Annotated in this window: 101 protein-coding genes, 11 pseudogenes and 1 riboswitch (2 of these 113 running past the window's edge); of the genes and pseudogenes, 51 read left to right on the forward strand and 61 right to left on the reverse strand. The window is 67.9% G+C overall.

Annotated elements, in window-relative coordinates:
• Positions 1-2, reverse strand: a 2-nt sliver of a protein-coding gene (locus R0D99_RS16195; protein WP_416366009.1) for an O-acetyl-ADP-ribose deacetylase. Its footprint begins 538 nt before the window's first position; a 2-nt sliver of its 540-nt coding sequence is all that appears in the window; its start codon straddles the left edge of the window (only 2 of its three bases are visible, at positions 1-2); its stop codon lies off the left edge, out of view.
• Between the two features lie 123 nt (positions 3-125).
• Between R0D99_RS16195 and R0D99_RS16200 the strand changes: the two genes are divergently transcribed.
• From R0D99_RS16200 to lipA, 3 genes are all read left to right on the forward strand, one after another.
• Entirely contained in the window at positions 126-1,340 is a 1,215-nt protein-coding gene (locus R0D99_RS16200) for a Fic family protein (RefSeq protein WP_317749203.1), read from the forward strand.
• Between the two features lie 74 nt (positions 1,341-1,414).
• The gene (gene lipB, locus R0D99_RS16205; RefSeq protein WP_317749204.1) at positions 1,415-2,116 is read left to right on the forward strand and encodes a lipoyl(octanoyl) transferase LipB; all 702 of its coding nucleotides are present in this window, start codon (positions 1,415-1,417) and stop codon (positions 2,114-2,116) included.
• A gap of 117 nt (positions 2,117-2,233) precedes the next feature.
• Complete coding sequence (gene lipA, locus R0D99_RS16210) at positions 2,234-3,232, forward strand: lipoyl synthase (RefSeq protein ID WP_317749205.1); 999 nt, start codon at positions 2,234-2,236, stop codon at positions 3,230-3,232.
• An 82-nt stretch (positions 3,233-3,314) separates the two neighbouring features.
• Here lipA and R0D99_RS16215 read toward each other — a convergent pair whose 3' ends face one another.
• The gene (locus R0D99_RS16215) at positions 3,315-3,782 is read right to left on the reverse strand and encodes a MarR family transcriptional regulator (RefSeq protein ID WP_317749206.1); all 468 of its coding nucleotides are present in this window, start codon (positions 3,780-3,782) and stop codon (positions 3,315-3,317) included.
• 124 nt (positions 3,783-3,906) lie between these two features.
• On the opposite strand from R0D99_RS16215, the gene R0D99_RS16220 reads away from it, so the two are divergent.
• From R0D99_RS16220 to R0D99_RS16240, 5 genes and pseudogenes are all read left to right on the forward strand, one after another.
• Positions 3,907-4,995 carry an aromatic ring-hydroxylating dioxygenase subunit alpha gene (locus R0D99_RS16220; protein WP_317749207.1) on the forward strand — a complete coding sequence of 363 codons (1,089 nt, stop codon included), beginning with the start codon at positions 3,907-3,909 and terminating at the stop codon, positions 4,993-4,995.
• A gap of 118 nt (positions 4,996-5,113) precedes the next feature.
• A pseudogene (locus R0D99_RS16225) lies at positions 5,114-6,467 on the forward strand (MFS transporter).
• Complete coding sequence (locus R0D99_RS16230) at positions 6,464-7,441, forward strand: PDR/VanB family oxidoreductase (RefSeq protein ID WP_317749208.1); 978 nt, start codon at positions 6,464-6,466, stop codon at positions 7,439-7,441. Before R0D99_RS16225 ends, R0D99_RS16230 begins: the two are co-directional and overlap by 4 nt.
• Positions 7,442-7,472: 31 nt before the next feature.
• Positions 7,473-7,892 (forward strand): annotated as a pseudogene (locus R0D99_RS16235) (radical SAM protein); the annotation flags it as partial.
• A 513-nt stretch (positions 7,893-8,405) separates the two neighbouring features.
• Entirely contained in the window at positions 8,406-9,293 is an 888-nt protein-coding gene (locus R0D99_RS16240) for a DMT family transporter (RefSeq protein ID WP_317749209.1), read from the forward strand.
• Between the two features lie 74 nt (positions 9,294-9,367).
• Here R0D99_RS16240 and ptsP read toward each other — a convergent pair whose 3' ends face one another.
• The 5 genes and pseudogenes from ptsP to R0D99_RS16265 all read right to left on the reverse strand — a co-directional run bounded on the left by ptsP (position 9,368) and on the right by R0D99_RS16265 (position 13,959).
• The gene (gene ptsP / locus R0D99_RS16245; protein ID WP_317749210.1) at positions 9,368-11,116 is read right to left on the reverse strand and encodes a phosphoenolpyruvate--protein phosphotransferase; all 1,749 of its coding nucleotides are present in this window, start codon (positions 11,114-11,116) and stop codon (positions 9,368-9,370) included.
• A gap of 344 nt (positions 11,117-11,460) precedes the next feature.
• Entirely contained in the window at positions 11,461-11,730 is a 270-nt protein-coding gene (locus R0D99_RS16250; protein WP_317749211.1) for an HPr family phosphocarrier protein, read from the reverse strand.
• Positions 11,699-12,146 (reverse strand): annotated as a pseudogene (locus R0D99_RS16255) (PTS sugar transporter subunit IIA). Before R0D99_RS16255 ends, R0D99_RS16250 begins: the two are co-directional and overlap by 32 nt.
• Positions 12,147-12,172: 26 nt before the next feature.
• Positions 12,173-13,423: an MFS transporter gene (locus R0D99_RS16260; protein ID WP_317749212.1), complete on the reverse strand. Its 1,251-nt coding sequence runs from the start codon at positions 13,421-13,423 to the stop codon at positions 12,173-12,175.
• A complete protein-coding gene (locus R0D99_RS16265; RefSeq protein WP_317749213.1) occupies positions 13,420-13,959 on the reverse strand; it encodes a hypothetical protein in 540 nt (179 codons plus the stop codon). Before R0D99_RS16265 ends, R0D99_RS16260 begins: the two co-directional genes overlap by 4 nt.
• Positions 13,960-14,028: 69 nt before the next feature.
• On the opposite strand from R0D99_RS16265, the pseudogene R0D99_RS16270 reads away from it, so the two are divergent.
• The 3 genes and pseudogenes from R0D99_RS16270 (at position 14,029) to R0D99_RS16280 (ending at position 17,046) form a co-directional block, all read left to right on the forward strand.
• Positions 14,029-15,265: pseudogene (locus R0D99_RS16270) on the forward strand (CaiB/BaiF CoA transferase family protein).
• A 242-nt stretch (positions 15,266-15,507) separates the two neighbouring features.
• The gene (locus R0D99_RS16275; protein WP_317749214.1) at positions 15,508-16,248 is read left to right on the forward strand and encodes an alpha/beta hydrolase; all 741 of its coding nucleotides are present in this window, start codon (positions 15,508-15,510) and stop codon (positions 16,246-16,248) included.
• Between the two features lie 333 nt (positions 16,249-16,581).
• Positions 16,582-17,046: a TlpA disulfide reductase family protein gene (locus R0D99_RS16280; RefSeq protein WP_317751148.1), complete on the forward strand. Its 465-nt coding sequence runs from the start codon at positions 16,582-16,584 to the stop codon at positions 17,044-17,046.
• Between the two features lie 234 nt (positions 17,047-17,280).
• On the opposite strand, the gene R0D99_RS16285 is transcribed toward R0D99_RS16280, so the two are convergent.
• The gene (locus R0D99_RS16285; RefSeq protein WP_317749215.1) at positions 17,281-17,736 is read right to left on the reverse strand and encodes a cytochrome c; all 456 of its coding nucleotides are present in this window, start codon (positions 17,734-17,736) and stop codon (positions 17,281-17,283) included.
• Between the two features lie 152 nt (positions 17,737-17,888).
• On the opposite strand from R0D99_RS16285, the pseudogene R0D99_RS16290 reads away from it, so the two are divergent.
• Together R0D99_RS16290 and R0D99_RS16295 are read left to right on the forward strand one after the other, a co-directional pair.
• Positions 17,889-18,515, forward strand: a pseudogene (locus tag R0D99_RS16290) (cytochrome b/b6 domain-containing protein); the annotation flags it as partial.
• Positions 18,516-19,020: 505 nt separating this feature from the next.
• Positions 19,021-19,488 (forward strand): GNAT family N-acetyltransferase, encoded by a 468-nt coding sequence (locus tag R0D99_RS16295; RefSeq protein WP_317749216.1) that lies wholly within the window; start codon positions 19,021-19,023, stop codon positions 19,486-19,488.
• A 136-nt stretch (positions 19,489-19,624) separates the two neighbouring features.
• Here R0D99_RS16295 and R0D99_RS16300 read toward each other — a convergent pair whose 3' ends face one another.
• From R0D99_RS16300 to R0D99_RS16400, 21 genes and pseudogenes are all read right to left on the reverse strand, one after another.
• Positions 19,625-20,131 (reverse strand): peroxiredoxin, encoded by a 507-nt coding sequence (locus tag R0D99_RS16300; protein ID WP_317749217.1) that lies wholly within the window; start codon positions 20,129-20,131, stop codon positions 19,625-19,627.
• A 160-nt stretch (positions 20,132-20,291) separates the two neighbouring features.
• Positions 20,292-20,561, reverse strand: coding sequence for a 30S ribosomal protein S17 (rpsQ, locus tag R0D99_RS16305; RefSeq protein ID WP_317749218.1), 270 nt, complete (start codon positions 20,559-20,561; stop codon positions 20,292-20,294).
• A gap of 9 nt (positions 20,562-20,570) precedes the next feature.
• Positions 20,571-20,783 (reverse strand): 50S ribosomal protein L29, encoded by a 213-nt coding sequence (gene rpmC / locus R0D99_RS16310; RefSeq protein ID WP_317749219.1) that lies wholly within the window; start codon positions 20,781-20,783, stop codon positions 20,571-20,573.
• Positions 20,784-20,798: 15 nt separating this feature from the next.
• On the reverse strand, positions 20,799-21,215 hold the full coding sequence (gene rplP / locus R0D99_RS16315) for a 50S ribosomal protein L16 (protein ID WP_317749220.1): 417 nt from the start codon (positions 21,213-21,215) through the stop codon (positions 20,799-20,801).
• Between the two features lie 3 nt (positions 21,216-21,218).
• Positions 21,219-22,112, reverse strand: coding sequence for a 30S ribosomal protein S3 (gene rpsC / locus R0D99_RS16320; protein ID WP_317749221.1), 894 nt, complete (start codon positions 22,110-22,112; stop codon positions 21,219-21,221).
• A gap of 18 nt (positions 22,113-22,130) precedes the next feature.
• Entirely contained in the window at positions 22,131-22,466 is a 336-nt protein-coding gene (rplV, locus tag R0D99_RS16325; protein WP_317749222.1) for a 50S ribosomal protein L22, read from the reverse strand.
• 9 nt (positions 22,467-22,475) lie between these two features.
• Positions 22,476-22,751, reverse strand: a complete 276-nt coding sequence (gene rpsS, locus R0D99_RS16330; RefSeq protein WP_317749223.1) for a 30S ribosomal protein S19 — start codon at positions 22,749-22,751, stop codon at positions 22,476-22,478.
• Positions 22,752-22,763: 12 nt separating this feature from the next.
• Positions 22,764-23,588, reverse strand: a complete 825-nt coding sequence (gene rplB / locus R0D99_RS16335; RefSeq protein ID WP_317749224.1) for a 50S ribosomal protein L2 — start codon at positions 23,586-23,588, stop codon at positions 22,764-22,766.
• 3 nt (positions 23,589-23,591) lie between these two features.
• Entirely contained in the window at positions 23,592-23,927 is a 336-nt protein-coding gene (gene rplW / locus R0D99_RS16340) for a 50S ribosomal protein L23 (protein WP_317749225.1), read from the reverse strand.
• Positions 23,924-24,544: a 50S ribosomal protein L4 gene (gene rplD, locus R0D99_RS16345; RefSeq protein WP_317749226.1), complete on the reverse strand. Its 621-nt coding sequence runs from the start codon at positions 24,542-24,544 to the stop codon at positions 23,924-23,926. The genes rplW and rplD overlap by 4 nt, the downstream gene beginning before the upstream one ends.
• Positions 24,544-25,221, reverse strand: coding sequence for a 50S ribosomal protein L3 (gene rplC, locus R0D99_RS16350; protein WP_317749227.1), 678 nt, complete (start codon positions 25,219-25,221; stop codon positions 24,544-24,546). The genes rplD and rplC overlap by 1 nt, the downstream gene beginning before the upstream one ends.
• Before the next feature lie 185 nt (positions 25,222-25,406).
• Positions 25,407-25,721, reverse strand: coding sequence for a 30S ribosomal protein S10 (rpsJ, locus tag R0D99_RS16355; protein ID WP_208009003.1), 315 nt, complete (start codon positions 25,719-25,721; stop codon positions 25,407-25,409).
• 13 nt (positions 25,722-25,734) lie between these two features.
• Positions 25,735-26,926, reverse strand: a pseudogene (gene tuf / locus R0D99_RS16360) (elongation factor Tu).
• A 195-nt stretch (positions 26,927-27,121) separates the two neighbouring features.
• A complete protein-coding gene (fusA, locus tag R0D99_RS16365; RefSeq protein ID WP_317749228.1) occupies positions 27,122-29,224 on the reverse strand; it encodes an elongation factor G in 2,103 nt (700 codons plus the stop codon).
• Positions 29,225-29,342: 118 nt separating this feature from the next.
• On the reverse strand, positions 29,343-29,813 hold the full coding sequence (gene rpsG / locus R0D99_RS16370) for a 30S ribosomal protein S7 (protein ID WP_317749229.1): 471 nt from the start codon (positions 29,811-29,813) through the stop codon (positions 29,343-29,345).
• Positions 29,814-29,978: 165 nt separating this feature from the next.
• On the reverse strand, positions 29,979-30,356 hold the full coding sequence (gene rpsL / locus R0D99_RS16375; protein WP_317749230.1) for a 30S ribosomal protein S12: 378 nt from the start codon (positions 30,354-30,356) through the stop codon (positions 29,979-29,981).
• A 218-nt stretch (positions 30,357-30,574) separates the two neighbouring features.
• A complete protein-coding gene (locus R0D99_RS16380; protein ID WP_317749231.1) occupies positions 30,575-31,732 on the reverse strand; it encodes a D-alanyl-D-alanine carboxypeptidase family protein in 1,158 nt (385 codons plus the stop codon).
• Positions 31,733-31,804: 72 nt separating this feature from the next.
• The gene (locus R0D99_RS16385; RefSeq protein WP_317749232.1) at positions 31,805-32,443 is read right to left on the reverse strand and encodes an alpha/beta hydrolase; all 639 of its coding nucleotides are present in this window, start codon (positions 32,441-32,443) and stop codon (positions 31,805-31,807) included.
• Positions 32,444-32,520: 77 nt separating this feature from the next.
• Complete coding sequence (locus tag R0D99_RS16390) at positions 32,521-32,865, reverse strand: (2Fe-2S) ferredoxin domain-containing protein (protein ID WP_317749233.1); 345 nt, start codon at positions 32,863-32,865, stop codon at positions 32,521-32,523.
• Complete coding sequence (locus tag R0D99_RS16395; RefSeq protein WP_317749234.1) at positions 32,862-34,094, reverse strand: VanZ family protein; 1,233 nt, start codon at positions 34,092-34,094, stop codon at positions 32,862-32,864. Before R0D99_RS16395 ends, R0D99_RS16390 begins: the two co-directional genes overlap by 4 nt.
• Before the next feature lie 155 nt (positions 34,095-34,249).
• A complete protein-coding gene (locus R0D99_RS16400) occupies positions 34,250-34,678 on the reverse strand; it encodes a CopD family protein (RefSeq protein WP_317749235.1) in 429 nt (142 codons plus the stop codon).
• Positions 34,679-35,191: 513 nt separating this feature from the next.
• Between R0D99_RS16400 and hemB the strand changes: the two genes are divergently transcribed.
• Together hemB and R0D99_RS16410 are read left to right on the forward strand one after the other, a co-directional pair.
• Positions 35,192-36,199 carry a porphobilinogen synthase gene (gene hemB / locus R0D99_RS16405; RefSeq protein ID WP_317749236.1) on the forward strand — a complete coding sequence of 336 codons (1,008 nt, stop codon included), beginning with the start codon at positions 35,192-35,194 and terminating at the stop codon, positions 36,197-36,199.
• A 63-nt stretch (positions 36,200-36,262) separates the two neighbouring features.
• Entirely contained in the window at positions 36,263-37,390 is a 1,128-nt protein-coding gene (locus R0D99_RS16410) for a CorA family divalent cation transporter (RefSeq protein ID WP_317749237.1), read from the forward strand.
• A 136-nt stretch (positions 37,391-37,526) separates the two neighbouring features.
• Here R0D99_RS16410 and R0D99_RS16415 read toward each other — a convergent pair whose 3' ends face one another.
• On the reverse strand, positions 37,527-37,829 hold the full coding sequence (locus tag R0D99_RS16415) for a hypothetical protein (RefSeq protein WP_317749238.1): 303 nt from the start codon (positions 37,827-37,829) through the stop codon (positions 37,527-37,529).
• Positions 37,830-38,005: 176 nt separating this feature from the next.
• Between R0D99_RS16415 and R0D99_RS16420 the strand changes: the two genes are divergently transcribed.
• Positions 38,006-38,887: a LysR family transcriptional regulator gene (locus tag R0D99_RS16420; RefSeq protein WP_317749239.1), complete on the forward strand. Its 882-nt coding sequence runs from the start codon at positions 38,006-38,008 to the stop codon at positions 38,885-38,887.
• Positions 38,888-39,078: 191 nt separating this feature from the next.
• On the opposite strand, the gene R0D99_RS16425 is transcribed toward R0D99_RS16420, so the two are convergent.
• The 3 genes and pseudogenes from R0D99_RS16425 to R0D99_RS16435 all read right to left on the reverse strand — a co-directional run bounded on the left by R0D99_RS16425 (position 39,079) and on the right by R0D99_RS16435 (position 42,024).
• Positions 39,079-40,077, reverse strand: a complete 999-nt coding sequence (locus tag R0D99_RS16425; RefSeq protein ID WP_317749240.1) for a hypothetical protein — start codon at positions 40,075-40,077, stop codon at positions 39,079-39,081.
• Positions 40,078-40,668: 591 nt separating this feature from the next.
• A pseudogene (locus R0D99_RS16430) lies at positions 40,669-41,359 on the reverse strand (dienelactone hydrolase family protein).
• 65 nt (positions 41,360-41,424) lie between these two features.
• Positions 41,425-42,024, reverse strand: a complete 600-nt coding sequence (locus R0D99_RS16435; RefSeq protein WP_317749241.1) for a 2-hydroxychromene-2-carboxylate isomerase — start codon at positions 42,022-42,024, stop codon at positions 41,425-41,427.
• 49 nt (positions 42,025-42,073) lie between these two features.
• On the opposite strand from R0D99_RS16435, the gene R0D99_RS16440 reads away from it, so the two are divergent.
• Together R0D99_RS16440 and R0D99_RS16445 are read left to right on the forward strand one after the other, a co-directional pair.
• Positions 42,074-42,856, forward strand: coding sequence for an SDR family oxidoreductase (locus tag R0D99_RS16440; protein WP_317749242.1), 783 nt, complete (start codon positions 42,074-42,076; stop codon positions 42,854-42,856).
• Between the two features lie 151 nt (positions 42,857-43,007).
• Complete coding sequence (locus R0D99_RS16445; RefSeq protein ID WP_317749243.1) at positions 43,008-43,514, forward strand: MaoC family dehydratase; 507 nt, start codon at positions 43,008-43,010, stop codon at positions 43,512-43,514.
• Between the two features lie 16 nt (positions 43,515-43,530).
• On the opposite strand, the gene R0D99_RS16450 is transcribed toward R0D99_RS16445, so the two are convergent.
• From R0D99_RS16450 to R0D99_RS16470, 5 genes and pseudogenes are all read right to left on the reverse strand, one after another.
• Positions 43,531-44,253: an aldolase gene (locus R0D99_RS16450; RefSeq protein WP_317749244.1), complete on the reverse strand. Its 723-nt coding sequence runs from the start codon at positions 44,251-44,253 to the stop codon at positions 43,531-43,533.
• Between the two features lie 17 nt (positions 44,254-44,270).
• Entirely contained in the window at positions 44,271-44,849 is a 579-nt protein-coding gene (locus tag R0D99_RS16455; protein WP_317749245.1) for an ABC-type transport auxiliary lipoprotein family protein, read from the reverse strand.
• A gap of 74 nt (positions 44,850-44,923) precedes the next feature.
• Complete coding sequence (locus R0D99_RS16460) at positions 44,924-45,931, reverse strand: MlaD family protein (protein WP_317749246.1); 1,008 nt, start codon at positions 45,929-45,931, stop codon at positions 44,924-44,926.
• A 5-nt stretch (positions 45,932-45,936) separates the two neighbouring features.
• The gene (locus R0D99_RS16465; protein WP_317751149.1) at positions 45,937-46,743 is read right to left on the reverse strand and encodes an ABC transporter ATP-binding protein; all 807 of its coding nucleotides are present in this window, start codon (positions 46,741-46,743) and stop codon (positions 45,937-45,939) included.
• A gap of 98 nt (positions 46,744-46,841) precedes the next feature.
• Positions 46,842-47,961 (reverse strand): annotated as a pseudogene (locus R0D99_RS16470) (MlaE family ABC transporter permease).
• 276 nt (positions 47,962-48,237) lie between these two features.
• Here R0D99_RS16470 and R0D99_RS16475 point away from each other — a divergent pair.
• The 4 genes from R0D99_RS16475 to R0D99_RS16490 all read left to right on the forward strand — a co-directional run bounded on the left by R0D99_RS16475 (position 48,238) and on the right by R0D99_RS16490 (position 52,327).
• Positions 48,238-48,810 (forward strand): polymer-forming cytoskeletal protein, encoded by a 573-nt coding sequence (locus R0D99_RS16475; protein WP_317749247.1) that lies wholly within the window; start codon positions 48,238-48,240, stop codon positions 48,808-48,810.
• Between the two features lie 56 nt (positions 48,811-48,866).
• A complete protein-coding gene (locus R0D99_RS16480) occupies positions 48,867-49,592 on the forward strand; it encodes a hypothetical protein (protein WP_317749248.1) in 726 nt (241 codons plus the stop codon).
• A gap of 352 nt (positions 49,593-49,944) precedes the next feature.
• Positions 49,945-51,633 carry a GMC family oxidoreductase gene (locus R0D99_RS16485; RefSeq protein ID WP_317749249.1) on the forward strand — a complete coding sequence of 563 codons (1,689 nt, stop codon included), beginning with the start codon at positions 49,945-49,947 and terminating at the stop codon, positions 51,631-51,633.
• Positions 51,634-51,721: 88 nt separating this feature from the next.
• Entirely contained in the window at positions 51,722-52,327 is a 606-nt protein-coding gene (locus tag R0D99_RS16490) for a M23 family metallopeptidase (protein WP_317749250.1), read from the forward strand.
• 439 nt (positions 52,328-52,766) lie between these two features.
• Here R0D99_RS16490 and R0D99_RS16495 read toward each other — a convergent pair.
• Positions 52,767-53,865: pseudogene (locus tag R0D99_RS16495) on the reverse strand (NAD(P)-dependent alcohol dehydrogenase).
• 244 nt (positions 53,866-54,109) lie between these two features.
• On the opposite strand from R0D99_RS16495, the gene R0D99_RS16500 reads away from it, so the two are divergent.
• Positions 54,110-55,525, forward strand: coding sequence for an NAD-dependent succinate-semialdehyde dehydrogenase (locus tag R0D99_RS16500; protein ID WP_317751150.1), 1,416 nt, complete (start codon positions 54,110-54,112; stop codon positions 55,523-55,525).
• A 149-nt stretch (positions 55,526-55,674) separates the two neighbouring features.
• Here R0D99_RS16500 and R0D99_RS16505 read toward each other — a convergent pair whose 3' ends face one another.
• Positions 55,675-57,675: an IPTL-CTERM sorting domain-containing protein gene (locus R0D99_RS16505; protein ID WP_317749251.1), complete on the reverse strand. Its 2,001-nt coding sequence runs from the start codon at positions 57,673-57,675 to the stop codon at positions 55,675-55,677.
• A gap of 246 nt (positions 57,676-57,921) precedes the next feature.
• On the opposite strand from R0D99_RS16505, the gene argG reads away from it, so the two are divergent.
• Together argG and R0D99_RS16515 are read left to right on the forward strand one after the other, a co-directional pair.
• Positions 57,922-59,274 carry an argininosuccinate synthase gene (gene argG, locus R0D99_RS16510; RefSeq protein WP_317749252.1) on the forward strand — a complete coding sequence of 451 codons (1,353 nt, stop codon included), beginning with the start codon at positions 57,922-57,924 and terminating at the stop codon, positions 59,272-59,274.
• Between the two features lie 370 nt (positions 59,275-59,644).
• The gene (locus R0D99_RS16515) at positions 59,645-60,403 is read left to right on the forward strand and encodes a TSUP family transporter (RefSeq protein ID WP_317749253.1); all 759 of its coding nucleotides are present in this window, start codon (positions 59,645-59,647) and stop codon (positions 60,401-60,403) included.
• Between the two features lie 32 nt (positions 60,404-60,435).
• Here R0D99_RS16515 and R0D99_RS16520 read toward each other — a convergent pair whose 3' ends face one another.
• Positions 60,436-60,957 carry a MarR family transcriptional regulator gene (locus R0D99_RS16520; protein WP_317749254.1) on the reverse strand — a complete coding sequence of 174 codons (522 nt, stop codon included), beginning with the start codon at positions 60,955-60,957 and terminating at the stop codon, positions 60,436-60,438.
• Between the two features lie 217 nt (positions 60,958-61,174).
• Between R0D99_RS16520 and R0D99_RS16525 the strand changes: the two genes are divergently transcribed.
• From R0D99_RS16525 to R0D99_RS16555, 7 genes are all read left to right on the forward strand, one after another.
• Complete coding sequence (locus tag R0D99_RS16525) at positions 61,175-63,199, forward strand: FAD-dependent oxidoreductase (protein WP_317749255.1); 2,025 nt, start codon at positions 61,175-61,177, stop codon at positions 63,197-63,199.
• 36 nt (positions 63,200-63,235) lie between these two features.
• Positions 63,236-64,021 (forward strand): 2-hydroxycyclohexanecarboxyl-CoA dehydrogenase, encoded by a 786-nt coding sequence (badH, locus tag R0D99_RS16530; protein ID WP_317749256.1) that lies wholly within the window; start codon positions 63,236-63,238, stop codon positions 64,019-64,021.
• 162 nt (positions 64,022-64,183) lie between these two features.
• Entirely contained in the window at positions 64,184-64,966 is a 783-nt protein-coding gene (gene badI / locus R0D99_RS16535; RefSeq protein WP_317749257.1) for a 2-ketocyclohexanecarboxyl-CoA hydrolase, read from the forward strand.
• A gap of 41 nt (positions 64,967-65,007) precedes the next feature.
• Positions 65,008-66,204, forward strand: a complete 1,197-nt coding sequence (locus R0D99_RS16540) for an ABC transporter substrate-binding protein (protein WP_317749258.1) — start codon at positions 65,008-65,010, stop codon at positions 66,202-66,204.
• Positions 66,201-67,358 carry a cyclohexanecarboxyl-CoA dehydrogenase gene (gene aliB, locus R0D99_RS16545; protein ID WP_317749259.1) on the forward strand — a complete coding sequence of 386 codons (1,158 nt, stop codon included), beginning with the start codon at positions 66,201-66,203 and terminating at the stop codon, positions 67,356-67,358. The genes R0D99_RS16540 and aliB overlap by 4 nt, the downstream gene beginning before the upstream one ends.
• Positions 67,359-67,538: 180 nt before the next feature.
• Positions 67,539-69,170, forward strand: a complete 1,632-nt coding sequence (gene aliA / locus R0D99_RS16550; protein ID WP_317749260.1) for a cyclohexanecarboxylate-CoA ligase — start codon at positions 67,539-67,541, stop codon at positions 69,168-69,170.
• Positions 69,171-69,313: 143 nt separating this feature from the next.
• Positions 69,314-70,069, forward strand: coding sequence for an SDR family NAD(P)-dependent oxidoreductase (locus tag R0D99_RS16555; protein WP_317749261.1), 756 nt, complete (start codon positions 69,314-69,316; stop codon positions 70,067-70,069).
• Between the two features lie 57 nt (positions 70,070-70,126).
• Here R0D99_RS16555 and R0D99_RS16560 read toward each other — a convergent pair whose 3' ends face one another.
• The 3 genes from R0D99_RS16560 to alr form a co-directional block, all read right to left on the reverse strand.
• Positions 70,127-70,411, reverse strand: coding sequence for a hypothetical protein (locus tag R0D99_RS16560; RefSeq protein WP_317749262.1), 285 nt, complete (start codon positions 70,409-70,411; stop codon positions 70,127-70,129).
• Positions 70,408-71,031, reverse strand: coding sequence for a cytochrome c oxidase subunit 3 (locus tag R0D99_RS16565; protein ID WP_317749263.1), 624 nt, complete (start codon positions 71,029-71,031; stop codon positions 70,408-70,410). The genes R0D99_RS16560 and R0D99_RS16565 overlap by 4 nt, the downstream gene beginning before the upstream one ends.
• Positions 71,032-71,124: 93 nt before the next feature.
• Positions 71,125-72,222 (reverse strand): alanine racemase, encoded by a 1,098-nt coding sequence (gene alr / locus R0D99_RS16570; RefSeq protein WP_317749264.1) that lies wholly within the window; start codon positions 72,220-72,222, stop codon positions 71,125-71,127.
• Positions 72,223-72,540: 318 nt separating this feature from the next.
• Between alr and lplT the strand changes: the two genes are divergently transcribed.
• From lplT to R0D99_RS16585, 3 genes are all read left to right on the forward strand, one after another.
• Positions 72,541-73,821, forward strand: coding sequence for a lysophospholipid transporter LplT (gene lplT, locus R0D99_RS16575; protein ID WP_317749265.1), 1,281 nt, complete (start codon positions 72,541-72,543; stop codon positions 73,819-73,821).
• Positions 73,822-74,000: 179 nt separating this feature from the next.
• Entirely contained in the window at positions 74,001-74,906 is a 906-nt protein-coding gene (locus R0D99_RS16580; RefSeq protein ID WP_317749266.1) for a DMT family transporter, read from the forward strand.
• Between the two features lie 355 nt (positions 74,907-75,261).
• Positions 75,262-75,732: a glutathione peroxidase gene (locus R0D99_RS16585; protein WP_317751151.1), complete on the forward strand. Its 471-nt coding sequence runs from the start codon at positions 75,262-75,264 to the stop codon at positions 75,730-75,732.
• Positions 75,733-75,778: 46 nt separating this feature from the next.
• Here the strand turns inward: R0D99_RS16585 and glcF are convergent, their stop codons facing one another.
• From glcF to R0D99_RS16610, 5 genes are all read right to left on the reverse strand, one after another.
• Positions 75,779-77,035: a glycolate oxidase subunit GlcF gene (gene glcF, locus R0D99_RS16590; protein WP_317749267.1), complete on the reverse strand. Its 1,257-nt coding sequence runs from the start codon at positions 77,033-77,035 to the stop codon at positions 75,779-75,781.
• The gene (gene glcE / locus R0D99_RS16595; protein WP_317749268.1) at positions 77,035-78,147 is read right to left on the reverse strand and encodes a glycolate oxidase subunit GlcE; all 1,113 of its coding nucleotides are present in this window, start codon (positions 78,145-78,147) and stop codon (positions 77,035-77,037) included. Before glcE ends, glcF begins: the two co-directional genes overlap by 1 nt.
• A 259-nt stretch (positions 78,148-78,406) precedes the next feature.
• Complete coding sequence (gene amt / locus R0D99_RS16600) at positions 78,407-79,930, reverse strand: ammonium transporter (RefSeq protein WP_317749269.1); 1,524 nt, start codon at positions 79,928-79,930, stop codon at positions 78,407-78,409.
• Positions 79,931-79,971: 41 nt separating this feature from the next.
• Positions 79,972-80,310: a P-II family nitrogen regulator gene (glnK, locus tag R0D99_RS16605; protein ID WP_317749270.1), complete on the reverse strand. Its 339-nt coding sequence runs from the start codon at positions 80,308-80,310 to the stop codon at positions 79,972-79,974.
• Positions 80,311-80,376: 66 nt separating this feature from the next.
• Entirely contained in the window at positions 80,377-81,162 is a 786-nt protein-coding gene (locus R0D99_RS16610; RefSeq protein ID WP_317749271.1) for a TorF family putative porin, read from the reverse strand.
• A gap of 282 nt (positions 81,163-81,444) precedes the next feature.
• On the opposite strand from R0D99_RS16610, the gene R0D99_RS16615 reads away from it, so the two are divergent.
• The 4 genes from R0D99_RS16615 to R0D99_RS16630 all read left to right on the forward strand — a co-directional run bounded on the left by R0D99_RS16615 (position 81,445) and on the right by R0D99_RS16630 (position 87,097).
• Positions 81,445-82,986, forward strand: coding sequence for a YifB family Mg chelatase-like AAA ATPase (locus R0D99_RS16615; RefSeq protein ID WP_317749272.1), 1,542 nt, complete (start codon positions 81,445-81,447; stop codon positions 82,984-82,986).
• A gap of 133 nt (positions 82,987-83,119) precedes the next feature.
• Positions 83,120-84,109, forward strand: a complete 990-nt coding sequence (locus R0D99_RS16620) for a tripartite tricarboxylate transporter substrate binding protein (RefSeq protein WP_317749273.1) — start codon at positions 83,120-83,122, stop codon at positions 84,107-84,109.
• A complete protein-coding gene (locus R0D99_RS16625) occupies positions 84,106-86,265 on the forward strand; it encodes an acetate--CoA ligase family protein (RefSeq protein ID WP_317749274.1) in 2,160 nt (719 codons plus the stop codon). The genes R0D99_RS16620 and R0D99_RS16625 overlap by 4 nt, the downstream gene beginning before the upstream one ends.
• Before the next feature lie 94 nt (positions 86,266-86,359).
• Positions 86,360-87,097, forward strand: a complete 738-nt coding sequence (locus R0D99_RS16630; protein ID WP_317749275.1) for an enoyl-CoA hydratase/isomerase family protein — start codon at positions 86,360-86,362, stop codon at positions 87,095-87,097.
• Between the two features lie 742 nt (positions 87,098-87,839).
• Here the strand turns inward: R0D99_RS16630 and R0D99_RS17380 are convergent.
• Together R0D99_RS17380 and R0D99_RS16640 are read right to left on the reverse strand one after the other, a co-directional pair.
• Positions 87,840-88,775 (reverse strand): annotated as a pseudogene (locus R0D99_RS17380) (YihY/virulence factor BrkB family protein); the annotation flags it as partial.
• Between the two features lie 76 nt (positions 88,776-88,851).
• Positions 88,852-89,067: a hypothetical protein gene (locus R0D99_RS16640; RefSeq protein WP_317749277.1), complete on the reverse strand. Its 216-nt coding sequence runs from the start codon at positions 89,065-89,067 to the stop codon at positions 88,852-88,854.
• Positions 89,068-89,288: 221 nt separating this feature from the next.
• Here R0D99_RS16640 and R0D99_RS16645 point away from each other — a divergent pair, with 221 nt between their 5' ends.
• Genes R0D99_RS16645 through R0D99_RS16655 form a run of 3 tightly spaced genes read left to right on the forward strand, consistent with a single transcriptional unit; the run spans position 89,289 to position 91,949 of the window.
• Entirely contained in the window at positions 89,289-90,332 is a 1,044-nt protein-coding gene (locus R0D99_RS16645) for an ABC transporter substrate-binding protein (RefSeq protein WP_317749278.1), read from the forward strand.
• Positions 90,333-90,336: 4 nt separating this feature from the next.
• Positions 90,337-91,167: an ABC transporter ATP-binding protein gene (locus R0D99_RS16650; protein ID WP_317749279.1), complete on the forward strand. Its 831-nt coding sequence runs from the start codon at positions 90,337-90,339 to the stop codon at positions 91,165-91,167.
• Positions 91,164-91,949, forward strand: a complete 786-nt coding sequence (locus tag R0D99_RS16655; protein WP_317749280.1) for an ABC transporter permease — start codon at positions 91,164-91,166, stop codon at positions 91,947-91,949. Before R0D99_RS16650 ends, R0D99_RS16655 begins: the two co-directional genes overlap by 4 nt.
• Before the next feature lie 123 nt (positions 91,950-92,072).
• On the opposite strand, the gene R0D99_RS17385 is transcribed toward R0D99_RS16655, so the two are convergent.
• The gene (locus R0D99_RS17385) at positions 92,073-92,129 is read right to left on the reverse strand and encodes a hypothetical protein (RefSeq protein ID WP_416366010.1); all 57 of its coding nucleotides are present in this window, start codon (positions 92,127-92,129) and stop codon (positions 92,073-92,075) included.
• Positions 92,126-94,924: a methionine synthase gene (gene metH / locus R0D99_RS16660; RefSeq protein WP_317749281.1), complete on the reverse strand. Its 2,799-nt coding sequence runs from the start codon at positions 94,922-94,924 to the stop codon at positions 92,126-92,128. Before metH ends, R0D99_RS17385 begins: the two co-directional genes overlap by 4 nt.
• A gap of 18 nt (positions 94,925-94,942) precedes the next feature.
• Positions 94,943-95,061: riboswitch (S-adenosyl-L-homocysteine riboswitch) on the reverse strand.
• Positions 95,062-95,282: 221 nt separating this feature from the next.
• Here metH and R0D99_RS16665 point away from each other — a divergent pair.
• Positions 95,283-96,194: a bifunctional GNAT family N-acetyltransferase/nucleoside diphosphate kinase regulator gene (locus R0D99_RS16665; RefSeq protein ID WP_317749282.1), complete on the forward strand. Its 912-nt coding sequence runs from the start codon at positions 95,283-95,285 to the stop codon at positions 96,192-96,194.
• Positions 96,195-96,215: 21 nt separating this feature from the next.
• On the opposite strand, the gene R0D99_RS16670 is transcribed toward R0D99_RS16665, so the two are convergent.
• The 4 genes from R0D99_RS16670 to R0D99_RS16685 form a co-directional block, all read right to left on the reverse strand.
• Positions 96,216-97,133 carry a metal ABC transporter solute-binding protein, Zn/Mn family gene (locus tag R0D99_RS16670; protein ID WP_317749283.1) on the reverse strand — a complete coding sequence of 306 codons (918 nt, stop codon included), beginning with the start codon at positions 97,131-97,133 and terminating at the stop codon, positions 96,216-96,218.
• Between the two features lie 83 nt (positions 97,134-97,216).
• On the reverse strand, positions 97,217-98,110 hold the full coding sequence (locus R0D99_RS16675) for a metal ABC transporter permease (RefSeq protein WP_317749284.1): 894 nt from the start codon (positions 98,108-98,110) through the stop codon (positions 97,217-97,219).
• A complete protein-coding gene (locus R0D99_RS16680) occupies positions 98,107-98,973 on the reverse strand; it encodes an ABC transporter ATP-binding protein (protein ID WP_317749285.1) in 867 nt (288 codons plus the stop codon). Before R0D99_RS16680 ends, R0D99_RS16675 begins: the two co-directional genes overlap by 4 nt.
• A 1-nt stretch (position 98,974) precedes the next feature.
• The gene (locus R0D99_RS16685) at positions 98,975-99,097 is read right to left on the reverse strand and encodes a hypothetical protein (RefSeq protein ID WP_317749286.1); all 123 of its coding nucleotides are present in this window, start codon (positions 99,095-99,097) and stop codon (positions 98,975-98,977) included.
• A 279-nt stretch (positions 99,098-99,376) separates the two neighbouring features.
• On the opposite strand from R0D99_RS16685, the gene R0D99_RS16690 reads away from it, so the two are divergent.
• Positions 99,377-99,871, forward strand: coding sequence for a Fur family transcriptional regulator (locus tag R0D99_RS16690; protein WP_317749287.1), 495 nt, complete (start codon positions 99,377-99,379; stop codon positions 99,869-99,871).
• A gap of 200 nt (positions 99,872-100,071) precedes the next feature.
• Here R0D99_RS16690 and R0D99_RS16695 read toward each other — a convergent pair whose 3' ends face one another.
• Both R0D99_RS16695 and R0D99_RS16700 read right to left on the reverse strand, forming a co-directional pair.
• Positions 100,072-101,280 (reverse strand): threonine ammonia-lyase, encoded by a 1,209-nt coding sequence (locus R0D99_RS16695; RefSeq protein WP_317749288.1) that lies wholly within the window; start codon positions 101,278-101,280, stop codon positions 100,072-100,074.
• Between the two features lie 126 nt (positions 101,281-101,406).
• Positions 101,407-101,844, reverse strand: a complete 438-nt coding sequence (locus R0D99_RS16700; protein WP_317749289.1) for a PACE efflux transporter — start codon at positions 101,842-101,844, stop codon at positions 101,407-101,409.
• A gap of 163 nt (positions 101,845-102,007) precedes the next feature.
• Between R0D99_RS16700 and R0D99_RS16705 the strand changes: the two genes are divergently transcribed.
• A complete protein-coding gene (locus tag R0D99_RS16705) occupies positions 102,008-106,081 on the forward strand; it encodes a Pls/PosA family non-ribosomal peptide synthetase (protein ID WP_317749290.1) in 4,074 nt (1,357 codons plus the stop codon).
• Between the two features lie 112 nt (positions 106,082-106,193).
• Positions 106,194-106,835, forward strand: a complete 642-nt coding sequence (locus tag R0D99_RS16710; RefSeq protein WP_317749291.1) for a 4'-phosphopantetheinyl transferase superfamily protein — start codon at positions 106,194-106,196, stop codon at positions 106,833-106,835.
• Positions 106,836-106,966: 131 nt separating this feature from the next.
• Here R0D99_RS16710 and R0D99_RS16715 read toward each other — a convergent pair.
• A pseudogene (locus tag R0D99_RS16715) lies at positions 106,967-108,014 on the reverse strand (homocysteine S-methyltransferase family protein).
• A gap of 101 nt (positions 108,015-108,115) precedes the next feature.
• The gene (gene hutG / locus R0D99_RS16720) at positions 108,116-108,934 is read right to left on the reverse strand and encodes an N-formylglutamate deformylase (RefSeq protein ID WP_317749292.1); all 819 of its coding nucleotides are present in this window, start codon (positions 108,932-108,934) and stop codon (positions 108,116-108,118) included.
• Between the two features lie 82 nt (positions 108,935-109,016).
• On the opposite strand from hutG, the gene rhuM reads away from it, so the two are divergent.
• From rhuM to R0D99_RS16745, 5 genes are all read left to right on the forward strand, one after another.
• Positions 109,017-109,370 carry a RhuM family protein gene (gene rhuM / locus R0D99_RS16725; protein WP_317749293.1) on the forward strand — a complete coding sequence of 118 codons (354 nt, stop codon included), beginning with the start codon at positions 109,017-109,019 and terminating at the stop codon, positions 109,368-109,370.
• 432 nt (positions 109,371-109,802) lie between these two features.
• The gene (locus tag R0D99_RS16730; protein ID WP_317749294.1) at positions 109,803-111,758 is read left to right on the forward strand and encodes a RecQ family ATP-dependent DNA helicase; all 1,956 of its coding nucleotides are present in this window, start codon (positions 109,803-109,805) and stop codon (positions 111,756-111,758) included.
• Between the two features lie 28 nt (positions 111,759-111,786).
• Complete coding sequence (locus tag R0D99_RS16735) at positions 111,787-112,215, forward strand: multicopper oxidase domain-containing protein (RefSeq protein WP_317749295.1); 429 nt, start codon at positions 111,787-111,789, stop codon at positions 112,213-112,215.
• Positions 112,216-112,371: 156 nt separating this feature from the next.
• On the forward strand, positions 112,372-112,728 hold the full coding sequence (locus R0D99_RS16740; RefSeq protein ID WP_317749296.1) for a type II toxin-antitoxin system Phd/YefM family antitoxin: 357 nt from the start codon (positions 112,372-112,374) through the stop codon (positions 112,726-112,728).
• Positions 112,729-112,816: 88 nt separating this feature from the next.
• A protein-coding gene (locus R0D99_RS16745; protein ID WP_317749297.1) for an AAA family ATPase crosses the window boundary here: on the forward strand, positions 112,817-113,203 show its 5' portion. 249 nt of this gene lie beyond the right edge of the window; the window shows 387 of its 636 coding nt (coding positions 1-387); the start codon lies at positions 112,817-112,819; its stop codon lies off the right edge, out of view.

The raw sequence follows: 113,203 nt of genomic DNA on the forward strand, positions 1-113,203 counted from the left end.
ACAGACAACATGCTGTTCATAATGACAGTTCCTGTTGGCGATCGGTTTTCATAAGCCGTCTTGACGCCCAGGTTTAAGAAAATTCAAGCAGGTTTTTTTTATAAAATGCGCGCCTCGGCTTGCTTATGAAAACTTCGCCCATCCCATCCAGCCCACGTGCCGGGCGTTATGTGCAGCAGCCCAGCGGCTACCGCGCCTTTCTGCCCGAACCGCTGCCGCCCGCGCCGCCCATCGCCTACGACGGCGAATTGCTGACGCTGCTGTCCGACGCCGACCGCGACGTCGCCCGGCTGGACGCCCTGGCTGACCTGCTGCCCAACCCTGATTTGTTCGTGGGCATGTACGTGCGGCACGAAGCCGTGCTTTCGTCGCAGATCGAAGGCACACAGAGCACGCTCGAAGACGTCCTCGCCTTTGAGGCCGAACCCAGCCACAACGATACCCCGCGCGACGTGGAAGAGGTCGTCAACTATGTGCGCGCCATGAATCATGGCCTCGCGCGGCTGGCCGACGGCTTCCCGTTAAGCCTGCGCCTGATCCGCGAAATCCATGCCGAGCTGATGCACGGTGGCGCTGGCAAGGTGCGCGGCGGCGAAAAAACCCCCGGCGAATTCCGCCGCTCGCAAGACTGGATCGGCGGTGCCGGCAGCACGCTGGCCACCGCCGCTTTCGTGCCCCCGCCTCCGCACGCGCTGATGGACGCGCTCGGCGCGCTGGAACATTTTCTGCACCACGGCCGCGCCGACACGCCCTTGCTCATCCGCTGCGGGCTGGCGCACGCGCAGTTCGAGACCATTCACCCGTTTCTCGACGGCAACGGCCGCGTCGGCCGCCTGCTCATCACCCTGCTGCTGTGCGAAGCCGGCGCGCTGACGCGGCCGCTGCTGTATCTGTCGGTGTTTCTCAAGGCGCACCGCGCCGAGTATTACGACCGCCTCACCGCCATCCGCGCGCACGGCCATTGGGAGCCGTGGCTCAAGTTCTTTCTGCGCGGCGTGGGCAACACCGCGCGCGCCGCCACCCGCACCGCCAAGGACATCATCACCCTGCGCGACGCGCACCGCGCCGCCGTGGCCAACCAGGCGCGCGCGCTGGCCCTCATCGACCACCTGCTGCGCCAGCCCCTGACCAGCGCCAAGGCCACCGCCCGCGCCATCGGCTGCACCCCGCCGACCGCCGTGCGCCTGCTGCAAGACTTTGAAAAGCGCGGCTGGGTGCGCGAAATCACTGGCCAGGAGCGCAACCGACAATACCGCTACCAGCCTTACGTCGACCTGTTCCGCCGCGAATCGGTGGAAAGCGCCTTTGACCTTCCCGTCCACCTCGTGGCGGCCACGTGACCCATGCCCTCCATCCACAACGACCCCGACGCGACTGGCAAAAGCCTTGCGCAGCCACAGCATGCGGCGCTGACATGAGCATGGATGTTCACTCGCTCGGCCGCGTCGACTACGCCGCCACCTTCCACGCCATGAAGGATTTTTTGTCCCAGCGCTTGCCAGATGAGCGCGAGCAGCTATGGATTTGCGAGCATTCACCGGTCTTCACGCTGGGCCTGGCGGGGCGGCCTGAGCATGTGCTGGCGCCGGGTGACATCCCCGTGGTGCAGACGGATCGCGGCGGGCAGGTCACCTACCACGGCCCGGGGCAGGTGGTGGCCTATCCGTTGATCGACCTGCGCCCGCGCGGCATCTTCGTCAAGGAATACGTGTGGCGGCTGGAAGAAGCCGTGATCCGCACGCTGGGACACTTTGGCGTGACGGGCCACCGCGTGGGCGGGGCGCCGGGCATTTACGTGCGGCTGGATGACCCCTTCAGCCACGCCGTGCTGGCGCAGAAGCCGCAGCGGCGCGAACCCGGCTCGCCCGCGCCGCAGCCGGATTTCACGGGTCTCGGCAAGATCGCCGCCTTGGGCATCAAGGTCAGCAACCACCGCGCCTACCACGGCGTGGCGCTCAATGTGGCGATGGACCTGGAGCCCTTTGCCCGCATCAACCCTTGTGGCTATGCGGGCTTGAAAACGGTTGATCTTTCTACAATCGGTGTTTCGGCTTCATGGGATGAGGCCGCCCACGAACTGGCCGCGCAGCTGCAGCGGCTTCTGGCGATTTCCTGAACGCGAAGGGCGTCAAGGTGTCGCCAACGCCGCCAAGAGACATTCACCAGGGCTTGTTCTGCGCCCTTTGCGAGACCTTTGCGGCCTCAGCGTTCAAAAATTGAGAATCAAGACACCATGACCCAATCCATCGGCCCCCACGCCCCCACCGTGCGCGAGGCGCAGCCCGCCGAAACCTACGACGCGACCGCCAAGCAGAAAGCCGGCGCCAAGCTGAGCCGCATTCCGGTCAAGGTGCAGAACGACGGTCCGGCGCTGAAAAAGCCAGACTGGATTCGCGTCAAAGCCGGCTCCAGCAGCACGCGCTTCTACGAGATCAAGGACATCCTGCGCCAGAACAAGCTGGTGACGGTGTGCGAAGAGGCCAGCTGCCCCAACATCGGCGAATGCTTCGGCCACGGGACGGCCACTTTCATGATCATGGGCGACAAGTGCACGCGCCGTTGCCCGTTCTGCGACGTGGGCCACGGCCGGCCCGACCCGCTGGACGTGAATGAGCCGGTGAACCTGGCCAACACCATTGCGCAGCTGAAGCTGAAGTACGTTGTCATCACCAGCGTGGACCGCGACGACCTGCGCGACGGCGGCAGTCAGCACTTTGTCGATTGCATCCGCGAGACGCGCGCACGCTCGCCGCAGACGCAGATCGAAATCCTGACGCCCGATTTCCGCGGCCGCGACGACCGCGCGCTCGAAATTCTGAAAGCCGCGCCGCCCGACGTGATGAACCACAACCTGGAGACGGTGCCGCGCCTGTACAAGGAAGCGCGCCCGGGCAGCGACTATGCCTTCAGCCTCAACCTGCTGAAAAAGTTCAAGGCGCTGCACCCCGACGTGCCCACCAAGAGCGGCCTGATGGTCGGCCTGGGTGAGACCGACGAGGAGATTCTGGAAGTGATGCGCGACTTGCGCGCGCACGGCGTGGACATGCTCACCATCGGCCAGTACCTGGCGCCCAGCAACGCGCACCTGTCGGTCAAGCGCTACGTGCACCCCGACACCTTCAAGATGTTCGAGCGGGAGGCGTATGCCATGGGCTTTACCCACGCGGCCGTGGGCGCCATGGTGCGCTCCAGCTACCACGCAGACAAGCAGGCGCAGGCGGCGGGGGTCTGACCGCGCAGCAAGTGAGGCGCTTGATCGGCTACATCGGATTCGAACGTGAATCCTGCTGAGCCCGTGCCGGCCCGGGCAGCCTTCAGTCCTTTGCCGGCACGGTGCTCAGTTCCTCGTTGGCGTCGACGAGCAGTTGCATGATTCGCATGAGATGCTTGGCGTCCGCTGGGCTGAGCGTGGCCAACAACCGATCCTGAGATTTCACCACGCGCGGCAGAAGCTGGGCCAGCATCTCTCTGCCTTCCTCAGTCGGTTCAATCAGTCTTGAGCGTCGGTCGTTTGGCGCCACAGTCCGCACGACCAGTCCGCGCGCCTCCAGCCTATCCAGCACGCCCACGATCGTCGAAGTATCGATTCCGATCGTGGCAGCCAGCGTTTTCTGGTCGATGCCTGGCTTGTTGTTCAGAGCCTGCAAGGTCGAGTACTGGATCGGGGTCACTCGAAACTCCTGTATCTCTTGCGCGAACAAGGCAACCGCCAATTGATGCACGCGCCGCGCAAGATGGCCCGGCAGGCGCTGCAGGTCCAGTTTATTTTTCGCGACGCTCATCAACAACCTTTCTCCGGGAAAACCCGAATTCTAATCACCCAAATAATTTGTACGCTGATGATATCTATTGTCATTATTTGACAACATACGATTTGCTCATCCATCAGCCCCAAGGAAAAAACTCATGAACTGGCTCCAAAACGCCTGGTATGTCGCAGGCTTTTCTCACGAACTGAACGACGGCGCGGTTGTCGCCCGCCGTCTGTTGGACACGCCTGTGGTGCTCATGCGCCATTCTGACGGCCGCGTGGCTGCGCTGGAGGACTTGTGCCCCCATCGCTTGTTGCCGCTGTCGGCGGGTACGCGTGTGGGCGACGAACTGCAATGCGGCTACCACGGCATGCGCTTCTCGGTTGAAGGCGCGTGCACGCTGGCGCCCGGCCAGGAACTCATCCCCAAGCAGGCGTGTGTGCGCCGCTTTCCGCTGGTCGAGCGCCACGGCCTGCTGTGGCTCTGGCCCGGCAAAGCCGACGCCGACCCGGCGCTGATCCCCGACATCCGCTGGAATGACGACCCCGATTGGGCCTGCTCGCGCGGCTATCACCACATGAAAGCCGACTTTCGTCTATCGGTGGACAACCTCATGGACCTGGGGCACGAAAGCTGGGTGCACCTGCGCACGATCGGGCAGAACGAAGAGGAATGCATTCCAAGCTATCCAGCCAAGACCAGCGTTCTGGGCGAAGGCCTGCTACAAGCGCACCGCGAAATGCCCAACATCGACGCGCCGCCCTTTTTCGCCATGGTGCTCGACCATGAGGGCCGCATCAACCGCTGGCAAACCGCCGTCTATCTGGCGCCATCCACATGCATGACGGACTTTGGCGTCTACCCCGTCGACGCCTCTCCCGACGACGCCTATCGCAGCCACGTGCTTCACCTCTTGACGCCGGAAACCGAGACCAGCACACACTACTTCTGGTCCGTGGCGCGCAACCGCCGTCTGGACGACGAAGCACTTACCCAGTCGGTCTGCCAAGCGATCGCTCAGACCTTCGACGAAGACGCAGTGGTCTTGGAGCTCCAGCAGAAACAGTTGCAGACCTATGGCGGTGTCGTGCCCCGCGTGGCGCTCCGCGTCGACGAGGCACCCATTCGCGCGCGACGCATGCTCGCTGCGCTGATTCAGCACGAAGAGCAGGACGCCGGTTTTACCTACCGGCCGCAGCTGATGATCGAAGACACCACCCCTGAGCTCTCGATGGTGGCCTGAGGACTGTTCCCGCACCCCTCGACAGACCGCCCTTGACCACCCTGCCAGTGCGCGTGGACCTCCCACGGACTATGCACCGCGCGCGAGCGCCAACGCACTGCATTCCGGATCACTTTCGATGAACACCAACCTACAACGGTCGTTAGACAACGGCCCCATGAGTCGTTTCCAATGGATCGCGATCGCCATCTGCGTCATGCTCAACGCGCTCGATGGATTCGACGTCCTGGTCATGGCTTTTACCGCGGCCAGCGTCTCGGCCGAATGGAAGCTCAACGGTGCCCAACTGGGCATGCTTTTCAGTGCCGGGCTGTTTGGCATGGCTGCCGGCTCGGTCGCGCTGGCCCCGCTGGCGGATCGCTGGGGTCGTCAGCGGGTGACGCTGCTGAGTCTGGTGCTGATCAGCGTCGGCATGGTTCTCTCGGGTTTCGCCAGCAGTGTCAACCAGTTGGCCCTGATGCGCGCCGTCACAGGCCTGGGCATCGGCGGCATGCTCGCCAGCGTTACGGTAATCATCGGCGAATACTCGTCCGCGAAGTGGCGCAGCACCAACATCGCGCTCTACACCGCAGGTTACCCGCTGGGCGCCACGCTGGGCGGCTTGGGCGCCGCGTGGCTGCTGCAACACGATGGATGGCGCTCCGTCTTCATTGCTGGGGGCATCGCGACGGCAGCGATGATTCCGATTGTCTGGTTGCGCCTGCCCGAGTCGGTGGACTATCTTCTGACGCGCCGACCGCCCGATGCCCTGGCGCGCATCAATCGCCTCCTGCGCCAGATCGGGCACGCGCCGCTACCGCAATTGCCCACGCAGACGACCGCCTCCACGGTGGAACGGGGCAACGTCATCGTCGGGCTGTTTAGGCACGGCCTCGCACGCAATACGCTAATGGTCTGGGCGGCCTTCTTCCTGCTGATGTTCAGCTTCTACTTTGCCCTGAGTTGGACGCCCAAGCTGCTGGTCACGGCTGGGCTATCGACCACCCAGGGCATCACGGGCGGAGTGCTGCTCAATCTGGGGGGGCATCGTGGGCGGCGTTCTCTTCGGCGCGCTCGCGGTACGCGTTCGACTTGCGAAGCTCACCGCGTTCAGCCTGCTCATGTCGGCGCTGGCGATGGCGGCATTCGCGATCGGGTCGGGCGCACTGAGCACAGCGTTTGCGGCCGCGTTCGCGATCGGCGTGTTCCTCTTTGGCGCCATGGCAGGGCTCTATGGCGTGGCGCAGGCTGCCTATCCGGCCGCACTCCGGGGAACTGGCGTTGGCTATGCCATTGGCGTCGGGCGACTGGGCGCCATTCTCGCGCCCATGATGGCCGGCCTGCTGCTCGACGGCGGCTGGAAGCCTGCCGGCCTCTACTACACCTTCGCGCTACCGCTGATCCTGGGTGCGGTGGCGGTGATGCTGGCCGCGGCGGGGCGCGCAGCGACGGATAAGGCTGGCATCGACGAGATTGATGGGGTGACGTCGTGAGCAGCCCGGTCCAGGAGCTTCGCGTGCTGGTTGCGCGCAAGACTGTCGAAGCCGTGGACATCTGCGGCTTGGAACTCGTCGCAGCAGAGGGGCAATCGCTGCCGCCTTTCTCCGCCGGATCGCATGTCGACGTTCATCTGGGCGACGGCCTGGTGCGCCAATATTCGCTGTGCAACGACCCGTCGGAGCAGCACCGCTACCAACTGGCCGTGCTGCGCGACCCGGCTTCGCGTGGGGGCTCAAGCGCCGTGCATGCCCGCGTGAAAGAAGGCGACACGCTGCGCATTAGCGTGCCGCGCAACCACTTTGCCCTCGCGCATGAAGCGCGCCAGCATCTGCTGCTGGCTGGTGGCATCGGCGTCACGCCGATCCTGTGCATGGCCGAGCGCCTCGCCACCATGAACGCCGAGTTCCGCATGCACTACGCATCGCGCTCACCTGACCGCACCGCCTTCTTGGACCGCATCCGTCGCGCTTCGTTCGCCCATCGGGTCGACTTCCACTTCGACAACGGCGATGCCACTCAGAAACTGGACTTGCCCGTTGTGCTAGCCAAGCCAACACCCCACACTCACCTCTACGTTTGCGGACCGCAAGGCTTTATGAGCGCAGTGCTCGACACCGCACGGGCGCAGGGCTGGAGCGAGACACAGCTGCACTGGGAGTTCTTCGCCGCCGAAACCAACGCCGCACCCCGCAGTGGTGACGAGGCGTTCGAGGTGCAGCTGGCCAGTTCGGGTCGCGTGATTTGCGTCCCTGCTGACCAGACCGTGACGCAGGCGCTGGCCCTGGCCAGCGTGGCTGTTCCGGTGTCGTGCGAGCAGGGTGTGTGCGGCACCTGCCTCACGCGCGTGCTTTCGGGCACGCCCGACCACCGCGACATGTACCTCACCCCAGCCGAACAAGCGCTGAACGACCAGTTCACGCCCTGCTGCTCGCGTGCGAGGTGCAAGCGCCTAGTGCTCGATCTGTAACGGTTCACGGTCGCCAGACCGCGCGCTGTAGATTCTGAAAGCCGCGCCGCCCGACGTGATGAACCACAACCTGGAGACGGTGCCGCGCCTGTACAAGGAAGCGCGCCCGGGCAGCGACTATGCCTTCAGCCTCAACCTGCTGAAAAAGTTCAAGGCGCTGCACCCCGACGTGCCCACCAAGAGCGGCCTGATGGTCGGCCTGGGTGAGACCGACGAGGAGATTCTGGAAGTGATGCGCGACTTGCGCGCGCACGGCGTGGACATGCTCACCATCGGCCAGTACCTGGCGCCCAGCAACGCGCACCTGTCGGTCAAGCGCTACGTGCACCCCGACACCTTCAAGATGTTCGAGCGGGAGGCGTATGCCATGGGCTTTACCCACGCGGCCGTGGGCGCCATGGTGCGCTCCAGCTACCACGCAGACAAGCAGGCGCAGGCGGCGGGGGTGTAAACCGGCTTTACCCGTGCGTCAACTGCGGTAATTGCGTCCTACACGCGCTGCGTCATCGCACTGACATACGCGGGCCGCGAGCGGGCCTACAGTCGATACCAAGGTGATCGAGAAACCTTCCAGACAAGTCGCAAGACCCGTCAGCCAGGAATCAAAGCCACCTTCCTTCAGCAACCCGAAGACCAGCATCCAGCGGTTCCGAATCTCAAACGGCGTCAAAGCCCGATGACGGACGAACCAAGGAAGTACGGACGAGGCGAGCAGAAGGTAAGACTGACATTCCGAGGCGTCTTCAAGACAACTTGAAATGACGGTCCGGCAGGAAAGGACGTTTGAACACGCTCGTTGAACCTGTGTCAATGTGGCAGTCTGACTGAAGATCCAGCCAAACAAGCGCCCACTTCGGTGGGCGCTTTCCTTTGTGCGCCTGTTTTTCCGTGCGAGTCGGGCTGCGCCACGGCGCGTCCGGTTCGACCGCCAACGCGGCTCATCCCCGACTATGATGCGCGGCCCATGCCCGCCGCCCGTTCACACACCGCCACCGCCAACCTGCTGGCGCTTGCCACCATCGCCTTGTGGGCCAGTCTGGCTGCGCTGGGCACGGCGCTGGCGCATGTGCCGCCGTTTCTGCTGACCGGGCTGGGGCTGCTGGCGGGCAGCGTGATCGCGCTGCCGCTGGTGCGCTTTGACGTGCGGCGGCTGGCCGTGGCGCCGCGCGCGCTGGCGCTGGGCGTGTACGGGCTGTTCGGCTACCACTTTCTGCTGTTCACCGCGCTGCAACTGGCGCCGCCGGTCGAGGCCAATCTGGTCAACTACCTGTGGCCGCTCGGCATCGTGCTGATGGCGCCGATGCTGCTGCCGGGCGTGCGCCTGAGCGCGGCGCATGTGCTGGCGGCATTCGTGGGGCTGGCGGGCGCGGCGATCGCGATCCTGGGGCGCGGCGCGGCCAGCCCGGCCGCGGGCGGCCACCCCATGGCCGCCGTGGGCTTTGCCGCCGCGGCCGGCGCGGCCTTCATCTGGTCAAGCTATTCGCTGCTGACCAAGCGGCTGACGCTGACGGGCCAGCCCTTTCCCACCGCGGCCATAGGCACCTTCGGACTGGTGTCGGGCCTGCTGTCGCTGGGGTGCCATGCGCTGCTGGAGCCGAGCGTGAGCCTGTCGGCGCGCGACGGCCTGCTGATCGCCGCGCTGGGCCTGGGGCCTCTGGGCGGTGCGTTCTTTTTGTGGGACGCGGCGCTGAAGCTGGGCGACGCGCGCCAGATCGGCGTGCTGAGCTACCTCACGCCGCTGCTGTCCACCTTGATCCTGCTGTGGACGACCGGGCGGCCGCTCAGCTGGAACATCGGGCTGGCCACCGCGCTGATTCTGGGCGCGGCGGTGGCGGGCACGCGGGCGCGCTGATTGCTACCATAAGCATAGCTACAGACGAAGATTAGATCAGCGCAAACGCGCGATTCAACTGATTTCTTGCACCGTCACACGGCCAGCAACGCCGCTGGCTCGTCGCTGTCCAGCACGCTCTGCGCCCAGGCCGTCAGCTTGTCGGTGTCGGCGCGCAGGATTTCCTGCTTCACGGCCAGGATCTGCGACGGGTGCATCGAGAAGCTGCGCAGCCCCAGGCCGAGCAGCAGGCGCGTCATGGTCGGGTCGCCCGCCATTTCGCCGCACACGCTGACCGGCTTGCCCTGGCGCGCGCCTTCGGCAATGGTGTCGGCCAGCAGCCGCAGCACGGCGGGGTGCAGCTGGTCGTACAGGTGCGCCACCGACTCGTCGGCGCGGTCAATGGCCAGCGTGTACTGGATCAGGTCGTTGGTGCCGACCGACAGGAAGTCGAAGTGCCGCAAGAACAGCCGCAGCGACAGCGCCGCCGCCGGCACCTCGATCATGGCGCCCAGCGTGACGGGGCCGTGCACCTGGCCGCGCTGGTCGAGCTGCGCGCGCGCCTTGTCGATCATCTCCAGCGTCTGGCGGATTTCGCTGGCGTGCGCCAGCATGGGCACCAGCAGATGCACCCGCCCATGCGCCGCGGCGCGCAGGATGGCGCGCAGCTGGGTGAGGAACATGGCTGGCTCGGCCAGGCTCCAGCGGATGGCGCGCAGGCCCAGCGCAGGGTTCAGGTGCGTGTCGGCGCGCCGGTCGTCCAGCGGCTTGTCGGCGCCGATATCGATGGTGCGGATGGTGACGGGCAGGCCCATCATGCCCTCGACGGCGGCGCGGTAGGCGGCGTACTGTTCTTCCTCATCGGGCAGCTTGCCCTCGCGCCCCATAAACAGGAATTCGGACCGGAACAACCCCACGCCGACCGCGCCCACGCCCAGCGCCAGCGCGGTGTCGGCCGGCTGCTCGATGTTGGCCAGCAGCTCGACGCGCTGGCCGTCCAGCGTGACGGCGGGCGTGTTCTTCAGGCGCGCCAGGCGGCCGCGCTCCAGCTCGCCCTGGCGCTGCTTGAAGCCGTATTCGGCCAGGATGATGGGCGACGGGTCGACGATCATCACGCCGGCGTCGCCGTCGATGATGACCCAGTCGTCCTGCCGCACCAGGTGGCTGGCCGAGCGCGCGCCCACCACGGCGGGAATGTCCATGCTGCGCGCCACGATGGCGGTGTGGCTGGTCTTGCCGCCGACGTCGGTGACGAAGCCGGCGAACACGCTCTTCTTGAACTGCAGCATGTCGGCCGGCGACAAATCGTGCGCCACCAGCACCAGCGGCACGTCCTGCGTGTCGCCCAGGCCCAGCTCGTGCTGACGGGCCGGGCGCGGCGGCGGCGCGGCAACGGGCGTGGCCGCGCCCTTCATGTGCAGCAGCACGCGCTCGACCACCTGCTCCAGGTCGGCCTTGCGCTCGCGCAGGTACGGATCCTCCATCTCGTCGAACTGCCGCACCAGCACCTCGAGCTGGCTGACCAGCGCCCATTCGGCGTTGTACAGCCGCTCCTTGATCCAGCGACGGATTTCATACGCCAGCGCCTCGTCCTGCAGCAGCATCAGGTGCACGTCCAGCATCGCCGCCAGCTCGGGCGGCGCGTCGCGCGGCATGGTGGCCTGCAGGCGCTGCAGTTCGTCGATGACGGCATTGCGCGCCACGCGCAGACGCTCGATCTCGGCCTTGATCTGGTCCGGCTCGATGAAGTAGTGCGCCACGTCCACCCGGCTCGACGCCACCAGCACCGCGCGCCCAATGGCGATGCCACGGGCAACCGGCAGGCCGTGGATGGAGAAGGTCACGCGGCGTTCCTCATGGCGCGCTCCCTGTCGATGCCGCGCAGCGTGGCAAGCGCCGACGAAACTTTCACCGTCATTCCCGCGAAGGCGGGAATCCATGGGCGTATGCGGTGCACGACGCTCAATGACAGGCGAGGCGCCGCATGGATTCCCGCCTTCGCGGGAATGACGGCGGTGGACGAAGCAGCACGCGACTCGAACGAATCACCGCCACCACCGGCCTGCGCAGCAAGGCCCCCCCAAAGGCCGCGGAGCAGGCCGCGCGCGGACGCCGTGGCCGGGGTTTCCCCGGCCACCAGCGTCGTCCCCCCTCCGGGGGGAAGGCGCGCAGCGCCTCAGGGGGGAGCTCATCCCCCTTCTCCGAACTTGTCCGCAATCAGCGCCAGCAGCGCGTCCATCGCCTCCTGCTCCTGCGGGCCGTTGGTTTCCAGCGTGACCTGGCTGCCGATGCCGGCGGCCAGCATCATCACGCCCATGATGCTCTTGGCGTTGACGCGGCGCTCGCCCTTGGACATCCACACCTCGCACGGAAAGCTGCCGGCCAGCTTGGTCAGCTTGGCCGAGGCGCGGGCGTGCAGGCCCAGCTTATTGCTGATGGTCGTTTCGTTCTTGATCATTCGGGGCTCGTCGATTCTGGTTTTGCGGCGCCGTGGGGGGTGACCGGCATGGCGCCCTGCACGCCGCCGGCCAGCGCGCGCTGGGCCATGCTGTCCAGCGGCTCGGCGCGGTAGCTGAGCGCGCGCAGCAGCATCGGCAGGTTGACCCCCGCGATCAGCCGCGCGTCGGCGCCGTCGACCAGGCGCTGCGCCACGTTGCACGGCGTGGCGCCAAACACGTCGGCCAGCACCAGCGCCGGGCGCCCGCCCAGTGCGGCCAGCGCGGCACGGGCCTGCGCCAGCGTGTCCTCGGGCGCGGCGCTGGCGGCAACGTCCAGCACGCCGATGTCGCTGCCAGCGTCCGGAAAGACATGCAGTGCCGCGTCGCGCAAGGCGCTGGCGAGCGGCGCGTGGGCCATCAGCAGGACAACGTTCATTGGGGTTTCGGCGGTAGTTGCCGCCATTATCTGCCTGCCCGCACAAAGCGCACCCAGCACGCCACGCTGACCAGGCCGAACACCGCCATGGCTGCGCGCAGGCTGTCGGCGGCCGACCCGCCGAGCGACTCGAACGCGTCCGCCCCCAGGCCGATGCCCCACTGCACGACGAAGATGCCCAGGAAGATCACCAGGTTGTACGCCGACAGCGCGCGCCCCGCCAGATGCGGCGCGAACGACATGGCCACCACCGGCTGCACCTGCGCCGACGGCGTGCTGAGCATGCAATACAGCGCCAGCAGCACAAAGGTCCATTCACCCAGCGCCGGGCCGGCCGCCACCATCACCGCCAGCGCGACAAAGCTGAAAGGCTGGATGCGCGCCACCAGGCTGTCGACCGACACACCGCGCGCGGCCATGCGCGGCAGCAGCACGCCCCAGCCCCAGAACGTCACCAGCATGCCCAGGTTCATCCAGAACAGCCCGGTGGCCGCCTGCAGCGGCGTGGCGCCGGCCACGCGCGTGAGCCACGGCCCGGCCCACAGCGACTGGATGGCGACCATGCCCCCAAAACACACCGCGCCCAGCGGCGTGGCACGGCGGAAGTAGGCGTTGCGCGCGATGTCGGCATACGAACCGTTTTGGCCCGTTGCGCCGGCCTGATCAGCGGATGTAGCTATGTTTTGTGTAGCAATCGTGCGCCAGCGCGGCACCACCACCGCGATTACCCCCATGGCCAACAGCACCAGCGCCGCCAGCCCCCAGAACAGCACGCGCCAGCCCACCAGCGGCAGCAGCCACTGCACCGGCAGCGTGGAGGCCAGCATGCCCAGCGAGCCGGTCATCAGCATCCAGGCGTTGGCGCGCAGCTGCGTGCCGGCGTCGAACCAGCGGCGGTAGCCGGTCAGCGGCGCCATCAGGCAGGCGGCCACGCCGACGCCCATCAGCGCGCGCGCCGCCATCAGGCCCGTGAAGCCATCCGCAACGGCAAACACCGCGCAACCCGCCACGGCCACGGTGAGCATGCCCAAAATCACCTTCTTCGGCCCGTGCCGGTCCAGCCACGCGCCCAGCGGCAACTGCATGGCGGCAAAGCCGAGGAAGTAACCGCCCGCCAGCAGCCCCAGGTCGCGCGCGTGCAGGTTGAACTCGCTGGTCAGCACCGGCGACAGCGTGGCCGTGACGGCGCGCAGCAGCGCCGAGATGAAGTACGCCAGCGCAAACGCCAGGAACACCGCCACGGCGGCGCGGCGCGGCAGCGTGTCGGTGGCGGTCACGGCCACTTGATGCCTTCGAAGAACGCGTCGGCCACGGCGGGCTGCGCGCGGTCGGCGTACATCACGGCGTGCAGCACTTCGACGCGGCCGCCGTCGACCGCGCGCGCCGTCCACACGGCCTGGGCCTGCACGGCGCTGCCGTCGGCGCGCTGGCCGGCGGCCTGCACGCGCTGGGCATGTGCCAGCGGCAGCCCGCGCGCCGGGTGGAAGGCCTGCCGCACCGGCGTGCCCTGCGCGCGCATGTGGGCCAGCGTGGCCTGCTGCCAGCCGGCCAGCACGTCGTCGGGCGCGCGGCCGGCGGGCAGCGTGGCCACCATCAGCGCAAAGGTGGCGCCGCTGGCTTCGCAGCCGCTCACGGCCAGCACCGTGGGTTGGCCGCCCAGCGGCACGCTGCGTTCGGCATGGTCGGGCTTGCAGGGCAGCAGCGCCACGGCGCTGGTGGGCGACAGGCGCAGCTCGCGCCAGTTGAGCGAAGGCGTGCAGGCGGCAGCGCTGAACGCGGCCACGGCACCCAGAAGCAGCCGATGCACAGACATGCGGGGCATTATCAGCGGCGGTGCCGGCGCCCGCAGGCGGCGCGCGCGCCGGTGGGCGAGAATGCCCGCATGAACGCACTTGACGGTATCCGAGTCCTTGACCTTTCCCGCGTGCTGGCGGGCCCCTGGTGCACGCAGAACCTGGCCGACCTGGGCGCCGACGTGATCAAGATCGAGCGCCCCGGCAGCGGCGACGACACGCGCACCTGGGGCCCGCCCTTCCTGCCGTCGGCGGACGGGCGCGAGTCGCACGAATCGGCCTATTACCTGGGCACCAACCGCAACAAGCGCTCGGTCACATGCGACATCGCGCGGCCCGAGGGCCAGGCGCTGATCCGCGAACTGGCCGAGCACTGCGACGTGTTCATCGAGAACTTCAAGGTGGGCGACATGGCGCGCTACGGGCTGGATTACGACAGCCTCAAGGCCATCAACCCGCGGCTGGTGTACTGCAGCCTGACCGGCTTCGGCCAGACCGGGCCGTATGCGCCGCGCGCCGGCTACGACTACATCATCCAGGGCATGGGCGGGCTGATGAGCGTGACCGGCGAGCGCGACGACCTGGACGGCGGCCCGCAGAAAGTGGGCGTGGCGGTGGCCGACCTGTTCACCGGCATGTACGCCACCGTCGGCATCCTGGCCGCGCTGCGCCACGCCGAGCGCACCGGCGAAGGCCAGCACCTGGACATGGCCCTGCTGGACACGCAGGTCGCCATGCTGGCCAACCTGGGCGCCAACTACCTGGTCAGCGAAAAGGTGCCGGGCCGCATGGGCAACGCGCACCAGAACATCGTGCCCTACCAGGTGTTCGAGGTCGCGCCGCGGCCCGATGGCGGCAAGGACTTCATCATCCTGGCCGTGGGCAACGACGGCCAGTACGCCAAGTTCTGCGAAGTGGCGGGCCGACCCGATCTGGCCAGCAACCCGCGCTACACGCGCAACGCCGACCGCGTGCGCCACCGCGCCGAACTGGTGCCGCTGCTGGAAGCCGTGATGAAGACCCGCCCCAAGGCCGACTGGCTGAGCCGCCTGGAAGCCGCCAAGGTGCCGTGCGGCGCCATCAACAGCCTGGACGAAGTCTTCGTCGACCCACACGTGCAGGCGCGCGGCATGGTCACGCACTGGCAGCACCCCCTGCGCGCCGACCTGCCGCTGGTGTCGAGCCCCATCAAGCTGGAAAAAACCCCCCGTGCGCACCGTGTCGCCACCGCCGATGCTGGGCCAGCACACCGACGAGGTGCTGGGCGAACTGCTGGGCGCCGACGCGCTGCGACTGGCCACGCTGCGGGATCGCGGCGTCATCTGATTGCTATATAAAACGTAGCTGACGGCGCAGGATGGACTTGCACAGAAGGCACGTTTGCTCAAAACCCTGAACGCGGAAATTTCTCCAGAGAGCGCCGAAAAGACCTGGAACAAATTGCTTGGAATTTCTTTGGCGTCCTCTGCGAATCCTTTGCGTCCTCTGCGTCCGGCTGTCCGGCTGTCCGGCTGTCCGGCTGTCCGGCTGTCCGGCTCTTTTAAACCCGATTCCAGAAGGAACCCACCATGGCCCACTACCTGCTCGTTCACGGCGCCTGGGGCGGCGCTTGGTACTGGCGTGACACGCTGGCCGCGTTGATCGGCGCCGGCCACCGCGCACACGCCGTCACGCTGACCGGCGTGGGCGAGCGTGCCCATCTGCTGACGCCTGCCATCGACCTGGAAACGCACATCGCCGACGTGCTGGGCGCGCTGGACACCGAGGAGTTGCAGGACTGCATCCTGGTCGTGCACAGCTACGGAGGCATGCTGGGCACGGCGGTGGCCGACCGGCGGCCGGGGCGCATTGCGCACCTGGTCTATGTCGACGCGGTGCTGCCCGCGCCGGGCGAAAGCTGGAGCAGCGCCCAGCCGCCCGACACGCGCGCCGCGCGCATCGCCAGCGCCGAAAGCCACCCGCAATACGCCTTTGCCGCGCCCGACCCGACGGCCGCCTTCGGCCTGACAGGCCCCGCCGCCGACTGGGTGCGCCGCCGCCAGACGCCGCACCCTGGCCACACCTACACGCAGCCGCTGGACTTTGACCCCGCGCGCGTGGCCGCCGTGCCCCGCACCTTCATCAACTGCACGCAGCCCACGCTGCCCACCATCGACGTCTCGCGCCGGCGCATGGCCGACCCCGGCTTCTGGGGCGGCGCATGGCATCGCGGGGCCGGCGTGCGCACGATCGACATGGCGACGGGGCACAGCCCCATGGTCAGCGAGCCGCAGGCGTTCAACCGCCTGATGCGGGATCTCGCGGCCTGACCGGGGCTTGATCGCTGCCGGTCGGTCGCGATGGACGGCCTTGTGCCACAGCGCACCCAGAATGCCGGGCACGAAGAGGCAGATCACCAGCAGGGGCACCGACAGACGATCTGCGGCAGGATGGACGCCAGCCACAGCAGCAGGCCGAAACCCGGCGCCACGCCGGCGTGGATGCGCCAGCCGTAGCCGCCGATCCCGCAGGCCCGAGAACTTTCTGGCGGGCCGCGGGTCCATCCTGAACCATCCCTTGTCCGGGCACGCTCGCCCGGCGACGCATAGAATTCGCCCGTGATTTCCCGCATTTCATCCCGCCGCCGCACCACCCTTGCCAGCCTGGGCGCGCTGGCGCTGGCATCCCTGCTGGCCGGTTGCGCGCAGGAGGCCGCGCCGGCGTCCACCTTCGTGCTGCTCGACGGTTCGCGCCAGACCACGGCCGACATGAAGGGCAAGGTGACGCTGGTCAACTTCTGGGCCACCAGTTGCACCGCCTGCGTGGCCGAAATGCCGCAGATCGTCGCTACCTACGATAAGTTCAAGGACCGCGGCTACGACACGCTGGCCGTCGCCATGAGCTACGACCCGCCGAGCTACGTGGTGAACTTTGCCGAAACGCGCAAGCTGCCGTTCAAGGTCGCGCTGGACAACACTGGCAAGGTCGCCGAAGCCTGGGGCGACGTGAAGCTGACGCCCACCACCTACATCGTCGACAAGCAGGGCCGCATCGTGAAGAAATACGTCGGCGCGCCCAACTTCGACGAACTGCACAAGCTGATCGACAAACTGCTGGCCGAAGCCTGAAGCGACGGCAGCCTGCAGCAAAAAGCCGCACCCAGGTGCGGCTTTTTTCATGGTCTTCAGGCCTCTTGCGCCCGTCCAGCAAGCGCAGACCGCTCATCTTTCAGGAGCAAACAACAAGGCGCCACATCCGCAGGCACCCGAGGAAGGGCTCGGCCCGCCCGCTGGGTGCGTCCCCCTTCCCGCGCGCAGCGCGGCAAAGAAGGGGGAAGCGGCGTCAGCCGCTCAGGGGGATGGTCACTTCTTGCGGAAATCGTCGTGGCACGCCTTGCAGGTCTGCGCGGCGGGGCCGAAGGCGGCCTTCAGCTGGTCCAGGTTGCCGCTCTTGGCGGCCACGGCCAGCTTGCCGGTCTCGGCGACCATCTTGTCGTTGAGCTCCTTCACCTTGGGCAGCTCTTTCCACAGCGCGGGCAGGGCGCGCGTGTCGTGGCCGGTCTCGGAGCCGGGCACGAAGCCTGTGCCGGGCAGCTTGGCCACGGCGGCGATCACGTCGCCGTCGGCTGCCGCGGTGGCGGCGTTGTAGGGCATCTTGCCGTTGGCCATGGCGCCCAGGCGGCCAAAGTGGTGGCCCAGCACGCGGAAGGCGCTCTGCCGATACTGGACAGCGTCCTCGGCCTTGGCGAACTGCGCGTGGGCGGGCACGGCGATGGCGGCCGCCGACAGCAGCAGCGCGGTAGTGAGTAGCTTTTTCATCGGGAAACGGGCTTTCGTGGTTTTTCGTGAAGAGGGAAGGTTGGATGGCGGCAAGCCCACCATGACCAGCGGCGGGCGCAAAAGCTCACTAAACTCGCCGGGTCGGCGCGCAGCATAGCGCCTTTCCCGAACCCTTGCAGCCGCTGCAAACCATGAATACTGTCCGCATCTGGGACCTTCCCACCCGCCTGTTCCACTGGGCGCTGGCCGCCTGCGTGGTCGCGCTGGTCATCACCGCGAAGGTGGGCGGCGACGCCATGAACTGGCATATCCGGCTCGGTTACGCGGTGTTCGTGCTGTTGCTGTTCCGTCTGATGTGGGGCCTGGTGGGCGGGCGCTGGTCGCGCTTTGCCAGCTTTGTGCCGACGCCGGGGCGCCTGATGCGCTACCTGCGTGGCCAGGCCCCCGCCCATGAGACGGCCGGGCACAGCGCGCTGGGCGCACTGAGTGTGTTTGCGCTGCTGGTGGTGCTGGCCGCGCAGGTGGGCACGGGCCTGTTTGCCGACGACGAGATCGCCTTCACCGGGCCGCTGGTGGGCTGGGTGTCGGGCAGCGTGGTGAGCGCCGCCACGCGCTATCACAAGTCCATCGGCCAGGGCCTGCTGATCGGCCTGGTGGTGCTGCACCTGGTGGCGATTGCGGTGTATTGGTGGCGCGGCAAGAACCTGGTGCGGCCCATGATCGCAGGCGACAAGCAGATGCCGGCGACCGAGCGCGTGGCGCCGTCGGCCGATGGCGCGGGGCAGCGCCTGCTGGCGCTGGTGCTGCTGGCGTTGGCGACAACATGCGTGTACGTACTAATTCAATCCGCGGAAAGTCCCGTTGCTGTCTCGCACCCAGAGGACAGTGCCCAACCAGTCGCGCGTACATGGTATTCGCGTGATACAAATAATGTTGAGTGCATCGAGACCGTGTCGCCGGGCGAGCTGGCGCGGACTATCCAAGACTCTGGGCAATTGCCCAAGATGTCGGATTTGCCGAACGGGAGTGTCAAAGTAGAAGTAGAGCGCAACGGTACATACTACTCGTGGACGTTTTATCCTTCGTTTGCTTTGTGCAAATCGACGCTACCAAGGGCGCAGAAGATCGATGAAAAATACAATTAATGAGGGTCTGTTTGCTCTGTATTTCGTGCGCGTAGCTCCACGCGCCCAGCTTCAGTTTGTCTAGCGCACTGATCGCGACAGTAGCGGCTACAAAACGCGGCGTCCCTGCGCTACACTGAATTGTCATCATTGCCGTCGCGCTTCGCAGTTGGACTCCCGCCCGCCCGTTGAGATTCTTGTGGCCCGCACGCCGCATCAGTTGGCCGCCGTGCGCGCGCTGTTCGAGGAATACGCCGAGAAGCTGGGCGTGGACCTGTGCTTTCAGGGTTTTGCCGACGAGGTAGCCCAGCTGCCTGGGGATTACGCCGAGCCGGGCGGCGTGCTGCTGCTGGCACTGGTCGACGGCGCCGAAGCCGGCTGCTGCGGCCTGCGCCCGGCGGTGGACGTGGACTACCCCAACGCGGCCGAGATGAAGCGCCTGTACGTGCGCAAGGCCTTCCGCGGCTTTGGCCTGGGGCGACAGCTCACGGAAGCGGTGCTGGACGCCGCGCGCCAGGTGGGCTACACCAACGTGCTGCTGGACACGCTGGACGACATGGAATCGGCCCGCGCGCTGTACGAGGACCTGGGGTTCGAAGAGATCCCGCCCTACTATCACAACCCGCTGCCGGGCGCGCATTACCTCAAGGTCGATCTGCAGCCCTGAGCGCGCGGTGCAGCGGCGCGCGCCTTGCGCTCGGGCGCACAACGAACAGAAGCCGCGCCTTCACCCGGAAAACGCGGCTTCTGCGCCGTATCGGCGGCGTGGGTAGCTACGATTTACATAGCACCCAGCGAGGCGTTCAGCCCTTGGCTTGCGCCAGCATGGTGGCGCCGTCGCTGACTTCGAATTTGCCCGGCGCCTCGACGTTGAGCGTGGCGACCTTGCCGTCCTTGACCAGCATCGAGTAGCGGTTGCTGCGCAGGCCCATGCCCTTGCCGCTCAGGTCCAGCGTGAGGCCGGTGGCCTTGGCGAAGGCGGCGTCGCCGTCGGCGATCATGCGCACCTTGCCGTCGCTCTTCTGGTCGCGCGCCCAGGCGCCCATGACGAACGGGTCGTTGACCGACACGCACCAGATTTCATCGACGCCCGCCGACTGCAGCGCGTCGAAATTCTGGATATAGCTGGGCACGTGCTTGGCCGAGCAGGTGGGCGTGAAAGCGCCCGGCAGGCCGAAGATAGCGACCGTCTTGCCGGCGGTGGCCTGCGCCACGTCCACCGGGTTGGGGCCCAGGCTGCAGCCGTTGCCTTCGACTTCGGAATACTCGGACAGCGTGACGGCGGGGAGGGTGTCTCCGACTTTGATCATGATGGGTTGCTCCAGATAAGAGTGACGAACAGGCCGACCTGTGGCGGCCGCCCAAACAAAAACAGCCCACGCATTGTGGGCTGCTTCGGTCCCGCTTGCCGGCGGCGCCTGTTTGGGCGTGCCGGCCGCGGGGTTTATGGCGCGATGATCGACGCGAAGGTCAGACCACCGCCGCCTTTTGCACCAGGCGCGTGGCGACCCAGTTCTTGGTCTTGGACAGCGGACGGCTTTCCGTGATCTCGATCGTGTCGCCCAGCTTGTACTCGCCATTTTCATCATGGGCGTGGTACTTGCTGGAACGGATCAGGATCTTGTCGTAGATCGGGTGCTTGACGCGGCGCTCGATCAGCACGGTCACGGTCTTGGCGCGCTTGTCACTGACGACTTTGCCGATCAGGGTGCGCTTGAGGGATTTCTTTTCTTCCGTCATGGTCGCTCCTTACTTGGCCCCAGCCTGCTTTTCAGCAGCCTGCTTCTCGGCGATCAGCGTCTTGGCGCGGGCGATGGCGCGGCGCGTGGTCTTCAGCTGGCCGGTGTTGCTCAGCTGCTGGGTGGCCTTCTGCATGCGCAGGTTGAAGTGGGCCTTCTGCAGGTCCTTCACCTCAGCTTGCAGGCCGGCCACGTCTTTCTTGCGAAGTTCAGCGGTTTTCATCTGGTGTCCTCCTGATTACTGGCCGATCATGCGGGCGACGAAGGTCGTGCGCAGCGGCAGCTTGGCCGCCGCCAGCGCGAAGGCTTCGCGTGCCAGCGCTTCGGGCACACCGACGATCTCGTACAGCACCTTGCCGGGCTGGATCTCGGCCACGTAGTACTCGGGGTTGCCCTTGCCGTTGCCCATACGCACTTCGGCGGGCTTGGTGGAAATGGGCTTGTCCGGGAACACGCGGATCCAGATGCGGCCGCCGCGCTTGACGTGGCGCGAAATGGCGCGACGCGCGGATTCGATCTGGCGCGCCGTCAGGCGGCCGCGATCCGTCGACTTGAGGCCGAAGTCGCCGAAGGCCACGGTATTGCCACGGGTGGCGATACCGGTGTTGCGGCCTTTCTGCTCCTTGCGGTACTTTCTGCGTGCAGGTTGCAGCATGGTTTACTCTCCTTTGGCGCCGTCCGCTGCTGCAGCGGGCGCGGCGACTTGGCGAACGCGCTTAACGGCGGGTTTGGCGTCGGCCCCTGCGGCCTCGGCTGGTTTGTCGCTGCCATCGGCAGGCGCGGCATTGGTGCCACCCGTGCGGCGCGGGCCGCCACGGCGGTCGCCACCGGGGCCACCGCGACCGTCACGGCGCGGGCCACGCGGACCGCGGCGCTCTTCGCCCTCGGGGCGCGGCGTGCTGTCCAGCGAAGGCGCATCGCTGCGGCCCAGGTTGTCGCCCTTGTAGACCCACACCTTGACGCCGATGACGCCGTAGGTGGTCTTGGCTTCGCTGAAGCCGTAGTCGATGTCGGCGCGCAGCGTGTGCAGCGGCACGCGACCTTCGCGGTACCACTCGGTACGCGCGATCTCGATACCGTTCAGGCGGCCGGCGGACATGATCTTGATGCCCTGGGCGCCCAGACGCATGGCGTTCTGCATGGCGCGCTTCATGGCGCGGCGGAACATGATGCGCTTTTCAAGCTGCTGCGTGATGCTGTCGGCGATCAGCTGTGCATCGACTTCGGGCTTGCGCACTTCCTCGATGTTGACGGCGACGGGCACGCCCAGCTTTTCGGCCAGGTCTTTCTTCAGCTTCTCGATGTCCTCGCCCTTCTTGCCGATCACCACGCCCGGACGCGCCGAGTAGATGGTGATGCGGGCGTTCTTGGCGGGGCGCTCGATCAGCACGCGCGACACGGCGGCATTCTTGAGCTTGGCCTTCAGGTACTCGCGCACCTTGATGTCTTCGGCCAGCATGCCGGCGAAGTCACGGTTGCTGGCGTACCAGCGGCTGGCCCAGTTGCGGCTGACCGAAAGACGGAAGCCGGTCGGATGGATTTTCTGTCCCATGTTTCTCCAGGCCTTCTATCAGTTGCCCACCGTCACGTACACGTGGCACGTGGGTTTGGACAGGCGGGCGCCACGGCCCTTGGCGCGAGCCGCCGAGCGCTTGAGCGTGGTGCCCTGCTCGACGTAGATGGTTTTCACGCGCAGCTCGTCGATGTCGGCGCCGTCGTTGTGTTCGGCGTTGGCGATCGCGGACTCCAGCACCTTCTTGATGATGCCGGCGGCCTTCTTCTGCGTGAAGTTGAGCGTGTTGATCGCCTGATCGACCTTCTTGCCGCGGATCAGGTCAGCCACGAGGCGCCCCTTGTCGACCGACAGGCGCACGCCACGCAGGACGGCTTTGGTTTCGGTTGCCATGGTGCTTCCTTACTTCTTGGCTTTCTTGTCTGCCGCGTGACCCTTGAAGGTGCGCGTCAGAGCAAATTCGCCCAGCTTGTGGCCGACCATCTGGTCGGTGACGTAGACAGGCACGTGCTGCTTGCCGTTGTGCACGGCGATGGTCAGCCCGATGAACTCGGGCAGGATCATGGAGCGGCGCGACCAGGTCTTGACCGGCTTCTTGTCTTTGGTCTCCACGGCCTTGTCGACCTTGGCCAGGAGGTGATGGTCCACAAACGGACCCTTTTTCAGAGAACGAGTCATGGTTTGTGGTCCTTACTTCTTGCGACGCGAAACGATCATGTTCTGCGTGCGCTTGTTGGCGCGGGTGCGGTAACCCTTGGTCAGGTTGCCCCACGGGTCGACCGGATGACGGCCCGACTTGGAGCGACCCTCGCCGCCGCCCATCGGGTGGTCGACCGGGTTCATCACGATGCCGCGCACGGTCGGGCGAATGCCCATCCAGCGCTTGACACCGGCCTTGCCGAGCTGGCGCAGGCTGTGCTCTTCGTTGGCGACTTCACCAATGGTGGCGCGGCATTCGATGTGCACCTTGCGGACTTCGCCCGAGCGCATGCGCACCTGGGCATAGGTACCTTCGCGCGCCAGCAGCGTGGCCGACGTGCCAGCCGAGCGGGCAATCTGCGCACCGGCACCGGGCTTGAGCTCGATGCAGTGGATGGTCGAGCCGACCGGGATGTTGCGGATCGGCAGCGTGTTGCCGGCGCGGATCGGCGCTTCGGCGCCGCTCATGAGCTGGCTGCCCACTTCGACACCGCGCGGCGCGATGATGTAGCGGCGCTCGCCGTCGGCGTAGCACACCAGGGCGATGTGGGCCGAACGGTTCGGGTCGTACTCGATGCGCTCGACCTTGGCGGCGATGCCGTCCTTGTTGCGACGGAAATCGATCACGCGGTAGTGGTGGCGATGACCGCCGCCCTTGTGGCGCGTGGTGATGCGGCCGTTGTTGTTGCGGCCGGCCTTCTGGAACTGGGGCTCCAGCAGGGGCGCGAAGCCTTCACCCTTGTGCAGGTGGTCGCGCGAGACCTTGACCATGGCACGGCGGCCAGGCGAGGTCGGTTTGATCTTGATGACAGCCATGGTTTACGCAGCCTCCCCGGACAGGTTCAGCTCTTGGCCTTCCTTGAGCAGGACATAGGCCTTGCGCACGTGGTCACGGCGACCGACGGTGCGACCAAAGCGCTTGGTCTTGCCCTTGATGTTGGCGACCGAGACACCCTTGACTTGCACGTTGAACAGCAGTTCGACGGCGGCCTTGATTTCAGGCTTGGTGGCGTCGCGCAGCACCTTGAAGGTGACGGCATTGGACTTTTCGGCCACCATGGTGGCCTTTTCGGAGATCACCGGAGCGACGAGCACCTGCATCAGGCGGCCTTCGTCGAACTGGCGCTCTTTCGGGCTGGGATTGATGCGGCTCATGCGAACATCTCCTTGAGCTTGTCGATGGCACCCTTGGTGACCAGCACCTTCTTGTAGTGCACCAGCGACACCGGATCGGCGTAGCGCGGCTCGATGACCAGCACGTTGCCGAGGTTGCGCGACGCCAAGTACAGGTTCTCGTCGACCTCGTCGGCGATGACCAGCACGGAGTCGAGCTTCATGTCCTTGAATTTCTGCGCCAGCTGCTTGGTCTTGGGCGAATCGACCTTCATCGACTCGACCACGGCCAAGCGGCCTTCGCGGGCCAACTGCGAGAAGATGGACGCCATGCCGGCGCGGTACATCTTCTTGTTGATCTTCTGGCTGAAGTTCTCGTTGGGCATGTTCGGGAAGGTCCGACCACCGCCACGCCACAGCGGCGAAGACGTCATGCCGGCGCGGGCGTTGCCCGTGCCCTTCTGGCGGAACGGCTTCTTGGTGCTGTGCTTGACCTGCTGACGGTCCTTCTGGGCACGCGTGCCTTGGCGCGCGTTGGCCTGATAGGCGACGACGAGCTGGTGAATCAGCGCTTCGTTGTAGTCACGACCGAACACGGTCTCGGGCGCATCCACCTTGGACGCGGCCTGGCCCTGGTCGTTCAGGAGTTCGAGCTGCATTACTTGGCCTCCCCTGCGGTCGCGCGGGCCTTGACGGCGGGACGCACGGTCACGAAGCCGCCACGCGAGCCGGGCACGGCGCCCTTGATCAGCAGCAGTTGACGCGCTTCGTCGATGCGGATGACGTCCAGGTTCTGGGTGGTGACGGTTTCGTCGCCCATGTGGCCGGTCATCTTCTTGCCCGGGAACACGCGGCCCGGATCCTGCGCCATGGAGATCGAGCCCGGCACGTTGTGCGAACGGCTGTTGCCGTGCGACGCGCGCTGCGACTTGAAGTTGTGGCGCTTGATGGTGCCGGCGTAGCCCTTGCCGATGGAAGTGCCCTGCACGTCCACCTTCTGGCCGACAGCGAACACGTCGGTCACGGGAACGGCGGTGCCGGCGGCGTACTTGCCCGCCACATCGTCAGCGACACGGAATTCCTGGGTGATTTCGCCAGCTTCGACGCCGGCCTTGGCGAGGTGACCCGCCTCGGGCTTGGTGACGCGCGAAGCCTTGCGCGCACCGAACGTGACCTGCAGGGCCACGTAGCCATCGTTTTCCTGGGTCTTGACCTGGGTGACGCGGTTGTTCGACACATCGACCACCGTGACAGGCACTGCATCGCCGTCATCGGTGAACAGACGCATCATGCCCACCTTGCGCCCCAGCAACCCCAATCGATTGCTTTGACTCATTTATTGCTCCATGACTTTCGCCGCGCCCGCTGCAATTGGCCTGCGCGTTTGGAATGCGAAAGAGAGTTGAAATTCTTGACCAGAAATTAGGCCAAGCCCTAAATCATAACGCGGACTCGCCGTTCTGGCAAGTCCGCGTCAGGCCAGGGCGCAGCAGACCCGCGCCCCGTGCGTTCAGCGTGCAATTACTGCAGCTTGATTTCGACGTCCACGCCGGCCGGCAGGTCGAGCTTCATCAGCGCGTCCACGGTCTTGTCGGTCGGGTCGACGATGTCCATCAGACGCTGGTGCGTGCGGATCTCGAACTGGTCGCGGCTCGACTTGTTGACGTGCGGCGAGCGCAGGATGTCGAAGCGCTTCATGCGCGTGGGCAGAGGCACGGGGCCCTTGACCACAGCGCCGGTGCGCTTGGCGGTGTCGACGATCTCGGCGGCGGACTGGTCGATCAGCTTGTAATCGAACGCCTTCAGGCGGATGCGGATTTTTTGCTTGGTAGCCATGACGGTCCGCTCCTTACGCGATGATCTTGGCCACCACGCCCGCGCCCACCGTGCGGCCGCCTTCGCGAATGGCGAAGCGCAGACCCTCTTCCATGGCGATGGGGGCGATCAGCTTGACGGTGATGCTGACGTTGTCGCCAGGCATGACCATTTCCTTGTCCTTGGGCAGCTCGATGCTTCCGGTCACGTCGGTGGTGCGGAAGTAGAACTGCGGACGGTAGTTGTTGAAGAAGGGGGGTGTGGCGGCCGCCTTCGTCCTTGCTCAGCACGTAGACTTCACCGACGAATTCGGTGTGGGGCTTGATGCTGCCGGGCTTGCACAGCACCTGGCCGCGCTCGACGTCTTCACGCTTGGTGCCGCGCAGCAGGATGCCGACGTTGTCGCCCGCCTGGCCCTGGTCGAGCAGCTTGCGGAACATTTCGACGCCGGTGCAGGTGGTTTTCTGCGTGGCCTTGATGCCGACGATTTCGATTTCTTCGCCGACCTTGATGATGCCGCGCTCGATACGGCCGGTGACGACGGTGCCGCGACCGGAGATGGAGAAGACGTCTTCGACGGGCATGAGGAAGGCGCCGTCCACAGCACGCTCAGGGGTGGGGATGTAGGTGTCGAGGGCTTCGGCCAGCTTCATGATGGCCTGCTCGCCCAGCTCGCCTGCGTCGCCTTCGAGGGCCAGCTTGGCGCTGCCTTTGATGATGGGGGTGTCGTCGCCGGGGAATTCGTACTTGGACAGGAGTTCGCGCACTTCCATTTCGACGAGTTCGAGCAGTTCGGCGTCGTCGACCATGTCGGCCTTGTTCAGGAAGACAATGATGTAGGGCACGCCGACCTGACGCGACAGCAGGATGTGCTCGCGGGTCTGGGGCATGGGGCCGTCGGCGGCGGAGCAGACGAGGATGGCGCCGTCCATCTGGGCGGCGCCGGTGATCATGTTCTTCACATAGTCGGCGTGGCCAGGGCAGTCGACATGGGCGTAGTGGCGGTTGGCCGTTTCGTATTCGACGTGCGAGGTGTTGATGGTGATGCCGCGGGCTTTTTCTTCCGGGGCGTTGTCGATCTGGTCGTAACCCTTGGCTTCGCCGCCAAACTTCTTGGCCAGCACGGTGGCAATGGCCGCCGTCAGGGTGGTCTTGCCGTGGTCCACGTGACCAATGGTGCCTACGTTCACGTGCGGCTTGGTCCGCTCGAATTTCTCTTTTGCCATTTTTAAAAACTCCAATGAAAGAACAACGCCCGTGGCCGGTTTAAGGTCTGCACCCGGGTGCGTTGAATCGCTTCAGCACGGGCACTGGGCGGCCCCGGATCGCAGACCGTCTGACCAGAAGCCAGACTGTTAACTACAAAATTGATAGCTGTCGGCACTTACTGGGCAAGCGCTGGCAGCCTGTTTCGCTCAAGATTACTTGGCACGCGAAGCCACGATGGCGTCGGCCACGTTCTTGGGCGCTTCGGCGTAGTGCTTGAACTCCATCGTGTACGTGGCGCGGCCTTGCGTGGCCGAGCGCAGCGTGGTGGAGTAGCCAAACATCTCGGACAGCGGCACCTCGGCCTTGATGATCTTGCCGCCACCGGCCATGTCGTCCATGCCCTGCACCATGCCGCGACGGCTGGACAGGTCGCCCATCACGTTGCCGGCGTAGTCTTCAGGCGTTTCCACCTCGACGGCCATCATGGGCTCGAGGATGACGGGGGTGGCCTTCTTGGCGGCTTCCTTGAAGCCGAAGATGGCGGCCATCTTGAACGCCTGTTCGGACGAGTCCACGTCGTGGTACGAACCGAAGGTCAGGCGCACCTTGACATCGACCACAGGGTAGCCGGCCAGCACGCCGCTGGTGAGCGCTTCTTCCACGCCCTTTTGCACGGCGGGGATGTATTCGCGCGGCACCACGCCGCCCTTGATCTCGTCAACGAATTCGAAGCCCTTGCCCGGCTCCTGCGGCTCCAGCGTGAAGACGACGTGGCCGTATTGGCCCTTGCCGCCCGACTGGCGCACGAACTTGCCTTCGACATCGGACACGGTCTTGCGCACGGTCTCGCGGTAGGCCACCTGCGGCTTGCCGACGTTGGCCTCGACGCCGAATTCGCGCTTCATGCGGTCGACGATGATCTCCAGGTGCAGCTCGCCCATGCCGGAGATGATGGTCTGGCCCGATTCCTCGTCGGTGCGCACGCGGAACGACGGGTCTTCCGACGCCAGGCGCTGCAGCGCAATGCCCATCTTTTCCTGGTCGGCCTTGGTCTTGGGTTCCACGGCCTGCGAAATCACGGGCTCGGGGAACACCATGCGCTCCAGCACGATGGCCGCGCTGGGGTCGGACAGGGTTTCACCCGTCGTCACGTCCTTCAGGCCCACGCAGGCGGCGATGTCGCCGGCGATGATCTCTTCGATCTCGATGCGCTCGTTGGCCATCATCTGCACGATGCGGCCGATGCGCTCTTTCTTGCCCTTGATGGTGTTGAGCACGGTGTCGCCCTTCTTCAGCACGCCGGAATAGACGCGCACGAAGGTGAGCTGGCCGACGAACGGGTCGGTCATGAGCTTGAACGCCAGCGCCGAGAACTTCTCGCTGTCATCGGCCTTGCGGCTGATGGGGTTCTCGTCGTCGTCGGTGCCGGCCACGGGCGGGATGTCCGCCGGCGAAGGCAGGTAGTCGATCACGGCGTCGAGCATGCGCTGCACGCCCTTGTTCTTGAACGCGGTGCCGCACAGCATGGGCTGGATTTCGGTGCTGATGGTGCGCGCGCGCAGGCCCTGCTTGATCTCGTCCTCGGAAAGGTCGCCCTCTTCCAGGTACTTGTTCATCAGCTCTTCGCTGGACTCGGCCGCGGCCTCGACCATGTTCTCGCGCCACTTCTTGGCGTCGGCCTGCAGTTCGGCCGGGATGTCCTGGTAATCGAACTTCATGCCTTGCGAGGCTTCGTCCCAGATGATGGCTTTCATCTTGAGCAGGTCGACCACGCCCTTGAAGTTTTCTTCGGCACCAATGGGAATCACCACCGGCACGGGGTTGGCCTTCAGGCGCAGCTTCATCTGGTCATAGACCTTGAAGAAGTTGGCGCCGGTGCGGTCCATCTTGTTGACGAAGGCCAGGCGCGGCACCTTGTGCTTGTTGGCCTGGCGCCAGACGGTTTCAGACTGGGGCTGCACGCCACCCACGGCGCAGTACACCATGCAGGCGCCGTCCAGCACGCGCATGGAACGCTCCACCTCGATGGTGAAGTCCACGTGGCCGGGGGTGTCGATGATGTTGAAGCGGTGCTCGGGGTAGGACAGGTCCATGCCCTTCCAGAAGCAGGTGACGGCCGACGAGGTGATCGTGATGCCGCGCTCTTGTTCCTGCTCCATCCAGTCGGTGGTGGCTGCGCCATCGTGCACTTCGCCCAGCTTGTGGTTCACGCCGGTGTAGAACAGGATGCGTTCGGTCGTGGTGGTCTTGCCGGCGTCGATGTGCGCCGAGATGCCGATGTTGCGATAGCGCTCGATGGGGGTTTTGCGAGCCATGGTGAATCCTTGTGGGGGTTGGGCGTTGAGCGTTGAGCGTTCAGCGAAAACAATCGCGCCCCGACGGGCGGGGCAGCACGGAGACGCTCAACGCGAAACGCCGAACGCTGAACCGAATTTAGAAGCGGAAGTGGCTGAAGGCCTTGTTGGCTTCGGCCATGCGGTGCACTTCGTCGCGGCGCTTCATGGCGCCGCCACGGCCTTCCGTGGCCTCGAGCAGTTCGTTGGCCAGACGCATGGCCATGGACTTTTCGCCGCGCTTGCGGGCGGCTTCCTTGATCCAGCGCATCGACAGCGCCAGACGGCGCACGGGACGCACTTCGACCGGCACCTGGTAGTTGGCGCCACCGACGCGGCGAGACTTCACCTCGACCATCGGCTTGACGTTGTTGATGGCGACCGTGAAGAGTTCGAGCGGATCCTTGCCGCTTTTCTTCTCCATGGTTTCGAGCGCACCGTAGATGATGCGCTCGGCAACCGCCTTCTTGCCGCCTTCCATGATCACGTTCATGAACTTGGAGAGCTCGACATTGCCGTACTTGGGATCCGGCAGGATTTCGCGTTTGGGGACTTCACGACGACGTGGCATGTTTCACCTCTTGACTTGCTTCAGTTGGCGGCCGGAGGAGTCCTGTTCTCCGCTCGCCCGGCAGACCCATCGGGAGCCTGCACTTACTCGACCTGGCTGGCAGGTCACTACGCTCGACACCGGGTTGCCGCCCGATCCGAACACCAAAAAAACAACGAAGGGGGCTTAGGCCTTCTTCGGGCGCTTGGCGCCGTACTTGGAACGCGACTGCTTGCGGTCTTTCACGCCTTGCAGGTCGAGCGAGCCGCGCACGATGTGGTAGCGCACGCCGGGCAAGTCCTTGACACGGCCGCCGCGCACCAGCACCACGCTGTGCTCCTGCAGGTTGTGGCCTTCACCGCCGATGTACGAGATGACCTCGAAACCGTTGGTCAGGCGCACCTTGGCGACTTTACGAAGCGCCGAGTTCGGCTTCTTGGGCGTCGTGGTGTACACACGCGTGCACACACCGCGGCGCTGCGGGCAGTTCTGCATCGCGGGGCTCTTGGACTTGGTCTTCTCGACGGTCCGCCCCTGACGCACCAGTTGACTGATGGTTGGCATTGAAAAATAGTCCCTAAACGCTTGAATTCCAGCGCGTCGGCAGGGTGCAACCCGTGCCGGTCAACCCGAAGGCAAGAAGCCAGGCCGCAAGGCCAAACCGCTCGATCAACCCCTCAAGCCGCGCAAACGACTTTCCCGCCCCAATTGCGGAAAAGCTTTAAAGTATAGCCCGGATCGGGGTTATCCGCAATGGCCGGCCGGGCGGCGCGTCAGCGCGCTTACTTGATCCACAGCCGCATCGCGTCCCAGGCGCGGCCCAGGAAGCCCGCTTCCTCCACCGGCTCCAGCGCCACCAGCGGCAATTCGACCAGCGGCTGCTCGCCCTGCTTGACCTTGAGCGTGGCCACGGCCTGGCCCTGGCGGAACGGCGCGATCAGCGGCTCCGGGCGGTTGATTTCGGTCTTGACCTGGCTGGCCGTGCCGGTCGGCACCGCCACCACGATGGGCTCGGTGCGGCCCAGCTTCAGCTCGCCGGTCTTGCCCTTCCACACCTTGGGCGTGGCCACGGGCTTGCCGGCGTCGAACAGCTTGACGCCTTCATACGCGGTGTAGCCCCAGTTGAGCAGCTTCTGCGATTCGTTGGCGCGCGCGCTTTCGCTGGTGGTGCCCAGCACCACGGACAGCAGGCGCCGCCCCTGCACGTTGGGGAAATCGCGCTTGGCCGTGGCCACCAGGCAGTAGCCGGCGGCGTTGGTGTGGCCGGTCTTCAGGCCGTCGACCGTGGGGTCGCGGAACAGCAGCGTGTTGCGGTTGCTGTCGTTGCTGGCCGGCGTGCCGGGGTAGCGGTATTTCTTGATGCTGTAGTAGTGCACGTACTCCGGAAAGTCGCGCATCAGGCGGCTGGCCAGCGTGGCCAGGTCGCGCGCCGTGGTGGTGTGGCCGGGTTCGGTCAGGCCTTCGGGGTTCTTGTAGCCGGTGTTCTGCAGGCCCAGCGCCTTGGCCTGGTCGTTCATCAGCTGCACAAAGCGCTCGGCCGTGCCGCCCACGCCCTCGGCCAGCGCCATGGTGGCGTCGTTGCCGGACTGCACGATCATGCCCTTGATGAGGTCTTCGACCGGCACCTGCATCTTGGGGTCGATAAACATGCGCGAGCCGGGCATCTTCCAGGCGCGCTGCGACACGGGCAGCGTCTGCGTCAGGCTGATCTTCTTGGACTTGAGCGCGTCGAACACCAGGTAGGCCGTCATCAGCTTGGTGAGCGAGGCCGGCTCGACGGGCGCGTCCGGGTCCTTGGCGGCCAGCACCTGGCCGGCGGTGACGTCCATCAGCAGGTAGGCCTTGGCGGCAATTTCGGGCGGCTGCGGCGCCTGCGCATGGCCGACGAGCGAGGCAGTGGCCAGCGCGGCAGCCACCAGAAAGCGGGACAGGATGTTCATGTCGAATACTACAAAAAAATGAGCTTGATGCGCTTGTCTGGCAAGCGCTGCAGCCCGAAAAACCTTGAAATTTCAGATGCGCGCATGGCGCGCGACCAGCGCCCTCAGCAGCGGCAATTGTCCGTGGAAGAAATGCTCGCCGCCCGGCACCACGGTGACCGGCAGCGACTGCGGCCGCGCCCAGTCCATCACGGACGACAGCGCCACCGTGTCGTCCTGCTCGCCGTGCACCACCAGCGTCTGCGGGTGCAGTTCGGGCGGAACCGGCGGCACGTCGAAGCGCGACGTGGCGGTGCCCACCAGCACGGCGCGCGCGATGCTGCGCTGCGCGTGCAGCGTGGCGATGGCCCGCGCCGCCACGTAGCCGCCAAACGAAAAACCCGCCAGCAGCAGCGGCTGGTCGGCGGGCGCCGACTGCTCGACCACGGACAGCATGTCGTCGACCTCGCCACGGCCTTCATCGTAATGGCCGCCGCTGGCGCCGACGCCGCGAAAGTTGAAGCGCACCGCGCGCCAGCCGCACTGCACGCAGGCGCGGGCGACGGTCTGCACCACCTTGTTGGTCATGGTGCCGCCAAACTGCGGGTGCGGGTGCGCGATGACGGCGGTGCCGTGCGGCGTCTCGAACAGGTCGGGCTCGGGCAGGTCGAGCAGCGCCTCGATCGGGCCGGCCGGGCCGGTGAGCGTGAGGGATTGGGTCTGGGCGTTCATGCAGCTATGCAAATTGTAGCTGCACGCGCAGCATCAATCAGCGCCGGCAGCCGAAAAAGCCTGTAACAGCGCGAAAATCAGCGGCCCAGGTGCGGCGGCGTCAGCAGGCGTTCGACCACGCGGCCGTGCTTCAGGTGCGATTCGACGATCTCGTCGATGTCCGCACGGTCGACGTACGAATACCAGACCGCCTCGGGGTAGACCACCGCCACCGGGCCGGCGGCGCAGCGGTCCAGGCAACCCGCCTTGTTGACGCGCACCTTGCCGGGGCCGGCCAGCCCTTCGGCCTTGACGCGCGACTTGCAGTGGTCGAAGGCGGCCTGCGCGTCGTGGTCGGCGCAGCAGTCCTCGCCGTTGTCGCGCTGGTTCAGGCAGAAGAAGATGTGGCGCTGGTAGTAGGAATCGGGCGGCGGCGTGCTCATGCGCCGATTCTAGGCGGCGCCTGCGTCGCGGCGCTGTCGGGCGGGGCGCTTGCCTGCGTCGGCGGCGCGGGCATGGCGGGTGCCGCACGAGACGCGGCGCCATGAGGCAGGCGCGGCGGCACCGGCGGCTGCCCGCCGTCGCCGCCACCCAGGCGGCCGATCAGATAGGCAAAGGTGGCGAAAGGCCACAACCAGCCCACCCACTGCGCCAGCCCGTGGAAGTGGATGAACCGCCCCTGCTCCCACGTCTGCAGCGACACCGCGTAGTACGCATTCTGCGGCGCCGTGTTGAGCACCACCACCTGCGCGGCCAGCACCACCATCAGCAGCGGCACGCACACCCGCCCCGGCACCAGCAGCAACAGCCCGGCCGCGACCACGGCCAGCCACAGCCCGTATTGCACCGGCTGCGTGACCCAGCCCCAGGCGTGCACCGGGCCGTAGGTCAGCCCCGCCGACAGCGCCGACACCGCCACGCCGCACAGCAGCGCGGCGCCCGCGAACAGCGCGCGCCGGCCGCGGTGGCGGATGACGGTGTAGCCCAGCAGGCAGGGCACCAGCGCGCCCAGCGCCACGCACAGCGCTTCTTCACCCGGCAGCAGCGGTTGCAGGCCCAGGTCACGCAAGGGCGGCAGCCAGCCCAGGAAGGGCGTTCCGTCCAGCAGGCCGATCAGCCCTTCTTCCAGCCGCTCGAACACCTGCCCCATGCCGAACGCCACCGGCGCCGGAAACAACAGCCCCACCGGCCACAGCGCCAGCAGCACCAGCGCCCCGCGCGAATTGCGCACGAACCAGCGCGCGCGAAAGCGCCGCCAGGTGTCGATGGCGCCCAGCCGCTCCAGCACCCAGGCCGACAGCGCCCCAGCCAGCGCGCCCCCTGCGTTCAGCGCCAGATCGACGTTGGACGCCACGCGCGCCGGCAGATAGGTCTGCAGGCCTTCCATCGTGAACGACAGCAACGCCGCAGCCAGCGTGGCCAGCGTCAGCGCCGGCCACGCGCGGCGCATGCGCATCATGGCCAGCGCCAGCAAAAAGCCCAGCGGCGCATAGCCCGCCACGTTGGCGCCCACGTCAAAGCGCGTCCAGTAGCGCGGCAGCGGCGCCGTCACGTAAGCCCAAGGCGCCACGCCCACGTCGCGCCAGCCCGAAAACGGATACAGCGAGGCATACACGATCAGCCCCGCATACAGCAAGGCCAGCGGCAGCGCGGCGGATTTGTAGCGGTTCATGGATGACGCATGGTGCGCATGACCAGCCCGGCCGATGCGCTCCAGCATCCGAAGGCCGCGGAGCAGGCCATGCGGGAACGCCGTGGAGCGGGCTTGGCCCGGCCACTGGCGTTGTCCCCCCGGGGGGAAGGCGCGAAGCGACTCAGGGGGGGGCATCAGAAAGGCTTGACCACCACCAGAATCACCGCCGCCAGCAGCATCAGCACCGGCCCCTCGTTGAACCAGCGAAACCAGACGTGGCTGTGACGCTCTTCATCGCGCACAAAACGCCGCAGCAGGCGGCCGCATTGCCCGTGATAAGCGATGAGCAACAGCACGATCGCCAGCTTGGCGTGCATCCAGCCGTTGCCCGGCCCCATGCCGATGCCGTAGCCCAGCCACAGCCACAGGCCCAGCGCCAGCGCGATCACGCCCAGCGGCGTCATGAAGCGGTAGAGCTTGCGCGCCATCAGCAGCAGCCGCTCGCGCTCCGCCACCGAGCCGGGCGGCACCATCGCCAGGTTGACGAAGATGCGCGGCAGGTAGAACAGCCCGGCGAACCAGCTGGCGATGAAGACGATGTGCAGGGCCTTGATCCAGAGCATGAAAGGAATTATCCCCCCCTGAGCCGCTGGCGCGGCTTCCCCCCAGGGGACAGCGCTGGCGGGCGGGCCAAGCCCTTCCGCGGCGCTCTGGCGTGGCCCGCTCCGCGGCCCTTCTGGGGCTTGCTGCGCAGCCCGCTTCGAATTCGAATGAGGCCGGCCCCCGCCCACACTGCGTCACCCAAAGCGCCGAACGGCCGCGGAGCAGGCCACGCGCGGGCACCCATGGCCGGGCATGCACCGGCCATCGGGTGCGTCCCCCCTCCCGCAGGAGAGGGGGAAGCCGCGTCAGCGGCTCAGGGGGTGCTTTCACTTCACTGCCCCAAAAGAAAAAACCCCGGCACGGGGCCGGGGTCGAAAAGCCTGTCTGCTGTCACACGTCGAGGCTCCCGCTCAGGGAGGAAGCGGGGGACGGCAAGCCGTCCGAAAAGAAATATAGCAAAAGGTGTTCAGCCTCGCAATCGACCTTTGTCGCGCCCGGTCTTTTGCCGCCGCCAGATGGCGCACAATTTCGGCATGACACGCACCCCGCTCGCCCCCTTTCCCGCCAACCGCCCGCGCCGCCTGCGCCGTGACGATTTCACGCGCCGCCTGGTGCGCGAACATGCGCTGTCGGCCAACGACCTGATCTACCCCGTGTTCGTGCTGGACGGCAAGAACAAGCGCGAGGCGGTGGCGTCGATGCCGGGCGTGGAACGCCTGTCGCTCGACCAGCTGCTGCCGGTGGCAGAAGACTGCGTGGCCCTGGGCATCCCGGTGATGGCGCTGTTCCCCGTGATCGACGCCCGGCTGAAGGACGACAAGGGCAGCGAGGCCGCCAACGCACGCGGCCTGATCCCGCGCGTGGTGAGAGAGCTGAAGAAGCGCTTCCCCGAACTGGGCATCATGACCGACGTCGCGCTTGACCCCTACACCAGCCACGGCCAGGACGGCTGGCTCGACAAGACCGGCTACATCCTCAACGACGAAACGGTGGGCCAGTTGGTCAAGCAGGCGCTGACGCAGGCCGCCGCCGGCGTCGACATCGTGGCGCCCAGCGACATGATGGACGGGCGCATCGGCGCCATCCGCGATGCGCTCGAAAAGAAGGGCCACGTCCACACCCGCATCATGGCCTACAGCGCCAAGTACGCCAGCGCGTTCTACGGCCCGTTTCGCGACGCCGTCGGCTCCGCCGCCAACCTGGGCAAGAGCAACAAAAAGGTCTATCAGATGGACCCGGGCAACAGCGACGAGGCGCTGCGAGAAGTCGCCATCGACATCGCCGAAGGCGCCGACATGGTGATGGTCAAGCCCGGCATGCCTTACCTGGACATCGTGCGGCGTGTGAAGGACGAATTCCGCGTGCCCACGTTTGCCTATCAGGTCAGCGGCGAATACGCGATGCTGAAAGCCGCAGCGCAAAACGGCTGGCTCGACCACGACGCGGTGATGATGGAAAGCCTGCTCGCCTTCAAGCGCGCCGGCGCCGATGGCGTGCTGACCTATTTTGCCCGCGACGCGGCGCGCATGCTGCAAAAATAATAGCTGCCTGCGCTGATTCAGCCAGCGCTGGCGCGCGATTTATTTCATCACCGGAGCGCCCGGATGAACATCGTCGAATTCACCGCCGGCAGCATGCGCTTTGCCGACGCCGTGCCGGACAGCGCGCCGGACGACGGCTTCGTCTGGATCTATCTCGACCGCGGTGACTTGGCGCACCACCTGCCCGAGCTGCAGGCCGCGGCGCAGCGGCTGGGCGGCTCGGCGCTGCTCGACCTGCACGTCAACGACCTGGCCAGCGACACCCATCCGTCGCACTACGACTCGACGTCGGTCTACGACATGGTGATCTTCCGCCGGCTGGCCACGCAGGCCGAGGTGCAGGCCGACCGGGCCGTTGACCGGGCACCCGCGCGCACGGCCGCCGCGCCGGAGCCCGAGGTGTTTTCGCGCATCGATTCGCGCGCCGTCGGTTTTGCCGTGTTTGACCGGCTGCTCATCAGCGTGCACCCGCCCGGCTGCTACGCGGCCGTCAGCTACGTGCAGCGCCTGGCGGCCGACGCCAAGGTGGCCGTCGACGCCGCCGCCGTGCGCAACCGCACGCCGCAGGGGCCGGCCGACCTGGCGCTGCGCATGATCAACACCATGGTCGACAGCTACCTGGACCTGCGCAAGGACCTGACGGACGCCCTGGAAGCGGCACAGAACGAGCTGCTGCAGCCCGACCCCGAGCACGACGCCTGGAACGCCATGATGCAGGCGCGCGGTCACCTGCACGTGCTGCAGGACCTGTGCGAAGAACAGCAGGACGCGATGCAGGAATGGCTGGACACGCTGCGCGAGCTGCCGCTGTCGGGCTACGCTGCCGAACCGGCGCTGGCACAGCAACGACGCGACCAGCTGGTGGCCCGCGCACGCGACGTGATGGAACACATCGACCGCGTGCTGCACCACGCGCGACGGCTGGAACAGTCGGCCGACACCGTGGTGCAGATCCACTTCGCCGCGCAGGGCCACCGCACCAACGACATCATGCGCACGCTGACGGCGGTGACCGCCATCTTCCTGCCGCTGAACCTGTTCACCGGCTTCTTCGGCATGAATTTCGAGCACCTGCCGCTGATCCACAGCACCGAAGGCATGTGGGCCGCGCTGGCGCTGCTGGTGGCGCTGGCGGTCGGCATCCTGGTGATCTTTCAGCGGCGGCGCTACCTGACGCGCAGCCGGCGCTGAACAGTCACATTCAGCGGCGCACGCGCAGCAGCACGTAGCCAAGCGAAGCAGTCACGCCGACGCCCAAAAAGCCCGGCAAATGCCACGTTGGTGGGTCGCAGCAAGCTGGCACACGGCCTTGCCGCACGCCGCTGAATCAGCCGAGTTCGCCGACGGCCGGGCGCTGGCCCTTGGCCAGGGCTTCGCGGGTCTGCTGGCGCACTTCGGCGCGGGTCGGGCGGCTGGCGTCGTCGGCCTGCACGGCCACGCCATTCATTTCGCCGCTGGCGACCTGCTGGATCGACACGGGGGCGCGGGCCGGCGCATCGGCGCGGGCCGTCACGCGGGTCTCGTTCTGGAACAGCGGGCCTTCGCCTGCGGCGGGCATCTGCGCGAAGGCGTTGCCGGCCAGCAGCAGGGCAGCGGCGGCGGAAGCGAAGGTGGCGCTGAATCGGGTCATGGTCTTTCTCCGGTAAGGCGGTTTCGATGAACGGGCCGTCGGCCTGGTGGCCGGGGCTTTTCGGGTCGGCGGCTGTGGTGCAGCGCGTCGATGAAAGGTAGTTTCGGGTTTCATCGGCGTTGAAAAAACCACCGCGCGCGACATGGACTGTTTCCGTTTCAGAAATAATCGGGCGCATGGACTCCCTCGACCTGATCCAGGCCTTCCGCGAAGTGGCGCGGCGCGGCAGCTTTTCGGCCGCCGCGCGCGCGCTCGACATGTCGCCCGCCAACGTCAGCAAGTACGTGGCGCAACTGGAGCAGCGCTTTGGCGTGCGCCTGTTTCACCGCACCACCCGCAAGGTGTCTTTGACCGACGCCGGCCAGCTGCTGTACGACCGGTCCGGCCCGGTGCTGGAGCTGGTGCAGATGACCACCAGCGAATTGATGGAGCGCGCGACGCGCCCCAGCGGCCGCCTGACGGTGACGGCGCCGCACGCGCTGGTGCCGGCCGGCCTGCCGGCGGTGCTGGGCCGGTACCTGGAGCGCTACCCCGAGGTGTCGCTCAACCTGGTCCTGAGCAACCGCATGCTCGACCTGGTGGAAGACGGCGTCGACCTGGCGCTGCGCGTGGGCCCCATCCCCGACCAGAACGTGATCGTGCGGCGGCTGGCGCGGCTGGACCGCGTGGTGGTCGCGTCACCGGCCTACTGGCACGCGCACGGCCAGCCGCAGCACCCGCGCGACCTGGCGGGCCACCGCATCCTCAACGTCAATCGCGGCGGCGAGCCGGCACGCTGGCCCTTCGTCGAACGCGGCCGGCCGTTCGAAGTGCCGCTGCAGCCGCACGTCGACGTGAACGACGTCGCGCCGCTGACGACGCTGGCGCTGATGGACCTGGGCGTGATCTACGTCGCGCGGTCGCCGGTGCAGGAGGCCCTGGAGCGCGGCCAGCTGGTGCCGGTGCTGGACGCGTTCGTGCCGCAGGACTTCTGGGTGTACGCCGCCTACATGCAGCGGCGCCACAACAGCGCCGCGTTGATGGCGCTGCTGGCGCACCTCGAAAGCGAGATGCCCTAGCCTGACAGTGTCTTTCTATGCAACGCGACGCCCATGAGGCAAAGCAACTGACAGTGAAAATTGCCGAGCAGATGCGGTGCCACAAGCTTCGATGGACGGACCAGTCCCCTGACACAACTCAGCACATCCGGGAAAACTTTCCTGCATTCACCCGCACGAACACGCTGACTGCGGCCTGTGGCAGGCGCGCGTCAGTCCACCTTGGCGATATAGCCGCTGGCATTAACGGTTCCACCGACCACCAATTCACCCCCGCGCGCCTGCGCGACAGCAAAACACTCACCGGCGAATTCTGTTCCTTCGAGTACACGTCGACCGCCATAGCCGATTGAATCATCGGTCTGACCATCATGGTCGAAATCGGCCAGTGCAATGCTCTGCTTGAACGCACCTCGAATGATGTGCCCGCAGGTTGTGAATCCACCCTTGCGGTTCTTCGTCATGGCAAGCACAACGTTGGAGCCATTGAAGCCCCAATCCCACACACTCCAGCCGTTCTTGGCAAATGATGGAATGTATCTTCCGGTGCTTGTACCGAGCGCTGCCAGGAAACTGTCGTTGCCTGGCCATGCATCCGCAGTGATGCCGTCGGTGGTGTTTCCCGCGACGACCAATCGGTCACCGTCCCACACAAGCGACCAGATCGAGCCCGTACCTTTGCTGAGCTCCGGCAGGCGAGCCACACCGGAACCACCAAACGAGGTGTCGAGCGCTCCGGCCGGGTTCAACTTGGCCACGGCCGGGATAAAACCAAGCACCTTTGAAACTGCGCCTCCCGCGAATAGGTTCCCTTCGTTGTCTGCCGCCAGCGCACCCACGGAAAAATTGTCCGGAACCTTCGGCGCAGCAAATCCATCGGTCCCATAGGTCAAGTCCACGCTACCGCTCGGTAAGAGGCGCCATATCGCCATCTGGCCGTTCACCGTTCCGCCAACGAACACCTTTCCGGCCCCATCTACCGTCATGTAGGCACGTGATGCCGTTGCCAGACTTGGGTACCTAAGGTGGGTAATGCCGTTCTCACCGTACGATCGGTCCAGGCTGCAATCGACTTCCGAATGGCGACTGACGAAAAATCCCGTGGGTGACAGACCCCCGATCAGCACCCCCTTGCTCGAGTTGGCCACAGCAAACGCTTGCGGCTTCTCAAGCTTTGTGACCAACTCTGCCAGTGGGGCCAGTCCATCCAACCCGCATCGGCTTGCAGCAGATGAGCCGTAGTAGCGGAGGAAAGGCTTGGGGTAGGGTCCGGTGACAATTCCCGCTGCCCATACACCCCCGTCGGACGCCGGCGCAAGCGAATGCACTTCTACAGGTGCCGCCCCGGTCCACTGCGTCACATTCCGTGGCGCTATCGACGTTTCTCTGGGGTCGGGCAACGGCGTCGAAGGAACGGCAGAGCCACTGCCACCGCCGCTACCGCCACCGCAGGCAGCAATCAACAACGAAAGCGCAGCCACAGCCCAAGCACCCCGTCGGCGTACGGGCGCAACGACGACCGCTCTGCTTTGGCTCTGCTTCGCACTTCCATACGTAGTCATTCTTCCAATCCCCAGGTCTAAGGCGCCTGCGTCAGAGGCGGCGCACGCCACTCGCAGCATACCAACAGACTAGGGAATTTGTTCGGGCGATTGCCTGGTTCGCGTTGGAGATCCGTAAGCTTGTTCGCTACGCAGCCTACGAGCCGCCGCGCGGCGGCGCTCCGTCATCTTGTTGCACACGCGCCGACCGATCCAAACGCCTGCGGGCGCACGCGCAAAGTCACAGCCAGCGCTGTGCCGTCACGACAAATGCCGTGCAAAGAACGCCAGTGTGCGCTCGCGCGCCAGCTTGGCGGCGTCGGCGTCCCACGCGCCGCGGTGGTCGCAGTTGAAGCCGTGCTGGGCCGGGTACAGGTGCACCTCAACCTCGGGGTGCGCTTTCTTGAAGGCTTCCACGCCGTCGAGCGGCACATATTGGTCGCGGTCGGACAGGTGGGCCAGCACGGGCACCTTGGGGGTGCGGGCGATCTCGGCCGGCTGCGTCATGCCGCCGCCGTAGTAGGGCACGGCGGCAGCCAGCCCGTTCAGCGTGCAGGCGGCGCGCCAAGTCAGCAGGCCGCCCCAGCAGTAGCCGACGATGCCGACCTTGCCGGCGCTGGTCGACGCCGCGTAGTCGATGGCGGCCTGGATGTCCTGCATCACGCCGGGCGCGGGCAGCGCCTCGACGGCGTTCTTGTAGCCGAAGCCTTCCTGCATGTCGGCGTCGGTGTAGCCCAGCTCAACCCCCCGGCTTGACGCGCTGGAAGGTGCTGGGCGCCACGGCCAGATAACCGTCGCGCGCGTAGCCGTCGGCCACTTCGCGGATGTGGGCGTTGACGCCAAAGATCTCCTGCAGCACCACGACGCCGCCCTTGGGCGTGCCCTCGGGCCGCGCCACGTAGGCGGCGATCTTCTGGCCATCGGCGGCGGTAAGGTCAATGAACTGTCCCATCGGTGTTTGCTCCTATATCAATAGCTGTCTGCGCAATAAATACAAGCGCAAACGGGCAAAAAGGCTCAAAAGGCGAGCTTGCGGGCGACGAAGTCGAGCCGGTCCTGGCCCCAGAACAGCTCGCCGTCGACGACGTAGCTCGGCGCGCCGAACACGCCCGCGTCGATGGCGGCCTGGGTGTGGGCATCGTAGCGCGCGCGGGCGTCGGCGCCCTGCGCCTGCGCCAGGCGCTCGGCGGGCAGGTCGGTCTCGTCCAGCAGCTCGGCCAGCGTACCGCTGCTGGCGATGTCGCGCTGCTCGCGCCAGCAGGCGGCCAGCACCGCGCCGGCCAGGCGCAGCGCGGCGGGCATGCCATCGTGCTGCGCCACCACCGTGATCAGCAGCGACGACGGCGTGCCATCGACCGGAAAGAACGCTGGCTGCACGTTCATGACCATGCCCAGGTGATCGGCAAAGCGGCGCAGTTCGACCAGCCGGTAGGCCTGGCGCTGCGGCGCGCGCCTGGGCAAGGGCAGGCCGCCCGACGCGGCGAACACACGCCCATAGTCCACCGGCAGCACGTTGACGTCGCGCCGGCTGCTGCGCAGCAACTGCACGAAGCGCTCGTGGCCCAGAAAGGCCCACGGGCTCTGCGTGGCGAAGTAGTAGTCGATGGTGCGGCTCATGCGGTCTCCTTCAGGCTGCGGCGTGCGCGGGAGCGGCGCCGCGTGAATAATGCCCTGTCATTTTTGCACCAGGAGACATGGCGTGGCAGACAAGACCCTTCTGGTCACCGGCGGCAGCCGCGGCATTGGCGCCGCCACCGCGCGGCTGGCCGCGGCGCAGGGCTGGGCGGTGGCCGTGAACTACACCGCCAACTCATTGGCCGCCGACGAGGTGGTGCGCGCCATCCGCGCCGAAGGCGGCACGGCGATGGCGGTGCAGGCCGACGTGGCCGACGAAGCGCAGGTGCTGCGCATGTTCGAGCGCATCGACGCCAAGCTGGGGCGCCTCAAGGGCCTGGTCAACAACGCGGGCGTGGTCGACCGCGCCCAGCCCGTGGCCGAGCAGAGCGTGGCGCGCTGGCGCCGCATGTTCGACATCAACGTCATCGGCTCGATGGTCTGCGCGCGCGAAGCCGTGCGGCGCATGGGCACGGCGTATGGCGGCGCGGGTGGCAGCATCGTCAACCTGTCCAGCGCCGCAGCGCGGCTCGGCTCGCCGAACGAATACGTCGACTACGCCGCGGCCAAGGCCGCCATCGACGCCTTCACCATCGGGCTGGCGAAAGAGGTGGCGCCGCACGGCATCCGCGTCAACGCCGTGCGGCCGGGGCTGATCGAGACCGAAATCCACGCCAGCGGCGGCCGTCCGAACCGCGTCGAAGAGCTGAAAGCCGGCGTGCCGATGGGCCGCGGCGGCACGGCGGACGAAGTCGCGCAGTTGATCGTGTGGCTGCTGTCGGATGCGGCAAGCTACACCACCATGAGCCTGATCGACGTTTCTGGCGCGCGATAGTGGCTCACCCCCAGGCTCCACGCGCTGCGCGCTGTTGCGCCACCCCCCTCGCCGGGGGCGCTCCCGATGGCCAGGGCAAGCCCGACCATGGGAGCCCTGGCATCGCGCCGCGCCAGATGCGTTGTTCGCTTCCACCACATGAGGATTTGCCTTGACTGTCTCCGCCCCGTCTGACCACCCGCAGCAACACATCAAGTATTTCTGGGAAGACCTGCCCGTGGGCACCACGCTCGACATCGGCAGCACCACGGTCGACCACGACGAGGTGATTGCGTTTGCCAGCAAGTACGACCCGCAGCCCTTCCACCTGAGCGATGAGGCCGCCGCCAAGTCGATCTTCGGCAAACTCAGCGCCAGCGGCTGGCACACCTGCGCCATGGCCATGGGGCTGATGGTGCGCGGCTTCCTGCACGAGTCCAGCAGCCTGGGGTCACCGGGGCTGGAAAAGGTGAAGTGGCTCAAGCCCGTCTACCCCGGCGACACGCTGACGCTGAAGCAGACCATCACCGAATCGCGTCCCATGGCGTCGCGCCCCGACGTCGGGCTGACGCGCACCACGTGGGACATGTTCAACCAGCATGGCGAGCAGGTGCTGATGATGGACGGCTACGGCATGTTCCGCCGCCGCACGCCGGCGCCGCCGCCTCCAGCGGGCTGATCGGCTGGCACGCGCCTCACAGCGTGCGTCGCAGCGCCTCGAAGAACAGCTCGGACTGCAGGCGCTCACCCAGCGTCTGCGTGGCCACGCGCGCCGCCGTGGCGTCGTCGGCCGGGGCCAGCGCGATGCCGGTGGACTGCGCCAGCACCTGCGCCATGCAGGCGCGTTCCAGGTAGTACAGGTCGTCGTAGGCGTGGTCGATGCGCGCGCCACAGACCAGCACACCGTGGTTGCCCAGAAAGCACACTCCGGCATCGCCCATGGCCTTTGCGATGCGCTCGCCCTCGCGGTGGTCCAGCGCCAGGCCGTTGTAGCAGGCGTCCGCCGCCACGCGGCCATGAAAGCGCATGGCGTTCTGCGACAGCCGCGTGTCGAGCGCGCGCGCCTCGGTCAGCGTCAGCGCGGTCGCGTAGGGCATGTGGGTGTGCAGCACGCAGGCCTGCCCGGTGACGCGGTGCACCGCCGCGTGGATGAACATCGCCGTCGGCTCGACCTCGTGCCGGCCGGCCAGCCGCTGGCCATGAAAGTCCACCAGCACGATGTCGTCGGCCTGGATTTCCTGCCACAGCAGGCCGCGCGGATTCAGCAGGAAGCGCCCCGAGCCGTCCGGCAGTTCGATGCTGAAATGGTTGCAGACGCCCTCGGCCAGCCCGTGGTGGGCGGCGGCGCGCAGCGCCAGCGCCAGGTCGGCGCACAGCCGGCGCACCGGGGGCGAATCGAAATCGAGCGGCGCGGCCATATCGGTGCGGGCCGCCGTCAGCGCGGCGCCGGCAAGGCGTTGACCCAGGCCACGATCTGCGCCACCGCTTCGTCCGTCGCGGCCCGCAGCGCGGCCACGCCGCCGGGCGCGTCCGCCGTGGGCGCGGGCTTGCGCACGGTGAAGGTGCGCTGGCCCAGCAGGCGGCCCGTCTTGGCGGCGGGCGCGATGGCCGTGACGCGCAGGCGCACCACGCCTTCGCTGGCGCCGGGCGATTCGAACAACTGGGCGAATTCGTCCAGGTCGGTGCGTACTTCCACGGCGGCCAGACCGGCGCCCGGCTCGACCACCGGGCGCGTGGCGGAAAAGGCTTCACGCAGGCGCTGGCTGACCAGTTGCGGCGGCGACATGGTCCAGCGCGCCAGGGCGTAGGGCCGCGGCTGCTGGCCGCCGTCGCTGTACATCAGGCGATAGAGGATGTTGCTGCCGTCGATGGCGGCCGACGATTCCACCCCGCCCAGCGCCAGCGCGGGGCCGCTGGGAGCGGCGCTGGCGGCCACCGGCAGCGCCGGGCCCAGGTCGTAGGGCTGCGGGCGCACGGGCTTGTCGGGCAGCGGCAGGGCGCAGCCGGACAGCACGCCAAAAATCAAGCAAAAAGCGACGCCAGCGCCCATTCGGCCAGCGCGAGTAGCTACAAAATTCATATCAAACCTCAGCGGGACGCGGGTTGGGCGGGGGTGTCGGGCGCGGCGGCGCCGGCCTGGCCAAAGCCGGGTTCACCGGGGCCGGGCGGAATGGCGCCGGCGCCGTAGATCAGCGACTGCGGGTTCTCGCCCAGCGTGTTGGCGATGCGGTCAAGCCGCCGGATGGTGTGGCTGGCGTCTTCGGTCAGCGTCTGGATGCGCGGCAGCGTGGTGCCGATGACGGTGCTGGCGCTGTCGCTCAGCTGGTCGACCACGCCGCCCTTGCCCGCCACCTGATCGACCGCGCGCTTCACGTCGGTGGCCACGCCGTCAAAGCGCGCCACCGTCTGCCGCGTCTGCTGCGCCGCGCCGTCAATCGACTTGAGCGCGGTGTTGGCCTGCCGCACCAGGCCGGGGATGTCGGTCTTGCCGGGGCCGAACTGGGCCGTGATGGTCTGCTGCGTGGTCGCCGCCAGCTGCTGCACGCTGTGCGCGCTGCGGCCGATTTCGACCAGCGCGGTGCTGATGGCGGCCTGGTTGTCGTCGCCCAGCAGGCGGTTGACGCGGTCGGCGGTTTCGTCCAGCTTGCCGATCAGCGCCTGCGCGCGGTCGGTCAGTTCGCCCAGCAGGCCGGGCTTGAAGGGGATGCGCGGCGGCCCGTTGGGGCCGGGCGGCAGCGGCTCGGTCGACGTGCCTTCGTCGTCCAGCTGCAGAAACGACAGGCCCGTCACGCCCTGGAACCCCAGCGTGGCATAGGTCGAGCGGGTGATGGGCGCGTTGGGCGTGACGGCGATGCGCATCATGACGTTGCCGCGCTGCGACGGGTCGAGCGCGATGCTGGTCACCCGGCCCACCGCGACACCCTTGTAGCGCACCGCCGCCTGCGGCTGCAGGCCGGTGACGGCTTCGGTGGACACGAGTTCGTAGGTGGTCGTGTTGGCCACATCGCGCATCAGCCACATGGCCATGCCGATGAGCAGCGCCAGCACCGTCAGCACGAAGGCGCCGGCGGCCAGGGCGTGGGCTTTATTTTCCATGTCGATCAGGCTCCTTTCGGCGCGGTGGCCGCGGGGGACGAGGCGCGGCGCGTGCGCAGCAGTTCCATGGCGCGCTGCCCGCGCTCGCCCAGGAAGAAGTGGTGAATGAACGGGTGGTCGAAGGCCAGCACCTCGGGCACCGGCGCGGCGATGATGACGCGCTGGTCGGCCAGCACCGCGACGCGGGTGGACAGCTCGAACAGCGTGTCCAGGTCGTGCGTGACCATGACCACCGTCAGCCCCAGCTCCTGGTGCAGCGATCGCAGCAGCGCGACGAACGCGTCCGAGCTGTCCGGGTCCAGCCCGGCGGTGGGCTCGTCCAGCATCAGCAGCGGCGGGTCCATGGCCAGCGCGCGCGCCAGCGCCACGCGCTTGATCATGCCGCCCGACAGCTCGGACGGCATCTTCTGCGCGTCGGTGGGCTTCAGGCCGACCATCTGCAGTTTGAGCATCGCCGCCTCGCGTACCAGCGCGTCGGGCAGCACGCGCGTTTCGCGCAGCGGAAAGGCGATGTTGTCGAGCACGCTGAAGGCCGAGAACAGCGCCCCCTGCTGAAACAGCATGCCCACGCGCGTGGCGGCGCCGGCGCGCTGCAGCTTCTGCACCGGCTGGCCCAGCACGGTGATGCTGCCCTTGGCCGGCGTGTTCAGCCCCAGCATCTGGCGCAGCAGCACCGTCTTGCCGGTGCCCGAGCCGCCCACCAGCGTCAGCACCTCGCCGCGGTACACGGTCAGGTCCAGATCCTTGTGCACCACCACCTGGCCGCCGCCGGGCTTGGGGAACACGCTCCACAGCCCGCGCACCTCGATCATCGGCTCGCCATGCTCGGGCAGCGGCGGGGCGGCGTCGGCCAGCGCATCGGCCGGCGTGTGCAGCGCGGCGTCTTGCATGGAAGTGTCGGCGAGCGTGTTCACATGCCTACCTTCTTGAAAAGCACCGCGAACAATGCGTCGATCAGGATCACCGCCGTGATCGACGCCACCACCGACGCCGTCGTGCCCTGCCCCAGGCTCTCGGTGTTGGGCTTGACGCGCAGGCCGTAGTGGCAGCCGATCAGCGCGATGGACACGCCGAACACCACCGACTTGGCGCTGGCCAGCATCAGGTTGGCCAGCGGCACGGCCTTGGGCAGGGCTTCGTAAAAATAGGCGGGCGTGATGCCCAGCGTGATGTCCGACGCCAGGATGCCGCCGATGAGCGAGGCCAGCGTGGTCCACGCCGAAATCAGTGGCATGGCAATGGCCAGCGCCAGCGCGCGCGGCAGCACCAGCCGAAAGCCGGGCGCGATGCCCAGCACGCGCATGGCGTCCAGTTCCTCCGTCACACGCATCACGCCGATCTGCGCCGTGATGGCCGAGCCGGATCGCCCGGCAATCAGCACCGCCGCCAGCAGCGGCCCCAACTCGCGGATCAGCGCCAGCCCGAGGATGTTGACGATGAAAGTCTCGGCACCGAACTGGCGCAGCACCTGGCTCATCAGATAGGCCAGCACCACGCCGATCAAGAAGCCGACCAGCGCCGTGATGGGCAGCGCCTGTGCGCCGATGCGGTACAGGTGGCCCGAAAAATCGCGCCACGGCCCCCCCCTGCGGCGCGCGCAGCAGGCGCAGAAAGTCCAGCAGCAGCTGGCCCATCAGCGTGGTGAAGTCGCGCACCTGCAGCGCGGCCTGGATCACGCCGCTGCCCAGCGCGTCGATGCGCTGGGCCAAGCCTTTGCGCGACGGCGGCGGCACGGCATCGGGATAGGCGGCCACGCGTTCCAGCACGGCGCGCTGCTCGGGGTCGGTCTCCAGCCGCGCCGGCCAGCGCCGGCCCCAGTGGTCCCACAGCGCCAGCGCGCCCAGGTGGTCGAGCGCGCGCACCTCGCGCAGGTCCCACGCCGCCACTGGGCCCAGCCCGCCCAGTCCCGCGCCGACCTGGCGCCATGCGCCGCTGGCCGTCAGCCGCGCGGCCGTCCATTCGCCCAGCACCAGCGCCGACAGACCTTCGGCGGTCTGCCGGGTGTCGATGCGCGGAAAGGAATCGGGCATGCGTGGAGCGGTAGCAGGAATGAAATCGGCGGCTCAGCCGCAGCGGGGCTAGCGCGCAGCCACGCCCGCCAGTCGGCAGCGGTGCATCGTACCGCCTCGCTGGCGCGCGGCCGGCGCCCCGCGCTGAGTTTGATGTAGGCCGGACGCTCTTGTTGATCCGCCCTTCCCCGCTCGTGCGCACGCGGCGGCGAGGGGATGGTTACGTTCTTTTCGTCTTGTGTGCGCAGGACGGCCGGCCGCTGACGTTAGGATTGAAGATTGTCACAAGGAGCAAGCATGGCACTGCAAGGACCGTTTTTCGGCAAGCGCGACGAACCCACCCCTCCCCGCACCCCCGGCGTTTCGACGCTCGGCGGCACCAGTTCGCTCGGGTCTGCCGGCTCGCCCGGCGCGGCTGCGCAGCCGTTCTCGGCGCCGGTGAACGCGCCCGCGGCCACGCCGGTCGCACCGGCGACGCCCGCCGTGCCGGAAAGCGGCGCCAAGCTGACCGTCGGCCCCAACATCAAGCTCAAGGGCGTCGAGATCACCGACTGCGACACGCTGCTGGTCGAAGGCATGGTCGAAGCCACCGTCAACTCCCGCGTGATCCAGATTTCCGAGCCCGGCTCGTTCAAGGGCTCGGCCGAGATCGACATCGCCGAAGTGCATGGCGTGTTTGACGGCAACCTGACGGTGCGCCAGAAACTGGTGATCTTTGCCACCGGCAAGGTCACGGGCAAGGTCCGCTATGGCAAGATCGTGATCGAGGAAGGGGGCCAGATCTCCGGTGACATCACGTTCGGCACCAGCGGCGACAAGCCAGCCACGTCCGGCGCCAGCGGCGCCAAGGGCGAGCAACTGGCCGTCTGAGCGCGACGCCGCCCCACGCCCATCCGCCCGCGGCTTGCGTCGGGGCGGATTTTTTTTTGCCCGCGGCGCTAGCGGCACTGGGCACGGCCGGATGCCTGTGGCTGGCCGGCTGCGCCAGCGACGCGCCCACCTCGCGCGGCGAAGTGCGCGGGCAGGACTTCAATGCCGCCGAGCTGCTGCAGAGCGAAGGCAACCGCTTCGCGCAAAGCGCCATGGTCGCCAACCAGCGCAGCCTGCTGACGCTGGCCGACAAGCTGTACCGCCGCAACCCGGCCGAATGGCGCAAGACGGCGGCCACGCGCGAGGCCGCGCTGGCGCAGGTCGAAGCCGCCATGCAAACCGGCCAGCCGTGGGCGCCGCTGCAGGGGCGGCGCGACGTGGGCGCGCTGTCGCACGCGCTGACGCCCGACTTCCACGGCGACCGCGTGGCCGCCTTCGTGCTGGCCTGCGCCGACACCATCGTCACGGCGCACGGCGGCAAGCGCGAGTTCTATTACCTTGACGGGGTCGATCCGCAGCACATCTACAACGCCGCGCGCAACATGGAAGTGGCGCTGTGGGTGCTGAACACGCGCCGCACCGCGCAAGGCCAGCCGCTGCTGCTGGCCAACGAGATCGTGGGCGAAAACCGCAACCTGAGCTTTGAGCGCGAGTTCGGCAAGATCATCGGCCGGCTCGACCTGCTGGCCGCCTACACCACCGAGCGCTACCGGCGCGCGGTGATCGGCTATGTGCAGGGGCTGCTGGCGGCGCCGTTGCTGGCGTTCCTGCCTGTGAAATGACATCCCCCCTGTGGCGCTGCGCGCCTTCCCCCCGGAGGGGGGACAACGCTGGCGGCCGGGCCAAGCCCGCTCCGCGGCGTTCCCGCTTGGCCTGCTCCGCGGCCATGGGGGGGGGCGCCTGCTGCGCGGCGCTTGCTGCGTCATTCCCGCGCAGGCGGGAATCCACGACCGGCGCACTGGCGCAGCGCAGCCGCGAAGCAAGAAAACTCCCTCTCCCTCTGGGAGAGGGCAGGGGTGAGGGCCAACGGCGTGTCACCACCCATGAGCTGGCCACGGTAACGGTGCATCGCCGCCACGATGCACTGCGACGCCCCGCCTTTATGGCATGCTGGCGCGCAGGAGACTTGCGCGCATGAGCGACCTCACTTTCGACACCATCATCGTCGGCGCCGGCACGGCCGGGTGCCTGCTGGCCAACCGGTTGTCGCGCGACACCACCCGGCGCGTGCTGCTGATCGAGGCGGGCCAGAAGGACGACTACCACTGGGTGCACATTCCCGTCGGCTACCTGTACTGCATCGGCAACCCGCGCACCGACTGGCTGTACCAGACCGAACCCGCCGCGGGCTTGAACGGCCGCACGCTGCGCTACCCGCGCGGCAAGGTGCTGGGCGGGTGCAGCAGCATCAACGGCATGATCTACATGCGCGGGCAGTCGCGCGACTACGACCAGTGGGCCGCGCTGACGGGCGAGGACGAATGGCGCTGGGAAAACTGCCTGCCCGACTTCAAGGCGCACGAAGATCACTACAAATTAGATAGCACCATGCGCCCTGCGGGTCAGCGCCAGGGGCCAGATTCACCTGGTTTTTCTGACCTGCACGGCCACGGCGGCGAATGGCGCGTGGAGAAGCAGCGCCTGCGCTGGGACGTGCTGGACGCCTTTGCCGCCGCCGCGCAGCAGGCCGGCATCCCCGCCACCGACGACTTCAACCGCGGCACCAACGAAGGCGTGGGTTACTTCGAAGTCAACCAGAAAGCCGGCTGGCGCTGGAATACGGCCAAGGCCTTTCTGCGGCCCGCCCTGCAGCGCCCCAACCTGACGGTGTGGACCGGCGCGCAGGTCAAGCGCCTTGTCATCGAGCGCGGCGAGGGTGGCCTGCGCTGCGCCGGCGTCGAACTGGTGCGCGGCGGCCACGCGCTGAAGGTGCGCGCCGCGCGCGAGGTGCTGCTGACGGCCGGCAGCATCGGCTCGCCGCAGATCCTGCAGCTGTCGGGCATCGGCCCGGCGGCGCTGCTGCGCCAGCACGGCATCGACGTGCTGGCCGACCTGCCGGGCGTGGGCGCCAACCTGCAGGACCACCTGCAGATCCGCAGCGTCTACAAGATCGCCGGCGGCAAGACGCTGAACCAGCTGGCCAGCACGCTGTGGGGCAAGGGCCTGATCGGGCTGGAATACGCACTGCGCCGCAGCGGGCCCATGAGCATGGCGCCCAGCCAGCTGGGGGCGTTCACCCGCTCGTCGCCCGCCTTCGAGTGGCCCAACATCGAATACCACGTGCAGCCGCTCAGCCTGGACGCCTTCGGCGAGCCGCTGCACGCGTTTCCGGCCATCACCGCCAGCGTCTGCAACCTCAACCCCAGCAGCCGCGGCCACGTGCAGATCAAGAGCCCGCGCTTCGAGGACGCCCCCGCCATCGCGCCCAACTACCTGGCCACCGACGACGACCGCCAGGTCGCCGCCGACAGCCTGCGCGTCACGCGCCGCATCATGGCGCAGACGGCCATGGCGCGCTTCAAGCCCGAGGAGTTCAAGCCCGGCGCGCAGTACCAGACCGACGACGAACTGGCCCGCCTGGCCGGCGACATCGCCAGCACCATCTTCCACCCCGTCGGCACCACCAAGATGGGCAAGGGCGACGACCCGCTGGCCGTGCTGACCCCGCGCCTGCAGGTGCGCGACGGCACCGGCGGCCTCATCGCCGGCCTGCGCGTGGTCGACGCCGGCGCCATGCCGACGATCACCAGCGGCAACACCAACAGCCCGACGCTGATGATGGCCGAGAAGGCGGCGCGCTGGATCACCGGCACCGGCGCGTGAGCCCGCGGGTGCCTCGCGCCGACGCGCCAGCCCATTGCTTCGTTTTTTATAGCTGCCTGCGCTTACCCAGCATGCGCTGGCGCCACAAATGAATCCAAAGCCTCGGCCCGCCCCGCGCGCCTGGGCGCGGCGCCTGCGCAGCGTGCTGTGGCTGGCGCTCTGGGCCGCTGTGCTGTGGTGGGGCGGCGGCTGGCTGTGGCAGCAGCCCTTCATGGACCGCCCGCGCATGCTGTGGCACATCCACCGCATGGACCCGCCCGTCGCGCTGCCGGTGCCGGTGGACGGCGTGGCCGCGCGCCGCATCGCCGACACCTGGCACGGCCCGCGCGACGGCGGCGCGCGCCTGCACGAGGGCACCGACATCTTCGCCCCGCGTGGCACGCCGGTGCGCAGTGCCACCGTGGGCATCGTGGCGTCGATCCGCGACGGCGGGCTGGGCGGCAGGCAGGTGTGGGTGCTGGGGCCGGCGCGCGAGCGGCATTACTACGCGCACCTCGACGACTGGGCGCCCGGCCTGTCGGTGGGCGACGTGGTGCAGCCCGGCACGCTGCTCGGCTTTGTCGGCACCACCGGCAATGCGCAAGGCACGCCGCCGCATCTGCACTATGGCATCTATGGGGCCGACGGCGCGTTGAATCCGTGGCCGTTGCTGCAGGCAGGGGCGGCCGGGCGTTCAGAAAGAAAAGTGCCTTGAGCGCTCATGCAGCAAGCGCAGGTAGCTATGGTTTTTGACGTCGGCGGCCTCCCGGCCCTCCAAAAAAGGGAGGGGAAAAAGCGACGCCGCGCGAAGCCGCGGCGCGGCCCCATCCACGGCCGAGCGCAGCGATGGCCCGAGCGGATTTCAACTCCCCTCTGGCCGTGCCGAGAAGCGCAGGGCGTGGGGCGGGCGCAGCGAAGCATGCGCTTCGTGCTCTGACTCGCTGCGGATGTCTGAGCGGCGCGCCGCAGGCGCAAAGCGAGTTCCGCAGCGCCGCCCCGCGCCAGAGCATCGCAGGTTGCCCGCAGCGAAGCGAAGGGACACGGCCAGTGGGGCCGCCTTTCTTTTGCCTACTTTTCTTTGGCGGAGCAAAGAAAAGTAGGTCGCCCGCCGGGGCGAATTCCCGGCCGACAGCGCATCCGCAGCCAACATCCCCTCAAGGCTTGATCGCAATCTTCAACACCCCATCCCGCTGATTCGCAAACAGGTCGTAGGCTTCAACGATGTCGTCCAGCTTGCGCTGGTGCGTCACCAGCACCCCCCAGGTCCAGCCGGCCCGATTCGATCACGTTCATCAGCCGCCGCATGCGCTCCTTGCCGCCCGGGCACAGCGCGGTGTTGATCTTGTGGTCGCCCAGCCCGGCGCCGAACGCGTCCACCGGGATGGTCAGGTTCTCGGAATAGACCCCCAGGCTCGACAGCGTTCCGCCCGGCCGAATGCAGCGCAGCGCGCTCTCGAACGTGCTTTGCAGGCCCAGCGCCTCGATGGCCGAGTCAGCGCCCTTGCCGCCCGTGATCTTCAGCACCTCGGCCACCGGGTCCTGCGTCTTGAAGTTGATCGTCACGTCCGCGCCCAGCTTCTTGCTGACGGCAAGGCGATCTTCGTTCGAGTCCACCGCAATGATCGTCGTGGCACCGCGCAGCTTGGCGCCGGCGGTGGCGCACAGGCCGATCGGCCCCTGCGCAAACACCACCACGGTGTCGCCAATGCGGATGTTGGCGTTCTCGGCGCCGGCAAAGCCGGTGGACATGATGTCGGGGCACATCAGCACCTGCTCATCCGTAAGGCCATCCGGCACGGGCGCCAGGTTGCCTTGCGCGTCGGGCACCAGCACGTATTCGGCCTGCGTGCCGTCGATCAGGTTGCCAAAGCGCCAGCCGGCCGTCAGCTTGTAGCCGTGGCAGCCGCAGCGGCCGCTGGCCACCAGGTAGCTGCCGTCCTGCGAGGGCGCGCTGTCCTGGGCAGCGTAGCTGTTGAAGTTGGGGCAGATGGCGCCGGCGATCACGCGCTGGCCTTCCTGGTAGCCCTGCACGGCGCTGCCCAGCTTGGCGATCACGCCCACCGGCTCGTGCCCCACCGTCAGGCCCTTGGCGACCGGGTATTCGCCCTTCAGGATGTGCACGTCGGTGCCGCAAATGGTGGTGGTGGTGATCTTGATCAGCGCGTCGTTGGGGCCGACGTCGGGGATCGGCTTGTCGGCAATTTCAATGCGGCCGGGCTCCACAAAGACGGCGGCTTTCATCATCTGGACCATGGGGGTTCTCCTTGGGACGGTGGGGGACAAAACCGTGACGCGCGCGGCGCCTCAACCCACTATAGGACGTGTGTGTGGCAGCGTGTTGACGCGCGTCAGCCATGGGCGGCTGCGGGCAGGCGTGGCGCGGTACGCGTACCATCGTCCGTGAGCCTTTCTTGTCACCCCTTTCAGTTCAGGAGCTTCCGCATGACGACCGCCACCGCCCCCCCAGAAAACCGCCGCCGACTACCCCGACACCCAGCTGTTCATCGACGGCCAGTGGTGCGACGCCGCCAGCGGCAAGACGATGGCGGTGTTCAACCCCGCCACGGGGCAGGAGATCGGCCGCCTGGCGCACGCCAGCATTGCCGACCTGGACCGCGCGCTGGCCGCGGCGCAAAAGGGCTTTGAGACCTGGCGCGCCGTGCCCGCCCATGAGCGCGCCGCGCTGATGCGCAAGGCCGCGCAGATCTTCCGCGAACGCGCCGACGCCACCGCGCGCCACCTGACCATGGAGCAGGGCAAGCCGCTGGCCGAGGCCAAGGGAGAAGTACTGGCCGCCTGCGACGTGATCGACTGGATGGCCGCCGAGGGCCAGCGCGCCTATGGCCGCATCGTGCCGCCGCGCGACCTGCGCGGCACGGCGCACGTCACGCGGCACCCGGTGGGGCCGGTGGCGGCGTTCACGCCGTGGAACTTCCCGGTCAACCAGATCGTGCGCAAGCTGTCGGCCGCGCTGGCCACGGGCAATTCGATCATCGTCAAGGCGCCGGAAGAAACCCCCGCCTCGGCCGCCGCGCTGATCCGCGCCTTTGTCGACGCGGGTGTGCCGACCGGCGTGGTGCAGCTGGTGTACGGCGTGCCGGCCGAAATCTCGCAGTACCTCATCCCGCACCCGGTCATCCGCAAGATCACCTTCACCGGCTCGACGCCCGTGGGCAAGCAGCTGGCCGCGCTGGCCGGCCAGCACATGAAGCGCGCCACCATGGAGCTGGGCGGCCACGCGCCGGTCATCGTGTGCGAGGACGCCGACATCGACCTCGCCATCAAGACAGCCGGCGGCGCCAAGTTCCGCAACGCCGGGCAGGTGTGCATCTCGCCCACGCGCTTTCTGGTCGCCAAGCCGATTGCCGCTGAATTCACCAAGAAGCTGGCCGCGCAGGCCGAAAAATTCACCGTCGGCGACGGCCTGGCGGAAGGCACGCGCATGGGCCCGCTGGCCAACCCGCGCCGCGTCACCGCCATGCAGGCGCTGACCGACGACGCGGTGAAGCGCGGCGGCACCGTGGCTGCGGGCGGCAAGAAGATCGGCGACGCCGGCAACTTCTGGGCACCCACCGTGCTGGCCGACCTGCCGCTGGACGCCGACGTGTTCAACCAGGAACCCTTCGGCCCCATGGCCGTGGTGCACGCCTTCGACACGCTGGACGACGCGCTGCGCGAAGCCAACCGCCTGCCCTTCGGCCTGGCCGGCTACGCCTTCACGCAGTCGCTGAAGAACGCCCACCAGATAACCCAGCAGCTCGAAGTCGGCCTGCTGTGGATCAACCAGCCCGCCGCCGCCTGGCCCGAACTGCCGTTTGGCGGCGTGAAGGATTCGGGCTATGGCTCGGAAGGCGGGCCGGAGGCGCTGGAGGCGTATTTGACGACCAAGTCGGTGTCGACGTATTGCGGCTGAGCGCGTGAAGGTGCTGGCGCTCAGCGTCAGTGCAACAATTTTGATAGCGCCTTGCGCTTGTCTGGCAGGCGCGGGCGGGCCTTATGGCACAGAAAGAGCACCGGGCGATTGAACCCGGCGCCTCGCGTGGGGCCGGCAGCCCGCTGCGGTCAGCGCTGCCGCGCGCGCAGTGCCGCCACGGCCAGCAGCCCCATCAACAGGGCCAGCAGCAACTGCGCCCATTCGCCCAGCGTGGGCACGGCCTGCGGGGCGCCGATGGCCAGGCTGGCGACGTTGTTGGCGGGGTTGCTGTCGTTCTGCGCACCGGCGGTGCCGACAATGGTGACGACCTGCCCCGCGGGCTGGGTGTATGTCACGGCGCAGTTGATGCTGGCGCCCACCGCCAGCGTGGCCGGCGCCGGATCGGGGCTGCAGGTGACGGTGGCGCCCGACGGCAGACCCGTGACCGCACAACTGGGCGCCACGGCATCCCCAGGGCCCCGATTGGTGCAGGTCAGCGTGCCGGTGACCTGGTCGCCCGGCGAGGCCGAGGGCGGGAAGCCGGACAGCGTGGCGCTCACATCCGCCGTGGTAGGTACCGTCTGCGACACCGTATTGTTGGCCGGGTTGTAGTCGCCGGTGGCGCTGGTCGCGCCCTGGAGGGTAATGCCCGTGCCTGCAGGCTGCGGATAGGTGATGTCGCACACGATCTTGCCGCCCACAGGCAGCGGGTCCGGCGCCGGCGCCGGCGTGCAAGTCACGGACGATCCAGCCGGCAACGTCGACGTCACGCCGCAGGTAGGCGCAGGCGCGGGCACGCCACCCAGGTTGGTGCACGTCAGGGTGCCGTGCACCGTGGTGCCCGGGGCGACAGGCGTGGTCGGCAGGCCCGTCAGCGCCGCGCTCATGTCGGGTGGAATCGGCACGGCGATCGACGCGGAGTTGTTGCGGATGTCGTAGTCGTCGGTGGCGCCGGTGGTGGCATGGACGGTGGTGCCGCTGGCGGGCTGCGTGTAGGTCACCGTGCACGTGATCATGCCACCCACGGCCAGCGGCAGCGACGGCGTGCTGCAGTTGATGGAAGCGCCGGCCGGCAGCGCGCTCAGGTCGACGCTGCAGCTCGGGTCGGTGGCGACGCCCGGGCCCTGATTGCTGCAAATCAGCGTGCCGCTGACCACCGTTCCCGGCGCCGCGGAGGCAGGGAAGCCGTTCAGCAGCCCAGTCATGTCGGGCAGCGGCAGCACATTGAAGCTGAATGCCGTGTCCTCACGCGCCGAGCCACGCCCGCCGTAGTCGGCGGCGAAGGTCATGCTGTCGCCCGCGTTGGAGCTGAGCTTCCAGGCCGTGTTACCGACTGTCCAGTCGTATCCATCGCCCACCGTCACGCTCCCATTGCCGGCGTTGAAGGCTTTATCTATGGACAACGAACCCGTGGCGGTCGAGCCATCCGTGGCGTTGAGGTTGGCGCGTGTGATGACGCTGCCGGTCACGCCACTGGCCACCACGGTCGTCACCGTGGGATTGGTCAGCGTGGCCGTGCCGCCAAAGCCGGAAAAACTGAGCGACCCGAGCGGGTATATAGGACCACCCTGATCCGTCGGGTTGGCCTTGACCGTCGTGCCATCAGGCGTGAACGAGCCGTTGGGGCCACGGCTCATGTTGACACCGGGCCTCGACCCGGCACCCAGGATCTGCACCCCGGCAATCCGGTAACCCGGCACGGTGATTGAGCCCTGCACGCTGTAGCCGTACTGGGTCGCTCCGCCGGGCGTGCTGGTGGTGCCGGACGCTGGGGGATAAGAGGATTCAACGGCGACACCCGCGATACCCGAATACCACCCGGTCGCCGGTGCGCCGAACGCTGCTACCGTAAACGGCGGGGAGCCGGTGAAATTCCTGTCGATGAGCTCCTTGACCTGCCAGTTGCTCATCGTCCAGGTGCCGATCTGGGTTGTCCCGTCCAGAATCTTGCCTGTTGCCGCGCCATTGGTGAATGGGCCGGTGCTGCCCGTACGGCTCGGGCTGGTGTACGGCGAATCCACCGTGTACGTGATGGTCGCAGCCACGCCAGAAGCGGCCGCCCCCCACACGCCGCACGCCATCAGCGCGTGCGCCGCCTTGCGAAACATGTGTGACTTGGCGCCCATTTCGTACTCCTGTTGCAGTTCCATTCACCCGCTTCACGCACGCAGCGGACATGCTGCGAATAGTTTAGTACGAACGATTGACGCGCTCGCGCTAACCGGCAGCATTGCAGCCGACACTTGAAGGCGCGCCAACCCATCTTCTGAGCGGCCCGCGAAACCGCCAGCACGGGTGCCCTATGCTGCATTCCGCGCCCGCTGCCAAAAAGCGGAAAATAACCGGTTCTCACCCACCCGAACGTGCCTGCGGGTCATCCGCGTCGTCATCCCTCCATGTCCCACACCATCCTGCAAACCCTCCCCGCCGGCCAGAAAGTCGGCATCGCCTTTTCGGGCGGCCTCGATACATCCGCCGCGCTGCTGTGGATGCGCCAGAAGGGCGCCATGCCCTACGCCTACACGGCCAACCTGGGCCAGCCGGACGAGGACGATTACGAGGCCATTCCGCGCAAGGCGATGGAATACGGCGCCGAGGTGGCGCGTCTGGTCGACTGCCGGACGCAACTGGCCAACGAGGGCATTGCCGCGCTGCAGTGCGGCGCCTTCCACATCCGCACCGGCGGCGCCACCTATTTCAACACCACGCCGCTGGGCCGGGCCGTAACCGGCACCATGCTGGTCAACGCGATGAAGCAGGATGACGTCAACATCTGGGGCGATGGCAGCACGTTCAAGGGCAATGACATCGAGCGCTTCTACCGCTACGGCCTGCTGGCGAACCCGTCGCTGAAGATCTACAAGCCATGGCTTGACCAGCGCTTCATCGACGAGCTGGGCGGCCGCAAGGAAATGTCCGAATTCATGCAGACGGCCGGCTTTGACTACAAGATGTCGGCAGAAAAGGCGTATTCAACCGATTCGAACATGCTGGGCGCCACCCACGAGGCGAAGGACCTGGAAGAGCTGAGCAGCGGCATCCGCATCGTCAACCCGATCATGGGCGTGGCGTTCTGGAAGCCCGAGGTGGAGGTGAAGCCCGAGGAAGTGCGCGTGCGCTTTGAAGAAGGCCGCCCGGTGGCGCTGAACGGCCGTGAGTTCGCCGACCCGGTGGAGATGTTCCTGGAAGCCAACCGCATCGGCGGCCGCCACGGGCTGGGCATGTGCGACCAGATCGAGAACCGCATCATCGAGGCCAAGAGCCGCGGCATTTACGAAGCGCCCGGCATGGCGCTGCTGTTTACCGCGTACGAGCGCCTGCTGACCGGCATTCACAACGAGGACACCATCGAGCAGTACCGCGTCAACGGCCTGAAGCTGGGGCGCCTGCTGTACCAGGGCCGCTGGTTCGATCCGCAGGCCATCATGCTGCGCGAAACCGCCCAGCGCTGGGTGGCCAACGCCATCACCGGCGAGGTGACGCTGGAGCTGCGGCGCGGCAACGACTATTCGATCCTGAACACCGAATCGCCCAACCTGACCTACGCGCCCGAGCGCCTGTCGATGGAAAAGGTGGACAACGCGCCGTTCACCCCGCTCGACCGCATCGGACAGCTGACCATGCGCAACCTGGACATCACCGACACGCGCGGCAAGCTGGCCGTCTACAGCAAGACCGGCCTGCTGCAACTGGGCGAAGGCTCGATGCTGCCGCAGCTGGGCCACGACAGCGAGGCGGGCAAGAAGTAAGGCCTGGACCGCAAAAAAGCGCCCCGGCAGCCCGTTCGCGCACCAAAGTCGTACGGGCAAGCCCCAATAGGGAATGTGCGCCGGGCTGTTACATTGGCTTGACTCGGAAGCTGCTGCACCTTCATGGTGCGGGCAGCGTAAAAGGGCCGAGGAGACAAGACCACCCAAAGCAAAAACTCCAAGACTCCATAGAAGACCAACGCGATCTTTGCCAGGGCGCCCCAACGGGCGCCCTTTTTTCTTGCCTGTCGCTTGCATGACGGCGGCTTCGGCACCGTGCGGCGGGCATCGGCATAATCCGGTCGATTCGGCTGCTGCCGCTTGATACAAGGGCGCAAACAGCTATCAAACAAATAGCAATCGAGTGGTCATGGAACTGGTTCTCGTGTCGATGGCCTCGCTGCTGGCGGGCTGCATCGACTCCATCGTGGGTGGCGGCGGGCTGATCCTGGTGCCGGCGCTGTTCGCGGTGTACCCGGGCGCCGCGCCCGCCACGCTGTTCGGGACCAACAAGAGCGCATCGGTCTGGGGCACGACCATCGCCACGCTGCAATACAGCCGGCGCGTGCAGTTGCGCTGGCCCGTGCTGCTGCCGGCGGCGCTGGCGGCGCTGGTGGGCGGCTTTGCCGGCGCCTGGCACGTCACGCTGGTCGACCCCAGCTTTCTGCGCAAGCTGCTGCCCTTTATCCTGCTGGCGGTGCTGCTCTACACGCTGGCCAAAAAGGACTTGGGCAGCACCCACGCGCCGCGGCACGACCGCCAGCGCGAGACGCTGCTGGCCTGCGCCATTGGCGCCGTGATCGGCTGGTACGACGGCTTCTTCGGCCCCGGCACGGGCAGCTTCTTCATCTTTCTGTTTGTGCGCCTGCTGGGCTACGACTTTCTCAACGCGTCGGCCTCGGCCAAGCTGCTGAACGTGGCGACCAACCTGGCGGCCATCGCCCTGTTTGCCATAAAAGGCCACGTGTGGTGGCACATCGGCATGGTGATGGCGGTGGCCAACGTGGCAGGCAGCCTGATCGGTACGCGGCTGGCGCTGAAGCACGGCGCAGGCTTTGTGCGCGGCGTGTTCATCGTGGTGGTGGGCGCGCTGATCCTGAAGACGGGTTACGACGCGTTCCTGAAGTAAATGGGCCGTTGGCGCTGACCTGAAGCGCGGATTCAGCCATCAAATTCGGAGCATTCCGCAGGCGACGCAGCGGCGCCCAGCGCCGTCAGATCGGCCTTGGCCATGCCTTCGTTCAGCCGGTTGAGAAAGTGCACCAGCGCCACCTTGTCGTCGAAGCGCATGCCGTCGGCGGCCTGGCGATAGAACTCGTAGATGCGCGGCTGCAGGCTGTCCCAGAAGGCGCGGCCTTCCGGCGTGAGCTGCACGCGCTTGGCGCGCCGGTCCTGCGTGTCGGCCACGCGGGTCACGTGGCCATCGCGCTCCAGACGCTTGAGCACGCCGTCCAGGTTCTGCCGGCTCACCACCAGATAGTCGGCCAGTTCTGAAAACGCCATCCCGCCGCTGGCCTGCGGCCGCGACAGCGCGCCCAGCACCGACCACTGCACGGTGGTCACGCCCACTTCCTTGACGACCTGCCGCGCCAGCGTGTTGCCGACCTGGAACAGCCGGAAGAACAGGCGGTTGTGGATGGCCGAGACGGAAACGTCGTAGGCGTCTTGGGACGAGCGGGACATGAGGGGCAAACCAGTGTGCAAACCCGGCAAGCCTAACCCATCCGACAGCGCGTCGACTACGCCGTCGGGCACAGGCTTAAACATAAACACCTTGTCATATAAACGTGGTTTGCTGCAGTGCAGCATAGGGCGAATCCATCTATTTACATCATGATGTTGACATATAAATGCGTTCGCCGCAAAATTCCGCCATCGCCGCACCTGCCGCCTGCCACCCATGTCCACGCCCTTCCCGCACCTGCTCCAGCCCCTGCGCGTGGCCGGCGTCACGCTGCCCAACCGCATGGTCATGGGGGCGATGCACACCCGGCTGGAGACGATGGACCGGCCCACCGAGCGCCTGGCGGCCTTCTACGCCGCGCGCGCGGCGGGCGGCATCGGCCTGATCCTGACCGGCGGCTACGCGCCGGTGCCCGAAGGCGTGATGGACGAAGGCGGTCTGGTGCTGAACGACGCCACGCAACTGCCCGAGCACCGCGCCATCACGCAGGCGGTGCGTAATGCCGGCGGCCACATCGTGCTGCAGTTGCTGCATGCCGGGCGCTACGCCAGGGTGGCCGACTGCGTGGCGCCTTCGGCGCTGAAGGCGCGCATCAACAGCTTCACGCCGCGCGCACTGGGCATCGACGAGGTGTGGCAGACCATCGACGCCTTTGCCCACAGCGCCGCGCTGGCCGAGGCCGCGGGCTATGCGGGCGTCGAGATCATGGGCTCCGAGGGCTACCTGATCAACGAATTCACCAGCGCGCTGACCAACCAGCGCGACGACGCCTTCGGCGGCGATGCGACGCGCCGCCAGCGTTTTCCGGTCGAGGTCGTCAAGGCCGTGCGCGCCCGCGTGGGCCGCGATTTCATGCTGATCTACCGCATCTCGGCCATCGACCTGATGGACGGCGGCATGACGGGCGACGAAGTGGCCGACCTGGCGCGCGTCGTCGAGGCCGCCGGGGCCGACCTCATCAACACCGGCATCGGCTGGCACGAAGCCGCCGTGCCCACCATCGCCGCCGCCGTGCCGCGCGCGGCCTGGGGTGCGGCGGTGCGCAACGTCAAGCGCGCCGTGGCGATCCCGGTGATGGCGTCGAACCGCATCAGCACGCCCGATGTGGCCGAGCAGCTCATCGCCAGCGGCACGGCCGACCTGGTGTCGATGGCACGGCCACTGCTGGCCGACCCCGACTTCGCGCGCAAGACGGCCGAGGGCCGCGCCGCCGACATCAACCACTGCATCGCCTGCAACCAGGCCTGCCTGGACCACATCTTCACCGAGCGCGTAGCCACCTGCCTGGTCAACCCGCGCGCCGGCCGCGAGCTGGACTTTGCCGGCGAAGCGCCCGCCGCCGCGCCCAAGCGCATCGCCGTGGTGGGCGGCGGCCCGGCCGGCATGGCGTTTGCCGCCAACGCGGCGCAGCGCGGCCACCGCGTGACCCTGGTCGAGGCCGACGCCGAGCTGGGCGGTCAGCTCAACATGGCGCGCCAGGTGCCGGGCAAGCGCGAATTCAACGACATGCTGCGCGCCTTCCGCACCGCGCTCGACCGCGCGGGCGTACAACTGCGTCTGGGCACGCGTGCCGATGCCGACGCGCTGGCGCAAGGCGGCTTCGACGAGGTGGTGCTCGCCACCGGCGTGCGGCCGCGCCGGCCCGACATCGCCGGGCTGGACCACCCCAGCGTGCTGAGCTACGTGGACGTGCTGGCGCGCCGCGCGCCGGTGGGGCAGCGCGTGGCCATCCTGGGCGCGGGCGGCATCGGCTTTGACGTGGCCGAATTTCTGCTGGGCGATGACGCCGAATCCACCGACACCGCCGCCTTCATGGCCGCCTGGGGCGTCGACGCCTCTCTGCGCAGCCCTGGCGGACTGGCCGCGCCGGTGCGCCATGCGCCGCGCCGGCAGGTCCACATGTTCCAGCGCAAGCCTGAGTCGCTGGGCAGGAATCTCGGCAAATCCACCGGCTGGATCCTGAAGGCACGCCTGCGCGAGGCCAAGGTGACCATGACCGGCGGCGTGACCTACGAGCGCATCGACGACGCCGGCCTGCATTACCGCCTGAACGGCGAGGCGCGCGTGCTGCCGGTGGACTCCGTGGTGCTGTGCACCGGCCAGGAATCGAACCGCGTCCTGCACGACGAACTGGCCGCGCGCGGCATCACGCTGCGCCTGATCGGCGGCTGCGACGTGGCGACCGAGCTGGACGCGCTGCGCGCCATCGACCAGGCCACGCGGCTGGCGGTGGCCATCTGACACCCCTTTTCACCTGACATTGCAAGGAGACAACCCATGAGCAGCTTCGACAACCAGACCGTCATCGTCACCGGAGGCGGTGGCGGCATTGGCGGCGCCACCTGCCGCCGCTTTGCCGCTGCGGGCGCCAAGGTGGCCGTATTCGACCGCGACCTCGGCGCCGCGCAAAAGGTGGCGGATGCCATCCAGGCCAGCGGCGGCCAGGCGGCGGCGTTCCCCTGCGACATCACGGACCGCGCGCAGGTCGATGCGGCCGTGAAGACCGCCACCGAGCAGCTCGGCCCCATCGACGTGCTGGTCAACAACGCCGGCTGGGACGTGTTCAAGCCCTTCACCAAGACCAGCCCCGACGAGTGGGCCAGGCTGATCGCCATCAACCTGACCGGCGCGCTGCACATGCACCACGCCGTGCTGCCGGGCATGGTGGCGCGCAGCAAGGAAGCCGGCTGGCGCGGCGCGCGCATCGTCAACATCGCGTCCGACGCCGCGCGCGTGGGCTCGTCGGGCGAGGCGGTGTACGCGGCCTGCAAGGGCGGGCTGGTGTCGTTCAGCAAGACGCTGGCGCGTGAGCATGCACGCCACGGCATCACCGTCAACGTGGTGTGCCCCGGCCCAACCGACACGGCGCTGTTCGCCGACTACAAGGAAGGTGCCGGCAACCCCGAGAAGCTGGAAGAAGCCTTCAAGCGCTCCATTCCGCTCGGCCGCATCGGCCAGCCCGATGACCTGCCGGGCGCCATCCTGTTCTTTGCCAGCCCCGACGCGGCCTTTGTCACCGGTCAGGTGCTGAGCGTGTCGGGCGGGCTCACGATGAACGGCTGAAAACCAACAGCCGGACGCGAAGAACGCGAAGGATTCGCGAAGGACGCAAAAGCAAAACCTTTTTTGAATCTTTCGCGTCCTTCGCGTGACCTTTGCGTCCTTCGCGTCCTGCTTTCTCATTCAAACAATCCATCTACCGTTGCAACCATTGGCGAGCATGCTATGAAATTCGAAGACATCCTGTACGAAGTGAAGAACGGCGTGGCCTGGATCACCATCAACCGGCCCGACAAGATGAACGCGTTCCGCGGCACCACCTGCGACGAACTCATCAAGGCGCTCAACAAGGCCGGCTACGACCGCGACGTGGGCTGCATCGTGCTGGCCGGCGCGGGCGAGAAGGCCTTCTGCACCGGCGGCGATCAGTCGGCGCACGACGGCAACTACGACGGCCGCGGCACCATCGGCTTGCCGATGGAAGAGCTGCACACGGCGATCCGCGACGTGCCCAAGCCCGTCATTGCGCGCGTGCAGGGCTTTGCGATTGGCGGCGGCAACGTGCTGTGCACGATTTGCGACCTGACCATCTGCTCCGAGAAAGCCATCTTCGGCCAGGTCGGCCCCAAGATGGGCTCGGTCGACCCCGGCTACGGAACGGCCTTCCTGGCCCGCGTGGTGGGCGAGAAGAAGGCGCGCGAAATCTGGTACCTGAACAAGCGCTACAGCGGTCAAGAGGCCGTGGCCATGGGCCTGGCCAACGTCTGCGTGCCGCCCGAAAAGCTCGATGAAACGGTGCAGGAATGGGCCGAGACCATTTGCGAGCGCAGCCCCACCGCCATTGCCATTGCCAAGCGCAGCTTCAACATGGACACGGCGCACCAGTCGGGCATTGCCGGCATGGGCATGTATGCGCTCAAGCTGTACTACGACACCGACGAGTCGCGCGAAGGCGTGGCGGCGCTGAAGGACAAGCGCAAGCCCGAGTTCCGCAAGTTCGCCAAGTAAGCCGCGCGCGTCGAACCACAAACAACACAAGGAGACAAAGCATGAACCAACTGAACTGCATCGCCGCCGCCGCGCTGGCCGCCACCACGCTCCTGGCCGCGCCCGCGCACGCGCAGGACAAGGTCACCATCGGCTTTCTGACCGACATGTCCACCGTCTACGCCGACCTGGACGGCAAGCTGGGCGCCACGGCCATCCAGATGGCCATTGACGACTTTGGCGGCAAGGTCAATGGCAAGCCGATCCAGCTGCTGGCCGCCGACAACCTGAACAAGGCCGACGTGGCGCTGGCCAAGGGCCGCGAATGGTTCGACACGCAGCAGATGGACATGCTGGTCGGCGGCACCAACTCGGCCGCCGCGCTGGCGCTGGCCAAGCTGGCGCAGGAGAAGAAAAAACCCTTCATCGTCAACGGCTCGGGCTCGTCGGCGCTGACCAACGAGCAGTGCAACCCCTACACCATCCACTACGCGTGGGATTCGGTAGCGCTGGCCAAGGGCACGGCGGCGGCCATGACCCGGCAGGGCGCCAAGAACTGGTTCATGCTGGTGGCCGACTACGCTTTCGGCCACGCCATGCAGGCCGACGCCACCAAGGTGATCGACGCCAACGGTGGCAAGCTGGTGGGCGTGGCGCGCCACCCGATCAACACCGCGGACTACTCATCGTTCTTGCTGCAGGCGCAGAACGCCAAGCCGCAGGTGCTGGGCTTCGTCAACGCCGGCGGCGACTTTGCCAACGCGCTCAAGGCGGCGCGCGAGTTTGGCTTGGACAAGCAGATGAAGATGGCCAGCCTGGTGCTGTTCATCTCCGACATCCACGGCCTGGGTCTGGCACAGACGCAGGGCTTGCAGTTCACCACCAGCTGGGACTGGAATTTGAACGACGAGTCACGCGCCTTCGGCCGCAAGTTCTTCGCCAAAACCAAGCGCATGCCGACCGACGTGCAGGCCTCCAACTACTCGGCCACCCTGCAGTACCTGAAGGCGGTGGAAGCCACCAAGTCGACCGATGGCGACAAGATCATGGCCTACCTGAAGAGCACGCCGCTGAAGGACTTCTTCGCCAGCGGCACCATTCGCCCCGATGGCCGCTACGTGCACGACATGTACCTGATGCAGGTGAAGACACCGGCCGAATCCACCCAGCCCTGGGACTACGTCAAGCGCGTGGCCACGCTGCCGGGCGCAGAGGTGTTCACCACCAAGGCCGAATCCAAATGCGCGCTGTGGAAATGACCCGCAACCCCTACATCGACGACGACCTGCAGGCGATTGCCGAACAGGCACGCCGCTTTGCCACCGAGCGCGTGGCGCCCGGCTACCTGGAGCGCGACGACACGCGCGTGCTGGATCGCACGCTGATGCGCGAGATGGGCCAATTGGGCTTCATCGCGCCCGAGCTGCCTGAAGCCTACGGCGGCCAGGGCCTCGGCTCGCTGGCCGCCGGCGTGATCCACGAGGAGATTGCGCGCGCTGATTTGTCGATCAGCTACATCAACCTGCTGGCCTCGCTCAACGGCCAGATCCTGGCGGAGCACGGCCAGCCCGAAGTCGTGAAACCGTGGCTCGAAAAGCTGACGCAAGGCGAGGCGCTGTTCGCCATCGCGCTGACCGAGCCGCGCGGTGGCTCCGACGCCGCCAACCTGCGCCTGCGCGTGGAGCGCGTGGCCGATGGCTATGTCATCAATGGCGAGAAAACGTCGATCTCCGCCGCCGACCAGGCCGACGCCACCGTGGTGTTCGGCCGCACCGGCGCGGTGGATGCGGGCGCGCACGGCGTCACGGCGCTGCTGGTGCCGATGGACACGCCGGGCGTGACGACGAGCCGCTTCGACTGCCATGGCCAACGCGCCATTGGCCGCGGCTCCATCTTTTTCGAGAACGCCAAGGTGCCGCTGGACCACCGGCTGGGTGACGAGAACAAGGGCTTCGTGCAGGTGATGCAGGGCTTTGATTTCTCGCGCGCGCTGATCGGCCTGCAGGTGCTGGCGGTGGCGCAGGTGGCGCTGGAAGAAGCCTGGGCCTACGCGGCCGAGCGCCAGGCGTTCGGCAAGCCGCTGGCGGCCTTCCAGGGCGTGTCGCACCCGCTGGCCGACTTGCAGACCCAGGTGCTGGCCGCGCGCCTGCTCTGCCTGCAGGCGCTGTGGCTGAAGGACCACGACCTGCCGCACAGCGCCGAAGCGGCCATGTGCAAGTGGTGGGCGCCCAAGCTGGCCTACGACGTGGTGCACCAGTGCCTGCTGACGCACGGCCACGGCGGCTACGACCGCGGCCCGATGGAGCAGCGCCTGCGCGACGTGCTGGGTTTCCAGATCGGCGACGGCACGGCGCAGATCATGAAGACGATCATCGCGCGCGCGCAGGCGGGGCGGGCGGCGGTGGGGGTGTGAATTTCGAAGTCAGAACAGCCGGACGCGAAGGACGCAAAGGGATTCGCAAAGAACGCGAAACCAATACCAAGTGGTCTTTCTTTTCGCGTCCTTCGCGTGACTTTCGCGTCCTTCGCGTCCGGTTTTTGATGTGGCAATGGATGCGTGCCGAGCGCTGACAACAATCAAGGAGACAATGCTATGGAATTTGATGCCATCCTGATCCCCGCGCGCCGCGCCGCCGCCGTCGCGGCGGGCCTGTGGCCGGACCGCACCATCAACGACGCGCTGGACGAGTGCGTCGCCCAGGTGCCCGACAAGACGGCGCTCACGGCCATGCGCGCCGAAGGCGGTGCGGTGACGCGCTTCACCCACCGCGAGCTGGCCCGCATGGCCGACCGCATCGCCGTCGGCCTGCACAAGCTGGGCGTGGGCCAGAACGACGTGGTCGCCTGCCAATTGCCCAACTGGTGGCAGTTCACCGCGCTGTACCTGGCGTGCTCGCGCATCGGCGCGGTGATGAACCCGCTCATGCCCATCTTCCGCGCGCGCGAGCTGGCCTTCATGCTGGCGCACGGCGAGGCCAAGGTGTTCGTGTGCCCCAAGGTGTTTCGCGGCTTCGACCACGAACAGATGGGGCTGGAATTGCAGGCGCAGCTGCCTCACCTCAAGCACGTGATCGCCATCGACGGCGCGGGCGACCACAGCTTCGACCAGCTGCTGAGCGGCCCGGCGTGGGAGGACGCGCCCGACGCGCGCGCCATCCTCACGCAGCACCGCCCCGGCCCCGACGACGTGACGCAGCTCATCTACACCAGCGGCACCACGGGCGAGCCCAAGGGCGCGATGCATTCGGCCAACACGCTGCTGGCCAACATCCTGCCGTATGCCGAGCGGTTGAAGCTGGGGCAGGACGATGTGATCCTGATGGCCTCGCCCATGGCGCACCAGACCGGCTTCATGTACGGGCTGATGATGCCCATCTTCCTGCGCGCCAGCGCCGTGCTGCTGGACGTGTGGGAGCCGAAGAAGGCGATCGACCTGATCCGCGCCGAAGGCTGCAGCTTCACCATGGCGTCCACGCCCTTCCTCACCGATCTGGCCAAGAACGTGGCCGACAGCGGCCTGGCCGTGCCCACACTCAAGACCTTTTTGTGCGCGGGCGCGCCGATTCCCGGCCCGCTGGTCGAGCAGGCGCGCGCCGCGCTGGGCGCCAACATCATTTCGGCCTGGGGCATGACGGAAAACGGCGCCGTCACCACCACGCTGCTGGAGGACGACCCCAGCCGCAGCGCCACCACCGACGGCAAGCCGCTGCCGGGCGTGGAAGTGCGCGTGGCCGACGTGGATGGCACGCCGCTGCCCCACGGCGAGGCGGGCCGGCTGCTGCTGCGCTCGCACTCCAACTTTGGCGGCTACCTGAAGCGCCCGCACCTCAACAACACGGATGCCGAGGGCTGGTTCGACACCGGCGACCTGGCGCGGCTGGACGACGCCGGCTACATCCGCATCACGGGCCGCAGCAAGGACGTGATCATTCGCGGCGGCGAGAACATTCCCGTGATCGAGATCGAATCGCTGCTCTACAAGCACCCGGCGGTGCAGCAGGTGGCCATCGTGGCGTATCCCGACGAGCGCCTGGGCGAGCGCGCCTGCGCCGTGATCGTGCCCAAGCCGGGGCAGGAAATCGACCTGGCCAGCGTGGCGGCCTTCCTGAGAGAGCAGAAGGTGGCGCAGCAGTACATCCCGGAGCGGGTGGACGTGCGCGACGCCATGCCGTCCACGCCGTCCGGCAAGATCCAGAAATTCAAGCTGCGCGAAGAATTGAAATGACCCCCCCTGAGTCGCTGCGCGCCTTCCCCCCTTCGCTGTGCAGGGGGGACAACGCCAGTGGCCGGCACAGGTCCGGCCACGGCGTTCGCTGGCATGGCCTGCTCCGCAGCCATTGGACCGGTTCAACAACGGCGTCGCGGAGCATGAAGGGCTTGAACGGCCGCGTGGCCCTGGTCACCGGCGCCGGTGGCCCGATGGGCTTTGCAGTCGCGCAGCGGCTGGCCGAAGAAGGCATGCGGCTGGTGCTCACCGACATCTCGGGCACGCGGCTGGCGCAATCGCGCGCCGCGCTGGCCGATGGCGGCGCGCCCGTCGTGGCGCTGCGCGGCGACGCCATGCAGCGCGCCGAGGCGAAAGATGTGGTCGATGCCGGCATGCAGGCCTTTGGCGCCATCGACGTGCTGGTGAACGTGGTGGGCGGCATCAAGTCGGCGCAGCTCTACACGCCGTTTTTGCAGATGAGCGAGGCGCAGTGGGACAGCACGCTGGCGCTCAACCTCAAGCCCGGCTTTCACCTGACGCAACTCGTGGCGCCGGGCATGCTGGAACGCCGTTGGGGCCGCATCGTCAACTTTGCGTCCATCGTGCTGCAGGGCGAAGGCGGGCAGGCCGACTACGCCGCGGCCAAGGCGGCGGTGGCGGCCTTCACGCGCAGCCTGGCGGAAGAATTTGCGCCGCACGTGCGGGTGAACGGCGTGGCGCCAGGGCTGATCCAGACCACGGTGACGGATCGGCTCGATGCCGCGGACCGCGACGAGTTGACCAGCCGCGGCTTCCTGAAGCGCGCCGGCCAGCCGCGCGAGGTGGCCGACGCGGTGGCCTTTTTGTGCAGCGACGAATCGTCCTTCATCACCGGCGAGGTGATGGCGGTGTCGGGTGGCAACCACCCGCATCTTTGACAAAAACAGCCACTTGCGCTTGCCAGATAACGGCCAATAGCTATCAAATACGGAGCATCAGCGCGATTCCAGCCACGCCGTCACCACCAGCGCCAGCGGCGCCAGGGCGATGAACCCCCGCACGATGCGGCGAAACACGGGCGCGGCGTCGGCCACTTCCAGGTAGTGCTCGGCCACCAGCCAGGCCTTCCACGCCACCAGCGCGGCAATCAGCCAGCCGATCCAGGGCAGCACGCCGCGCTCCGTCACGGCGATGCCGGCGCTGGCCACGGTGAGCAAGGCCAGCAGCCCCCACGCCTGGGTGGGGTTGTGCGGGCCAAGGGCGTGCAACAGGCGTTTCATACGAAGGCGTAGAAGAGCGAGAACAGCATCAGCCACACGATGTCAGTGGCGTGCCAGTAAATGGCCATCGACTCCAGACCCTTCAGGTTGCCGGGCCGGTAGGCGCCCTGCCACACGCGCAGCAGCACCCAGGCCATGCCCAGAATGCCCCAGGCCGAGTGCATGAAGTGGTTGATGGTGAGGTAGTAGTACACCGTGAAAAACGCGTTGTTGCCCGCGATCACGCCGTGCGCCGGGTTCCACTGGATCTCCAGCCATTTCAGCAGCGGGTAGCCCAGCGCCACGATGACGGCGCCGGTCATCCCCACGCGCGCGGCGCGCTGGTCGTCGCGACGCACCGCCAGCACGGTGCGCACCAGCAGGTAGCCGCTGGTCAGCATCACCAGCGTGATGAGCAGCCCGCCCAGCGTCCACAGCCGGGGCGCGCCGGCGCGGAACACGTCGGGGTAGCTCCAGCGGGCGATGAAATAGACCACGAAGAACACTGCGAATTCGACGAATTCGCAGGTGATGCCGATCCACATCGCCGTGTAGCCGGGGCGTGCAGATTCTGCCGCCTCGGCGTGGGCGGGTGCGGGCGGGTCGGTCAGCGAAAGGGAAGCGGTAATAGGGACGGACAAGGTGGTCTTGATCGTAGGCAAGCCACGGCCGGCGCGCCTTGAATCAGGACAAGCCTGCAGCGCCGGTCGGGGCGTCCGCCGGCGCCGCCGCGCTCAGTCGGCCACCGACACCGGCACGCGCCGCGCCAGCGCGCACATCAGTTCGTAGCCCACGGTACCGGCGGCGTGCGCCACATCTTCGATGGGCAGCACGGCGCCATTGGCCGATGTGCCCCACAGCGTGACTTCGCTGCCCAACGCCGCCTGCGGCACCGTGGTCAAGTCGACCACGATCATGTCCATGCTGACGCGCCCCAGCAGGCGCGTGCGCACGCCATCGACCAGCACGGGCGTGCCGGTGGGTGCATGGCGCGGGTAGCCGTCGGCGTAACCGCAGGCGACGACGCCGATGCGCATCGGCGCTTCGGCCGTGAATGTGGAGCCGTATCCGACGCTCGCGCCCGCGGGCAGATCGCTGACAGCTATCACTTTTGCAGCAAGCGTCATCGTCGGCCGCAGGCCCCAGTGCGCGGCGTCGTGCGCGGGAAAGTCGGGTGACGAACCATAGGCGGCGATGCCGGGGCGCACCCAGTCGCCGCGCACCGCGGCGTCCTGCGCGTGGCGCAAGGTGGCTGCGCTGTTGCACACGCTGCGTTCACCCGGCAGGCCGTCGGCGGCGCGCTGAAAGACGGCCCATTGCACCGCGATGCCCTTGTCGCCATCGGCATCGGAGAAATGCGTCATCAGCGAGATCTCGTCGACCTGCGGCAGCGCCTGCAGGCGCGCGTAGGCAGCGCGAAAGCGCTCGGGCGCAAAGCCGAGCCGGTTCATGCCCGAGTTGAGCTTGAGGAACACGCGGTGCGGCTGATGTGTCTTGTGCGTGGCCAGCCAGTCGATCTGCTCGTCGCAATGCACGGCGTGCCACAGGTTCAGGCGCGAACAGAGTTCCAGGTCGCGTGGCTCGAACACGCCTTCCAGCAGCAGGATGGGCCCGCGCCAGTCCAGGTCGCGCACACGCTGCGCCTCGGCCAAGTCGAGCAGGGCAAAGCCGTCGGCGCCACGCAGACCCTCAAACGCCCGCTCGATGCCGTGCCCGTAGGCATCGGCCTTGACGATGGCCCACACCCGCGCACCGGGCGCGGCGTCGCGCATGCGCTCCAGGTTGTGGCGCAGGGCGGCGGTGTGGATGGTGGCTTTGATCGGGCGTGGCATGGCGCGATTCTGTATCACCCGCCGAAGCGCACGCCCGTGCTATAACGCGCGGCAGCGTTTACAGAACAGATACATTTTGGCTGTCACCCGTCTCCGCGGAGCGTTATCCGCGCGTGAAATCCCATCGCCGCTGGCGTTGGCGCTGCCACCCAGGTTGGTGGCAGCGTGGTGCGCGATCGCATATCACCCACGGCCGCGCAGCAGGCCGTGCCACGGGCCGCGGAGCAGGCCATACGGGAACGCCGCAGCCGGGGTCCCCCTGGCTGCCAGCGTTGTCCCCTTGGGGGGGAAGGCGCGCAGCGCCTCAGGGGGGGGGGCATGAAACGCGGCTTCTACACCATCATGGCCGCGCAGTTCTTCAGCTCGCTGGCCGACAACGCGCTGTTCGTCGCGGCGGTGGAGTTGCTGCGTGCCGACGGCGCCGCCGAATGGCAGCGCGCCGCGCTGGTGCCGATGTTCGCGCTGTTCTACGTCATCTTGGCGCCGTGGGTGGGCGCGTTTGCCGACTCGCAGCCCAAGGGCCGCGTCATGTTCATCAGCAACGCGATCAAGATCGTCGGCTGCCTGGCCATGCTGTTCGGCGGCCATCCGCTGCTGGCGTATGCCGTGGTGGGCCTGGGCGCGGCGGCGTATTCGCCGGCCAAATACGGCATCCTGACCGAGCTGCTGCCGCCATCGCAGCTGGTCAAGGCCAATGGCTGGATCGAGGGGCTGACCATCGGCTCGATCATCCTCGGCGTGCTGCTGGGCGGCCAGCTGCTGGGCACGCGGCTGTCGTCGTACCTGCTGGCCTTCGACCTGCCCGGCATCGAAACCTCGATCGACACCGCGCCCGAAGCCGCCATCGCCTCGCTGATCATCGTCTACGGCATCGCGGCGGCGTTCAACCTGCGCATTCCGCACACCGGCGTGCAGATGCGCCCGCTGCCGCGCAACCAGCTGGCGCTGCTGCCCGACTTCTGGCGCTGCAACACGCGCCTGTGGCGCGACCGGCTGGGCCAGATTTCGCTGGCCACCACCACGCTGTTCTGGGGCGTGTCGGGCAACATGCGCTACATCGTGCTGGCCTGGGCCGCCGCGGCGCTGCACTTCAGCACCACGCAGGCCGCCAGCCTGGTGGGCGTGGTGGCCATCGGCACCGCCGTGGGCGCGGTGCTGGCCTCGATGCGGGTGCGGCTGGACCGCGCCACGCGCGTGATGCCGCTGGGCGTGCTGATGGGCGCGCTGCTGGTGGTGATGGTGTTCGTGCAGTCGCTATGGCTGGCGGTGCCGCTGCTGATCCTGATGGGCGCGCTGGGCGGCTACATCGTGGTGCCGATGAACGCGCTGCTGCAGCACCGCGGCCACAACCTGATGGGCGCGGGCCGCTCCATCGCCGTGCAGAACTTCAACGAGCAGGCCTGCATCCTGGGCCTGGGCGCGCTCTACAGCGCGTCCACCGGCGCCGGCCTGTCGGCCTTTGGCGCCATCGCGCTGTTCGGCGCGCTGGTGGTGGTGTTCATGCTCGTCATCCAGCTGTGGCACCGCTACAACCTGCGCCACCACACCGCGCAGGTGGAGCACCTGCTGGACGTGGCACGGCGGGATCCGGGACATTGACCCCCCCCTGTGCCGCTGCGCGGCTTCCCCCCGAAGGGGGACAGCGCTGGCCGCCGGCGCGGGTCCGGCGGCGGCGCTCTGGTGTGGCCTGCTCCGCGGCCGTCTGAAAGGGCTTGCTGCGCAGCCCTCAGCTACAACGTCTCGCGCCGCTTTATCGCGCTATAGCTTATTGGTTATGCATGAGCAGCTATCCATCTCATAGTGAACATGCGTCCACCGGGCCGGTGCTGGCGCTGGTGTTCAACGCGCTGGTGTGGGGCTTGTCGTGGATCGCCTTCAAGGCGCTGCATGCGCATGGCCTGCATCCGCTGTGGAGCACGGCCATCGTCTACGGCGGGGCGCTGGTGGGGTGGCTGGTGTGGCAGCCGGGCAGTGTGCGCGCCTTGGTTCGCCATCCGTGGCTGCTGGGGCTGGCGGCGGCGGCGGGGCTGACCAACGTCGGCTTCAACTGGGCGGTGACGGTCGGCGACGTGGTGCGCGTGACGCTGCTGTTCTACCTGATGCCGGTGTGGTCCATCGGCCTGGCCTGGTGGCTGCTGGACGAGCGACCGACGCGCGCGGCCCTGCTGCGCCTGCTGCTGGCGCTGGGCGGCCTGGTGCTGGTGCTGCACAAACCCGGCTCGTCCTGGCCTCTGCCCCGTGGCGCGGCCGACTTCCTGGCGCTGCTGGGCGGCTTCTGCTTTGCGCTGACCAACGCCTTGCTGCGGCGCTGGCGCGATGCACCACAACCGGCGCGCGTGCTGGCCATGTTCGGCGGTGGATTCGCCATGTCGACCACGCTGGCCCTGGCCGGCCTGGCGGGCGGCGCGCCGGGGCCTGGCTGGCTGGCGAACGCCGCCGGCTGGCTGCCTTGGGCGGTGGGCCTGACGCTGGCCTTCCTGGGCGGCAACCTGGCGCTGCAATACGGCGCCGCCCGCTTGCCGGCGCAGGTCACGGCCTTGATCATGCTGGCCGAGGTGGTATTTGCCAGCGTGTCGGCGGTGTGGCTGGGTGCCGCCACGCCCACCTCGTGGACGTGGGCCGGCGGCGCGCTGATCCTGCTGGCTGCGCTGCTGTCGATTCGCCCGGTACGCCGGGCGGACTGAGGGCGGCGACGAGCGCGCGGGCTGGCCGCGCGACCACAACGGGGTCGTTGACACTGGTCACGATCAGGGTGAGCGCCCTCGGGCCGCCACACGGGCAGCAGGTGCTCACCTTCCTCCTGGCTCAGCGAGCGTAGGGACTGCAGCAGCGAGTGCTTGATCGGCGTGAGGCCGATGAAAATGCAGTTGGGTTGCACTGCAGTAGTGACCCTTGCCAGTGCCACGACGGCTGTCGACCCATGGCTGCGACGCCACGGGCAGATACCATGAAAGGTGCACAGCCCTGTTGTTTTCCTGCCGCCCTTTGTTGAACGCATTGCAGCCCCGCCCATGAACGACCTCGCCCCCCCTTGCCTCGCTGCGCCTGCACACGCTAGGCGGCGACGCCGTCGACTGGTCTGCCTTCGATGGCCGGGTGCGGCTGGTGGTCAACACCGCCAGCGCGTGCGGCTTCACGCCGCAGCTGGCCGGGCTGCAGGCGCTGCATGAGCGCTATGGCCCGCGCGGGTTAACGGTGCTGGGTTTTCCGTGCAACCAGTTCGGCCGGCAGGACCCGGGCAGCGCCGCCGAGATCGGCGCCTTCTGCACGCGAAACTACGGCGTGGACTTTCCGATGATGGCCAAGTGCGACGTCAACGGCCCCGGCGCGCACCCGCTGTTCCGCTGGCTGAAGGCGCAAGCCCCGGGGGTGCTGGGCACGCGGGCCATCAAGTGGAACTTCACCAAATTCCTGCTGGGGCGCGACGGGCGCGTGATTGGCCGCTACGCGCCCCGCACGCCGCCCGACGCGCTGGCAGGCGACATCGATGCCGCGCTGGGCCAGGCCTGAAGCCAAACAAGCCGCCAGCGCTTGTCAATACAGCGCGGACAGCTATTTATTTTGAAGCAGACAGCGCCTCGTCCAGCGCCTCGATCCAGTGCCGCACCGGCACGTCGGTGCCCGACTGCAGGTGGGTGATGCAGCCGATGTTGGCCGACAGCACCGCCGCCGGCCGGTCGGCGGCGCGCTCGCCGACCAGGTGGCCCAGCTTGCGGTCACGCAGCTGCACGGACAGCTCGGGCTGCAGCACCGAATAGGTGCCGGCCGAACCGCAGCAAAGATGCGGCTCCTGCGCGGCAGGCCGCAGCTTGAACCCGAGCGCGCCCAGGTGCTGCTCGACCCCGCCACGCAGCCGCTGACCGTGCTGCAGCGTGCAGGGCGGGTGCCAGGCCAGCGTGCCGGCGGGCGCGCGCACGCGGCCGCGCAGCGCGTCGGCGATGTCGGGCAGCAGCTCGCTCACGTCGCGCGCCAGAGCCGACACTTTTTCGGCCCGCTCGGCATAGCGCGGGTCGTGGCGCAGCAGGTGGCCGTAGTCCTTGACCATGGCGCCGCAGCCCGAGGCGTTGATGACGATGGCTTCCACGCCGCCCTGCGCCACGCCGCGCTCGATGTGCGGCCACCAGGCGTCGATGTTGGCGCGCATCTGGCGCAGGCCGCCCTCGGCGTCGGCCAGGTGGAACTTCACGGCACCGCAGCAGCCCTGGCCGCGCGCCAGCACGCATTCGATGCCGGCGGCGTCCAGCACGCGGGCCGTGGCGCTGTTGATGCTGGGCGCCATCGACGGCTGCACGCAGCCTTCGAGCAGCAGCACCTTGCGCGCGTGCGACCGCTTTGGCCACGCACCGGCGTCGCGCCGCTCGGGCACCTTGGCCTGCAGCGATGCCGGCAGCCAGCCCCGCACCGACTGGCCCAGCCGCATGGCCGGCCCGAACAGCGGCGACGTCAGCCCGCGCCGCAGCCAGGCGCGCGTGCGCGCTTCGGCCGGCGGGCGCGGCACCTTGGCCTCGACCACCTGGCGGCCGATGTCGATCAGGTGGCCGTACTGCACGCCGCTGGGGCAGGTGGTTTCGCAGTTGCGGCAGGTCAGGCAGCGGTCCAGGTGGACTTGCGTGTCGCGCGTGGGCGTGTGGCCTTCCAGCACCTGCTTGATGAGGTAGATGCGACCACGCGGACCGTCCAGTTCGTCGCCCAGCAGCTGGTACGTCGGGCAGGTGGCGGTGCAGAAGCCGCAGTGCACGCACTTGCGCAGGATGGCCTCGGCCTCGCGGCCGGCGTCGGTGCCTTGGAATTCGGGGGCGAGTGCGGTTTGCATCAGAAATCCGGATAGAGCCGCCCGGGGCAGAAGATGCCCGCCGGATCGAACTCGCGCTTGAGCTGCGCATGGATGCGCGCCAGCGGCGCGGCCAGCGGCGTGAACACGGGCGTCACCCCGTCGCCGCCGCGAAACAGCGTGGCGTGGCCGCCCGCGCGCGCCGCGGCCTCGCGCACGCGGGGCGCGTCCTGAGGGGTCGCCTTGATCCAGCGCTGCGCGCCGTGCCATTCGACCAGCGTCGGCCCCAGGTTGAGCGGCGTGGCGGTGTCGGGCACGCTGGCGCGCCACAGCGCCTCGCCCGGCGCCAGGCGAAAGAAAGGCAGCGCCTGGTCGCGCAGCGCCGTCCACTGGCGCTGAGCGCGTTCATCGTCCAGCACATGCCCGCCCATCTGCTGCACCGCGCTGGCGATGGCCGCGTGCGCGCCGCGCAGGCGCACCGCCAGCTGGCCGTCGGCCCAGCAACTGGCGTTGAGCGGCAGCGGCTGGCCGCCCCAGCGGTTGAGCTGCTGGCGCGCGCTGGTCTCGCTCAATTCAAACAGCAGCGTGCGTTCGGCTGGCGGCACGGGCAGCACCTTCAGGCTGACCTCGGTGATCACGCCCAGCGTGCCGAGCGAGCCCGCCAGCAGTCGGCTGACGTCGTAGCCGGCCACGTTCTTCATCACCTGGCCGCCAAAGGTGAGCAGCTGGCCGCGGCCGTTAAGCACCTGCACGCCCAGCACGTAGTCGCGCACCGCGCCCGCACTGGCGCGCGCCGGCCCCGACAGGCCCGCCGCCACCATGCCGCCCACCGTGCCCCCGGTGCCGAAGCGCGGCGGCTCGAACGGCAGGCACTGGCCGGCTTCGGCCAGCACGGCCTCCAGGTCGCGCAGGCGCGTGCCCGCGCGCACGGTAACCACCAGCTCGCTCGGCTCATACGCCACCACGCCGGCCAGGGGCCGCACGTCCAGCAGTTCGCCGTGCAGATCCTGCCCGTAGAAATCCTTGCTGCCGCCGCCGCGGATGCGCAGCGGGCGCCCGCGCGCCACCGCCTGGTGAATCTTGGCGATCAGCGTCTGCAGCGGCGCATCGACGGCGCCTTCGGGCACCGGTTCGGCGGGAACGTTGAGGGACATGCGCCGATGGTAACCGGGGTGCGTCACCCGGGGTCGGGGCAAGGACAAATCGGCTGCGGGCCTTTGCGACATCAGGGCACAAAGCTATGCAATCAGTAGCATTTTGATGTCGCAAAAAAAACGCGCCGGGTGGCGCGCTGCAAGTGCCTTGGATGGCTTGATGAATAGCCCGGCCTGCGCGGGGCAGCCGCGGAGCGGGCTTGCCCCGGCCGCTGGCTGCGTCCCCCTTTGGGGGAAGCCGCGCAGCGGCACAGGGGGATTAACGGTTATATGCCGTCTCGCCATGGCTGGCAATGTCCAGCCCCTCGCGCTCTTCCTCTTCGGTCACGCGCAGGCCGATGAGCACATCGACGATCTTGTAGGCGATGAACGAGACCACGCCCGACCACACGATGGTCAGCCCCACGGCCTTGGCCTGCGTCCACACCTGCGCGGCGATGGAGTAGTCGGCGGCCGTCACCACGCTGGCCGTCACCCAGTCGGACACGTAGCCGGGGCCGCCGAGCGCCGGGCTGTTGAACACGCCCGTCAGCAGCGCGCCCAGGATGCCGCACACGCCATGCACGCCGAACACGTCGAGCGAATCGTCGGCGCCCAGCAGGCGCTTCAAACCCGTCACGCCCCACAGCCCGGCAAAGCCGGCGACGAGGCCCATGACCAGCGCGCCGCCCATGCCCACGTTGCCCGCCGCCGGCGTGATGGCGACCAGCCCCGCCACCGCGCCCGAGGCCGCGCCCAGCATCGACGCCTTGCCCTTGTGCAGCGCCTCGCCCAGGCTCCACGTGAGCACCGCGCCCGCAGCGGCCTCCAGCGTGTTGATGAAGGCCAGGCCCGCGGTGCCATTGGCTTCCAGCGCCGAGCCGGCGTTGAAGCCGAACCAGCCCACCCACAGCAGCGCCGCGCCCACCATGGTCAGCGTCAGGCTGTGCGGCGCCATCGCCTCGCGGCCGTAGCCGATGCGCTTGCCGATCATGAACGCGCCCACCAGGCCCGCCACGGCGGCGTTGATGTGCACCACGGTGCCGCCGGCAAAGTCCAGCGCGCCCCATTGCCAGATCAGCCCGGCCTTGGCGTTCAACGTGTCGACCACCTCCTTGCCGGTGTAGGCGTCCGGGCCTTGCCAGAACCACACCATGTGCGCGATGGGCAGGTAGCTGAAGGTGAACCAGATCACCATGAAGGCCAGCACCGCGCTGAACTTGGCGCGCTCGGCAAAGGCGCCGACGATCAGCGTGCAGGTGATGGCGGCAAACGTGGCCTGGAAGGCAGCGAACACGACTTCCGGAATCACCACGCCCTTGCTGAAGGTGGCAGCGTTGGCAAAGGTGCCCGTGGCCGGGTCCCAGATGCCGCTCATCAGCAGCCGGTCGAAGCCGCCGAAGACGGCATTGCCCTCGGTGAAGGCAACCGAGTAGCCGTACAGGAACCACAGCACGATGATGAGCGAGAAGGTGACGAACACCTGCATCAGCACGCTCAGCATGTTCTTGCTGCGCACCAGACCGCCGTAGAACAGCGCCAGGCCGGGAATCGTCATCAGGATCACCAGCAGCGTGCTGACCATCATCCACGCCGTGTCGCCCTTGTTGGGCACGGGCACTGGCGCGCTGACGGCAGCGATTGGGGCGGCAATTGCTGCAGAAACAATAGCTGTAGCGTTAGTCACAGCGGGCGCAAACGCCGCACTGGCCGCGATGGCGGGGGCTGCCGGCGCATCCGCCGCGAAGGCCGACGCGCACAGCAGGGACAAAATCAACAGGCAAAGCGATACCAGTCGTCGCATGAGGACGCTCCAAAAAAGGGGGAGTGAAAAAGGCTGGGGCGTTACAGCGCTTCGGCGCCGGTCTCGCCGGTGCGGATGCGAACGACCTGCTCGATGTCGGTGACGAAGATCTTGCCGTCGCCGATCTTTCCGGTGCGCGCGGATTGCTCGATGCACTCGACCACCTGGTCGACCACGGCGTCGTCCACGGCGGCCTCGATCTTCACCTTGGGCAGGAAGTCGACCACGTATTCGGCGCCGCGGTACAGCTCGGTGTGGCCCTTCTGGCGACCGAAGCCCTTGACCTCGGTGACGGTAATGCCCTGCACCCCCACCTGCGACAGGGCCTCGCGCACCTCATCCAGCTTGAAGGGTTTGATGACGGCGGTGACCATTTTCATGTTGCTTTCCTTTTGATAGCTGCCTGCGCTTGTCAGGCAAGCGCGGCAGGCCCATTTGTTCGATATTCAGAAGCTGTACTTGAGGCCCGCCACCAGCATGGCGCGGCCGGTGAAGCGGCCCGCGGGCGTGGTGTACAGCGCCTTGTCGGCGTTGGTGCCGATGAGCGCGGCGCTGGCCGACAGGCCGTTGCCGAAGTCCTTGGCCAGGGTGACGCCGTAGTCGGTGTACGAATAGGCGCTGTTGTGGCGCACCCACTGGCGGCCCACATGCGGCACCACCGACCAGCCGCTGCCCAGGTCGACGTTGGCCGACAGGTCGAGGTAGCCGCTGTGCTGGCTGTCGGCAAAGCCGAACAGGTTGCTCAGCGCGTGCGAATACTTGGCGGTGAACAGGCCGTAGGTCAGCGCACCGTAGACCTCGGTGGTGTTGGCGCTCACCGCCAGGCGGTTGCTGGGGTACTGATAGCGCAGCAGGCCGACGTCGTAGGCCAGGCCCGAACTGCCCAGCGTGCCCTTGTAGCCGCCGTAGATGTCCCATTCGAGCGGCGCGCCGCCGCCGGCGTCCTTGATCCATTGGATGGTGGTCAGCCAGGTGCCCACGTACAGGCCGCTGGTGTGCGCATAGTCGGCCCCGGCGCTGACGGCGGGCTGCAGACGGCTTTGCGAGATGCCGCGGTAGCGGTAGTCGCTGGCCAGGCCAGCGTTGAACGACAGCGTGTTGGCGGCGGGCGGCGCCTGCTCGGTGGTGGCGTCGGTGGCGCTGCGCTCCTGCGCGGTCGCCGTGCCCGTCAGGCCCCACAGCACGCACGTGCAGGCCAGGATTTTCCAGATGGTGTGCTTAGAGGATTTCACTTCCGCTCCTTTTGAATTGAACAAGTTGAACCACAGGCAAGCAGGGACCGTGCCAGCGCATCGCTGCGGGTCGCGCCCGCCCGCCATGCGCCCGCATGGCGACGAAGCCCGCAAACGGTGCAGCGCCAAGCCAGGGCGCACACGCGCCGTGCACCAAAACAGGCTGCGCGCCGGCCGTGGGGCGCGCAGGGTCGTGCACGACGCAGCAGCGTACACCGCGTTACATTCGCAGCGTACGCGCCGCTCCGCCCATGGGGCGCCGCAGGAAGGGAATCGACCACGATGGGTTTGAGTCTGGTGCAAAGCCGCGCCCTGATGGGGCTGGCCGCGCCCGCCGTGACGGTGGAGGTGCATCTGGCCAACGGCCTGCCCAGCTTCACGCTGGTGGGCCTGGCCGACGTGGAAGTGAAGGAAGCGCGCGAGCGCGTGCGCAGCGCGCTGCAGAACAGCGGGCTGGCGTTTCCGCACAACCAGCGCATCACCGTCAACCTGGCGCCGGCCGATCTGCCCAAGGATTCGGGCCGCTTCGACCTGCCGATTGCGCTGGGCATCCTGGCGGCCAGCGGCCAGATCGACGGCGCGCGGCTGGCCGGGTGGGAATTTGCCGGCGAGCTGTCGCTGTCGGGCGAACTGCGCCCGGTGCGCGGCGCGCTGGCCGTGGCGGTGGCGCTGCAGCAGGCGGGCGTCGACGCGCAACTGGTGCTGCCGCCCGGCAGCGCCGAAGAAGCCGCGCTGGTGCCCGGCCTGCGCGTGCACCGCGCGCGCCATCTGCTGGACGTGGTGGCCCGCTTTCTGCCGGAAGGCGCCATGCCGCCCGACGCGCTGCCTGCCGACGGCTTTGCCCGCGTGCCCCCCGCCGCGCGCAGCACGCCGCCGGCCTATCCCGACCTGGCCGACGTGAAGGGCCAGGCGGCCGCCCGGCGCGCACTGGAAATCGCCGCCGCCGGCGGCCATTCGCTGCTGATGGTCGGCCCGCCCGGCACCGGCAAGTCCATGCTGGCGCAGCGCTTTGCCGGACTGCTGCCGCCCATGAGCGTGTCCGAAGCCCTGCAGAGCGCCGCCATCGCCAGCCTGGGCGGCGCCTTCGCGCTGGCGCAATGGGCGCAGCGCCCGACCCGCGCGCCGCACCACTCGGCCAGCGCGGTGGCACTGGTGGGCGGTGGCTCGCCCCCGCGGCCGGGCGAAATCTCGCTGGCGCACGAAGGGGTCTTGTTTCTGGACGAACTGCCGGAGTTTCCGCGTGCCGCGCTCGAAGCCCTGCGCGAGCCGCTGGAGTCGGGCCACATCACGATCAGCCGCGCGGCGCAGCGGGCCGACTTTCCGGCGCGCTTTCAACTGGTCGCGGCCATGAACCCCTGCCCCTGCGGCTACCGCGGCTCGACTGTGCGGGCCTGCCGCTGCACGCCCGACCAGGTGGCGCGCTACCAGGGCAAGCTGTCCGGGCCGCTGCTCGACCGCATCGACCTGCATGTCGAAGTCGGCGCGCTGCCGGCCGAAGAATTGCTGACCGCCGCCGCGGGCGAACCCACGTCCGCCGTGCGCGAGCGCTGCCTGGCGGCGCGCCAGCGCGCGCTGGCGCGTCAGGGCATGCCCAACCAGGCGCTGCACGGGCAGGCCATCGACGAACACGCGCGGCTGGACGATGCGGCGCGGCCCTTTCTGCACACCGCCGCCACGCGCCTGGGCTGGAGCGCACGCGCCACGCACCGCGCGCTGCGGGTGGCGCGCAGCATTGCCGACCTGGCCGGCAGCGATGCCGTGACCACCGCCCACGTGGCCGAGGCGGTGCAATACCGGCGCGCGCTGGTGGCGGCGGCGCAGTAAGCGGGCGTAGTCCCTTCCAGCCGCGTGGTCTACCGCGCGCGGCGGCCCGCCCCCACAATATTCGCAACGCCATCCACACGTTCGGCCGCACCGGCCGCGCACGCCAACCCGTTTGTCGAAGGAGCTTCTCACCATGTCCGGATCGCTTTCTTCCACCCCGCTGGCGCGACGCGCGCTGCTGCTGGCCGGCACGCTGGTGCTGGCGGCGCCGGCACTGGCGGCCGACCCCTTTCCGTCGAAGCCCGTGCGCATCATGTACCCCTTCAGCCCCGGCGGCGGCATGGAGGTGGTGCTGCGCGTGATGGCGCAGGAAATGCAGAAGTCGACCGGCCAGTCGTTTCTGGTCGACAACCGCACCGGCGGCGGCGGCTCAATTGCCGTGGCGGCCACGGTGGCCGCGCCGCCCGACGGCTACACGATCTTCGTCGGGCCGACCGGCATCAGCTCCATCACGCCGCACCTGCGCAAGCTGCCGTTCGACACGCAGCGCGACCTGGTGGGCATCGCCAAGCTGAGTGAGTTCTTCCCCGCCTTCGTCGTGCGCAACGACTTTCCGGCCAAGGGCATCGAGGAATTCATCGCCTACGCCAAGGCAAACCCCGGCAAGGTGACCTACGCCACGTCGGGCGTCGGCTCGCAAGGCCACCTGCGCGGCGAAATGCTGCAAAAAAGCTGGGGCATCAAGATGACGCACGTGCCCTACAAGGGCGCGGCCGACATCGTGACCGACCTGGTGGCCGGCCGCATCGACACCAGCCATGACGTCACCCTGCTCCAATATGTGAAGCAGGGCAAGGCGCGCCTGCTGGGCACCTTCACCGACAGGCGGCTGGAGGACTTCCCTGACGCACCGACCATCAAGGAGCTGCCGGTGCCGCAGCCCGAGCCGGGCGGCACCTGGTTCGGCGCATTCGCGCCGCGCGGCACGCCGCAGCCCGTCATCGACAAGCTGGCGGCCGAGTTCGAAAAGGCGCTGCGCCACCCCGACGTCATCGCCCGCATGAAGCCGTACGCGATGCAGCCCACATACCTGGGCCCGCGCGAATTCAAACGGCTGTGGGACGCCGATTACGCCACCTACGGCCGTGTGATCAAGGAAGCCGGCATCAAGGTGGACGAGTGACGGCGCCGACCGCAACGGGCGCGCGCGAGGCGGTCGAGCGCGCGCTCAACCCGCAGGCCGTTGCCATCCTGGGCGCGTCGGACGACACGCAGAAATGGGGCGGCAGCATCCTGGCGCTGCTGCGCAAGTTCGGCTGGCCAGGGCGCATCGCGCCGATCAACCCCGGCGCCGAATCGGTGCAGGGCTTGCCGTCGTTTCCGAGCGTCGCGGCGGCGGTGGCGGCCACCGGACCGATCGACGTCGCCGTCATCGTGGTGCCCGACAAGCTGACCGAAAGCGCCATCGCCGACTGCGCGCAGTCGGGCGTGAAGGTGGCGCTGATGGTGACCTCGCAGTTCGCCGAAAGCGGGCCCGAGGGCGCGGCGCTGCAGGCGCGCGTGCTGCAGATTGCGCAGCAAGGCGGCATGCGCATCATCGGCCCCAATTGCATGGGCTACTTCCACAGCCATGCGCGCATGAATTTGCTCAACTCGCAGGCGCTGATGCGCAACAGCGAATTGGTCCAGGGCGAGATCGCCCTCATCAGCCAGAGCGGCGCGCTGGCCGGCGCCATGCTGGCGCGCGCGTACGACCTGGGCACCGGCTTCAGCTTCTGCGTGTCGCTGGGCAACCAGGCCGACCTGGAGGTGTGCGATTTTCTGGATTACGCCATCGACGATGCGCATTCGAAAGTCATTGCGCTGTACGTCGAGGGCGTGAAGGACAGCACGCGCTTCATCGCGCTGCTGCGGCGCGCCCGCGCGGCGGGCAAGCCGGTGCTCATCGTCAAGGCCGGCCGCACGGCGCTGGGGCAGAAGGCGGTGCAGTCGCACACCGCCAGCCTGGCGGGCGAATACCGTGCCTTCGAAGCCGCCGTGCGCGCTGCCGGGGCGGTGCTGGTGGACGACTTCCTGGAACTCATCGCGCAGGCCGCGGCCTGGACGCGCCTGCCCGCGCCCAGCGGGCCGCAGGTGGCGGTGCTGTCGGGCTCGGGCGGCGGCGGCGCGGTGGCAAGCGACCTGGTGGGCGAAGCCGGTCTGCAGGCCGCCACGCTGTCGCCGGCCACGGTGCAGCGCCTGCTGCCGCTGATGCCCGAGGCGGGCGCGCGCCTGCCGCTCGACCTGGGCGCCATCCCGGCGCGGCAGCGCACCGACCCGCGCTGGCTGCGCCAGGTGCTGGACATCATCCTGGCCGACCCGGCCGTCGGCGCCGCGCTGTTCGTCATGACCACCATGCCCGACATGGCCGGCACCGCTGCCACGGTGGTCGACGTCAACCGCGAATCGCCCAAGCCGCTGGCCTTCGTCAACGCCGCCAGCAGCGCGGGGGCGCAGGCGGGCGACAAGCTGAAGAGCGCGGGCCTGGTCAACTTCGCCCACATCAAGGAAGCGCTGGGTTACCTGCGCAACCGGCTGGCCTGGGAAGCGTATGAAAAAGAGGCCCCAGCGCTTGCTGGACCAGCGCCGACAGCTATCAAAACCATAGTTGACGCGCTGCCCGCCGGCCTGGTCGGCGAGCACGATGCCAAGCGCCTGCTGGCCGCCGCCGGCATTCCCGTCACGCGCGGCGAAATCGCGCAGACCGAAGACGACGCGGTGCGCGCCGCCGACGCCATCGGCTACCCAGTCGTCATGAAGCTGGTGTCGGCACAGATCAGCCACAAGAGCGACGTGGGCGGCGTGGTGCTGAACGTGGCCGACGCCGACGCGGTGCGCCGCCACTTCGGCGCGCTGCAGGCCGCCGCCGCGCGCGTGCCCGGCGCCACGTTTGGCGGCGCGCTGGTGCAGCAGCCGGTGCGTGCCGACGCCGAAGTGCTGATCGGTACGCAGTGGGACGCGCAGTTCGGCGCGATGCTGATGATCGGCCTGGGCGGCACGCTGGTCGAACTGTTGCAGGACACCGCCCTGCTGCCCGCCAGCGCCGGCCCGCGCGCCATCCGCCGCGCCATCAAGGGCTTGCGCCTGTACCCGCTGCTGACCGGCTATCGCGGCAAGCCGCCCGCCCACGTGGATGCGCTGGTGGACGTGGCGCAGCGCTTTGGCCGGCTGGCCATGCAACTGGGCGCGCGCCTGCCGGAGTGCGAAGCCAACCCGGCGATGGTGGCCGGCGACCAGGTCATCGTGGCCGACGCGCGCGCCGTGTGGCAGCCCGACGCCGCACCGGCGGCGCAAGGTTGACAGGTGGCGCTCGGGATTCAAAACAAATCGTGCCCCAGCGCTGATCCATCAAGCGCGAGCAGCTATCAATAACATAGTGAACGGAAATCGCGCCATGTCGCCACCCATCACCTACGAAGCCAAGGACCGCATCGCCCACATCACGCTGCGACGGCCCGAGCGGCGCAACGCGCTCAACGCCGAGATGAGCGCGCTGCTGCACGATTACTGGCGCCGCTTCGCAGCCAGCGACGAACGTGTGGCGCTGCTGACGGCCGAGGGCGACCACTTCTGCGCCGGGGTCGACGTGAGCGACCCGTCGAAGGAAGCGTGGAAGGGCGTGCCCAACGTCGGCGCAAAAATCGACAAGCCGCTGATCAGCGCCGTACAGGGCTGGGCCGTGGGCGCGGGCTTCACGCTGACCATGATGAGCGACCTGTGCGTGGTGGACGAAACCGCGCAGTTCATGTTTCCCGAGGCCAAGCTGGGGCTGTTCGGCGGCATCACCGCCAGCCTGGTGTCGCGCATCCCGCACAAGGTGGCGCTCGAATTCTTGATGCTGGGCGAGCCGCTGCCCGCGCAGCGCGCGTACGACGTGGGCCTGGTCAACCGCGTGGTGCCGCCCGGCCAGGCGCACGCCTTCGCCCTCAACTGGGCGCAGCGCCTGGCCGACGCCGCGCCGCTGGTGCTGCAGACCATCAAGCGCGCGACGCTGGAAACGCTGCCCAAGTCACCGGCCGAGATCGCCTACCCGCAGATGGGCTATCTGAAGCAGATCGCCGAAAGCGACGACTACCAGGAAGGCGTGGCGGCGTTCAAGGCCAGGCGCAAGGCGGAATTTCGCGGCAGTTGACGCTGGCCGGGCCGCCGCGCCCGCCTGCGTTTCAGCGCCAGCGCTGCGCGCGCAGTTGGTCGCGCAGCGCCTGCACGTCACGCGCCACCGTCTGCTGCGCGCGGGCCAGCGCCTGCCGTTCACGCCACTGGCGCCACGCCACCAGCGCGCGCCCCGCCTGCGTGGCGGCCACCCGGCGACCCCATTGGCGCACCGCGTGCGGTGTCTGCAAGCCGGCGCGAGGCCGCGTGTCGCCCAAGGCAGGCATCGCCGCCTGCACCAGCCGCGTGCCGGTGCGCACGCCGCCGGCCAGGGCCGTGGCGACGCCCCACCACGCTGGCGTTTCGGGCTCATCGCGGCGCGGTGCGCCACGCGGCGCCGGGCGCTCGGCCGGCGGCGTGGGCGAGCGCGGCACGTCGGCAGCGCGGCGCGGCTCGCTCGCGGCCGCATCGGCGCCGGGCTGCGAGCGGGTCATCAGGTAGGCCGCCGTCAGCGTAATCATGACGGCCAGCGCTTCGCGCGCGTCGGGTTCGGCGGCGCGCCCTTTCAGCCAGCCGAGCACGCCCCGCGCTGACCCCGGCTGGTCCGCCTCGCGCGCGGCCGCCAGCCGCTGGCCGGGCGAGCTGGCGCCGTCCGCCGCTGGCTGGCTGGCCACGTCGGACAGCACGGCCGCCACGGTGGCGGTGCTGGCCGCGGCTTCGCCCGCGCCGGCTCTGGCCACTTCAGCCTGGGCGGCGGTGACCGCCGCGGCGGGCGGCGGCGTGGGCGCACTGGCGAATTCGCCCTGCTGCTCGGCCATGACGCGCGCCACGCTGGCGCCCAGCAGCAGCACCGCGGCGGCGAAGTAGATCCACATCAGCAGCACCACCAGCGAACCCGCCGCGCCATAGGCCGACACCACCGCAGCCGTCGACAGATACAGCGCCAGCCCGTATTTGCCCACGCCGAACAGCAGCGCGCCCACCGCCGCGCCGCGCACCAGATGCCGCATGCGCGGCTGTGGTCCGGCGCTCATGCGCATCAGCGCCACGAACAGGCCGGTGGTAATGACGAAGGACACCAGCTGATTGAGCGCCGCCAGCACCACCTTGGTGTCAAAGCGGCTGCCGGCCCACGCTTCCAGCAGGCTGAGCAGGCTGGCGATGACGGTGGAGACCAGCATCAGAAAGCCGAAGGCCAGGATGTAGGCCACCCCGCGCAGCCGCAGCGTGGCGGTGTGCCACCACGCATCGACCGCCGCCACGCCGGTGCCCTGCGTCCACAGGCGTTCCAGGGCCGATTGCAGTTCAGCGAACACGCCGGTGGCGCCCACCAGCAGCAATGCGAATGCCATCACCGACGCCAGCAAACCCTGGCCGGGCGCGCGGGCGCTGGCGATGGCCGCCTTGATCACTTCGGCGCCCTGCTGCCCGACCAGCCCGCCAATCTGTGCGATGAGGCTGGTCTCCAGCACCTCGCGGTCCAGCCACCAGCCGAGCACGGCGACGATCAGCACCAGCAGCGGCGCCAGGCTGAGGATGCCGTAGAACGACATCGCCGCGCTCATGCGCAGGCCATCGGCGTCGGACCACAACTCCACCGCGCGATGCAGCGGCTGCAGGAATTTCAGCCGGCCGCGAAGCCAGGCAGGCGCTTCGGGCGCGGCGTGGGCAGTGCGGGGCGCGGTCGGGTGGGAGGCAGAGGCAAGGGCGGCTGGCATGCCGCCAATCTAGCCAGGCGCCCTGCCTGCGCCCGACAGCGCGCGCCGGCACGCGCTGTCAGCCGGTGCCGATAGCTCAGAACGTCGGCGCGGCCTCGCCACCGTGCGGCGCGTGCACCATCGCGCGCTGGGCACTGGCGAACACGTCGCCAAAGTAGGGCACGGCCTGCGCGGCGGTCGCGTCCAAGGCCGGCATGACCTGCATCGGTGCGGGCGGGTCGCTGGTCGAGCAGGCCACGAACAGGCCCGCGGCCAGCAGGGCACCGGCGGCGGTGGCAAGAAATTGATGCATGGTCTTTCTCCCGGACCGCGCGCCTGCCTCGCACGGCCCGCAAGGTCAGTGATACCCCGGCAGGTGCAACCGAGCATGCGCCCAAAAAAGCCAAACCCAATCCATATTCGGAGGTACGGCAAACGGGATTGTCCGGATGACCACCAGCGCCCGGTTGTGGCATCGTTCTTGCTGACGGCATTCGCCATCCACTCTTGCCACCCCATCTGGAGCACGCACCCATGACCCTGACCCGACGCCATTGCCTCGCCCTGGGCGCCAGCCTGGCCGCCGCCGTGGCCGCGCCGCCAGCGCTGGCCCAGGCCGCCACGCCGATCAAGTTTCAGCTGGACTGGCGTTTTGAAGGCCCGGCGGCGCTGTTTCTGCAGCCGCTGGCCAAGGGCTACTTCAAGCAGGCGGGGCTGGACGTGGCGGTGGACGCCGGCAACGGCTCGGGCGGCGCGGTGACGCGCGTGGCCTCGGGCGCGTACGACCTGGGCTTTGCCGATCTGGCGGCGCTGATGGAATTCCACGCCAACAACCCCGACGCGCCCAACAAGCCGGTGGCGGTGATGATGGTCTACAACAACACCCCGGCAGCCGTGTTCGCGCTGAAGAAGTCCGGCATTGCCAAGCCGGCCGACCTGGCCGGCAAGAAGCTGGGCGCGCCGGTATTCGACGCCGGCCGGCGCGGTTTTCCGGTGTTCCAGAAGGCCAACGGCGTGGGCGCCGTCAACTGGGTGTCGATGGACCCGCCGCTGCGCGAAACCATGCTGATGCGCGGCGACGTCGACGCCATCACCGGCTTCTCGTTCACGTCGCTGCTGAACCTGGAAGCGCGCGGCGCCAAGGCGGCCGATGTGCTGCTGATGCCCTACGCCGACCACGGCGTCAAGCTGTATGGCAACGCCATCATCGCCAGCCAGAAGCTGCTGAAGGAGAACCCGGGCGCGATCAAGGCCTTTTTGTCCGCCTTTGCCAAGGGCGCCAAGGAGGTCATGGCCAACCCGACCGCCGCCGTCGACTACGTGAAGCAGCGCGACGGCATCGTCAACGTGCCGATGGAGGTGCGCCGGCTGCAGATGGCGATCGACTACGTCATCGCCAGCCCGGACGCGCGCGCCGAAGGTTTCGGCCAGGTCGTGCCCGGCCGCCTGTCGCTGATGGCGTCGCAGGTGTCGGACGCGTACGGCACCAAGACGCGCGTCAACCCCGACGCGGTGTGGAACGGGAGCTTTTTGCCGCCCAAGGCCGAGCTGAACGTGCTGCCGCCGGCCAAGAAATAAGCGCATGGCGGCCCCTGACTCCACCACGCCGTTCATCGACTTCCGCGACGTCTGGCTGGCTTACAACGACGAGTTGCTGGCCAAGGGCCAGTTCGCCGTGGAGGCCATCGACCTGAAGGTGCGGCAGGGCGAATTCATCGCCATCGTCGGCCCGTCGGGCTGCGGCAAATCGACCTTCATGAAGCTGGCGACGGGCTTGAAGCGCCCGTCGAGCGGGCAGATCGTGATCGACGGCGCGCCCGTCACCGGGCCGCTGAAGATTTCGGGCATGGCGTTTCAGGCGTCGTCGCTGCTGCCCTGGCGCACCACGCTCGACAACGTGCTGCTGCCGCTGGAGATCGTGGAGCCGTACCGCTCTCAATTTAGAAGCAAGAAAGCCCAGTACGTCGAGCGCGCGCGGGCACTTTTGCGCCAGGTGGGCCTGGATGGCTATGCGGACAAGTACCCGTGGCAACTGTCGGGCGGCATGCAGCAGCGTGCCAGCATCTGCCGCGCGCTGATCCACGAGCCCAAGATGCTGCTGCTGGACGAGCCCTTCGGCGCGCTGGACGCCTTTACGCGAGAAGAGCTGTGGTGCACGCTGCGCGACCTGTGGCAGGCGCAGCGCTTCAACGTCATCCTGGTCACGCACGACCTGCGTGAAAGCGTCTTTCTGGCCGACACGGTGTATGTGATGAGCAAGAGCCCCGGCCGCTTCGTGGTGCGGCGCGAGATCGACCTGCCGCGCCCACGCGACCTGGAAGTGACCTACACGCCCGAATTCACCGACATCGTGCATGAGCTGCGCGGCCACATTGGCGCCATGCGCAAGACCGGCGTGGAGATGGCGCAATGAGCATGACCGCCGCCCAACGCCGCCGCATGCTGGAGCGCGCGTCGCCCTTCATCCTGATGGCGATCATCATCGTGCTGTGGGAACTGATCTGCCGCGGCTTTCAGGTGTCGGAATTCGTCTTTCCCGCGCCCTCGGCCATCTGGGCCAAGCTGGTGGAGTTTCACGCCGAAATCGCCAAGCACGCCTGGCGCACCTTCTGGGTGACGATGGTCGGCTTCGGCATCGCCATCGTGGTCGGCGTGCTGCTCGGCTTCATCATCGGCTCGTCACGGCTGGCCTACACCGCCATCTACCCGCTGATGACCGCCTTCAACGCCCTGCCCAAGGCAGCGTTCATCCCGATCCTGGTGGTGTGGTTCGGCATCGGCGTCGGCCCGGCGGTGCTGACGGCTTTCCTGATCTCGTTCTTTCCCATCACCGTCAACATCGCCACCGGCCTGGCCACGCTGGAGCCCGAGCTGGAAGACGTGCTGCGCGTGCTGGGCGCCAAGCGCTGGGACGTGCTGACCAAGGTCGGCCTGCCGCGCTCCATGCCCTACTTCTGGGGCTCGCTCAAGGTCGCCATCACCCTGGCCTTCGTCGGCACCACCGTGTCGGAAATGACCGCGTCCAACGAAGGCATCGGCTACCTGCTCATCTCCGCCGGCTCATCCATGCAAATGGCCCTGGCCTTCGCCGGCCTGCTGGTGGTGGGCGTGATGGCGATGGCTATGTACGAGCTGTTCAGCTTCGTCGAGAAACACACCACGGCGTGGGCGCATCGGGGGTCGCAGGCGGCTTGAAGGGATGCCGCCGCGTTTTAGCTACCCTTGCTCAACGAAAGCGCGTCGTGTGACGCCCGCCATCGTGTCGCTGCGGAGCCCGGACGATGGCGAAGAACGCCGGACCAGCGGTTATCGCCGTGGCTATTTGCGCCGACGCCAGACTGTCACGACGGCCAGCAGGCCGCAAGCCGCCCTCACAACCCCAAATTAGGCGCCAACGCCCGCTCCACCTCGGCCAGCGGCGCGCCGCTGCGGTCGGCCATGTCGCGCGCCTGATCCTCGTCGATCTTGCCGACGCTGAAGTAGGTGCTGTCGGGGTGGCTGAAGTAGAAGCCGCTGACGGCGGCGGCGGGTGTCATGGCGTAGCTGTCGGTCAGGCCCATGTCGATCTCGGCCACGTTCAGCAGCTCGAACAACGGCTTCTTCACGCGGTGATCCGGGCAGGCGGGGTAGCCGGGCGCGGGGCGGATGCCGACGTATTTTTCGGCGATCAGTTCTTCGTTGGTCAGGAGCTCGCCCGCCGCGTAGCCCCACCAGTCGGTGCGCACGCGGTGGTGCAGCCATTCGGCGCCGGCTTCGGCCAGGCGGTCGGCCAGGGCTTTCAAGGTGATGGCGCTGTAGTCGTCGTGGGCGGCCATGAATTCGGCGACCTTTTCATCCACGCCGATGCCGGCGGTGATGGCGAAGGCGCCGATGTGGTCTTTGACGCTTTTCAGGCCGCCAGCGCTGTTCTGTCCTGCGGATGCAGCTCCTGATTCAATAGCATTCGCGGGCGCGATGAAGTCAGCCAGGCAGCGGCTCGGGCGCATCTGGCCGTCGGCGTCTTCCTCTTTCACGGTCTGCTGGCGCAAGCCGTACCAGGTGAGTGCGACCTGCTGGCGCGATTCATCGGCATACAGTTCGATATCGTCGCTGCGCACCGTGTTGGCGGGCCAGAAGCCGACCACCGCGTGCGCGGTGAGCCAGCGGCCATCCACGATTTTCTTCAGCATGGCCTGTGCGTCGTTGAACACGCGCGTGGCCTCTGTGCCAACCACCTCGTCGGTCAGGATGGCGGGGTATTTGCCCGCCAAATCCCAGGTCTGGAAGAACGGCGTCCAGTCGATGAAGGGCACCAGATCGGCCAGGTCGATGTTCTTGATGACGCGGCGGCCGATGAACTTGGGCGCGGGCGGCTGGTAGCCGGCCCAGTCGATGCGCGTGGCGTTGGCGCGCGCCTTGTCCAGCGGCCATACGGGCGTCTGCTTGCGGTTGGCATGGCGCTGGCGCACGGCCTCGTAGTCGGCCTGCGTTTCGGCCACGAACTGCGCCGCGCCCTCACCCAGCAGGCCCTGCGCCACGCCCACGCTGCGCGAGGCGTCGGGCACGTAGACCACGGGGCCGTCGTAGTGCGGCGCGATCTTCACCGCCGTGTGCACGCGGCTGGTGGTGGCACCGCCGATCAACAGCGGAATGTTGCGCTCGCGGAAGTGCGCATCCTTCTGCATCTCGCCAGCCACATGCTGCATTTCTTCCAGGCTGGGCGTGATGAGGCCACTCAGGCCCACGATGTCGGCGCCTTCGTCCTTGGCCTTCTTGAGGATTTCGTGCGCGGGCACCATCACGCCCATGTTCACCACTTCGAAGTTGTTGCACTGCAAGACCACGGTGACGATGTTCTTGCCGATGTCGTGCACGTCGCCCTTCACCGTGGCGATGACGATCTTGCCCTTGGCCTTGACGTCGGCGCCGGCCTGTTCCATGGCCTTCTTCTCGGCCTCGATGTAGGGCAGCAGGTGCGCCACGGCCTGCTTCATCACGCGCGCGCTTTTCACCACCTGCGGCAGGAACATCTTGCCGGCGCCAAACAGGTCGCCCACCACGTTCATGCCGTCCATCAACGGCCCTTCGATCACGTGCAGCGGGCGGCCGCCCTGGGCCACGATCTGCTGGTACGCCTCTTCGGTGTCTTCCACGATGAAGTCCGTGATGCCGTGCACCAGCGAATGCGACAGGCGATCGCCCACGGGCACCGGCTTGTCGGGCGTGCCGCGCCATTCCAGCTTCTTGCTGTCGTCCTTGGCCGCGCCCTTGGCGGATTCGGCGATTTCAAGCAGGCGCTCGGCGGCGTCGGGCCGGCGGTCCAGCACCACGTCTTCCACGCGCTCGCGCAGCGTGGGCTCCAGGTCGTCGTACACGCCCACCATGCCGGCATTGACGATGCCCATGTCCATGCCGGCCTTGATGGCGTGGTACAGAAACACGGTGTGGATCGCCTCGCGCACCGGGTCGTTGCCGCGGAAGCTGAAGCTGACGTTGCTCACACCGCCCGACACCTTGGCGCCCGGCAGGTTCTGCTTGATCCACTGCGTGGCTTCGATGAAATCCACCGCGTAGTGGTTGTGCTCCTCGATGCCGGTGGCAATGGCGAAGATGTTGGGGTCGAAGATGATGTCTTCGGGCGGAAAGCCCACTTCGTCGACCAGCACGCGGTAGGCGCGCTCGCAGATCTCGATCTTGCGCGCAAAGGTATCGGCCTGGCCCTGCTCGTCAAACGCCATCACCACGGCGGCGGCGCCATAGCGCTTGACCAGGCGCGCCTGGCGCTTGAACTCGTCCACGCCCTCTTTCATGCTGATGGAGTTGACGATGCCCTTGCCCTGCAGGCAGCGCAGGCCGGCCTCGATCACGCTCCACTTGCTGCTGTCGACCATCACCGGCACGCGGGCAATGTCGGGCTCGCTGGCCATCAGGTTCAAGAACTTGACCATCGCCGCCTGGCTGTCGAGCATGGCCTCGTCCATGTTCACGTCGACCACCTGGGCGCCGTTTTCGACCTGCTGGCGCGCCACGGCCAGGGCTTCCTCGAACTGGCCGTTCAGGATCATGCGCGCGAACGCCTTGGAGCCGGTGACGTTGGTGCGCTCGCCGACGTTGACGAACAGCGTGTCCTCGGCGATGAGGAGCGGTTCCAGACCCGATAGCTGGAGCGGGGGAGGGACGGTTGGGGTCATGATCTCACCTGAACAGGAAACAGGCGAGCGTCGTTGCGATGCTATGCATAAGATAGCTGACCGGGCAAGCCTGACAAGCGGTGGTGACCGATTTCCTTCAAAAACCGGCGCCGCGTGCTGCAACGCTCCTTGACCCGAAGCCGCAATTTTATCCAGCTGGCCAAGACCTTGCGCGCCAGCCGCGCCCCGGTCGGCCGGCTGAGCCGCATCAGGTCGATTGACAGGCACGCGGCGCTCGGGTAAGGCCGGCACGTGCGGCGGCGGCAGGCGCGTCTTCTTAAAATGCGTACTTTGTCGAAAGAACCGTCATGGCCTGGGCCATGAAAGGCTTTCATTCTTGAGTCCCAGCGGGGTAAAGATGAACCAGCCTTTTGTTTCCTTGTGTCCAGAGATCACCCGAAGCAACGCCCTGACCCTGATCGACTGGCTGGAAGACGAGGACGTGACGCGCTATCTGAGCGACTCGCGCCATGTCTCCCGGTTCATCGAGCAGGTCGTCGGCCGGGTGCAGTTGCCGATTCTTACCCACGTGTTCAACCAGGGCGGCCGATTCTTCATGGCCTATGACCGGCATAACGTGCCGGTGGGCTTTGTGCGTCTGGTCAAGAACGGCACCGACTGCGAAATGGTGCTGGTCATCGGCAACCGCGACACCTGGGGCCGCAGTCTCGGCGCCAGCGCGATCCGCGAAGGCATGAAGCTCGCCTTTTTCGACATGCGGGCCGAAAAGCTCATCGCCAAGATCCACCCCGACAACACGCGGTCGATCAAGGCGTTTCTGCGCAGCGGCTTCGTGCCGGATAGCGAGACGCCTGCGCTCACGTCACTTGCCATGAGCGCGCAGCGCTATCGTCGGCTGCTGCGCGAAGGTCATGCGACGCAGGCGGCCGGCATTTCCATCACCGAGGTCGACAAGGCGCGGCTTTACAGCCTGATCGAGCTGGGCCAATCGGCGGAATACTTTGAGCTGGAGCACGAGATCGAGCGCGCGTTCGTCGTCGATCCAGCGCAAATGGCGCAGGATGTCGTCACCATGAACTCCCGGGTCTTGCTGGCGGTGGACGACCAGCCCATGGAGGTTGCGTTGGTGTATCCGGAAGATGCAGACGACGATGCCGGCAAGCTGTCGGTCGGCTGCGGCATCGGCACCGCGATCCTGGGATACAAGGCGGGCGATGCCTTCAACTGGCGCGTTTCAAACCGAACCCGCGACATCCGCATCAAGCAAGTGCTGTATCAGCCGGAAGCCGCGGGCGACTTCCACTTGTAGCTTCGGGCGCGGCGTTCCGATTCAGAGACGGCCCGCAACCGCGCGCACCAGCGCCTGCGTATTGGCGCGCATCATGTCCACGTACGTGGGCGCGCCGCCGCCGGGCGGCGTGAGCGAATCAGAGAACAAGCGTCCGGCGGGTTTCAGCCCCGTTTCGCGCGCGATCTGCTCGATCAGGCGCGGGTCGGACACGTTTTCGATGAACAGCGCGCGGATGCCGTCGCGCCGAATCTGCCGCACCAGCTGCGCCACGCCCTTGGCCGAGGCCTCGCTCTCGGTGCTGACGCCTTGCGGCGACAGAAACCGCACGTCGTACGCTTGCCCATAGTACGCGTACGCCGCGTGCGACGTGATCACCTTGCGCTCGGCCGGCGCGATCGGCGCCCAGGCGGTGCGAATGTCGGCATCCAGCTTTTTCAGCTCGTCCGTGGTGCGCGCGGCGCCGGCGCGGTAGGCGGCGCAGCCAGCGGCGTCGGCGGCGCAAAGGCCGTCGGCGATGTTCTTCACGTAGAGGATCGCGTTGGGCACGCTTTGCCAGGCGTGCGGATCGGCGTGGCCGTGGTCATGGCCGTGATCCTTGTCGCCTTTGATGGGCTTGATGCCCTGCGTCGCCACGACCTGCGGGCCTTTGTAGCCGGTGCTTTGCAGCAGGCGCGGCATCCAGCCTTCATAGCCCAGCCCGTTGGAGACCACCAGCTGCGCCTGCCCCACCTGGCGCGCGTGCGTCGGCGCGGGCTGGAACACGTGCGCATCGGCGCCGGGGCCCACCAGCGTCTGCACCGCCACGCGCTCGCCGCCCACTTGCCGTACCAAGTCGCCCAGGATGCTGAAAGTGGCCACCACGCGCAGCGGCTCGGCGGCGCGGGCAGGCGCGGGCGCGGCCAACACGCTGGCCAGCGCCCCAGCCAAGGCGACGCGGCGGCGAAACAATACGAACATGACACGCTCCTGAAAACTACTGAATTGATAGCTGCTTGCGCTTGATAGACAAGCGCCGGGGGCCGATTTGACTCAAAGGCGCATCAGGCTTGAAGGTGACGGCGCCGCCGCTGCCCGCCGCGCCACGCCCCGTGGCGACCAACGACCAGCGACACCAGATACGCCGCCCCCAGCCCCAGCACGATGGTCGGGCTGGTCGGCCAATCGGCGTGGTAGCTGATCAGCAGCCCCGCCACGCCCGCCACCAGCGCCAGCGCCGCGGCCAGCGCCATCAGCGCCGGCACGCTGCGCACCCACAGGCGCGCGGTGGCGGCGGGCAGCACCATGATGCCGACGGCCATCAACGTGCCCAGCGCATGAAAACCAGCCACCAGGTTGATCACCAGCAGCCCCAGAAAACCGTAGTGCGCCAGCGGCGACAGGCGGCTCACGCTGCGCAAAAACTGCGGGTCCAGGCATTCGAGCAGCAGCGCGCGGTACATCACGGCCAGCGCCAGCAGCGTGAAGATCGCGATGCCCACCAGCAGGCCAAGCGCGGCGTCGTTCAGCGCCAGCACGGTGCCGAACAGCACATGCAGCAGATCGACGCTGCTGCCGCGCGTGGAGATGATCAGCACGCCCAGCGCCAGACTGAGCAGATAGAACGCGGCCAGGCTGGCGTCCTCGCGCAGCACCGTGGAGCGCGCCACCAGCCCCGAGCCGATGGCCACCAGCAGCCCGGCGACGATGCCGCCGAACGTCATGGCCGGCAGCGACAGCCCCGCCAGCAGGTAGCCGATGGCCGCGCCCGGCAGGATGGCGTGCGCCATGGCGTCGCCGGTCAGGCTCATGCGGCGCAGCAGCAAGAACACGCCGACCGGCGCGCAACTGAGCGACAGCGCCACGCAGCCCACCAGCGCGCGGCGCATGAAGCCGAATTCGACCAGCGGGCCGACCAGCAGCGCCCACAGGCCGGTGTCGGCGAGGTCGGGCGTCATGGCTGTGGCTCCCTCGCACCGCGGGGCAGCGGCTCGGCCTGTCCTGAGCTTGTCGAAGGAATGTGAGGGGCCGCGGCGCTCCGATGATCATGGTCGTGGTGGTGGCCGTGGCTGTACGCAGCCTCGCCCACCGCCACCTCACACACCGGCGCCCGCGCATCGAACGCCTCGGGCATGGCGCGCAGGCGTTGCTGATTGGCGGGGTTCAGCACGTCGGCGGTCGGCCCCCAGGCCACCAGCTCGCGCGCCAGCATCAGGGTGTCGGGGAAGGCCTCGCGCACCTGGTGCAGGTCGTGCAGCACGGCCAGCACCGTCTTGCCGGCCGCGTGCCATTGCCGCAGCAGTTGCAGCAAATCGGCCGTGGTGCGCTGGTCGATGGCCGAAAAGGGCTCATCCAGCAGCAAAATGGGCGCATCCTGCAGCATCAGGCGTGCAAACAGCGTGCGCTGCAGTTGCCCGCCCGACAGGGTGTCGAGCGGCTGGCGGGCATGCCCTTCCAGCCCTACGGCGGCCAGCGCGGCCCGGACGCGCTCGCGCTGGTCGCCCGAAAAGCCGCCAAACGCCCCCGTTTCATGCCACAGCCCCATGGCGGCGAATTCGCCCACCCCAATCGGAAACCCACGCTCCAGCGTGGCCTGCTGCGGCAGGTAGGCCACACGCTGGCCTGCCAGTCCGTCAATGCGCCCGCCAAGGGGCTTGAGCAGCCCGGCCAGCGCCTTGATCAGTGTCGACTTGCCGGCGCCGTTGGGCCCCACCACGGCCAACAGCGCGCCGGGCCGGATCACGCCCGACACGTGGTGCACGGCGGGGTGCCCGTCGTAGCCCAGCGTCAGGTCGTGCAGGGTGATGGCTTGCGGCGCCAACTCAGGCCCCTCCGCCCTGCAGCGCCCAGCGCCACAGCAGCAACAGGGCAGCGCCCAGCAGCGCCGCGATCAGCAGACGCCAGCCGGCCGAGCGCAGCAGCAGCGGCAGACGGCGAAGCGGCAAGGGAGGGGTCATGGGCAAAAAAGGGACAACTCACGAAGGCTTGGGTCCGAAAGCCATGCACTTGAAAACGCCTTTTCATCCGTCATTTCCGCACAGGCGGCAATCCAAGGGCGCATCCGCGGTTGACTGAATGGCCGCCTGCGCGGGAATGACTCAGCTTTTCAAGTGTTGGCTTCCCAAGCCTAAAATGCAAGAAACTTGCAACAAGCCAGAGGGAGCGCGATCATATCGCAACTGAGTTGCAATAATGCACGCTGTTCAAACCCCGCGCACCACCCCATGCCCGCCTTCGACCCCGCCACCCTCGGCCCGCGCCTGCACCGCGCGGGCCTGCGCAGCACGCGCGCGGTGCTGGGCGTGGCGGGCGTGTTCAGCGCGGCCGGGCCAGCCTGGGCGCCGACGCACGCCGACGTGGCCGCCGCGCTGGCGCAGGCGGGCGAGCCGGTCAATGCCGTCACGCTGTACCGTCTGCTGGACCGTCTGGTCGCCGCCGGCCTGCTGGCGCGGCACACCGCCCCGGGCGAGCGCGCGTGGCGCTTTCGCTGGCAGGGCGTGGACGCCGCCGCCGCGCCGGCCGGCGTTCCGCACTTTGAATGCGACGCCTGCCACACCCAGTTTCCGCTGCAGGGCGCCGACGCACCGACGCAGGCCGTGGCCGACGCGCTGCGCCGCACGCTGGCCGAGCACGGCCACACCGCCGCACGCGTCGATCTGGCCGTGCACGGCACCTGCGCGGGCTGCCGTGATGACGGCGAAGGCGCGCCTCACTCCTGATTTTATAGCTACCTGCGCTTGTATGACAGGCGCTGGCACCTGATTTCGGCCTGCAGACCCAACAGCCGGACGCAGAGGACGCAGAGATTTCGCAGAGGACGCAGAAAAAAAAACAAAGAATCTTTTGGCTGTTTCTTTCGCGTCCTTCGCGAACCCTTCGCGTCCTTCGCGTCCGGTATTCGGTATCAGGGAACCCACCCTCACTTCCCACCCAGCCAGCGCGCCTCCAGCCCCTCGGCCTTCAGCCGCGCCAGCAGTTCCTCGATGTGCGCGGCGTCGCGCGTCTGCAGCACCATCTCGATCTCGACGTTTTGCGCCGCCAGCAGGGTGAAGGCGCGCTGGTGGTGAATCTCCTGCACGTTGGCGCCGCATTCGGCCACCAGCGCCGTCACGCGCGCCAGCGAGCCGGGCACGTCGCGCGCGCTGACGACGATGCGCGCCAGGCGCCCTGATCGCACCATGCCGCGCCCAATGATGGCCGCCAGCAGCATCGGGTCGATGTTGCCGCCCGACAGCACCAGCCCCACGCGGCGGTCCTTGAACTGCTCTGGATGCCGCAGCAGCGCCGCCAGCGCCGCCGCGCCCGCGCCTTCGGACAGTGTTTTCTCGATCTCCAGCAGCATGACGATGGCCTGCTCGATGTCGCCCTCGTCCACCAGCAGCAGGTCATCGACGTGCTGGCGGATCAGCGGCAGGCACAGCGCGCCGGGGCTGCTGACGGCGATGCCCTCGGCGATGGTGCTGGCACCCTGTGGGTGCGCACTGCCGGTGATGGCGTTTACCGCGCCCGGAAAGCGCGCCGTCTGCACGCCCACCACGCGGATGCCGGGCTGGATCGCCTTGACCGCCGTCGCCACGCCGCTGATGAGGCCACCGCCGCCAATCGGCACCACCAACGTGTCCAGATCAGGCCGCTCGTCCAGCATCTCCAGCGCCAGCGTGCCCTGGCCGGCCATGATGGCGGGGTCGTCGAACGGGTGGACGAAAGTCAGCCCTTGCTCGCGCGCCAGGGCCCGTGCATGCTCGCTGGCGGCATCGAGCGTGTCGCCGTGCAGGATGACTTCGGCGCCGAAACCGCGCGTGCGCGCCACCTTCACGCCCGGGGTGAAGCGCGGCATGACGATGACGGCGCGAATGCCCAGCCGCTGCGCATGAAACGCCACGCCCTGCGCGTGGTTGCCGGCGCTCATGGCCACCACGCCGCGCGCACGCTCCTCATTCGATAGCTGCACCAGCTTGTTGCACGCGCCCCGCTCCTTGAACGAGGCGGTGAACTGCAGGTTTTCCATCTTCAGGAAAACGTGCGCGCCCGTCACCTGCGACAGCGTGCGCGATTCGACGCAGGGCGTGTCGAGCACCTGGCCCTGCAGGCGGGCGGCGGCGGCTTGGATGTCGGCGAGTTGGAGCATGGGCTGGATTGTCGCGTGGCTGAAGGCTCAAAAGGCCGCGAAGCAGGCCATGCCAGGGCGCGGCGGAGCGGGCTTGGCCCGGCCGCTCGCGTCGTCCCCCTGGGGGAAAGGCGGCCGAAGGCCGACTCAGGGGGAATCTATGCCCGCCGGCAACCCGAACAAGCGGTCAAACACCCAGGTGAAGACGAGGGTGTAGACCAGAAAGAACAGCAGCAGCCCCACGTCCAGCAGCAGCGCCTGCCACAGGCTCACGTCCAGCCACCAGGCGATGAACGGCACCAGCCACAGCAGCAGCCCGCCTTCAAAGCCGATGGCATGCGCGACGCGGCGCGCCACGCTGCGCCCGCGCGCCGGCTGGCGGCGTTCCCAGCGCTCGAACAGCGCGTTGAACACCAGGTTCCACACCACCGCAATGGCCGAACTGCCCACCGCCACGCCGCCCGAGCTGCCCATGCCGTGGTCGGTGAACGCGGCCAGCGCCACCGTCACCACGGCGATGGCGATCAGTTCGTAGAGCGCGACGTAGATCAGCCGGCGGCGCGGGCCCTGCAGCGACAGCAGCATCGGGAGAGGGGGCAGACATGTCGGGAATGTACCGAAGCCGATTGCGGCGCCGTCCGGCAACCGTGCTGCACAACACGGGCTACCATGTGCCGCTTGCTGTCACTGTCAACCGCCACCTTCCGTGCCGCGTGAAGGCTGGGCTTCCTCCGCTCCACCTTTGTCCATGTCGCCACTGCCCATCCTTCACGGCCCCGACGCCCCCGACCTGCTGCGCCACGAAATCCTGGCGGACATCTTCGAGGCCACGGCCGCCCGCGTACCGGACAAGACGGCGCTGATGTTCGACGCCCGCCGCGTGACCTACGCCGAGTTGAACCACGACGCCGACCGCGTGGCGCACCGGCTGATCGAGGCCGGCGTGCAGCCCGGCGACATGGTGGGCCTGTGGCACCCGCGCGGCATCGAGCTGCTGACGCTGCAGCTGGGCATTGCCAAGACCGGCGCCGCGTGGCTACCCTTCGACGCCGACGTGCCCACCGACCGCATCGCCGTCTGCCTGGACGACGCGGCCGCCAAGGCGCTATTGATTGATGAGCACCATGGGCAGTCTGCACGCGCGCAAAGCGACATTTCGGCACAGATTCTGACGGCGCATGAGCTGCTGGCGCCGCTGCCTGAAGGTACGGCCTTGAAGCGCCGCGAAGGCGCGCTGCCGGAGCACACCGCCTACGTCATCTACACCAGCGGCTCCACCGGCAAGCCCAAGGGCATCGCCATCACGCAGGGCAGCATCAGCCACTTTTTGCGCAGCGAGAACGCGCGCCTGGGCGTGCGCGAGGACGACCGCGTGTACCAGGGCTTTTCGGTCGCCTTCGACATGAGCTTCGAGGAGATCTGGATCAGCTACCTGGTCGGCGCCACGCTCTGGATAGCGCCGAAGGAGATTGCTGGCGACCCCGAGGCGCTGCCGCGCGCGCTGATCGAGAACGACGTGACGGTGCTGCACGCCGTGCCCACGCTGCTGGCGCTGTTCGCGCAGGACGTGCCGGGCCTGCGCATCATCAACCTGGGCGGCGAAATGTGCCCGCAGGCGCTGGTCGAAAAGTGGGCGCCGGGGCGACAGATGTTCAACACCTACGGCCCGACCGAGGCCACGGTGTCGGCGTCGCTGGCCGAGCTGAAGGCCGGCGAGCCGGTGACGATTGGCGAGGCGCTGCCCAACTACGGGCTGCTGGTCATCGAGGTGATCGACCCGGACAGCATCGTGAATGGCGTGGTGCCGCCGCTGAAGATATTGCCGTTTGGCGAAACCGGCGAGCTGTGCATCACCGGCCCTGGCGTGGCCGCCGGCTACCTGGGCCGGCCCGATCTGACGGCCGAGAAATTCCTGCCCAACCCCTGGGCGCGCAACGAACAAGAGGCGCGCCTGTACCGCACGGGCGACCTGGCCAAGGTCGAATACAAGAGCGACGGCACGCCGCAGATGCAGTGCCTGGGCCGCGCCGACGACCAGGTGAAGATTCGCGGCTTCCGCGTCGAGCTGGGCGAGATCGAGGCCGTGCTGGCCGACCAGCCCGGCGTGGGCACCACCGCCGTCCTGCTGCGCAAGGAAGGCGACATCGACCAGCTGGTGGCCTTCTACGTGCCCAGCGGTGCCACGCCGCCGGCGGTGAAGGACCTGCGCACCGGCCTGGCCGAAAAGCTGCCGCCCTACATGGTGCCGGCGCGCTTCGAGCCGCTGCCGGCCATGCCGCGCCTGCAAAGCGGCAAGATCGACCGCAAGGTGCTGAAAGCGCAGCCGCTGACGGCCGCCGCGCCCGCCGAAGGCAGCGACACGCCCGAGACGCCGGCCGAACAGGTGCTGTTTGCCGCGCTCGAAAAGCTGTTTCCGGGCCAGCCGATCCGGCGCGAGCTGGATTTCTTCAGCGACCTGGGCGGCCATTCGCTGTTTGCCGCGCGCATCACCAGCACGCTGCGGCAGGACCCGCGCTTTGCCCAGGCCACGGTGGCCGACATCTACCAGAACCGCAAGATCGGCCTGATCGCCGAGGCCCTGCAAGCCGGCATGATCGGCGCCGACGCCACGGCGGAGCGCCCGTTCCTGCTGCACAGCGCCTGGCGGCGCTGGCGCTGCGGCATCGCGCAAGGGGTGGCGATTCCGTTCCTGGTGCTGATCAAGATGGCCCAGTGGCTGGCGCCGTTTTTCATGTACCACTTCTTCACCGGCGATGCGGACGACACGGTCGGAAGAGCGGTCGCGATGTCGCTGCTGGCCTATCTGGGCGCCACGCTGGCCGCCTTTGCCGCCGCCTGGGCAGGCAAGTGGCTGATCGCGGGACGACTGAAGCCGGGGCGCTATCCGCTCTGGGGCTTGACGTACTTCCGCTGGTGGCTGACCGACCGGCTGATCGAAGCCGCGCCGGTGTACATGATCAGCGGCTCGTCGCTGTACCGCATGTGGCTGGGCGCGCTGGGCGCGCGCATCGGGCGCGACGTGGTGCTGGGCTCGATCACGCTGCGCGTGCCCGAGCTGCTGCGCGTGGGCGAAGGCAGCAGCATCGGCAACGGCGTCAACCTGGAGAACGCGCGCGTCGAAGGCGGCTGGCTGCATCTGGGCGCCATCGACATCGGGCGCAACGTCAGCGTCGGCTCCTACGTGGTGGTCGAGGGCAATACCCGCATCGACGACTGGGGCCACGTGGACGGCCAGTCGGCGCTGCAGGACGGCACGGTGGTGCCGGCGCGCAAGGTGTGGGCGGGCTCGCCGGCGCGCGAGCGCGGTGATTTCGACCCCGCCAGCCTGCCGCCGCGCCCGCCGGTCAGCGAAGCACGCCGCGTGCTGGAGGGCTTGTTCTTCGTCCTGGGGTCGCTGGCCATTGCCGTGCTGTTCTTCATGCCGGTGTTTCCCACCTTCATGCTGATCGACTGGCTGGACGTGCCGCAGATCTCGGTGCGTCCGCTGCTGGACGATGGCTCGATCACGGCGGTGCAGGCGTTTGGCCTGCGCTTCGTCAAGTTCTTCCTGCTGGCCTTGCCGGCCAGCGTGGTGATGATCGTGCTCACCGCGCTGATCTCGGCCGGCATCCGCTACGCCTTCCTGCCCAAGATGAAGGCCGGCTCGTGGCCGGTGCACAGCAACCGCTACCTGGGCAAATGGCTGGTCAACCAGATCCAGGAGTCGAGCCTGGCGGTGCTGCACGGCATCTACGCCACGGTGTATTCGGCCACCTGGTACCGGCTGCTGGGCGCCAAGGTGGGCAAGGAGACCGAGCTGTCGACCGCGCTGGGCGTGGTGCCCGACATGCTGACGCTGGGCGACGAATGCTTCATCGCCGACGCCGTGATGCTGGGCGACGAGCACATCGACGGCGGCTGGATGACGGTGCAGCCCACCGTGGTGTCGCGCCGCAGCTTTGTGGGCAACAGCGCCTACGTGCCCGACGGCACCACCATCCCCGAAAACGTGCTGATCGGCGTGATGAGCGCGGTGCCGCGCAACGCCACCATGCGCGACGGCGACACCTGGCTGGGCTCGCCGCCCATGCACCTGCCGGCGCGCGAGGTCAACAGCGGCTTTCCCGAGCACCTGACTTTTGCGCCCTCCCCCTGGCGCAAGCTGGGCCGCGGGCTGGTCGAGGCCTTCCGCATCGCCGCGCCGCACGCGCTGGTGATTGCCGCCGGCTACGCCATCGTGCTGGACGCGATGCCGCTGGCCGAACAGGACCGCTGGGGCGCCGTGGCGCTGGACCTGGCCGTGGGCGGCGTGGTGTTCGGCTTTGCCACCTTCCTGTTCGTGGCGCTGTTCAAGTGGCTGCTGCTGGGCCGCTACCGCCAGCGCGCGGTGCCGATGTGGACGCCGTTCGTCTGGCTGAGCGAAGCCGCCACCAACATGTACGAAGGCATCGCCGTGCCGTGGTTCCTGCGCTACCTGCGCGGCACGCCCTGGCTGTCGGACGCGCTCAACCTGCTGGGCGCCAAGATCGGGCGCGGCGTGTACCTGGACACCACCGACATGACCGAATTCGACTGCGTGCACATCGGCGACCACAGCGAACTGAACGCGCTGTGCTGCCCGCAGACGCACCTGTTTGAAGACCGCGTGATGAAGGTCGACCACGTGCGCATCGGCAGCCGCGTCACCCTGGGCCCGCGCTGCACCGTGCTGTATGGCGCGCAGGTGGGCGACGGGGCGCACCTGGGCCCGCTGACGCTGGTGATGAAGGGCGAGAACATTCCCGAGCGCACGCGCTGGCACGGCCTGCCGGCCGCGCCGTGGAGATCGAGTGCGCCGGCCTGATCGGCCTGCGGCATTCGCCCTCAGCGGGGACGACGCGGAGGGTCGGGCAGGCCCCGACCACGGCGTCCGGGCGTGGCGGGCGCCGTGGCGCTGTGTGTGGGCGGCCTGAGCGATGGTCTCTGAGGGCAATGCGCAGCCCACGCGCTGTGGCTTCGCCGGCGACGAAGCGCCCGGCGCCCCGCGCGTGTACGTGCTGCCCGCCCCGGTCGCGCCCGCCGGCGCCCCGCCCGAAGCGGCGCGTCGCCTGGCACGCCAGCACGCGCGCGCTGCGTTGCGCAGCCTGCTGGCGCATGACTTGGGTTGCGCGCCCGAAGCCATCGACCTCAGCGACACACGCGGTCAGCCGGTGCGCGCGGCCGGGCATGAACGCATCGGCCTGTCGATCAGCCACGAACATGCGCTGAGCCTGCTCGCGCTGTGCCCCGACGGCGCGGTTGGCGTGGATGTGGTCCGCGTACCCGCCGCCAGCGACGCCGACGAGCTGCGCCGCGCGGCGCATTTGTTTCTTGAGCCAAATATGGCTGCAGCGCTGGACCAGGAAGCGCATGAAGCTACTTTTTCAATAGCATTTGCCGCCGCGTGGGCGGCGCACGAAGCGCGCCTGAAATGCATCGGCCAGCCGCTCGTCGAATGGTCGTCCGCGCTGTCCGCGCGCCTGGCCGGCGTGCGCAGCGCCGCCGTCGAATTGCCGCCTTGGGCGGCGGCCGATCATGTGGCGGCGGTGGCGTGGCGCGCCGCCGGGCTGGGCGGCTGAGCTGTCCGGCGCGCGCCGCCCAAACGCTCGCGCCACCGCCCCTTCCGCGTCATCCCGCGAACGCGGGAATGCGCAAACCGTCATCGTCCCTGTGCCCGCGCTTGCGCAGACACCGTGGCGCATTCAAAGGCTCAGGCCGCGTCCCGATAAAACCCCGCCGCCTGCACGCCGCGCGGCGCCAGCGGCCCCACGGCATTCGCGATGGCGCCGATGTGGTCCGGCGTGGTGCCGCAGCAGCCGCCGACGATGTTGACCAGCCCCTCGGCGGCAAATTCGTGCACCAGGCGGCTGGTGACCTCGGGGGGTTTCGTCGAAGCCGGTATCGCTCATCGGGTTGGGCAGGCCGGCGTTGGGGTAGCAGCTGATGAAGGTGTCGGGCGCAGCGCGGTTGAGCTCCTGGATGTAGGGGCGCATCAGTGCGGCGCCCAGCGCGCAGTTCAGGCCCACCGACAGCGGCTGCGCGTGGCGCACGCTGTACCAGAAGGCGGTGACGGTCTGGCCGCTCAGCACGCGGCCTGACGCATCGGTCACCGTGCCGCTGATCATGATGGGCAGGCGTTCGCCGGTCTGCTCGAAGGCTTCGTCGATGGCGAACAGCGCGGCCTTGGCGTTGAGGGTGTCGAAGATGGTTTCGACCAGCAGCACATCGGCGCCGCCTTCGATCAGGCCCAGCGTCTGCTCCAGATAGGCAGCGCGCAGCTGCTCAAACGTCACGTTGCGCGCGCCGGGGTCGTTGACGTCGGGGCTGATGCTGGCCGTCTTGGGCGTGGGGCCCAGGGCGCCGGCGACGAAGCGCGGCTTGTCGGGCGTGCTGTACTGGTCGCACGCCGCGCGGGCGAGGCGGGCCGATTCGACGTTCATCTCGCGCGCAAGATGCGCCATGTCGTAGTCGGCCTGCGCGATGCTGGTGGCGCCGAAGGTGTTGGTCTCGATCAGGTCGGCGCCCGCGGCCAGGTACTGCTCGTGAATGGCGCCGATGACGTCGGGCCGGGTCAGCGACAGCAATTCGTTGTTGCCCTTCACATCGCGCGGGAAGTCCTGGAAGCGCTCGCCGCGAAACTGCGCCTCGGTCAGCTTGAAGCGCTGGATCATGGTGCCCATAGCGCCATCCAGAATGACGAGGCGTTGACGCAGGATGTCGGGCAGTTGGGCGGCGCGGGTGTAGGCGGGCAGTGTCATGCGTGCCATTGTAGAAAGTCGGTGCATGAACGCGGGTGAGCCGTCAAATTGGCCGCCGGCGCCCTGGGGACAAGCGCAAGCAGCTATCAAAACAGCAGCAATCAGACTTGATGGCCAGCACGCCGCGCAAACGCCAGCGCCGTTTGCAGCAGGCGTTCCAGCGTCGGCTGGATGCGCGCGGCCTGCTCGGGCAGGTAGTCGAAGGGCATCGCCTCTTGCATGTAGCTGCTTTGCGTCATTTCCAGCTGCACCGCGTGCACGCCTTCGTGCGGACGGCCGTGCGCGCGCGTGATGTGGCCGCCCTTGAATCGGCCATTGAGCACCGCCGTGAAACCGGGCGCCGATCCGGCCACGCGCAGCAGCTCTTGCGCCAGCTCGGGCGCGCAACTGGTGCCGTCCGCCGTGCCCAGGTTCAGATCGGGCAACTTGCCGTCGAAGAAGCGCGGCAGCACGGAGCGGATCGAGTGCGCGTCCCACAGCACCGCCACGCCGTGCGCGGCGCGGATGCGCGCCAGCTCGGCCGCCAGCGCATCGTGGTACGGCTGCCAGAGGGCGGCGCGGCGCTCGGCCACCTCATCGGCGGCCGGCTCGTCGGCGGCATCGCGGTAAATCCGCTCGCCATCGAAATCGTCGACCGGGCACAGCGCCGTCACGCTCTGGCCGGGGTACAGGCTGGCGCCGTCTGGCGGGCGATTCAGGTCGATCACGTAGCGCGAATGCGTGGCGACGAGCAACGACGCACCCAGCCCCCGCGCAAAGTCGTACAGGCGCGGCAGATGCCAGTCGGTGTCGTGCACCTCGCGCGCCTTGGGCGTCAACCGCGCCGAAAGGTCAGGCGGGACGTGCGTGCCGACATGGGGGAACGAGATCAGCAGAGGGGCGCTGCCGGGGTGAAGGTGAAAGGGCGCAGGGGTGGTCATGGGGCGTGGGCATGCTGGCAGTCGCACAGCCAAGCCTACACGTGCCGAGGCCCTTTGCCGCCGCTGCCCACCAAGCCCACTCATGAGCGAACTCATTCTCTACACCACCGAAGACGGCCGCAGCCAGATCAAGCTGCGGGCTGATCAGCAAACCGTGTGGCTGACTCAGCTTGATATGGCCGAGTTGTTTGACGCGACCAAACAGAACATTTCGCTGCACCTGAAAAATGTCTTTTCAGACAAAGAGTTAGGTGCAAAAGCAGTTGTCAAGGAATCCTTGACAACTGCGGCCGACGGCAAGCAATACCACGCGCAGCTCTACAACCTCGACGCCACCCTCGCCGTGGGCTACCGCGTGCGTTTGCCGCGCGGCGTGCGGTTTCGCCGCTGGGCACCCGGCTTCGCGCAGGGCGTCGGGTGGCACGGCGCGCAGTGAGTGGGGGCCATGCCCAGGCGCGGCGTGGGACTGGGGTTTGATGCCGAATTGGCCTCCAGTGCTTGTATATCAAGCGCAAGCAGCTCCAATAATGAGAGCATGCTGTCGATGCTTCGGATGAAGCGGCGCTGGCCATCGGTGGGCGGCCAGGGCCAGGTAGCCGGTCGAGGGTGACATGACGAGCGTGATTCTGCTGTGCTGAACCTCAGCGATGATCTCAAGACCCTGCGTCGCCAACACCGAAACTGCCTGGATGAATGCCTTGTGCATAGGGGGCATTTCGTTGGCGCGTTGCAAGGCGTCCGCCTTGCGCTCACCCCATCACGTCCAGCCCCAGGCTGGTCCTGACACGCCGCGCCCCGTCCGCGCGTCCGGCGGCGACAATGCGCGCTGGCTTTTGGCTTCGCTTTTGTTTTGAACGACCGTCTCCCCATGTCCCCCAGCGCGCCCCAGGCTATCCTGCGCGACGTCTTTGGCTACGACAGCTTCCGCGGCCAGCAGCAGGCCATCGTCGACCACGTCACGGCGGGCGGCGACGCACTGGTGCTGATGCCGACCGGCGGCGGCAAGTCGCTGTGCTATCAGGTGCCGGCCATCGTGCGGCAGCGCGCCGGGGAGGGCGTGACGCTGGTGATATCGCCGCTGATCGCGCTGATGCACGATCAGGTGGGCGCGCTGCACGAGGCGGGCGTGGCGGCGGCGTTTCTCAATTCGACGCTGGACTGGGAGCAAACCGAGGACATCGAGCGCCGCCTGCTGGCCGGCCAGCTGACGCTGCTGTACGCCGCGCCCGAGCGCGTGGGCACGCCGCGCTTTCTGGGCCTGCTGGACACGCTGCACGCCCACGGCCAACTGAGCCTGTTCGCCATCGACGAAGCGCATTGCGTGAGCCAATGGGGCCACGACTTCCGCCCTGAATACCGGCAGCTGACGGTGCTGCACCAGCGCTGGCCCAGCGTGCCGCGCGTGGCGCTCACCGCCACGGCCGATGCGGTGACGCGTGCCGACATCGTCGAGCGGCTGCAGTTGCACGAGGCGCGCCAGTTCGTCAGCAGCTTCGACCGGCCCAACATCCGCTACACCATCGTCGAAAAGAAGGACGCCACGCGCCAGCTGCTGCAGCTGATCCAGCGCGAGCACGAGGGCGAGGCCGGCATCGTCTACTGCCAGTCGCGCAAGCGCGTCGAAGAGCTGGCGCAGACACTGTGCGAGCACGGCATTGACGCGCTGCCTTACCACGCCGGCCTGCCCGCCGACGAGCGCCAGCGCAACCAGGACCGCTTTCTGCGCGAAGAAGGCGTGGTGATGACGGCCACCATCGCCTTCGGCATGGGCATCGACAAGCCCGACGTGCGTTTTGTCGCCCACGTCGACATGCCGAAGAACATCGAAGGCTATTACCAGGAGACGGGCCGCGCCGGCCGCGATGGCGCGCCCGCCGACGCCTGGATGGCCTACGGCCTGCAGGACGTGGTCAACCAGCGCCGCATGATCGACGAAAGCCCGGCCGAGGAAGACTTCAAGCAGGTGATGCGCGGCAAGCTGGACGCCCTGCTGGCGCTGGCCGAGGCCACCGACTGCCGGCGCGCGCGGCTGCTGGGCTATTTTGGCGAGGCGATGGGGTCGTCAGAAGCTACTGATTCAATAGCTATCAGCGCTGATCCAGAAAGCGCCAGCGGACCATCCGGCACCTATTCACGTTGGCACTGCGGCAACTGCGACAACTGCCTGAACCCGCCCGACGTATGGGACGCCACCGACTGCGCCCGCAAGCTGCTGTCCACCATCTACCGCGTGCAGCAGCAAAGCGGCATCGGCTTCGGCGCCGGCCACATCATGGACATTTTGCGCGGCAAGTCGACCGAGAAGGTGGCGCAGTTCGGGCACGAGCAGCTGTCCACCTTCGGCATCGGCGCCGAGTATTCAGAGCCGCAACTGCGCGGCGTGCTGCGGCAGCTGATCGCCGTCGGCGCCCTGCACGTCGACGCGCAGGCCTTCAACACGCTGAAGCTGCTGCCCGAGGCGCGCCCCATCCTGAAGGGTGAGCAACCCGTGCGCCTGCGCGCCGCCACCGCGCCCGCCCCGCGCGAGCGCGTGCGCAAGAAACGCGGCGAACGCACGGCCAGCGCGCCGGCCGCCGCCGCCGACCTGGACGCCGCCGGGCAGGCCCGTTTCGCCGCCCTGAAAGCCTGGCGCGGCGAAGTGGCGCGCGAGCACAACCTGCCCGCCTACGTGATCTTTCACGACGCCACGCTGGCCGCCATCGCCGCGCGCGCACCGCAGACGCTGGACGACCTGCACGGCGTCAGCGGCATCGGCGCGACCAAGCTGGAGCGCTATGGCGAAGAGGTGCTGCGGGTAAGCACAGGCGCGTCACCGACCGGCTGACGCGCGGGCAGCGCCCGAAGTGTTCGGCATGGTCACCGAGACCCGCAGCGGCTGGCGCGGCGCGCCGGCCGACGTGGCGCCCAGCCAGCCCTACCGCGAATTCGCGCACGACCGGGTGGACATGTGCGTCGGCGCGCCGATCGGCCAGCGCGACTACGCCGAAACCTGGGTGGTGTCCAACCAGTCGGGCGAGCTGCACAACTTCCACGTCCATCAGTCGAAGTTCGAGGTGCTCGAGTCCAACCGCGGCCCGGCGCCCAACGTGGCCGCGCTGCCGGCCACCAAGGACGGCGCTTTCCACGACACCTACCCCATCGACCCCGGCGGCTGGATTCGCCTGCGCATCCGGTTCGACCGCCCGGAGCAGATCGGCCGCTACGTCTACCACTGCCACATCCTCGAGCACGAGGACAAGGGCATGATGTCGGTGGTCCAGGTGGTGGACACCACGCCTTGAACGCCCGCGTGGCGTTCGAAGCTGGCACGCGGGCCGCCGGCTTCAACGGCGAGCTTGAGCGCCAGCGGTGGCGCTGGCCGTGGGCTTGGGCCATTTTCCAATTGGCCCATTTGGCCCATAATGGCCAAATTAGCCCTTGCCACACGAAGGACTGCCATGCCCGCCATCGCTGCACTCGACCACTTTGACCAGTTGTCCCGCACACCCGCGTCCGAGGTCAAGAAACTCGGCTGGCGCGGCGTGATGCGCACCGTGGGGCGCGAGGGCAAGGTGCTGGTCACCAACCACGACCAGCCCGAGGCGGTGATCCTCTCGACCGACGAATACCAGCGGCTGATGCAGGCTGCGCAAGGCGCGCAGATGCAGCAGGACGCCGCGCTCGACCACCTGCGCCGCCGCTTTGACGAGCGGCTGGCCACGCTGGCGCGAGACGACGCGGGCGACCGTCTGCGCGGCGTGCTGGGCGGGCCGATGGCGCTGGATAGCGAAGTGAAGGCCGGCGACAGCCACTGACGGCGACGCTTCTACCACCTCTAAAACTCCTGTTTTGATAGCTATCTGCGCTGGCTGAATCAGCGCCCAAGCCAGATTGGCACCTTACATGACCGCCCGCCCCGTCATCTACGTCCTGGCCGGCGTCAACGGTGCCGGCAAAAGCTCCATCGGCGGCCATCTGCTCACACGCGCCGGGCTGGCCTGGTTCAACCCCGACACCTTCGCCCGCGAACTCGTCACCGCCACCGGCTGTGACCCCACCGCCGCCAACGCTGCCGCCTGGACCGAGGGCATGCGCCGGCTGGACGATGCCGTGAGCGCCGGCCGCAGCTTTGCCTTTGAAACTACGCTGGGCGGCCACAGCGTGGCCGCGCGCCTGAAAGCCGCCACCGGCACGCACGACGTGCTGGTGTGGTTCTGCGGCCTGGCCTCGCCCGAGCTGCACATCGCCCGCGTGCAGGCGCGCGTGGCGGTCGGCGGCCACAACATCCCG

It is taken from the genome of Ottowia sp. SB7-C50 (genome assembly GCF_033110285.1).
Lineage (GTDB): Bacteria > Pseudomonadota > Gammaproteobacteria > Burkholderiales > Burkholderiaceae_C > Ottowia.

Bases quoted from the DNA above. Each gene is read 5' to 3' on its own strand.
- R0D99_RS16395 (WP_317749234.1), bottom strand. From the start codon at position 34,094: ATGAACCGCTACAAATCCGCCGCGCTGCCGCTGGCCTTGCTGTATGCG.
- R0D99_RS16670 (WP_317749283.1), bottom strand. From the start codon at position 97,133: ATGTTCGTATTGTTTCGCCGCCGCGTCGCCTTGGCTGGGGCGCTGGCC.
- R0D99_RS16265 (WP_317749213.1), bottom strand. From the start codon at position 13,959: ATGTCTGTGCATCGGCTGCTTCTGGGTGCCGTGGCCGCGTTCAGCGCT.
- R0D99_RS16460 (WP_317749246.1), bottom strand. From the start codon at position 45,931: ATGGAAAATAAAGCCCACGCCCTGGCCGCCGGCGCCTTCGTGCTGACG.
- R0D99_RS16740 (WP_317749296.1), top strand. From the start codon at position 112,372: ATGCCCGCCATCGCTGCACTCGACCACTTTGACCAGTTGTCCCGCACA.
- R0D99_RS16450 (WP_317749244.1), bottom strand. From the start codon at position 44,253: ATGGCCGCGCCGCTCGATTTCGATTCGCCCCCGGTGCGCCGGCTGTGC.
- metH (WP_317749281.1), bottom strand. From the start codon at position 94,924: ATGACCCCAACCGTCCCTCCCCCGCTCCAGCTATCGGGTCTGGAACCG.
- R0D99_RS16215 (WP_317749206.1), bottom strand. From the start codon at position 3,782: ATGAGCGTCGCGAAAAATAAACTGGACCTGCAGCGCCTGCCGGGCCAT.
- badH (WP_317749256.1), top strand. From the start codon at position 63,236: ATGAGCAGCTTCGACAACCAGACCGTCATCGTCACCGGAGGCGGTGGC.
- R0D99_RS16390 (WP_317749233.1), bottom strand. From the start codon at position 32,865: ATGAGCACGCCGCCGCCCGATTCCTACTACCAGCGCCACATCTTCTTC.
- R0D99_RS16380 (WP_317749231.1), bottom strand. From the start codon at position 31,732: ATGAACATCCTGTCCCGCTTTCTGGTGGCTGCCGCGCTGGCCACTGCC.
- R0D99_RS16700 (WP_317749289.1), bottom strand. From the start codon at position 101,844: ATGCTGCTGTCGCTGCAGGGCCCGCGCCGCCGGCTGATCTACGTCGCG.
- aliB (WP_317749259.1), top strand. From the start codon at position 66,201: ATGACCCGCAACCCCTACATCGACGACGACCTGCAGGCGATTGCCGAA.
- R0D99_RS16440 (WP_317749242.1), top strand. From the start codon at position 42,074: ATGCCCTGTCATTTTTGCACCAGGAGACATGGCGTGGCAGACAAGACC.
- R0D99_RS16690 (WP_317749287.1), top strand. From the start codon at position 99,377: ATGCCCGCCTTCGACCCCGCCACCCTCGGCCCGCGCCTGCACCGCGCG.
- R0D99_RS16540 (WP_317749258.1), top strand. From the start codon at position 65,008: ATGAACCAACTGAACTGCATCGCCGCCGCCGCGCTGGCCGCCACCACG.
- R0D99_RS16615 (WP_317749272.1), top strand. From the start codon at position 81,445: ATGGGTTTGAGTCTGGTGCAAAGCCGCGCCCTGATGGGGCTGGCCGCG.
- R0D99_RS16505 (WP_317749251.1), bottom strand. From the start codon at position 57,675: ATGGAACTGCAACAGGAGTACGAAATGGGCGCCAAGTCACACATGTTT.
- R0D99_RS16620 (WP_317749273.1), top strand. From the start codon at position 83,120: ATGTCCGGATCGCTTTCTTCCACCCCGCTGGCGCGACGCGCGCTGCTG.
- rpsJ (WP_208009003.1), bottom strand. From the start codon at position 25,721: ATGGCTACCAAGCAAAAAATCCGCATCCGCCTGAAGGCGTTCGATTAC.
- aliA (WP_317749260.1), top strand. From the start codon at position 67,539: ATGGAATTTGATGCCATCCTGATCCCCGCGCGCCGCGCCGCCGCCGTC.
- fusA (WP_317749228.1), bottom strand. From the start codon at position 29,224: ATGGCTCGCAAAACCCCCATCGAGCGCTATCGCAACATCGGCATCTCG.
- R0D99_RS16645 (WP_317749278.1), top strand. From the start codon at position 89,289: ATGACCCTGACCCGACGCCATTGCCTCGCCCTGGGCGCCAGCCTGGCC.
- R0D99_RS16415 (WP_317749238.1), bottom strand. From the start codon at position 37,829: ATGACCCGATTCAGCGCCACCTTCGCTTCCGCCGCCGCTGCCCTGCTG.
- R0D99_RS16300 (WP_317749217.1), bottom strand. From the start codon at position 20,131: ATGATCAAAGTCGGAGACACCCTCCCCGCCGTCACGCTGTCCGAGTAT.
- lipA (WP_317749205.1), top strand. From the start codon at position 2,234: ATGACCCAATCCATCGGCCCCCACGCCCCCACCGTGCGCGAGGCGCAG.
- R0D99_RS16640 (WP_317749277.1), bottom strand. From the start codon at position 89,067: ATGCATCAATTTCTTGCCACCGCCGCCGGTGCCCTGCTGGCCGCGGGC.
- R0D99_RS16735 (WP_317749295.1), top strand. From the start codon at position 111,787: ATGGTCACCGAGACCCGCAGCGGCTGGCGCGGCGCGCCGGCCGACGTG.
- rpsG (WP_317749229.1), bottom strand. From the start codon at position 29,813: ATGCCACGTCGTCGTGAAGTCCCCAAACGCGAAATCCTGCCGGATCCC.
- argG (WP_317749252.1), top strand. From the start codon at position 57,922: ATGTCCCACACCATCCTGCAAACCCTCCCCGCCGGCCAGAAAGTCGGC.
- glnK (WP_317749270.1), bottom strand. From the start codon at position 80,310: ATGAAAATGGTCACCGCCGTCATCAAACCCTTCAAGCTGGATGAGGTG.
- R0D99_RS16515 (WP_317749253.1), top strand. From the start codon at position 59,645: ATGGAACTGGTTCTCGTGTCGATGGCCTCGCTGCTGGCGGGCTGCATC.
- R0D99_RS16520 (WP_317749254.1), bottom strand. From the start codon at position 60,957: ATGTCCCGCTCGTCCCAAGACGCCTACGACGTTTCCGTCTCGGCCATC.
- rpsC (WP_317749221.1), bottom strand. From the start codon at position 22,112: ATGGGACAGAAAATCCATCCGACCGGCTTCCGTCTTTCGGTCAGCCGC.
- glcE (WP_317749268.1), bottom strand. From the start codon at position 78,147: ATGTCCCTCAACGTTCCCGCCGAACCGGTGCCCGAAGGCGCCGTCGAT.
- R0D99_RS16695 (WP_317749288.1), bottom strand. From the start codon at position 101,280: ATGCTCCAACTCGCCGACATCCAAGCCGCCGCCGCCCGCCTGCAGGGC.
- lipB (WP_317749204.1), top strand. From the start codon at position 1,415: ATGAGCATGGATGTTCACTCGCTCGGCCGCGTCGACTACGCCGCCACC.
- R0D99_RS16665 (WP_317749282.1), top strand. From the start codon at position 95,283: ATGAACCAGCCTTTTGTTTCCTTGTGTCCAGAGATCACCCGAAGCAAC.
- R0D99_RS16200 (WP_317749203.1), top strand. From the start codon at position 126: ATGAAAACTTCGCCCATCCCATCCAGCCCACGTGCCGGGCGTTATGTG.
- glcF (WP_317749267.1), bottom strand. From the start codon at position 77,035: ATGCAAACCGCACTCGCCCCCGAATTCCAAGGCACCGACGCCGGCCGC.
- R0D99_RS16385 (WP_317749232.1), bottom strand. From the start codon at position 32,443: ATGAACGCCCAGACCCAATCCCTCACGCTCACCGGCCCGGCCGGCCCG.
- R0D99_RS16555 (WP_317749261.1), top strand. From the start codon at position 69,314: ATGAAGGGCTTGAACGGCCGCGTGGCCCTGGTCACCGGCGCCGGTGGC.
- R0D99_RS16490 (WP_317749250.1), top strand. From the start codon at position 51,722: ATGAATCCAAAGCCTCGGCCCGCCCCGCGCGCCTGGGCGCGGCGCCTG.
- alr (WP_317749264.1), bottom strand. From the start codon at position 72,222: ATGCCACGCCCGATCAAAGCCACCATCCACACCGCCGCCCTGCGCCAC.
- rplB (WP_317749224.1), bottom strand. From the start codon at position 23,588: ATGGCTGTCATCAAGATCAAACCGACCTCGCCTGGCCGCCGTGCCATG.
- R0D99_RS16675 (WP_317749284.1), bottom strand. From the start codon at position 98,110: ATGACGCCCGACCTCGCCGACACCGGCCTGTGGGCGCTGCTGGTCGGC.
- R0D99_RS16220 (WP_317749207.1), top strand. From the start codon at position 3,907: ATGAACTGGCTCCAAAACGCCTGGTATGTCGCAGGCTTTTCTCACGAA.
- hemB (WP_317749236.1), top strand. From the start codon at position 35,192: ATGACACGCACCCCGCTCGCCCCCTTTCCCGCCAACCGCCCGCGCCGC.
- badI (WP_317749257.1), top strand. From the start codon at position 64,184: ATGAAATTCGAAGACATCCTGTACGAAGTGAAGAACGGCGTGGCCTGG.
- R0D99_RS16400 (WP_317749235.1), bottom strand. From the start codon at position 34,678: ATGCTCTGGATCAAGGCCCTGCACATCGTCTTCATCGCCAGCTGGTTC.
- rplW (WP_317749225.1), bottom strand. From the start codon at position 23,927: ATGAGCCGCATCAATCCCAGCCCGAAAGAGCGCCAGTTCGACGAAGGC.
- lplT (WP_317749265.1), top strand. From the start codon at position 72,541: ATGAAACGCGGCTTCTACACCATCATGGCCGCGCAGTTCTTCAGCTCG.
- R0D99_RS16475 (WP_317749247.1), top strand. From the start codon at position 48,238: ATGGCACTGCAAGGACCGTTTTTCGGCAAGCGCGACGAACCCACCCCT.
- R0D99_RS16435 (WP_317749241.1), bottom strand. From the start codon at position 42,024: ATGAGCCGCACCATCGACTACTACTTCGCCACGCAGAGCCCGTGGGCC.
- R0D99_RS16465 (WP_317751149.1), bottom strand. From the start codon at position 46,743: ATGATCGAGGTGCGCGGGCTGTGGAGCGTGTTCCCCAAGCCCGGCGGC.
- R0D99_RS16420 (WP_317749239.1), top strand. From the start codon at position 38,006: ATGGACTCCCTCGACCTGATCCAGGCCTTCCGCGAAGTGGCGCGGCGC.
- R0D99_RS16240 (WP_317749209.1), top strand. From the start codon at position 8,406: ATGCCCGCCGCCCGTTCACACACCGCCACCGCCAACCTGCTGGCGCTT.
- rpsQ (WP_317749218.1), bottom strand. From the start codon at position 20,561: ATGACGGAAGAAAAGAAATCCCTCAAGCGCACCCTGATCGGCAAAGTC.
- rhuM (WP_317749293.1), top strand. From the start codon at position 109,017: ATGAGCGAACTCATTCTCTACACCACCGAAGACGGCCGCAGCCAGATC.
- rplP (WP_317749220.1), bottom strand. From the start codon at position 21,215: ATGCTGCAACCTGCACGCAGAAAGTACCGCAAGGAGCAGAAAGGCCGC.
- hutG (WP_317749292.1), bottom strand. From the start codon at position 108,934: ATGACCACCCCTGCGCCCTTTCACCTTCACCCCGGCAGCGCCCCTCTG.
- R0D99_RS16630 (WP_317749275.1), top strand. From the start codon at position 86,360: ATGTCGCCACCCATCACCTACGAAGCCAAGGACCGCATCGCCCACATC.
- R0D99_RS16650 (WP_317749279.1), top strand. From the start codon at position 90,337: ATGGCGGCCCCTGACTCCACCACGCCGTTCATCGACTTCCGCGACGTC.
- R0D99_RS16730 (WP_317749294.1), top strand. From the start codon at position 109,803: ATGTCCCCCAGCGCGCCCCAGGCTATCCTGCGCGACGTCTTTGGCTAC.
- R0D99_RS16580 (WP_317749266.1), top strand. From the start codon at position 74,001: ATGAGCAGCTATCCATCTCATAGTGAACATGCGTCCACCGGGCCGGTG.
- rplV (WP_317749222.1), bottom strand. From the start codon at position 22,466: ATGGCAACCGAAACCAAAGCCGTCCTGCGTGGCGTGCGCCTGTCGGTC.
- R0D99_RS16710 (WP_317749291.1), top strand. From the start codon at position 106,194: ATGGTCTCTGAGGGCAATGCGCAGCCCACGCGCTGTGGCTTCGCCGGC.
- R0D99_RS16285 (WP_317749215.1), bottom strand. From the start codon at position 17,736: ATGAAAAAGCTACTCACTACCGCGCTGCTGCTGTCGGCGGCCGCCATC.
- rplD (WP_317749226.1), bottom strand. From the start codon at position 24,544: ATGCAGCTCGAACTCCTGAACGACCAGGGCCAGGCCGCGTCCAAGGTG.
- amt (WP_317749269.1), bottom strand. From the start codon at position 79,930: ATGCGACGACTGGTATCGCTTTGCCTGTTGATTTTGTCCCTGCTGTGC.
- R0D99_RS16525 (WP_317749255.1), top strand. From the start codon at position 61,175: ATGTCCACGCCCTTCCCGCACCTGCTCCAGCCCCTGCGCGTGGCCGGC.
- R0D99_RS16560 (WP_317749262.1), bottom strand. From the start codon at position 70,411: ATGAAACGCCTGTTGCACGCCCTTGGCCCGCACAACCCCACCCAGGCG.
- R0D99_RS16485 (WP_317749249.1), top strand. From the start codon at position 49,945: ATGAGCGACCTCACTTTCGACACCATCATCGTCGGCGCCGGCACGGCC.
- R0D99_RS16705 (WP_317749290.1), top strand. From the start codon at position 102,008: ATGTCGCCACTGCCCATCCTTCACGGCCCCGACGCCCCCGACCTGCTG.
- R0D99_RS16655 (WP_317749280.1), top strand. From the start codon at position 91,164: ATGAGCATGACCGCCGCCCAACGCCGCCGCATGCTGGAGCGCGCGTCG.
- rpmC (WP_317749219.1), bottom strand. From the start codon at position 20,783: ATGAAAACCGCTGAACTTCGCAAGAAAGACGTGGCCGGCCTGCAAGCT.
- rpsL (WP_317749230.1), bottom strand. From the start codon at position 30,356: ATGCCAACCATCAGTCAACTGGTGCGTCAGGGGCGGACCGTCGAGAAG.
- R0D99_RS16275 (WP_317749214.1), top strand. From the start codon at position 15,508: ATGGCCCACTACCTGCTCGTTCACGGCGCCTGGGGCGGCGCTTGGTAC.
- rplC (WP_317749227.1), bottom strand. From the start codon at position 25,221: ATGAGTCAAAGCAATCGATTGGGGTTGCTGGGGCGCAAGGTGGGCATG.
- rpsS (WP_317749223.1), bottom strand. From the start codon at position 22,751: ATGACTCGTTCTCTGAAAAAGGGTCCGTTTGTGGACCATCACCTCCTG.
- R0D99_RS16250 (WP_317749211.1), bottom strand. From the start codon at position 11,730: ATGATCAAGAACGAAACGACCATCAGCAATAAGCTGGGCCTGCACGCC.
- R0D99_RS16410 (WP_317749237.1), top strand. From the start codon at position 36,263: ATGAACATCGTCGAATTCACCGCCGGCAGCATGCGCTTTGCCGACGCC.